Here is a 113,498-nt window from a genome sequence, read left to right as displayed (position 1 = left end):
CGCACAAGTGCTGCCCGCCGATCCGCGAGGAATCGAACCGGGAGGCGCTGTGGCAGGGCCTCATCGACGGCACGATCGACTGCATCGTCTCCGACCATTCGCCCTCGACGGCCGAGCTCAAGCTGCTCGACACGGGCGACTTCGGTGCGGCGTGGGGTGGGATCTCGTCGCTGCAGCTGGGACTCTCGCTCGTGTGGACCGAAGCAGCGAAGCGCGGAATCGAGCTCGCCGAGGTGGTCCGCTGGATGTCCGCGGCACCGGCGGCCGTGGCTCGGGTCGAAGGCAAGGGTTCGATCGCCGAAGGCAATGACGCGGACTTCGCCGTCTTCGCCCCCGACGACGAGTGGACCGTGCGGGCGACGGAGCTCTGGCATCGCAACCAGATCAGCGCGTACGACACCCGCACCGTCCGCGGTCGGGTCACGCAGACGGTGCTGCGCGGGGCCCCGGTCGACTTCGAGACCCCGGGAGGCCGCCTCCTCAAAGCCCGCTGATTTACTACCTGACGGCGGCCGTGCCACCTCGCGCGAGGTGGCACGGCCGCCGTCAGGTAGTTGTGGGGAGAAGTTATCCACAGATTGCTCTCGGTTATTGTCTTTTGAAGGTCAAGAGTGCAGTTTGGTGTCATGTACTTAAGTATGACGACGCAGAAGCTCTATCGGCTCGGGTTCACCAAAGACGAGATTCGGCGCGGGGAGAAGTGCTGCCTCGAACGCGTAGCGCGAGGACGGTATGTGGCCACCGGCTCCTGCACGGACGCGCGACATGAGCCGATCTGGTCGGCACTGAGTGAAGAGGACTTCGAGGAGTTCGGCCACCACGGCGACATGCGTGATGAGATCGAGCGTCTTCGCGTACTCATCCGGACTCGTGCTGAGAAGATCCACACCGCTTCTGGACGGTGGCGAGTGTCGAAGGGGCGTGAGGTCTTCTCGCATCTGTCGGCGGCGCTCATCCACGGCCTCCCGATCGCCTATCCGGCCGAGTCCAGGGTGGAGGTGCTGCGTCCCAACATCAGCCGCAAGTACAAGCACCTCTATGTCCGGGACAGAGAGGTTCCGTCACCACATCGCCAGATGGTCGGCATCTATGCGGTGACGACGATGGAACGGACGCTCATCGACGTCGCCCGCGACTACGGACCCGATATGTCGGTGCCGATGCTTGACGAGGTGATCCGCCGACGCCGCACCGCGCGATTCCGCATCGAGGCTGTGCTGGCCGAATGCCCCGAACTACGCGGGGACGCGGCGGTGCTGCGCGCCCTCGACCTCACTGATGGCAGGCGCGAAGCCCCGTCGGAGTCGATCGCAGCAGTGCGCTTCTTCGAACACGGAATCATCGGCTTCGAACCGCAAGTCGAATTCTTCGACCACTCCGGAGGCGTTGTCGCCCGAGTCGACTTCTGCAATCACGATGCCCGTCTGATCATCGAGATCGACGGCGTGGAGAAGTACACGATGAATGGACGTTCGCCGGAAGAGAGCATCGCCGCGGAGAAGGCGCGTCAGGCCGCACTCGAAGCCAGGGGGTACACGATCATCCGGCTCACATACGGCGATCTCTTCCGCGCGGCTCCGTTCGAGCGGATCCTCGGAGAGCTCGCCACCCGTCTGCGCACGAACTGAGTGCCCGGAAACGCTCCCAGACGCAGGTGGCGGCGGCGGTGCCACCTCGCGCGAGGTGGCACCGCCGCCGCCAGGTAGCAATTAGGGGAGGAGCTGGGTGCGGAGGCGGGCCACGTGGCCGCGGGCGTCGACGTTGTACTCGGCGTGGGTGAGCGTGCCGTCGGCGCCGATGACGAAGGTCGAGCGCTGGGTGCCCTGGAACGTGTGCTCGCCGACCGTCTTCTGTCCATAGCTGCCGTAGGCCTTCGCCACTGCAGCGCCAGGGTCGGAGAGCAGCGAGAAGGTCAGCCCCTCCTCGGCGGCGAACTCCTTGAGCGATTCGGTGTCATCGGGGGAGACCCCGAGGACCTCGAAGCCGGCGGCCGCCAGCGCCGAGAGGTTGTCCCGGAAGTCGCAGGCCTCCGTTGTGCACCCCGGCGATGCGGCCTTCGGGTAGAAGTAGAGGATGACGCTGCGTCCGGCATAGTCGGCCTTCGACACCGTCCGCCCCTCGGCGTCGGTGAGCGTGAAGTCGGGAGCGATGTCTCCGACGGTGAGCTGAGTCTGAGTGGTCGTGGTCATGGTGCGTCCTTTCGTCGTTGAAATGGTGCGTCCAGCGGCGCGCTGAGTGCGCACGCCTGCGCGGCCGTGTCCTCGATGAGCGCTTCGGCGCGCTCGGACAGGGTGGTGAGGTCCGCCGGTCCCGGTGCGATCGACAGCGCCGCCGTGATCCCGGCTTCCCGGCATTCCGCGGCGGTCAGGCCGACCCGACCGGCGATGACGATCACCCTCGCCGAGGCGGGGGCATGGTCCCGCACGGCCGCGACGACTTTCCCGCCCAAGGATTGGGAATCGAAGGACCCCTCTCCGGTGAGCACGAAATCAGCGCCGGCCAGGGCCTCGGACAGGCCCACGGCCTCGGCGACCATCGTCGATCCGGGAACCACCTCGGCGCCGAGCAGCGTCGTCAGCGCCAGCGGAATCCCGCCGGCAGCCCCGAATCCCGGAGTCGCCGCCAGGTCTTTCGCCTCGGCAGAGGTGCCGGTGAGCACCTCGGCCAAGTGGGCGAGTCCGGAATCGAGCACGGCCACCGAGTCCGCGTCCGCCCCTTTCTGCGGACCGAAGACCGCAGCGGCCCCGCGGGGCCCGGTGAGGGGATTGTCGACGTCGACGGCGATGCGCCACCGCACGGCCGTCGCCCGCCGGTCCAGCCCCGAGGTGTCGACCGCAGCGATCGCGGCCAGGCCGCCTCCGCCCGGCGCGACCGGCTGACCTGCGGCATCGGTGAAACGGGCGCCGAGGGCGGCCAGTATTCCGGTCCCGCCGTCCGTGCTCGCCGAGCCGCCGATGCACAGCAGGATCTCCTCGACGCCGAGGTCGAGCGCCGCGGTCGCGATGAGCCCGACACCATAGGTGTCGGCGCGTTCGGGCCGCAGCTCCACGTCCGAGACCTGCGGCAGGCCATTGGCTTGGGCCGCCTCGATGACCGCGGTCTTTCCGTCGGGGGAGAGGCCGAAGTCCGCCGAGGCGGTCCTGCCCAAGGCATCGACCGTGTCGACGGTGCGCGGCCGGGTTCCCCAGACGGCGAGCAGGGCGTCGAGCGTGCCCTCCCCGCCGTCGGCGAAGGGCAGTTCGGTGACTCGTGCGCTGGGGAAGACTGCTCGAGCTCCGCGGGCCATGGCGGCTGCGGCGGCCGGAGCGGAGGCCGAACCCTTGAATGAGTCAGGGGCGCAGACGATTGACGGGGTCTGATCTGTCGTTGTCAGGCTCATGCACTCATTCAACCTCATCGTCGATGGCCGGGTGTGCGGCGGCTGCCACACGAACAGTATCCACTATACGGAAGAAAGTTTCCACAAAAATGTGTGAGCAATTTGACATTGCCGATGACGCCCAGCAGACTCGGAGCAGTTGTTCGGAAATGGTATTCCGAACGGTGAAAGTCATTCAGCGCCTGCCAAGGAGGTCACCGTGGACCTGGCCGAGTTCAACCGACTCCCAGCCGATGATGCCCGCGGAATTCTGCGTCCCTGCCTCGACGTCGACCGGTGGATCGACGCGATCGTCGACGCCCGCCCCCTGGCCGACCTCGACTCCGCCGAGGCGGCGTCCCGCGCCGCCGCACCGCTGACCACCGCCGAGATCGACGCGGCGATGTCCCATCATCCGCGCATCGGTGAGAAGGCGAAGGGTGACAGCGCCGAGGCGGCCCATTCGAGCCGTGAACAGGCCGGACTCGGCACCTTGGAAGCAGACGTGCAGTCCCAGCTGGCCGCGGGCAACGCCGCCTACGAAGACCGCTTCGACCGCGTCTTCCTCATCCGCGCCGCCGGTCGCACCCCTGAGGAGATCCTCTCCGAACTGCAGCGCCGCATGGACAACACCGACGAGGATGAGACCGCCGAGGTCGGGCAGCAGCTCATCCAGATCGCCGAACTGAGACTCGAAGGGATCCTCTCATGAGCTTCATCACCGCCCACGCGCTCGACTCCATGGTCGGCACCCCCGCCGCCGACCTCGAGGTCACTCTCTACTCCGGTGCCGAAGTCATCGTCTCGGCCCGCACCGACGACAACGGGCGAGTCTCCGACTTCGGCCCCGACCACCTCGAGCCGGGGGACTACCGGATCGTCTTCGGCACCGGCGACTACTTCGCGGCCAGGGAGATCGATCACTTCCACCCCGTGGTCACCATCGACTTCACCGTCCAGGCCGGGCAGGAGCACTATCACATTCCCCTGCTGCTCAGCCCCTTCGCCTACAGCACCTACCGCGGCAGCTGAGCCGCGCCCGCAATCGCTCACAGGGGAAGCAGGCCCCCTGCAGGATCGCCATCCTCAACAAACCGCCGAAGCCGACCGGGAACTGCCGGCAGGCCTCGCCAATCGAATGGTCACGGCGTGTGCAGGTGCGCACGCCGACGAACTGGAGGAAGAAAATGAGCAAGGTCCGACTGACATCGAACCAGTACGGCAAGGCGGAGAACCGACTCATGCGGGTCTACCGCGACACCGACCGCCACGAGATCCGCGATCTCAATGTCACCTCACAGCTGTGGGGCGACTTCGAGACCGCTCACACCGAAGGCAACAACGAGCACGTCGTCGCCACCGACACCCAGAAGAACACGGTCTTCGCGAAGGCCAAGGAGCTGGGCGTGAGCTCGCCCGAACAGTTCCTCATGGGCCTGGCCGACCATTTCACCTCAAGCTTCGACTGGGTCACCGGCGGACGCTGGGAAGCCGAAGAATACGGCTGGGACCGGATCAACGACCACAAGCACTCGTTCTACAAGTCCGCTCCCGAGGTCCGCACCGTCGTCTTCACCCGTGACGGCGACAAGGACACGCTGATCTCCGGCTTCAACGGACTCACCGTGCTTAAGACCACGGAGTCGGGCTTCGTCGGCTACCCGAAGGACAAGTACACGACCCTGCCGGAGACCCAGGACCGGATCCTCGCGACCGATATCGCCACCCGGTGGATCTACAACACCACCGACCTCGACTTCGAAGCCGTGTACACCAAGGTCAAGGAGATCATCCTCGACTCCTTCACCGATCACTTCTCCCACGCCCTGCAGCACACGCTGTACCAGATGGGCGAGAAGGTCATCGAGGCCGTGCCGGAGATCGACGAGATCCGCTTCTCCTGCCCGAACAAGCACCACTTCCTCTATGACATCGAACGTTTCGGGCTCGAGAACCCGAACGAGGTCTTCATCGTCGCCGACCGCCCCTACGGCCTCATCGAAGCCACCTTCACCCGTGAAGGTGTCGACGAGAACAAGGACGCATGGGCACAGGTCGCCGGCTTCTGCTGAGATCTGAACATCACCTGCTGAGACAGGACTTTCCATCTCCGGGCTCCCGGGGTACTGTTCCGGGAGCCCGGACCCCGTGAGAAGGAAACCCCGATATGACACAGGACACAACCTCGGCGAGTCCGAGGGGAAGCGTCGACGAAGAGGCCGATGAATGGATCGAGTCCTGGGAAGGGCTCGTCGGCGCGCGCGGAACCCAGCGCGCGGGCGAGATCATGGAGGCGCTGCGTGCACGCGCGGCCACGAACTCCGTTGCCCAGCCCAAGGTCACCACCACTGACTACGTCAACACCATCCCCGTTGACCAGGAGCCGTTCTATCCCGGCGAGGAGAGGGTCGAGCGCCGCTTCCGCAGATGGCTGCGGTGGAACGCCGCCATGCTCGTCCATCGCGCGCAGCGGCCCGAGATCTCCGTGGGCGGGCACATCTCCACCTACGCCGGCGCCGCCACGCTCTACGAAATCGGATTCAACAACTTCTTCCGCGGTCAGGACCACCCCGGCGGCGGCGATCAGGTCTTCTTCCAGGGCCATGCCTCACCGGGAATGTACGCCAGGGCGTTCCTCGAGGGCCGCCTGACCGAGGCCGACCTCGACGGGTTCCGGCAGGAGGTCTCGCGTGCCCCGCACGGACTGAGCTCGTATCCGCACCCACGGCTGATGCCGGAGTTCTGGCAGTTCCCGACCGTGTCGATGGGTCTGGGTCCGATCAACGCGATCTACCAGGCGCAGATGAACCGCTACCTCCACAACCGCGGCATCTCCGACACCTCGGATCAGCGGGTGTGGGCGTTCCTCGGCGACGGCGAGATGGACGAACCCGAATCGCGCGGCGCCCTGCAGCTGGCCGCGAACGAAGGGCTGGACAACCTCACCTTCGTCATCAACTGCAACCTCCAGCGCCTCGACGGACCCGTGCGCGGAAACGGCAAGATCGTCCAGGAGCTCGAGGCGACCTTCACCGGCGCCGGCTGGGACGTCATCAAGGTGCTGTGGGGCCGTGAATGGGACGACCTGCTGGCCAAGGACCGCACCGGCGACCTCGTGAAGATCATGAACGAGACCCTCGACGGTGACTACCAGACCTTCAAGGCCGAATCCGGCGGATTCATCCGCGACAACTTCTTCGGCCGGACACCTGCGACGAAGGGGCTCGTCGACCACCTGTCCGACGACGACATCTGGAACCTCAAACGCGGCGGCCACGACTATCACAAGGTCTTCGCCGCCTACCAGAAGGCCGTGAACACCAAGGGCAAGCCGACCGTCATCCTCGTGCAGACCGTCAAGGGCTACGGCTTGGGCACGACGTTCGAGTCCCGCAATGCCACGCACCAGATGAAGAAGTTCACCGCCGACGACGTCAAGGCCTTCCGCGATCGGATGGACATCCCGATCAGCGACAAGGTCATCGACGAGGACCCGTACGCGGTGCCCTACTACCACCCGGGCAAGGATTCCGAAGAGATCCAGTACATGCTCGACCGTCGGCGTCAGCTCGGCGGATTCCTGCCGGCACGCAAACCCGAGCACAACAAGATCACCCTGCCCGCGCCCAGCGACAAGGCATTCGCACAGACGAAGAAGGGCTCGGGGCAGCAGATGGCCGCCTCGACTATGGCCTTCGTCCGGCTGCTCAAGGACCTCATGCGAGAGAAGGGGCTGGGCGAGCGGATCGTGCCCATCATCCCCGATGAGGCCCGCACCTTCGGCATCGACGCGTTCTTCCCGACCGCGAAGATCTACAACCCGAACGGGCAGAACTACCTCGCCGTCGACCGCGAGATGTTCCTCTCGTACAAGGAGGCCACGAGCGGCCAGCTCCTCCACGTGGGCATCAACGAGGCCGGTGCCGCGGCCGGATTCACCGCCGCGGGAACCGCGTACTCCACCCACGGCGAACCGATGATCCCGATCTACGTGTTCTACTCGATGTTCGGGTTCCAGCGCACCGGTGACGCCTTCTGGGCTGCCGGCGACCAGATGACCCGCGGGTTCATCATCGGCGCCACCGCCGGACGGACGACCCTGACCGGTGAGGGCCTGCAGCACGCCGACGGACATTCCCCGGTGCTCGCGGCCACGAACCCGGCCGTGCGCGTCTTTGATCCGGCCTTCGGCTACGAGATCGGGCACATCGTCCGCGACGGTCTGCATCGCATGTACGGAGAGCACGACCTCGGCGAGGACGAGCGCAACGTCATGTACTACCTCACCGTGTACAACGAGCCGATGCTCCAGCCGGCCGAACCGGAGGACGTCGACGTCGAGGGCATCCTCAAGGGCATCCACCGCGTCGCCGAGGCGGCCCCCGGCGACCGTCCGCAAGCGCAGCTGCTCGCCTCCGGTGTGGCCGTGCCCTGGGCTCTCGAGGCCCGGGACCTGCTCGCCGCCGACTGGGGCGTCGATGCCGCCGTGTGGTCAGTGACCTCATGGGCGCAGCTGCGCCGCGACGGCCTCGAATGCGAAGCCGCGGAGCTCAGCGCCGCCGACGGCACCGAGTCGGCCGACCGCGTGCCGTACGTGCGTCAGAAGCTGGAGGGTCAGCCTGGCCCGATCGTGGCCACGAGCGACTTCGACTCCACCCAGCCGGATCTCATTCGGCCGTACCTGGACCACGATTTCGCGACGCTCGGCGCCGACGGGTTCGGCTTCTCCGACACCCGCGCCGCCGCGCGCAGGCACTTCAAGATCGACGCGCACTCGATGGTCGTGCGCACCCTGCAGCTGCTTGCCAAGCGCGGTGAGATCGACGGATCCATTCCCGCCGAGGCGGCTCGACGTTATCGTCTGAACGACGTCAACGCCGGCACCTCGGGAACGGCCGGCGGAGACTCCTGACCCGGTCCGGGAGCTGAAGCCAGAGTCAGCGGCCGCTCTGCATCTCTGCGGAGATGCGGGCGGCCGCGTCTTTGAGCAGGGGCACGGCGCGATCGGCGAACGACTGGTCGACGCGGCTGATCGGACCCGATACGGAGATCGCCAAAGGAGCGGGGGAGTCCGGGATAGCCATGGCGAAGCAGCGCACGCCGAGCTCCTGCTCCTGCTCGTCGATGGCATAGCCGCGCTCGCGGATGCGGCCCAGCTCGGCCTCGAGGTCTTCGATCGTCCCGATGCTGTATTCCGTGGGGGTGGGCATGCCGGCGGTGGCGGCGATATGCCGGACCTGCTCGGACTCGAGCCCCGCGAGAATGGCCTTGCCGACCCCGGTGGCATGCATATGGGCACGGCGTCCCACCTCGGTGAACATCCTCATCTGGCGTTCGGAGGCGACCTGATCGACGTAGACCACCATGTCTCCGTCCATCGTCGCCACATTCGCCGACTCCCCGAGCTCGGCGACGAGCTCGCGCAGATAAGGGCGGGCGACGGCACCGAGCTGGGAGCCGGCGATATCGCCGAGTCGCACCAGCCCGGGCCCGAGCGCATAGCCGCGGTCGGGCAGCTGACGGACCACACCGAGGTTGACCAGGGTGTTGAGCAGACGATGGATCGTCGGCAGGGGCAGATTGACGTCCGCGGCGATATGGCTCAGCGTCGCCGATCCTGCGGAGTTAGCGATGCACTCAAGCAGTCCGAACGCGCGTTCGACGGACTGCACGCCGCCCTTGGACTGGCGGATCGCCGGGGTGTCCTTGCTGCTCATCGATGTTCCTTAATCTGTGGTGAGTCTCGGCAGTGAAACTCCGTTCAGTCTAGTCCCGAAATGGAAGAAACTTTCCGAATCCACTGACACCGTCTAGTATTTCCACTAGGCAAAAGTTATTATCCATAATACGGAAACTCGATATCAAGGAGGATATTGCCCATGGTCGCCACCAGCCCCGGATACTCCATCACTCTGCGCGTCGGCACCCAGGTCGGTCAGGCCTCGACCTCCGACCTCGTCGCCGCGGCCGCCGCCGCCGGCGCGTCAGTCACCGCCCTCGACGTCGTCGAGTCCACTCCGCGCTCGGTCATCATCGACGTCAGCGCCGATACCCGCGACGTCGCCCATGCCGACGAAGTCTCCGATGCGCTGGGTGCCCTGCCCGGAGTCGACGTCCACAAGGTGTCGGACCGGACCTTCCTGCTCCACCTCGGCGGCAAGCTCGAATCCACCCCGAAGGTGCCCCTGCGCAACCGCGACGACCTCTCCCGCGCCTACACCCCGGGTGTGGCCCGTGTGTGCAAGGCGATCGCTGAGAACAAAGAGGATGCACGTCGGCTGACGATCAAACGCAACACCGTCGCCGTGGTCACCGACGGGACCGCGGTGCTCGGCCTCGGCGATATCGGCCCCGAAGCGGCCATGCCGGTGATGGAGGGCAAGGCCGTGCTGTTCAAGCAGTTCGCCGATGTCGACGCCTGGCCGGTGGCCCTCGACACGAAGGACACCGAGGAGATCATCTCCATCTGCAAGGCCATCGCACCGGCCTACGGCGGAATCAACCTCGAAGACATCGCTGCCCCGCGCTGCTTCGAGATCGAGGCCCGGCTGCGCGAGGAACTCGACATCCCCGTCTTCCACGATGACCAGCACGGCACCGGCGTCGTCACCCTCGCCGCGCTGAAGAACGCGCTCAAGGTCGTCGACAAGAAGATCGAGGACCTGCGCATCGTCGTCTCCGGAGTCGGCGCGGCCGGCAACGCCATCATCCGCCTCCTCCAGGTCGCCGGTGCCGCGAACATCATCGCCTGCGGCCGCGACGGGGCGATCGGCCCGGACTCGACGGTCGACACCGACCACAAGAAGTGGCTGCAGGCGAATACGAACCCCGAGGGCTTCTCCGGCACCCTCAAGGAAGCCGTCGTCGGCGCCGACGCGTTCATCGGCGTCTCCGCCCCGAATGTGCTCGACGGTGACGATATCGCGGCGATGAACAAGGACGCGCTGGTCTTCGCCATGGCCAATCCCGACCCCGAGGTGGACCCCGCCGAGGCGGCGAAACACGCAGCCGTCGTGGCCACCGGCCGCAGCGATTTCCCGAACCAGATCAACAATGTGCTCGCGTTCCCGGGAATCTTCCGCGGACTCCTCGACGCCGAAGCCCGCGACGTGGATGAGAACATCATGGTCGCCGCCGCCGATGCCATCGCCTCGTGCATCCCCGAGGACGAACTCCACCCCGGCTACGTCATCCCCTCCGTGTTCGATCCCGAAGTCGCGAAGAAGGTCGCCGAGGCGGTCGCCCGGGTCTCGTCCTGAAACCCCAGAGAGCCTTGCGTGCCTGGGGACGGAGAATGAGAGACAATGAGGCCAGGTCAGGCATCGCCGCCTCGCCGTCGAACCCCGTGCAGAGAAAGAGAATGTGAAAGTGGAACGATCAACACTCGCCGATATCGACTCACTGCTGGGAGACACGGACGAGCTACTGGCGACCGCGTACCCCGGTGATCGCGACGTCCGCCAGCCAGTGCACACCGTGTACGTGCCCGGACACCGCACGAGTGCCGACCTGCCGTACCAGTGGGGGCAGCAGGCGCTCGAATGCGTCGAGGCCCACGGCGGAATGCTGCAGCTGGCCGAACGCGTCATCACCGCCGCCCGGAAGGAATCCGGTCCCGCGATCCCCGGTCAGGTGCCCAGCATCCACCAGGTGGCCCGGGAGGCCGAACTCCTCGCCGAGGCGGTCACCGCGAAACTCGAACGTGAGCCGATCGAGGACCTGCGTCTGGACTTCGAAGACGGGTTCGGCGACCAGGGGGATGAGACCGAGGATCGGTGGGTCATCCAGGCCGCCCGCGATGCGGTGGCCGGCCGCGCGGAGAAGGCAGCCCCCGGCTTCGTCGGCATCCGGTTCAAATGCATGGAGTCAGCGACCCGGGAACGCGGTCTGCGCACTCTCGACCTGTTCCTCTCCGAACTCATCAAGGCAGGCGGCAGCCTGCCGGAGAATCTCGTGCTCACCCTCCCGAAGGTCAGCACCGTCGATCAGGTCCGGGCGATGGTGCTCGCCGCGCGAGCGCTGGAAGCCGAGCACAGCCTCGGTGAAGGGACTATCACCTTCGAGATCCAAGTCGAGACCCCGCAGCTCGTCCTCGCCGCCGATGGCACCGTGCCGCTGGCGACGGCGCTGCAGGCCGGGGCCGGGCGCGTGACTTCGCTGCACTACGGAACCTATGACTATTCGGCGTCGATGGGAGTGGCTGCGGCCTACCAGGCGATGGACCATCCGGTCGCGGATTTCGCGAAGAACCAGATGATGCTCGCCGTCGCCGGCACCGGAGTCCACCTCTCCGACGGGTCGACGAACATCCTCCCGCTCGGCGAACCCGCAGAGGTCCACCACGCGTGGGCGCTGCACGCCGGCCTCGTCCGCCGCCACCTCAAACGAGGGATCTACCAGGGCTGGGATCTGCACCCGCACCAGCTGCCGACCAGGTTCCTGGCGACCTTCGCCTTCTACCGCGAAGGCGGGCCACGGGCGGCGCAGCGCCTGCACGACTACGTGTTCAAGGCGGATTCGACGGTCCTCGACGAACCCGCGACCGCGAAGGCGCTCGCCCGCTACCTCGACCGAGGGCTCGTCTGCGGAGCCCACACCGAGGAGTTCGTGACCTCGCGGACGAACCTCAGCCTCACCCAGCTCGGGCAGCTCGCCCGCACCGGCTCGCTCGACTGAGCCCACCGACCACCGACCACCGACCGAAGGAGACCCCGCCCATGACGACGACCGACCCGTACACCTACTGGGCCCCGACCGGCGGCCACCCGCCGCAGTCCGATCTGCTCACCGACCGTGCCCTCGTCACCGAGGCCTATACGGTCATCCCGCGCGGAGTGATGCGCGATATCGTCACTTCGAATCTGCCCGAGTGGACCGGGACCCGGTCGTGGGTGCTGAGCAAGCCCGTGGCCGGGGGAGCGGTGACGTTCTCGCAGACGATCCTCGAAGTCGCACCCGGCGGCGGCTCGCAGGCGCCGGAACCGCAGCCCGAGGTCGAAGGGTTCCTCTTCGTCATGGCCGGAACGCTCGAGGTCACCCATGAGGGCACCGCGCACACGCTGACTCCGGGTGGGTTCGCGTTCCTGCCCGCCGGATCGACGTGGTCGGCGACGTCCACCGGCACCGAGGCGGCCCGCTTCCACTGGGTGCGCAAACGCTACCAGCCCGTGGCGGGGCTGACCCCTGAGGCGAAGTTCGGCAACGAGGCCGATGTCGAACCGTCGCCGATGCCCGGAACCGACGGACGCTGGCGCACGACCCGTCCGCTCGACCCGGACGACCTCGCCTACGACATGCACGTCAACATCGTCACCTTCGAGGCCGGAGCGGTCATCCCGTTCGCGGAGACGCATGAGATGGAGCACGGCCTCTACGTGCTCGAGGGCAAGGCCGTCTACCGTCTCAACGGCGACTGGGTCGAGGTGCAGGAGGGCGACTTCATCTCCATGCGCGCCTTCTGCCCGCAGGCCTGCTATGCCGGAGGGCCCGGACGCTTCCGCTACCTGCTGTACAAGGACGTCAACCGCCAGGTCGAGCTCTGAGGTTCTCGACGCTCCGAACTCCTGAGGGAACGTAAGAAGCGGCTGGCCGGAAAGGATTCCGGCCAGCCGCTTCTCCTGTATGTCAGTCGGCTGAGGGCGTCAGTCCACTCAGATGAGCTGCAGGGTCCGCGAGGTGTACTCGGAGACCTCCTTGAGCAGCGTCTCGTCATCGACGAGGTCGCGGCCGAGCGAGGGGATCATGTCCTTGAAGCTCTTCTCCCAGCCCGCGAACTCGCGCGGGAAGCAGGTCTTGAGCAGTTCGATCATGATCGGCACCGCGGTCGAGGCACCCGGTGAAGCACCGAGCAGGGTCGCCAGCGAACCGTCGGCGGACGAGATGAGCTCGGTGCCGAACTGGAGGACGCCGCCCTTCTTCGGATCCTTCTTCATCACCTGCACGCGCTGACCGGCCTGGATGAGTTCCCAGTCGGCGGGGTCGACGGAGGGGATGAAGGTCTGCAGGGCCTCGAAGCGGGCTTTCTTCGTTGCGGCGAGCTCACCGAGGAGGTACGTGACAAGATCCGTGTTGTCCTTGGCGACATTGAGCATCGTGCCGATGTTGTTTCCGCGCACGGACAGCGGCAGATCGGTGAAGCGGCCCTTCTTGAGGAACTTCGGCGAGAAGCCGGCGTAGGGGCCGAACATCAGGTAGTCCTGGCCGTCGACGACACGGGTGTCGAGGTGCGGCACCGACATCGGGGGAGCATCCTGAGCGGCCTGGCCGTACACCTTCGCCTGGTGGCGGGCGACGAGATCCTGGTTCGCGGTGCGCAGGAAGTAGCCGGAGACCGGGAAGCCGCCGTAGCCGCGTCCCTCCGGGATGCCGGACTTCTGCAGCAGCGGCAGTGCACCGCCGCCGGCGCCGACGAAGACGAACTTCGCGCCCACCTGGTGGGTCTCGTGCGAGAGCAGATCCTTCACGGTGAGAGTCCAGCCGTCGGAGGAACGGTCGAGGTCGGTGACCTGGTGGCTGGTGCGCACGGTCGCGCCCTTGGCGGCGACGTAGCTGAGCAGCTGAGACGACAGAGAGCCGAAGTCGACGTCGGTGCCCTGCTTGATGCGCGAGATGCCGTTGACCTGACCGGGACCACGGCCGGAGAACATCAGCGGCAGCCATTCGGCCTGAGTGTCCGCGTCCTCGGTGTATTCCATGTCCGCGAACAGCGGATTGCGCACCATCGTCTCGTAGCGGTTCTTGATGTAGTCACGTCCCTTGTCGCCGCGTCCGTAGCTGACGTGGGCGATGGGATTGATGAAGGTCGTCGGATCGGTGATGACACCGGTGTCGACGAGGTGCGACCAGTACTGGCGCGAGTGGTGGAACTGCTGGTTGATGTTCGAGGCCTTCTCCAGGTCGATCTGACCGTTGGAGTCCTCGGGGGTGTAGTTGAGTTCGCAGAGTGCGGCGTGGCCGGTGCCGGCGTTGTTCCAGGGGTCGGAGCTCTCCGTTGCCACATAGTCGAGCTTCTCGTAGACACGGATGTCCCAATCGGGCTGAAGTTCGGTCAGCATGGCGCCCAGAGTGGCGCTCATGATGCCGCCGCCGATCAAGACGACGTCGACTTTTTCCTGCGGTGAGGGCATTTGGACTCTCATTCCTCGTCTCTGACTACATGTATTCGTCTCTCAGGGTACTCTCCGGCATCGGCCCACCTGTAACCCGGGAGGAGGGAACGAAGCGTCGCGAGAGCATTCTCACAGCGGATGGACGTCCGCCCTGCTCGCCTTTATCCGACCATTCGGACGCTTTGGCAAGACAGTCTGTGTTGCCCGCCACAAGATATGCAACTATGGGCACATGTCCAAACGTTTCCAGCTCCGTGACGCGCTCGCCGAATTCCCTCCCTACGTTCCCGGCAAGCCTCCCGTCGCATCCCCCGGCCTGACCCCGTACAAACTGTCGTCGAACGAGAACCACCTGCCGCCGCTGCCGGGTGTCGTCGAATCGGCGGCATCCGCCTCGGCGATTCCGGGGAACTACCCCGATCCCACCGCAGCCGCGCTCGTGGCCGATATCGCCTCCCACCTCGATGTCGAACCCGCCGAGGTGGTCCCCGGCGCCGGGGCCTCCGAGGTCCTCACGGCGCTGACGAACATCACCCTCGAAGCGGGCACGTCCGTGGTCTATCCGTGGCCGTCGTTCGAGATGTACCCGATCCTCGCCTCGGCGCGGGGCGCGGAGAAGCGCCCCGTCGACCTCCTGGAAGACGGTCGACACGACTTCGCCGGGCTGGCCGCGGCGATCGATGACACGACCCGCCTCGTGCTGCTGTGCTCGCCGAACAATCCGACCGGTCCGACGATCACCGATGCCGAACTCGAGGGATTCCTCGCCGAGGTGCCCGAGTCCGTCATCGTCGTCCTCGACGAGGCGTACCTCGAATTCGCCACCGAGGCGGCCGACTCCCTCGCCGCTCGCGCCAAGCACCCGAATCTCGTGCTCGCCCGCACCTTCTCGAAGGCGCACGGCCTGGCAGGTCTGCGCGTGGGCTACGGCATCGCCGACGCCGAGATCGCCTCGGCGATGCGCCAGGTCATCGCCCCGTTCTCCGTCACCGCCGGTGCCCAGGCCGCCGCCCGGGAATCCCTGGCTCGCGTCGACGAGGTGGCCGTGCGCGCCAAGGAAGTCGCCGCGGTGCGCGACCGGTTCGCTCACGATCTGCGGGAGCTGGGTCTGTCCGTGCCCGATGCTCAGGGCAACTATGTGTGGATCGCGCTCGACCCCGAGGCGGCCGTCGCCTTCGAAGGTGAGTGCGCGAAGCAGGCCGTGGCCGTGCGTCGTCTGCAGGGCGGTGTGCGTGTGAGCATCGGACCCGATGAGGCTCTCGAGCGCGTGCTCAAGGTCGCCGCGTCGCTGTGACGATGAGTGCGGAGACGACGGTGGGCACGGACCTGGACGGACTTGCGGCCGAGCTGAGCGCGGGCGCCCTGGTCACCGATCGGGATGTCATCGAGTCCTATTCGTCGGATAAGGCCCTGTTCTGTCCGGTGGGGACCGCCTCGGCGCTCGTGCGAGCTGCCGACGTCGATGATGTGGTCGCGGTGATGCGCTTCGCCACCGCGCATCGGATCCCGGTGGTCACTCAGGGTGCCAGGACGGGTTTGTCGGGGGCGGCGAACGCCACCGACGGGGCGCTCCTGCTCAACGTCGCGAAGCTGAACGCGATCGTCGACATCGACGAGGTGAACCAGACCTGCCGTGTCCAGCCCGGTGTCATCAACCAAGACCTCAAATCGGCTCTGGCCGAGCACGGTCTGTCGTATCCGCCGGATCCGGGGTCGGTGGCGATCTCCACGATCGGCGGGAACGTCGCGACGAACGCCGGCGGCATGTGCTGTGTGAAATACGGGGTGACGCGAGACTACGTGCGCGGTCTGACCGTGGTCCTCGCCGATGGGACAGTGACCCGGTTGGGTCGGCAGACGGCGAAGGGTGTGGCCGGTCTCGATCTGGCGGGTCTGTTCGTCGGGTCCGAGGGGACTCTGGGAGTCATCGTCGAGATCACCCTCGGGCTCAGACCTCTGTTGACTCCGCCGGTGACCGGTGTCGGGATCTTCCCGGACTTGGAATCGGCCGGGCATACGGTCTCTGAGTTCATGGCCTCCGGGGCGGCCCCGTCGATGCTCGAGCTCATGGACGGAGGCACCGTGGGCATGATCAATGCCTATGGTGATTTCGGGCTGCCCGACGGGGCCGGTGCGCTGTTGTTGGTGCAGTCGGATGCTCCGGGGCAGGCCGGTGTGACCGAGCTGCAATCGTTCGAGGCGATCGCCAGAGCGCAGGGTGCCGATGAGGTGTTCTTCTCCGATGATCCGGCGGATTCGGAGATGCTGGTCGCGGCTCGTCGGGCTGTGTCTCCGGCGATGGAGAAGTACGTGTCGGGGCTCGGTGGGGGAGAGCTCATCGATGATGTGTGCGTTCCTCGGTCCCGCCTCGGCGAGTTCTTCGCCAGGTTGGACGAGATCGCGGCCCGGCATTCGGTGGAGGTGTCCACGGCCGGGCATGCCGGGGATGGGAATATGCATCCGAGTGTGCTCTTCGATGCCCAGGATGAGGCGAGTGTGGCCGAGGCGAAGGAGACGTTCGCTGAGATCATGCAGCTGGGTCTCGATCTGGGTGGGACGATCACGGGTGAGCATGGGGTCGGGTATCTGAAGAAGGGCTGGCTGGTGCGCGAACTCGATGCGGGTGCGCGGGCGCTGCAGACCTCGATCAAGGCGGCGGTGGATCCGTTGGGGATCCTCAACCCGGGCAAGATGCTCGGCTGATTCTCCTCTTCATGTCTCGGAATGTGACGGTTCGCGACCGACTGTGACCGGTCGCGGCCGGCCCCGTCAGGGCGCGGCCTAAGGTGCTGGGAAAAGAGAGGAATCCCCATGACGCTCACCCAGCTGCCCGTTCTCGACCTCAGCCTCGCCGATGACCCCGCGACCGCCGAACAGTTCCGCGAGGACCTGCGTCGCGTCACTCACGAGATCGGCTTCTTCTACCTCACCGGCCACGGCATCCCCGACGCCGAATTCAGCCGCATCATCGATGTCGCCCAGAACTTCTTCGCACTGCCCGAGGACGAGAAGCTCGCGATCGAGAACACGAACTCCCCGCACTTCCGCGGCTACACCCGCACCGGCGGCGAACGCACCCAGGGCCGCGTGGATTGGCGCGAGCAGATCGACATCGGCCCCGAACGCACACCCGTGGCCGAACCGGTCAACGACTTCGACCATCTCACTGGCCCCAACCAGTACCCGGAATCGCTGCCCGAGCTGCGGGAGGCCACGGACTCCTGGCATGCGCAGCTGAGCGAGGTCGGCGCACGCCTTCTCGAACAGTGGGCGCTCAGCCTCGGCCAGCCCGGCGATCATTTCGCCGACGCGTTCGCCGAGGATGCCGAATCCTTCATCAAGATCGTTCGCTATCCCGAAGCCGAGTCCGAATCCGTGACCCAGGGGGTGGGCGAGCACCGCGACGGCGGCACCCTGACCCTGCTCTACCCGCAGCCGGGCACCACCGGTCTGCAGGTGCTCACTGACGACGGTTGGATCGATGCGGATCCGATCGAGAACACCTTCGTCGTCAACATCGGCAAACTCCTCGAAGTCGCCACGAACGGCTACCTCAAGGCCACCGTCCACCGGGTCCTGCCGACCGGTCCCGGCCAGGACCGCATCTCCATCCCGTTCTTCTATAACCCGGCGCTCAGCGCCCGCCTGCCCGAGGTCGCACTGCCCGACGAACTCGCCGCCGAGGCCCGCGGGGTCACCGACGACGAACGCGATGCCCTCTACGCCGTCTATGGGGAGAACGCGTTCGCCTCCCGGCTGCGCTCCCACCCGAACGTCGCCGAGAAGTACTATCCGGAGCTCGTGGGGGCCCAGGGCTGAGGAATCGCGTCAGCGGCGAATCTGTTCTGCGAGCACCGCGATGTCGTCGGGACGGACCCGGCAGCAGCCGCCGATGATCCGTGCGCCGAGGTGGGTCCACTCCTCCACCGGCCACGACCCGACGCCGGGTTCCGCGCCGTCGTGCCACGTCAGAGTGTCCGCGTCGTAGGTTTCGCCCGAGTTCGGGTAGGCGATGAGCGGCAGGTCTGTGTGCTTGGACAGTTCGCTCAGCGCCGGGGTCACGAGGGACGGGCGAACGCAGTTGACCCCGATCGCATACACGCTCGCCGAGGCGGCCACCACCTCGGCGAGGTCCGCCAGGGTGCTGCCGTCGGGCATGGTCGGCGCGGTCGTGTCCGTGGTGCCCTGTAGAGTCACGGTCACCCAAGCCGGAAGGCCGATGTCCTCGGTCAGAGCGATGAGGGCGCGGATCTCATCGAGGCGCGGTTGGGTTTCGATGGCGAGCAGGTCCGCACCCGCCTCGGCGAGGGCTTCGATGCGCGGACGATGGAAGGCGGTGTAATCCTCAGGACTCCGGTGATAGCTTCCCGTGTACTCGGCGCCGTCGCCGAGCGCCGCACCATACGGGCCGACAGACCCGGCGACGAGGATACTTGTGCCTGGTGCGGCACTGCGATCTGCCGCAGTGCGCGCGATGCGCACGCTGTCGCCGATGATCCGGCTGCCCTCCTCGGCGCTGATTCCCGCCGCGGCGAACCCGAGCGGCGTCGCCTGGTAGCTCGCGGTCGTGAGTATCCGGGCTCCGGCGTTCGCGAAGGCGGTGTGCACGGCGCGCGGGGTGTCGGGGTCACGGCGGATGAGCTCGGCCGACCACAGTGCGTGGTCGAGGTCGATGCCGCGATCCTCGGCGGCACTGCCCAGCCCGCCGTCGATGACGATGGGGGCGGCCGCCTCGGCGAGAGTGAGCATCTGGGTGAACGTCATGGACTTAGTTAAGCTTGTCTGGTGACTACAGACGAAACTCCGGCAGCATCCGAGACCGCCCCCATCAACGACCGATCGCAGTTCGGCTTCGAGGTGGGCACCCGCATGGACACGGGCGGACGCACCGGAGTCATCCGCACCCCGCACGGCGACATCCAGACCCCCGCATTCATTCCCGTCGGCACGAAGGCCACGGTCAAGGCCGTGCGCCCCGACGAGGTCGCGGAACTCGGCGGTCAGGCGGTGCTCTCGAACGCCTACCACCTCTATCTGCAGCCGGGATCGGACCTCATCGACGAGGCCGGCGGGCTGGGGAAGTTCATGAACTGGCCCGGACCCACCTTCACCGACTCCGGCGGATTCCAGGTGATGAGTCTCGGCTCGGGGTTCAAGAAGGTCATCTCGATGGAGTCGACGGGGGAGCAGAACGACGAGCTCGTCGCCATCGGCAAGGAACGGCTGTCGAACGTCGACGATGACGGGGTCACGTTCAAGTCCCACCTCGACGGATCGATGCACCGGTTCACGCCGGAGATCTCGATGCGGGTGCAGCACGAACTCGGCGCCGACATCATGTTCGCCTTCGATGAGCTGACCACGCTGGTGAACACCCGCGGCTACCAGGAGGAATCGCTCGAGCGGACCCGGCTGTGGGCGATCCGCTGCATCGAAGAGCACTTCCGCCTCACCGAGGAGCGGTCGCACCGGCCCTACCAGGCACTGTTCGGGGTGCTGCAGGGCGCGCAGTACGAAGACCTGCGGCGTAAGGCCGCCCGCGACCTGGGCGCGATGGACTTCGACGGCTTCGGCATCGGCGGGGCACTGGAGAAGGAGAACCTCGGCATCATCATCCGCTGGGTGTGCGAGGAGCTGCCGGAGAACAAGCCGCGGCACCTGCTCGGCATCTCCGAACCCGACGACCTGTTCGAAGCGATCAAGACCGGCGCGGACACCTTCGACTGCGTCTCGCCCTCCCGCGTGGCCCGCAACGCCGCGATCTACACCCGCGACGGCCGGTACAACCTCACCGGCGCGAAGTACCGCCGCGATTTCGGCCCGCTCGATCCCGACTGCACGTGCTACACGTGCCAGAACTACTCACGGGCGTACCTGCGGCACCTGTACAAGGCGAAGGAGATGCTCTTCTCCACCCTGTGCACCATCCACAACGAGCACTTCGTCGTCTCGCTCGTCGCCGAGATCCGCCAGGCGATGATCGACGGCCGCTTCGACGAGCTCGAAACCGAGGTCCTCGGCCGCTACTACGCAAAGAGGTAGCCGCGCTTCCGGCGGTCGCTGCGGTTGCCCGCCGGCTCGTACCGGTCAGTCATCGACTTCTGATCAGCACATCGAGTTCTATCTCGATGACCTGATCAGAAGTCGATGTCGGCCGGGGACAAAACTCGATCACACTCGCCGACAACCGCTTTCCGTTCGGGCTGACCACTGGGCGTCCGGTGCATCAGTTCGCGAACGCGCGCCGGTCGGCTAAGGCGTCATTGAAATCTACGCTTCAGCCGCGTCGAGTTCGTAGCTGGGTTCGTGGCGTTTGACGAGCTTGATGACCCGGTAGGTCACGGGCAGGAAGATGATCTCGACGGCGACCTTGTAAACGAAGCCGACGATGATGTAGTTGAGGAAGTCGAGCCCCGGGATGACACCGGCGAAGGCGATGATGCAGAACAGCAGCGTGTCGACGAACTCGCCGACACCGGTCGACGTGAGCAGCCGCACCCACAGCTTCGACTCGCCCATGCGCTTCTTCACCGCCACGAGCACCCACGAGTTGAGCAGCTGGCCGACGAAGTAGCCGACGAGGGAAGCCGCGACGATGCGCGGGTAGAAGCCGAGCACGGCGGCGAACGCGTCCTGGTTCTCGTACCCGGGCCCCGGAGGCGAGATGAGCACGAGCCAGAAGACGAAGGTGGCCAGGATCTGCAGGGCGAATCCGGTAATCACGGCTTTGCGAGCGGCTTTGAAGCCGTACACCTCGCTGATCACATCACCGAGGATGTAGGCGATGGGGAAGAGGAACGCGCCGCCGTCGGTGACGATCGGACCGAAGCCGATGACCTTCGTGGCCGAGATGTTCGAGATGATGAGCACCGCGCAGAACACGGCGAGGAAGACCGCATAGTAGCGGCCCCGGGAGGAAGCGAAAGCTGCGAATCGTGCAGCCGAGGTGGTGGAGTGCGCCGGATCGGTGTTGCGATCCGGCTGCCCAGACTCGGACTCGGAACGCCCAGACTCAGGACTCTTCTGCGACAACGGTGATTTCCTTTCCTCCGGTGACCGTGAGCAGCTGCTCGTACGTCAGAGGCACCATCGAATTCGGTGTCCCCGCGCCGGCCCAGAGAACAGGATAGTCCTTCAGCGACACATCGACATAGGTCGGAATCGGCCCCGGATGACCGCAGGGAGCGACCCCGCCGATGACCTGCCCCGTGGCCTCGCGGACGAGTTCCTTCGACGCCCGGTCGAGGGAGTCGACGCCGATGAGTTCGGCGACATGTGCGGTGTCGACCCGGTGGGCGCCCGAGGCCATGATGAGCACGGGTTCGCCGTCGGAGGAGAAGATGAGGCTGTTCGCGATCGCTCCGACCTCGATGCCCAGCGCTTCGGCCGCTGCGGCCGCCGTCGGCGTCGAGCCGTCGAAGATCTCGATGCGCGGATCGATGCCCGCAGCCGCGAGATCGGCGGCGACCGCCTCGTGGTTGGGGTGATCCCACATCGCCGAGGCGGCTCCGGACTCGGTCTCGGTCGTTTCCTCCCCGTCGACCTCGGTCACGGGTTCCGCGAGGCCGCGACGGCGCAGCAGCGGGGCGACATCCGGGCGGGTGCCGAAGAAGCGTTCGATCGCCGCCATCGGGTCGACCGAATAGCCGGGGGCGAGGATCGCCTCGCGGAAGGCATCTCCGGCTTCTCGGTTGAGTCCGCCCTGGGACTCGAACCATTCGCTCACCCAGGCGGCGATGACCTCGGAGTAGAGGTAGGAGTAGTAGCCGGCAGCATAGCCGGAGGCGAATATGTGCCCGAAGTACGTCGACCGGTAACGCGGCGGAACGAGCGGCGAGAAGCCGGCCGCGGCGAGGACCTCCGATTCGAAGGACAGGACTTCGGTGATGTGCTCACCGGCCTCGAGCGAATGCCAGGACAGGTCGAGCATGGCAGCGGCGAGGTATTCGATCGTGTCGAAGCCCTGCCCGAACTTCTCTGAGGCGATGAGCGCGTCGACGAGTTCGGCCGGCATCGGCTCGCCCGTGTCGACGTGCTTGGCGAAGTGGGGGAGGACCTGCGGGTGGAAGCGCCACATCTCATTGAGCTGGGACGGGAATTCGACGTAGTCGCGGGGGACGGCGGTACCGGCCGTCGATGGGTAGGTGGAGTTCGCGAAGAGCCCGTGGAGGACGTGGCCGAATTCGTGGAAGAACGTCGTCAGCTCGGTCGGATTGAGCAGCGTGGGCCGGCCCGGACCGGGCTTGGCGAGGTTGAGCGAGAGGGTGACGACCGGCAGCAGCCCGGTCAGCCGGGAGGCCGGAACCAGCTGGTCCATCCAGGCCCCGCCGCGCTTCGTATCCCTCGAGTACGGGTCGATGAGGACGAGCCCCAGGTGACGTTCGTTGACGTCGGTGACCTCATAGACGCGGACGTCCTCATGCCAGGCGGTGACACCCTCGTACGGGGCGAACGTGATTCCGTACAGTCCGGTGGCGGCCCGGAAGACGCCTTCGGTGAGGACTGTGTCGAATTCGAAGTACTTGGCCACCTCGTCAGGGTCGATGCCGAATTCGTCGGCGCGGAATTTCGCAAGGTAGTACTTGACGTCTTCGGACGCGACCGTCTCGAGGCCGTAGCGCTCCTTGACCTGCGCAAGTTCCTCATCGAGTTGGGCATTCGCGGGATTGATGAGGGAGGAGACGATATCGGCGGCGGCATCGGGGTTGCCGGCTGTCTGATTGTCGATGGCGAAGGACGAATAGGAGGGGTATCCGAGCAGATGCGCCTTCAGCGCACGCAGCGCCGTGGTGTCGGCGACCTGGGTGCGGGTGTCGCCGTCGCCTCCGCGAGATCCGCGCGCCATCGAATTGTTCAGCACGTGCCGGCGCGTCTGTGCTGTGCTCAGGGATTCGAGCACACCCTGCTGGGTGAAGTTGTTCAGCGGCAGCAGGTAGCCGTCGACGCCGCGCTCGGCGGCACGATTCGCCGCTGCCGCAATCTGATCGTCGTTCATCCCGACCAGGGAATCGGCCTCACTGAGGTGGACGGCCAACTCGCGCGTATCGAGCTGCAGCGCGCGGGAGAAGGAGTTCTCCAAAGTGGTCAGTTCGGCCGCGATCGTGGCCATCTGCTCGCGTTCGTCCTCGCCGAGGCGGGCGCCCGCACGCACGAACTGATCGATAGTCAGTTCCTGCTGACGCTTGTCCTCGGGGTTGAGGTCGGAGACCGAAACCTGCTCGATGCGGTGGAAGAGGTCGACGTTCAGCAGGATCTCGGTCTCGGTGGCCGACAGGAGTTCCCAGGTCTCGGAGATGGCGTCGGTGAGTTCGGGACGCAGATGATTCGACTCGATGGCTGCCGCCACGGAGGCGATGCGGGTCATCGGCACGGACGCGGATTCGAATCTCACGGTGGTGGAGAAGAACGTGGACTCGGCGTCGTCGGCGATGATGGCGGCCACCTCGGCGCGGGCGAAATCGGTCGCCGTGTGAACCGCGGTCAGCAGCGTCTCCGGGGTGACTGCGGCGAAGTCGGGCAGCGAATAGTCGGTCTGCGGGTCGAGGAACGCTTCCCAGACATCGATGCTGTTCGGATCTGCGCTCATTTTCTCGACGATTCACTTTCTGAAGCGGGTGGGGGTTCGCTCCGATCCTAACGTGAGTCGACCGGCCAGTGCATGATCGCTGGTTACACTGGGTTCCATGGGCACTGGGCAGGGCAAGTCCCTCACACTCAACAGCGCGTTCCGGCTCGGTTTCACCGGCGCCCTGGGCGTCGGGCTGGCGATCGTGGTGATGACGGCGCTGCAGTCCTTGGCGACCGTGATCATCTATATCGGTCTGGCACTGTTCCTCGCTCTCGGGCTCGAGCCGGTCGTGCAGTGGCTCGTCGACCGCAAGGTTCCGCGGTCGCTGTCGGTGCTCATCGTCGTCGTGGCATTCATCCTCATCGTCGTAGGCGTCGCACTGCTCATCGCGCCGGCCGTGATCAGTCAGATCCAGACGTTCGTCGCGGATCTGCCCGGGATCGTGGCGAACCTTGCCACGACCGGGTGGGTGACGGAGCTCGAAGAGCAATTCACCGGCGCGATCGACATCGATGCGGTGTTCGCCAACATCTCGGAGTGGGCCTCGGATCCGAAGAATGTGCTCTCCCTCGGCGGCGGCGTCGTGTCGATCGGGGCGGGAATCCTCAGCTTCCTCACCGGGGTGATCATCGTCGTCATCCTCACCATCTACTTCGCCGTGTCCATGCCGACGATCAAATCCGCGATGTTCTCCCTGGTCGCGGCCTCATCGCGGCCGACGGTCGAGTCCGTCACCGAGGAGGTCACCCGATCCATCGGACGTTACGTACTCGGTCAGGTGTCGCTGGGTGTCATCAACGGCGTATGCTCGGCGATCTTCCTCACCATCATCGGCGCCCCGCTGCCGGCGCTGTTGGCGTTCGTGGCGTTCCTCGCCTCGCTCATTCCCCTGGTCGGTCCGATCACCGGCGCGATCATCATCACCGCGTCCTGCCTGATGGTCTCGCCCGGGCTGGGCATTACCGCTGGCATCTACTACCTCGTGTACATGCAGGTCGAGGCGTATCTGCTCAGCCCGCGGATCATGAATAAGGCCGTCGACGTGCCCGGCGCACTCGTCATCATCGCCGCGATCGCCGGCGGAACCCTCGGCGGGGTGCTCGGTGCAGTGGTCGCGGTGCCAGTGGCCGCCTCGGCGCTCATCATCATCCGCAAGGTCGTCGTCCCGGCGCAGGCGAAGAAGTAGGAACGGCGAGTCGACTGTCAGTCGTGGTCGTCGTGGTGGTCGGAACCGATCCGGGTGACGAGGGCGTGGATGATGAGCTTGACGATGAAATATGTGCCGAAATAGCCGACTGCTGCGACGACGAGCGTGACGAGCAGGTTGGACTCCCCGGTGCCGACCACCGACAGCGTGGCGAACACCGTGACGGTGATCGCCGCGAGATACGGGATCAGTCGGAGGACGGGGGACTCGGGCTCGCTCATGGGGCTGAGTCTAGCAACGGGGTACCGGAGCATCGATGCGGAGTCTAGGGTGGAGCCCATGACTGAAGCCGACTGGAGAGCTCAGCGCGACGATGCCGTGCCTAAGGATGTGCGGGCCCGAGGGGCGCGGCTACTCGAAGTGAAGTCCCTCGGTCCGTCGAAGGACGATCCGAACTATGCGCGGACCCGTCACTTCTGCGAGAAGATGGGCTTCCTGCCTCTCGAGGAGACCGCCCTGTGGGGATCGGACACGCCCTGCCTGATCATGGTGAAGCCGGTGGGGTGAGACTGCGGACGACTGTCCGCGCTCGCTGGAATTCCTGCACCATCGTCTGCTGATGAACTCGGCCGCCCTGCCAGCGGATGCCCGGAACCGGCGGGGTCGGTCCATGCACGCGGAAGCCCGAGCGTTCGAAGAAGCGCACCGCACCATGGTTCTCGACGATGGTCTGGAGGTGACAGCCGGGAACACCATGCTCCCGTAGCCGATCGATCCACGCCGCCATCAGCGCTGCCCCGGCACCCGTACCGCGTGCCTCTGTCGCGACGTTGATGTGCAGATGCGCCGGCCACCGAGGATCGAGGAGCTCGCCGGACGCGGGCCGTTTGCGCAGACGGTCGCGGATCGCGTCCGCCGCGCTGCGGGCGAAGAAAGCAACTGAGGATGGCCGACGCATGATCAATCGAGCCGAGATGGCGTCGCTGAAGAGCTTGTCCTCGCGGGGAAACTCTGCGGTGTCGAGACATCCGGCCAGATATCCGACCGGTCCCGACTGCGTCCATGCGAGCAGAACCAACTGAGGATCGTGGCGGAGATAAGGAGTCAGGTAGATCAAGGCTTCGGACTCCGGATCTCCCCACAGCGTGCCCGTGGGCGAGCCCTCTCCTGCGCGTGCGAAGAGCGCCTCGAGTGCGTCGCGATCTTCCGGAGCGCAGGGCCTGATGTCCACGCCGACAGTCTCTCAGATTCCGGGCGAATGTCACCTGCGAACTCCCTCAACGGCTATTGTCCGCGCCTGGGTTCCGACCTAAGGTGAGAGGACACGGACACATCCGCTCCGCGCCTCCGACCGCCATCGGACGAGGCACGTGTCGCGGGGTGGATGGACTCACACGAAGGAGTGTCATGGCAGTCTACTCAGCACCCGGTACCGACGGCGCGCTCGTCACGTTCAAGCCCCGTTATGAGAACTACATCGGAGGAGAGTGGGTGCCGCCGAAGGACGGCAACTACTTCGAGAACATCACCCCCGTCACCGGGCAGGCCTTCACCGAGATCCCCAGCTCCACCGCAGATGATGTCGAGACCGCACTCGATGCAGCATGGGCAGCGGCCCCGGGCTGGGGCAAGACCTCGGTCGCCGAACGGTCGAACATTCTGCTCAAGATCGCCGATCGCATCGAATCCAACCTCGAGATGCTCGCCGTCGCCGAAACCTGGGACAACGGAAAGGGAATTCGCGAACCCCTGGCAGCAGACCTCCCGCTGGCCGTCGACCACTTCCGCTACTTCGCCTCAGCCATCCGGGCGCAGGAAGGCGGCATCTCACAGATCGACGACGACACCGTCGCCTACCACTTCCACGAGCCCCTCGGTGTGGTCGGACAGATCATTCCCTGGAACTTCCCCCTGCTCATGGCCACATGGAAGCTCGCACCGGCGCTCGCCGCCGGCAACTGCGTCGTCCTCAAACCTGCCGAGCAGACTCCGGCATCGATCCTCGTCCTCGCCGAACTCATCGGCGACCTGCTGCCTCCCGGCGTCCTCAACATCATCAACGGATTCGGCGTCGAAGCCGGCAAACCGCTGGCGTCGAACAAACGCATCCGCAAGATCGCCTTCACCGGAGAGACGACGACCGGTCGCCTGATCATGCAGTACGCCTCGCAGAACATCATCCCGGTCACCCTCGAGCTCGGCGGCAAGTCACCGAACATCTTCTTCGACGACGTCATGGCCGCCGACGACAGCTTCAGAGACAAGGCGCTCGAAGGCTTCGCGATGTTCGCTCTCAACCAGGGCGAGGTCTGCACCTGCCCGTCGCGTGCACTCGTCCAGGACTCGATCTTCGACGACTTCGTCGCCGCTGGCGTCGAACGCGTCCGCTCCATCAAGCAGGGCAACCCGCTCGACACCGACACCCAGGTCGGCGCACAGGCCTCGAACGACCAGTTCGAGAAGATCATGTCCTATCTGAAGATCGGCAAGGATGAAGGCGCCGAGGTGCTCATCGGCGGCGACAAAGCCGAACTCGACGGTGACCTCGCCGGCGGCTTCTACATCCAGCCGACGATCTTCAAGGGCACGAACAAGATGCGCATCTTCCAGGAGGAGATCTTCGGACCCGTCGTGGCCCTGACCTCGTTCTCCGACTACGCCGACGCGATCGCCTCAGCCAATGACACGCTCTACGGCCTCGGCGCCGGAGTCTGGGCCCGCACCGGCAACACCGCCTACCGAGCCGGACGCGACATCCAGGCCGGGCGCGTCTGGGTGAACAACTACCACGCCTACCCGGCCCACGCCGCGTTCGGCGGATACAAGTCCTCGGGCATCGGACGAGAGAACCACAAGATGATGCTCGACCACTACCAGCAGACGAAGAACCTGCTGGTCAGCTACTCCGAAAATGCACAAGGATTCTTCTGATGAGTGAAACAGCCGAAACAGCCGCTCTCGAATCGACACCGACGATCGAGGGCGAAGAGAAATCGCGAGTGGCGATGACTCAGGCCGCCATCGACCTGCTCGCCGACCTCGTCGACAAACACGGACAGCTCATGTTCCACCAGTCCGGTGGCTGCTGTGACGGCTCGTCGCCCATGTGCTTCCCCGAAGGCGACTTCCTCACCTCGGAAGCCGATGTGCTGCTCGGCCACTTCGACCTGCCCATCGACGATGCCGAGAAGGCCGGACTGGACTTCTGGATGTCGACGGAGCAGTTCGAGTACTGGAAGCACACGCATCTGACGATCGATGTGGTGCCGGGACGGGGGAGCGGCTTCAGCGTCGAATCACCGACGGGAAACCGCTTCATCATCCGCTCGACGCTCATGGTCGTCGGCTGAGACGAGTCGCGGCCGAGTAGCTGGCGCAGCTGATTCTCGATTGTGTGGTCGATCCACGGCGTTCCCGCGAGGAAATCGACGCGGATCGACCACACAATCGACGCCGTAGGACGCATGCAGCCACCGCGCCTGCGAGAAGAGGTCACTTCCCGGCGTTCAGCACCTCGGGTTCGCCGAGGGAGAGCATCAGTCGGTTCGCCCAGTTGAAGAAGGCGGCACAGCTGAGGGCATCGATGATGTCGCCGTTATCCAGACCCGCCGCACGCAGCTGCTCGACGTGTGCGACGCCGAAGGACTGCGGGGTCAGGGTCAGCGCCACCGAGGCATCGACGACGGCATCCCACACCCGATCACCGAGGTGGCTCTTCAGGCCGATTCCCTCGTCGAGGAGGCGCTGGACGACGTCACGACGCCCGGATTCCTCGGTGGCCCGATCGGCGTGGACCGACGCACAGAACAGGCACCCGTTGAGCCGCGAGGCCGCTGTCGCGGCGAGTTCGCGTTCGGCCCGGCCGAGCCCGTCGGTGGTGTTGAAGAAGATGTCGAAGTCGGTCAGGGTCCGTGCCTTGAGTGCGGCAGGATCCCTCGCCAGCAGCCGGAAGTACGGGTTCTTCGCCCGTCCGGCCTCGATGAGGGCATCCCGTTGGTCATCGCTGAGGTCCGCCTCGGCGACGGGAGCGATCCACGGCACCCACCCGAGCCCACCTTGCTGGAACAGCTTCGGGCGGTGGAGATTCGGATACGTCTTCACCCTGTCGCCGACGGCCTGCAGAGCTTCGTCCACTCTCGCCGAGGCGGGGCCGTCGTCGGCATCGTCCGTCTCGTTCGCGGATTCGCCTTCCGACCGGTCCACCTGGTGCGGTTGAGGATCCGCGGTCGCTGAGGCCGCATCGGTGAGCGCGGCGAGTCCGGTGCTGATGCGGATCTGGAAGTTGAGGAACGACACGAGCTGAGCGAGAGTGACGATGCCGTCCTCGTCCCATCCCGCCTCGAGCAGAAGCGCGAGGTGGCCCGGGCGGCTGTCGCGCGGATGGAGGACGAGAAGATGAGCGAATTCGAGTCCTGCCGTCAGCTTCTCACCGAGTCTCTCCGCCGTCGCCTCGGCGGCAGTCAGCCACGGCCCGGGAACGTTCTCTTCGGCCAACGCCGCGGATTCGAAGATTCCGTAGGGACCAGCTGTGCCGGCAGGCGAGGTCGCCTCGTCGAGGAGTTCGGCGACCGCCCAGGACACGGACTCGTCTTCGTCACGCAGGAGATCACGGTAGAACTCCTCGGCCCGAGTCGAACCGAGCAGACCCGCGGTGAACGCGGCGACCGCATAACGGTCGCGGAAGCTCACGCTCTTCGGATCAGCGGGTTCGAGCAGAGCCTCGAAACTCAGCTGCGCGTTCTCCTTCGCCTGCGCCCGGTGGCCGCGCAGCTCATCGAGAGGATCGTTCGCCGCGATTCCGGCGAGGAGGTTGATGATATCTGCCATCTCAGTGCACCTTCTCCTTGGTCACGGAGAACCCGAGGGCGGGTGCCACCTCGGTGGCCAGCAGTTCGATGGACCGCAGAGCGGTCTCGTTCGTCGCCGGAACCGAGTGCACCTGGAAGCTGACGTCGGTGGCACGATCGAGGACGCGGTCATGCTGCAGACGTTCGCTCACCTGCTCGGGCGTGCCGAGGTAGGTGTCGGTGGCGACGAGGAGCTCATCGAGGCTCAGTCCGGAGGTGTCATAGCCGACGAGGCGGTCGGCCTCGGCCCGCAGCGCCGGTTCGGTGATCTCGCGCAGCCGGGGCAGATCCTCGGCGTCGGCGACCACGGCGGTACGAGAGGCGAGGATACGCGGTTCGGCCCCCTCGGGCAGCTGGGAGAGATAGGTATCGATGACCGGCAGCTGCACCTCGTCGAGGCGTGCTGCCGGATTGTCCTTGGGACGCGGCTGAGTCCGCGAGAGCATGAGACCGTCACCGGCAGCGCCTGCCGCACCGGCTCCGCCGGCGGAGAACGTCGCCTGCCACAGTCGTCGCTCGAGGCTCGGACGCTGCCCATCGGGAGCGGGGTAGAGACCATGGTCGGTGGGCAGCCGGTCGCCTGAGAACAGTGTGCGCAGGGTCGCGAGATTGTCGGCGAAGACCTCACGACGCTCATCGAAGCTCGTGCCGAAGGCGGGGAACGACTTCGGGTTCCCGCCCGAGCCCAGACCGATCTTGAGGCGACCGCCGGAGAGCTCGTCGAGGACGGCGGCGTCTTCGGCCACGCGCACGGCATTCTCCATCGGCAGGGTGATGATCGCGGTGCCCAGAGAGATTCGGGTGCTACGGGCGGCGGCGTGGGAGAGGAAGACGAGCGGGGACGGCAGCCCGCCCTCGGCCGCGGAGAAGTGATGCTGGGCGACCCAGGCCGAATGGAAGCCGAAGTCCTCGGCCGCCTCGATCTGTTCGAGGGCGAAGCGATAGCGGTCTGCGGCGGGGGCGTCTTCGAGCAGGCGGGTGAAGAATCCGAGCTTCGGTCCGCCTACCTGAGTGTCGGTCGCCTGAGTGTCGGTGGGTTGCGGGGTCATGGTTCTCAGCTTTCTGCTGCTGCAGTGAGCAGGGTCGGGGTCGCCGGTCGATTGTTCGCAGGCGCTGCAACGGCCGACAGCGTCGCGGGACGGGGGATCGCCTCGAGCAGAGTGCGGGTATAGGCGGAGCGCGGGCGAGTGAAGATCTCTTCGGTCGCGCCGTCGTCGACGATGTGTCCGTGCGACATCACGGACACCGTATCAGCGATCTGGCGGACGACAGCGAGATCATGGGTGATGAAGACGTAGGTCAGACCGAGCTCCCTCTGCAGCTCGTCGAGCAGGGTGAGGATCTGCGCCTGCACGGTCACGTCGAGAGCCGAGACAGCCTCGTCGAAGACGACGAGTTCGGGTTCGACGATGAGGGCGCGGGCGATCGCCACTCGCTGCAGCTGTCCGCCGGAGAGTTCGGCGGGACGCCGATCGAGGAAGTCGGCAGGCAGCGCCACCCGGTCCATCGCTTCGGTCACGAGCCGCGGTCGGGAGGCGCGATCGCCGAGGCGGAAGTTGCGCAGCGGCTCCGTCAGCGTCGACCGGATCGAATGCTTGGGATCGAGAGCGGAGAACGGGTTCTGATGGACGAGCTGCACGGTGCGCCGGAACTCCCGCAGCCGCTGCCGTGAGGGACGACCACGTCCGAGCTCCGCAGCATCGAAGTCACCGATGCGCACATGCCCGGACTGCGGGGTGAGGAACCCGGTCAGCGCTTTGCCCGTGGTGGTCTTGCCCGAGCCGGACTCGCCGACGAGACCGTGCGTGGTCCCGCGCGCCACGGTGAAGTCCACACCCTCGATGCCGGTGATCCGATCATCCGTACGGTCGAAGACATGGGTGAGCGATTCGACGGAGACGAACGGGTCTGTGGACTCCCTGGTCGCCTCGGCGCGGGCAGTTCGTGCCTTTGTCTGCAGTGCGGGAGCATCGGCGATGAGACGGGTGGTGTAATCGGTGGCCGGGTCGGAGAAGACCCGTCCGGCCGGCCCCGATTCGACGATGCGTCCGCCCTGCATGACCACGACCTCGTCGGCGCGTTCGCCGGCGACGGCGAGATCGTGGGTGATGAAGAGGATGCCCATCGCGGTCTCGGCGCGCAGTTCATCGAGAAGGTCGAGGACCTGCTTCTGGACGGTGACGTCGAGGGCGGAGGTGGGTTCGTCGGCGATGAGCAGGCGCGGGCGCAGCGCGATGGCAGCGGCGATGAGCACACGCTGCCGCATCCCACCGGAGAGCTCATGCGGGAACTGGTCGGCCCGCTTCTCCGGCTGGTCGATGCCGACCCGGTCCAGGAGCTCGACGACCTGGGCACGAGCCTCGGCGCGGCCCGCGCGACGGTGGATGCGCAGCGCCTCGGCGACGGAATTGCCGACCGTCTGCAGCGGATTGAGCGAGGACCCCGGATCCTGTGGGACGTAGCCGATCTGAGATCCGCGCACACCGCGCCAACCGGAGTTGCCCAGGCTGAGCAGATCAACCTCGCCGAGGCGGATCCGCCCGGCCGCGACCCTGGCCGAGGAGGGAAGGAGACCGATGACGGCGTTCGCCGTCGTCGACTTCCCCGAACCCGATTCCCCGACCACGGCGGTCATCGAACCGGGACGGACCGCGAGATCGAGCTCGCTCACGGCCGGTGCCGCGGAGCCGCCTCGGTGGGAGTATTCGACGGACAGGCCGTCGATGCGCAGCAGTGAGGAGTCGGTCATGATGTCACCTTTCGCAGGGTGTTGCCGATCTGGTGGGTGGCGAGCACGATGGCCATGACCACGAGGCCGGGCAGCACTGTCAGCCACCAGGCGGTGGCGACGAAATTGCGGCCTTCAGCGATGATGAGTCCCCATTCCGGGGTGGGCGGCGGGGTGCCGTAGCCGAGGAACCCGAGCGTGGAGATCTGGAGGATCGCCGACCCGACCTGGAGGACCGCCAGCGAGAGCACGGGAGAGATCGAATTCGGGAGGATATGGCGAGTGAGGACGGAGAAGAAGGTGCCGCCGGAACCGTAGGCCGCGGCCACGAAGTCGCTCGTATTGATCTGCACCGCCTGTGACCTGGCGAGACGCGCGAACTGCGCGATGGCGGTGACGCCGACGGCGATGGCCGCGTTGATCGTGCCGAAGCCGAGGACCACGACGATCGAAAGGCTGAGCAGGATCGCGGGGATGGACAGCAGCACATCGATCAGGCGCATGAGCACATCGTCGATGAGTCCGCGCCGGGTGCCGGCGATGAGCCCGATCGTGGTGCCGACGATCAGCCCGACGCCGACGGCCACGAGCGCGGCCAACAGGGACTGGGAGGCGCCGTAGACGACTCGGGTGAAGGCATCCCTGCCGGTCTGGTCGGTGCCGAACCAATGCTCGAGACTCGGTGCCAGCAGGGCAGGGGTGTCTCCGCCGTCGTTGGGGTCGAAGTGGGTGAAGAGCCCGGGAGCCAGCGCCCAGGCGACGGCGATGAGCAGAACCAGAGCGGAGACGATGGTCGCCGGGGAGAGCGCGGCGCGTGCCCGGCCGCCGCGTGCGCGCCGGGTCTCGGTGCCCTGGCCGCGGGTGAAGACGATGCTCACGAGTTCTTCTCCTTCGTCTCGTCATCCCATTCGAGGTCGACGCCGACGCTGGCAGCGGATGCCGTGAGAGCGCGACGTGTCGGTTCGTCGTGGCTGCGCAGGGCCCCGCCCGCCGAGGCGGAGCTGCGTTTCGTGCGCAGCCGGACGTCGATGACGGGGTAGAGGAGGTCGACTGCGAGGTTGATGATGACGTAGCCGAAGGTGGCGATGACCACGACGGCCAGGAGGATCGGATTGTCTCGGTGAGTGACCGCTTGGGCGGTGATGAGTCCGATGCCGTTGCGGCCGAACACGGTCTCGGTGACCACGGCGCCGGCGACGAGTTCGCCGAAGACGAGGCCGATGATCGTCAGCCCCGGCAGCACCGCATTGCGGGCGACGGTGTGGACGAGGATCCACAGTTCGGAGGCGCCCTTCGCGGTGGTGACCTTGACGAAGCCGGAGGCCTGCGCCTCGGTGATGGAGCGGATGAGCACCTGGGCGATCGGGGCCGAGAGCGGAACCGCCACGGTCAGGGTCGGCAGTGCGAGCGCCTCGGCGGGGCCGGGATCGACGACTGAGACGACGCCGAGTTGGAAGGAGAAGACCTGGATGAGCAGGATTCCGAGCCAGAACACCGGGATCGAGATGAAGAGGCTGGGCACCGAGTCGAGGACCCGGCGCACCCGAGCCGTCGGCCCGGTGGACGGTCCGAAGGTGGCGAAGACGGCGATGATCACGGCGAGGACGAGGGCGGTGACGAACCCGGAGGCCGCGAGGACTGCGGTCGACGGCAGAGCCGCAGCGATGATCGTCGACACGGCCGCACCGGTCTGGACCGAATAGCCGAAGTCGCCGGTGAGGAACCCGGTGAGGCTGAGGACGTAACGCGACCACCAGGAGTCGTCGGCACCGGTGGCCTCACGGATCTCAGCGATCTGGTCATTGGACAGACCCAGCGCCGGATCGGCGAAGCGGGCAGTGACGCCGTCGCCGGGGATGAGGCTGAGCAGGATGAACGCCGCTGTGAACGCGAGCAGCAGCACGAGGATCGCTTGGCCCAGGCGCAGGAAGAGGTAACGGGTGTCGAGGATCATTTCTCTCCTGCCAGCCAGGTGCTGTAGAAGTCGGGCCGTCCCACGGGTTCGGTGGCGAAGCCGTGGACGCGGCGGCGGAAGGCGAAGACCTGCGGCTCTTCGAAGAACGGCAGCACATAGGCCTGGTCGACGAGGTAGTTCTGGACCGCCTCGGCGGCCTGCTGGCGCTTCTCCTGGTTCGGTTCGGACGCCAGCGTTTCGAGGAGTTCGTCGACCTTCGCATCGAGCGAATCGTCGTCGGCGTCGGGGCGGTCGGCTCCGTTGAGGAAGACATCGCGGTTGACAGACGAGTAGTTCGAGCGCAGGTTGTCGAAGTCGGCGCGGGCGACCATGGAATGGTAGATCTGCACGGTGTCGAGTTCGAGGGCGTCGAGGGTCTGCTTCGATTGGTCCCCGGGATTGATCGACAGGCGTACGCCCACGCGGCGCAGCTGCTGTTGGATGAGGGTCTGGACCTCGTTCGACCGCGGCTGCGGCAGAGCGATATTCACCGTCAGCGCCAACGGCTGCCCATCTTTGACCCGGTAGCCCTGCTCGTTGCGCTCACTCCACCCGGCCTCATCGAGGAGGCGATTCGCCTTGTCCGGGTCGAAGTCCCACGACCCCGACTGGTCGACATACCCCATGGCGCCCTTGGCCAGCAGACCGGTGGCCAGCGGGTAGTTCGGGGTGAAGAGCTTGTCGACGATCTCCTGGCGATCGATGGCGGCGATGAGCGCTCGCCGGACGTCGATATCGGCAAGCAGGTCGTGGCGGAACCGGAAGTTGATGCTGTTGTTGATTCCGTTCGTCGCCTTCGCATAGAGGCGCAGCCCCTGCTCGGTCACACGGGACTCGTCCGGAGCCTGGACGTCGCGGACGCCGTCTGCCTGTCCGGAGAGCACAGCTCCGATGCGCACGGAGTATTCGTTGTTGGTCAGATAGTCGATGCCGTCGAGGTGAGCTCGGCCCTGGTGCTTCAGATGCGGGGGAGCCCAGTCGTAGTCTTCGCGGGCACGGACGGAGAGCTTCGTGCCGATGGTCTCGGCCGTGATGTGGAAGGGCCCGCAGGTGTGGATCTGCGTGGCTCCGCCCGGGCCGAAGCCTTCGGCGTCGAGGTCGAGAGTGGAATCGGCGAGCAGTCCTGCGTTCATCGTCGACGTCGCCTGCGCGAAACCGGGGGAGGGGGCGGAGAAGTGGAACCGAACCCGATGCTCGTCGAGGACTTCGCTGCGCTCGTAGTTCGAGATCTGCTCGGACACAGGCAGCGTGCGTGCTTCGTCGCCGAGACCGAACAGGTCGAAGTTCTTCGCCACATTCTCAGGAGTCAGCGGTGAACCGTCCGAATAGGTCACGCCTTCACGGATGGTGAATGTGTAAGTCGTGGCATCGGCGTTCGTCTCCGGCAGTTCGGTCGCCAACCACGGATAGAGCTCGAGTGTCTTCGGATCCTGCCACAGCAGGCGTGCGGAGATGTTGTTCATGATCCCGCCGTTGGGGTAGAAGCCGACCGACGGCGGGTAGAGCAGAGTCCAGGTCTGGGGTTCGAAGTAGGTGAGCACTCCACCGCGGACGGGTTCGCCCTCGGCCAGCGAACCGGAGTCGTGAGGTGTGCAGGCGCTGAGGGTGAGCAGAGTGCCGAAACCGAGACCGAGGCTGAGGACCGAGCGGCGGTCGAGGCGGCGCTGAGTCAGACTCGCGGAGGCGGAGAGACGGTCCGGCATGGAAGAGGTCCTTCGGGCAAGTGGGATGGTACAGAGGGAGCTGAGAGTGATAGTTCAACAATATGCGGACAGCGCACGTGCCGTTGACGGCAGACTGGGGCGGTGTCCGGCATGGAGCCCGAAGTGGATGCGCATGCCATGAGTAAAGCGCATCCGTGCAATCGCCGTCAATCCGGGGCTTAATATAGAGACATGTTGAACAGTGCGGAATTCGATCATCTCGTCATTGCCGTCCCGGATCTGCAGAAATATGTTGAGCAATGTGAGGGCCGTCTGGGGGTGAGTGCGGTCGACTGCGGTGCGCATCCGGGCTTGGGCACGGCCAACGCGCTGCTCGGACTCGAGCTCAGCGATGAACTCTCCGATTCGCTGGGACTCACACGTCAGAGCGGTCCGAAACCGCTGACGTACCTCGAGATCCTCGGTCCCGACCCCGAGCAGGACCCGGCGCTGGCGGCCACGCGGTTGGCCGGGGTCACCGCGCCGACCGTGCAGAGGTGGGCGATCCGTCCGGACGATTTCGACGGCTTCGTCACGGCCGCTGCGCGGTCACGGGAACCGCGCGTCCGCCTCGGCGAGGTCCATGACATGACCCGCCGCAGACCGGACGGAGCCGTTCTCGACTGGCGCCTGACCAGGCACACCCCGCTGCCGTGGTCGGGGATCCAGCCGTTCCTCATCGACTGGAAGGACTCCGAGCATCCCGCGATGCAGGAGATGCCGTCGGTCCGACTCGAGCGCCTGTGGGCCACGAGCGACGACCCGGATGCGGTAGGTTCGATCCTTGACTTCTTCGGCATCGGACTCGACATCATTGCCCTCGATGTCGAAGAAGGGGAGACTGAGGGCCTACACGCTCATCTGAAAGGTCCGGGTGGATCATGGACTCTCTGAACACTATTCCTGCGCAGCTCGACCACCTCATCATCACGGTGCCCGACCTCGACGCCGGGGTCGCCGCCGTGGAAGAGGCCACCGGGCTGCGCGCGGTTCCCGGCGGTTCGCACCCGGGGCGAGGGACCGCGAACTATCTGCTCGGACTCACCCCGAATGGTTGGCCGGAGGGAGCCCACACCTACCTCGAGATCCTCGGCCCCGACCCGCAGCAGGAGCCGCCCGCCGACGGCACCCTGCCGCTCGACGCTCATCTGGCCGCCGAGCCGACCTTGCAGACCTGGGCCATCCATCCGCCGGCGTTCCTCGCGAAGATCGCGGCCGCGAACACCGCGGGCATCGACTTCGGCGAGGTCCAGGACATGGCTCGGGACACCGCCGAGGGCGACCGCCTCGAATGGCGACTGACCACCCGATCTCCATTGCCGCATGATGGTGCGCAGCCGTTCCTCATCGACTGGGGCGAATCCGTCCATCCCGCCGAGGCGGCCCTGCCCGCCCTCGAACTGCTCGATTTCCGTGTGGAATCGCCGGAGCCCGAGGCGGCGCGACAGGTGCTCGAGGTACTCGGGGCCGGTGACACCGCGGTGGTCGAGGGACCGGACTGTCGTCTGCGTGCCAGGTTGCGCGGGCCCGGCGGCATCCTCGAGTTCTGATCACTCGCCGAGAAACGGGCTGAGTGTCGAGACACGGGTGTGTGCGCACGTTTCTCGACAAGCAGCCCGTTTCTCGATGAATCGGCAGGAGATAGACTCACAGGCGTGCTCAGTCGAACCCGTCTTGTCTCCCGTCCACGCCTCCGCACCCTGACCTCGCTTGCCGCTGTCTCGCTGATCGTCGGGCTGAGCGCCTGCGCGCCCGCCGCCGACGAAGAGACCCGGCCGACTCCGAAGGCAGTCGAAACGCAGGCCGCCTCGCCGGGCCCGAGCGGCTCAGCCACCGAAACCAGCGAGCCCACCGAGACCTCGAGCATCGACGACGCGGGAGCCGCCGGGGTGAGCGAAGGCGATATCGACGATCATGGCAGCGGAAAATGGGACCGGCCGAAAGAGGAGACCGGACCCAACCGCGACGAGGGCAAGACGTTCAAGGTCGCCCTGCGCGTCGAAGACAACCTGCCCATCGACGTCGATGAGGCCGGCGACTTCATCATCAAGACCCTCCAGGACGAGCGCGGCTGGCAGGACATGGACGACGTCTCCATCGAGCTCGTCGATGAAGGCCAGGACACGATGATCTCCATCGCCAGCCCCGATACCGTCGACGAGATGTGCCTGCCGTTGCGGACCCTGGGCAAGCTCTCATGCCGCAATGGACCCAACGTCATCCTCAACGCCAAGCGCTGGGTCTCCGCCACGGAGGAGTTCGACGATATCGTCCAGTACCGGCAGTACCTCATCAACCACGAGGTCGGTCACGCTCTCGGCCACGGCCACGAATCCTGCCCCGGACCGGGCAAGACCGCACCGCTCATGCAGCAGCAGACGAAGGGCCTGCAGGGGTGTGAGCCGAACGGATGGCCTTCGAAAGGCTAGTTCCGCGGCAGTCGCGGACAGACTCCGGCCGCGATACAGCGCAGGCCCCGCAATTGCGGGGCCTGCGCTGTCATTGTGTAGACGTGCGTATCAGTGCTTGGGCGAGCGGGGCCGCAGAGAGTAGTCTTCGGCACCTCGCGTTGCCGTCTCGTACTCGATCTCATCGCTGACGGAGCTCGTGCCCGAGGGGGCCAGCGAACCAGGCTGTTCGACGACAGCGATGCTGTCGGTCGCGACGACCTCACGCTGATGGTCCGTCGGGGCGCCCGCATCGATCTTCGTGGCCAGAGCCTTCTCACGAACGAACATGAGGATGACTGCCGCGATGATTCCCAGCGGGCAGACCCACAGGAAGATCGGCACCAGCGCATCGCTGTACGCATTGACGATGATCGAGTGGATCGGATCGGGCAGCGACTTGACCACTTCGGGGGTCAGTGAGTTCGACCCCGTGCCCTTCATCGCCTGGGCGCCCTGGGGTCCCAGGGACTTGATGCCGTCCTCGAGGTTGGATGCCAGCCGCGAGGTGAAGAGCGAACCGATCAGCGACATGCCCAGCGTGCCGCCGATCTGCCGGAAGAAGTTGTTCGACGCCGTGGCCGTGCCGACCATCGCCACCGGGAACGAGTTCTGGACGATGAGCACGAGCATCTGCATCGACAGTCCCAGGCCGAGGCCCAGCACACACAGGCAGCCGATGACGACGAGAACGTTCTGATCGGCCGTGACGAAGGTCCCCATGAGGAAGAGGGCGACGCCGACGATCGCGCTGCCGAGCACCGGGTACCACTTGTACCGTCCCGTCTTCGAGACGACGAAGCCGATGATGACCGAGCTCGGCAGCATCACGGCCATCATGGGCACCATGAGGAGCCCGGCCTTGGTCGCTTCGATCCCGTGGGCCATCTGCAGGAACGTGGGCATGTACGAAAGTACGCCGAACATGCCGATGGCGATGCACATGCCGGCGATCGTGCAGAGGACGAAGTTCGTGTCCTTGAACACGAACATCGGGATGACGGGTTCGGGCACAGCCTGTTCGACGAAGACGAAGACGACGGCGCTGATGACGGCGATGGCGATGAGTCCGATGATGATCGGATCGTCCCAGTCGTACTGATGCCCGCCCCACGAAGTCGTGAGGATGAGTGCCGAGGTGAATTCGGCGATGAGGATCATGCCCGCGACATCGACATGGCGTTTGACCGACCGATCCGACTTGGGGACCTTGAGGAAGAGGATGGCGGCGATGAGCGCGAGCACGCCGAACGGAAGATTGAGAGCGAATGTCCAGCGCCAGCCCGGACCCTCGGTGATCCAGCCTCCGATCAGCGGTCCCGCCACCGAGGTGACCGCGAAGTTCGCCCCCATGATGCCCATATACGGGCCGCGTTTGCGCGCCGGCACAACCGCGGCGATGAGAGCCTGCGAGAGGATGATGAGACCGCCGCCGCCGAGGCCCTGAATGACGCGTGCGGTGATGAGGACGGCCATGTTGTGGGCCAGGAAGCCGACGATCGAACCGAGGATGAACATGCAGATGGCGAAGATGAAGATCTTCTTCCGGTTGAACGAATCGCCCAACTTGCCGTAGATCGGCATCATGATCGTCGACGCCAACATGAACGCCGTCGAGACCCACAGCATCTGGTCGACGCCGTTGAGGTCACCGACGATGGTCGGCAGGGCCGTGGCCAGCATGGTCTGGTTGAGCGAGAACATGAACATTGCCAGCATCAGGCCGGTGAATAGCAGGATGACCGACGAGGTCTCGATCTCCGGCTCCTCCTCGGCGCCGTGCTGCTTCTCGGCAGCGGGCTCGGTGGCGGTAGTGGTCATTTCAGCCTTTCTAAGAGGGTCAGGAACAGTTCGATCGAGGAGGTGAACGCCTGGTCCACCCGTTCGTCGTCCAATTCGTGTTCGGTGTCGAATCGCGCGGAGGCGAAAGCGTGCTCGAGCGGGATGCTGCACAGCTGCGCGAGCATCCGCGTGGCCCGTGCGGCGGTGTCGTCATCGGCAAAGGTGATTCCGCGACGTTCGATCCGCCGGCGGATGCCGGTGATGATCTGCTCGGAGTAGTGCCGTTTCGTCTCCATGCTGAGCATGCCGAGGTGCGGATGCCGAGCCTGGATCGCGCGCAGCTTCTGCTTGTTCGCCGACCGCGGCAGCAGGAATTCGAACGCGGCGCGGATGGTGAAGGAGAGATCCTCCACCAGACGCTCGCGCCGGGGCTCGAAGTCCTCGATGAATCGCTGCAGAGCGGCGGCGATATCGTCAGAGGTCGTCAGTCCGACGATCGCCATCTCCTTGGTAGGGAAATAGTTGAAGAACGTGCGCGTCGAGACCACTGCAGCTTCCGCGATCCGAGCCGCAGTCACCTCGTCGAGTCCATGATCGAAGACGAGATCGACGGCCGCGGCGTGGATGGACGCACGGCGCTCACGGGTCTGGCGCTCGCGCAGGGATTCGGTCGGTTCGGAACTCACCAGAAAATTATGCACCTCTTGCAAATTTGCACCAAATGCAGAAATGCATTCAATGCATTTCTCGACGGTGATGTTGTTCACACTCCGTCGTCGGGCGGTCGACAGGTGGGAATATATGCCTGCATGCACCTGTTGATTGAGTCGTATACGCTCAACTTTGAAAGAGGAGGTCAGCTTTGGCCACATTCTTCGGACCCGCAGGCTCGGGCGGAGACTCGTTCGACGAGTTCCTCGCTCGTTTCCTCCAGGGGCAGACCGGAGCCCGCCGAGGCCGTTCCGTCGACATCAACCGACTGCTGAGCAAGCGCAGCCACGAGGTCATCGAAGCGGCCGCGGAGTTCGCAGGACGACACGGTCAGTCCGAGGTCGACGCGCTCCACATCCTGCGCACCATGGTCGATTCCGAACCCGGAATCTCCGCCGTGCGCCAGGCCGGCGCCGATCCCGAGGCCATCGCCCATGCGATCGAAGAGCGCCTTCCGGCCAGCACCGACACCGAGGCGGATTCCACGCCCACGCTGACCGGTTCGGCCCAGCGCGCCCTGCTCGACGCCTACCAGGTGGCGCGAGCCTTCGGGTCGACCTACATCGATCCCGAACACATGTTCTTCGCCTTCGTGCTCAACCAGGAGATGCCCGCCGGTCGGATCCTCGCCCAGGCAGGCGTCACCCAGGCTGCACTGCAGGCCGGTGCCGAGGCGGCCGAAGCCGCAGGCATGCACCCCGGCCAGGAGGCCGAAGGTGAGGACGGTCAGGAATCCGTGCTGGAGAAGTTCGGCACGGACCTCACCGAGCTCGCAGCCGAAGGCAAACTCGATCCCGTCATCGGCCGCTCGGAGGAGATCGAACAGACGATCGAGATCCTCGCCCGCCGGACGAAGAACAACCCGGTTCTCCTCGGCGAGGCCGGTGTCGGCAAGACCGCGGTCGCCGAAGGCCTCGCTCAGGCCATCCACTCGGGCGAAGTTCCCAAGCAGCTGCAGGGCAAGCGCATCATCGCGCTCGATATGCCCGGAATGCTCGCCGGCACGCGCTACCGCGGTGACTTCGAAGAGCGCCTGACCGGAGCGCTCAACGAGATCGCCGACGACGGGGACATGATCGTCTTCGTCGATGAACTCCACACCCTCGTCGGCGCCGGCGGCAACGGCGAGGCGAACTCGATGGACGCCGGCAACATCCTCAAACCGCGACTGGCCCGCGGCGATCTGCACATGATCGGCGCGACCACGCTCAAGGAGTACCGCACCATCGAGAAGGATTCGGCTCTCGAACGTCGCTTCCAGCCGGTGACCGTGGGCGAGCCGAGCGTCGAGGACGCGGTGACGATCATCGACGGGCTGAAGGATCGGTACGCGGAGTTCCACGAGGTCACCTACACCGCAGAGGCGGTCCGCGCGGCCGTGGAGCTGTCGAACCGCTACATCACCGACCGGTTCCTGCCGGACAAGGCCATCGACCTCATCGACCAGGCGGGCGCCCGGATGTCGCTCAGGCGCGGACCCGCGGTCGATATCGACGCGCTCAAGCTCAATCTCTCCGAACTCGAAGCGGAGAAGAAGTCCGCTATCGAGGTCGAGGACTACGAGCGTGCCGGCCGTGTCCGCGATGAGATCAACGAGGTGACCGCTCGGATCGAATCCGCCGAGAACCCGGACGCGGAGGCCGTGAAGACCGCTGCCGCCGAGGCGATCATCGGTGAGCAGGAGATCGCGCATGTGGTCTCCCGGGCCACCGGAATCCCGGCAGCGCGGATGACGCAGAGCCAGAAGGCACGACTGGCGAACATGGAAGAGGTCCTCCACGACCGCGTGGTCGGACAGGACGAAGCCGTGACCGCCGTGTCGCGCGCCATCCGCCGCAGCCAGACCGGTATGGCCGATCCCAACCGTCCCATCGGCAGCTTCCTCTTCCTCGGCCCCACCGGTGTCGGCAAGACTGAGCTGGCGAAGGCTCTGGCGCAGACCCTGTTCGACGACGAGTCGGCCATGATCCGTTTCGATATGAGCGAGTTCGGCGAACGCCACACGGTGTCCCGCCTCGTCGGTGCTCCTCCCGGCTACGTCGGCTACGACGAGGCAGGGCAGCTGACGGAGAAGGTCCGCCGTCGCCCGTATTCGGTCATCCTCCTCGACGAGGTCGAGAAGGCCCACCCGGATGCGTTCAACCTGCTGCTGCAGGTCCTCGACGACGGACGACTCACCGACGGTCAGGGCCGCACGGTCGACTTCCGCAACACCGTGGTCATCATGACCTCGAACCTCGGTTCCGAGTTCATGTCCGGCACTCCGCTGGGCTTCGCTTCCGGGGCTGCGGGAGACGCGGAGAAGGATCTCAAGGCCAAGGTCATGGGTCGCCTCAAGGAGTTCATGCGGCCGGAGTTCATCAACCGCATCGATGACACCGTGATGTTCTCGCGGCTCGATCGCGAGCAGCTGCGGTCCATCGTCGATCACCAGCTGGCCGCGTCGAAGCAGCGCCTCGAGGCTCAGGGCATCGCCCTCGACGTCTCGGCAGAGGCTCTCGACTGGCTGGCCGATGAAGGCTACGAACCCGAGTTCGGTGCCCGTCCGCTGCGTCGCACGATCCAGCGCGAGCTCGACGACCGCATCGCCGATCTCCTCGTCACCGAGGCGGTCGATGAGGGCGGCACCGTGCGTGCCACGGTCGTTGACGGCGCACTCAAGGTCGTGGCCGGTACCCGCCCGGAGCCGATCATCGCCTGATCACCGAGGCGGCCCTGTACCGGCCGTCGCCCCTGAGTGACGCGTTCGAACCGGAATGAGCCCGGGACGAAAGATTCCGTTCTTTCGTCCCGGGCTCTGTCGTTGCTGCGGGCAGCGTCGCGTCCCGGGTCAGCCGCGGGTGGCAGAGGACTGCTCGGGCTGGGGATCGTTCGCGCCGAGAAGGCGGTTGAGGACGAGCCGTTCGCCGAGCGTCCACGTGGTCGTCGTCGCCAGGTAGAGAGCGGCGGCCAAGGGGACGAAGAGCGCGAAGATCGCGGTGAGGAAGGGCATGAAGCTCAGGGTCTTCATCACTCCTGACAGATCCGGCATCGCCGGAGCATCTGCCCCGGTCTTCGTCGGGGGAGCGGTCGGGGTCTCGGGTGTGGCCGGGGTGAGCAGGTGTCGGGAGAACCCGGCGACGACGGCGATGAGGACGACGAGGATGAGGTAGACCGTGATCGCGGTGCCGGTCAGATCGCCGGCGCCGAGCAGTCTGACGAAGCTCGTGTTGAGAGGCAGGCCGAAGAGCGTATGCCCGAGCAGCTCATTGGCGTGCCCGCCGATCGTCGCATTGATGAAGAGGCCATAGACGGCCATGAGCACTGGGGTCTGTGCCAGCACCGGCAGGCATCCGGCGAAGGGGGAGGCATTCTCCTCTTTGTACAGCTCCATGAGCTTCTGCTGCATGAGTTCGGGCTGCTTCTTGTACTTCGTCTGCAGCTCTTTGATCTTCGGGGCCAGTCGTTTCCGAGTGATGCCTGCCCTGACCTGGGACACCCCGACGGGGATGAGCACGGCGCGGACCAGGACGGTGAGCACGATGACGGCCAGGGCGGCACTGAAGCCGCCGGCGAGCGGTTCGAGAATGTCGCTGATCCCCGTGACCACCGTGTAGGCGGCCTCGACGAGCAGGCGGATGGGCAGGAATTCGTAGATGTTCACGGGTGAGTGTCCTTCGGACAGGGCGCACTGAGGCGCGGTTGATTGGGCCGTTGCAGGCCATCACCGTGACAATTGCCCGCGCCGAGGCGGGGGAGGCGTTCCGGACGGAACAGGTCGTTCAGGCGATGGCGTGAACGACGGAAGAGGGGGCTCTGGGCAGGGCCGTACCTGGAGTTCCGGGCTCTTCCGGCATGCGGAATTCGCGGATGCTTCGGCGCGTGCTCGGCAGAGCCGGCGGACGCGACGACAGCGAGAGCACACGCAGCAGAGCCATGCTCGCCCATGCGGCGATCGGCGTCAGCAGGGCCGCACCGAGGAGAGCCAGGACGATGAGATGAGTGGGGGACTGGGGCACGACCGAGTCGAGGTCGGAAGAGAGCACGACGACGAGCAGCTGCAGAGTCAGCCACATATTCGCCATCATCTCGCCCCCTAACCAGTGCGTCGATGCTAACACGCGGGCCTGTGCGGAGGTCTCAGTCCTCTGCGTCGGCGGCGAGGTCCGGATCTCGGGCGAGACGCACGAGCGCGGCCGCGAGGCCGGCGAGGTCGTCGTCACCGACCAATGCGGTCAGCTTCTCGTCCTGCTCCGGCAGCCCGGCCGTCTTTGCGCCCCTGCGGACGAGCGGGTCGAAGGCGGGTCTCACCGAGGGCCAAACCTGCTGGACCTCTCGGAGGAAGATCGACGCTCCGGTCGGACCGATGCCGGTGAATTCCTGCAGCAGCCTCGCAATCCGACCAGGCTGCCCCTCGGCCTCATCGCGCAGCTTCCGCAGGTCCCCGTCCCAGCGGTCGATGAGCAGATCGGCGGCCTCGGCCAGACGGGTGGCAGTGCTCTCGTCGTAGCGCCGATATCCGCCTCGACCGAGCGCATCGACCCGTTGCTGCCACGTGCTCGCGCGCAGACGCTGCGGCGTCCTCCACTTCGCCGAGAACAGCTCGCGCGCGCTCGCGAGGGCGATGTCGGAGCTGATGCGCGTGGACAGGAGCAGGCTGAGGACGAGCAGCTGCCACAGCGGGGCCGGCTTGTCCCGGAGAGTGATCGCAGCCTCCGCGGCGAAGGTGCGGCCGTGCGCATCGATGAGTCGAGCGGCGTGCTCTCGCTGTGTGCTCATGCGGCCGATCCTATGTCCGGGCCCGGTCGAAGAGTCAAGGGCCACCGGAGCCTCAGCCGCCGGTGCCGTCCGCTCACAGCGGCACGGTCCCGCTTCCAGCGGATCCGCGCCCGGTTCGCTGCCGCCGGGTCGCACAGTTGAGACATGCATACACGCCCCGCAACCACACCGTCCATGTTCTCCGACTCCGACGAGGCCGACGCGGCCACCGCGATCCCCGAATCCCAGCGAATGCTCTACGCCTACCGGTCCGTCGTCTTCAACGGCGAACTGCGCGACGAGAACGGAATGGAGATCATCTCCCGACTCGTCCTCCTCTCCGCCGAGGACCCGCGCTCCGATATCCACCTGTGGATCAACTCTCCCGGAGGCTCCGTGCCGATGATGCACGCGATCGCCGACACCATCGCCGCTCTGCCCAACGACGTGGTCACGATCGCCTTCGGGTGGGCCGCCTCGGCGGGACAATTCGTTCTCAGCATGGGAACGCCCGGACGACGCCTCGCCCTGCCCCACGCTCGCATCCTCCTCCACCAAGGATCGAGCGGAATCGGCGGAGCCGCCGCCGACATCGAACTCCAGGGCGATGACCTCCGATCGGTCAGAGACACCGTCCTGCACCGGATCGCCGAGGCGACCGGAAAGACCTACGACCGCATCTTCGAAGACTCCCTGCGCGACCGGTGGTTCACCGCAGAGGAGGCGATCGAGTACGGACTCATCGATCGCGTCATCGACTCCCTGTCCGACCTGCGAGCTCAGATCGGAGGAAGCCGATGAGCCAGTACACGATCCCCAATGTCGTCGACCGAACCGGTGGCAGCGAGAAGATCGTCGACGTCTACTCGCATCTGCTCGGCAATCGCATCGTCTACCTCGGCGTGCCCATCGACGACGGGGTGGCGAACACGATCATCGCGCAGCTGCTCCACCTCGATTCGAGCAGCCGGGACCTGCCGATCAGCATGTACATCAATTCCCCGGGCGGCTCCCTGACCGCGATGACGGCGATCTTCGACGCAATGCACCACATCGGCGCGCCCGTGGCCACCACCTGCGTCGGGCAGGCCGTCGCCGATGCGGCCGTGCTCCTGGCCGCCGGAGAACCCGGCCAGCGGGCCATGCTCGCCCACGCCCGCGCCGTGCTGCGACAGCCGCATGCCGAAGGAGCGCGCGGCACGATCCCCGACCTCATCGTCGCCGCAGACGAGATCGTCCGGCAACGGCGGGACGTCGAAGAGATGCTCGCCGACAGCACCGGTCGGACCCCGGAGCAGATCCACCGTGACTTCGATCGCGACCTCGTCCTCGACGCGAAGGCGGCGCGGGACTTCGGACTCGTCGACGTCATCCTCTGACCGCGTACTCTCACCGAGGTGGGCGGAGATACTCCCCGAGGATGACTACGGCGTCCGGTCCGGGTCGCTACGATCGGAGAATGAGACCGGACCGTCCAGACCGCCGCGCACGCCGACGAGTCGTCCTGCTCACCGTCGCCGCAGCGGTGCTGCAGCTGCCGTTCTCCATCGTCCTCGCCGCGGCGACCGAGACGTCTGCGGCCGCGATGATCATCCGCATCGGCACCGCGGTCCTCTCACCGGCGATCTTCTTCGTCTCAGCACGGTGGCCCGGACCGCGCGTGGCCGTACTGGCAGGGCTCGTCCTCCTCGACGTCCTGGTGTGGGCGGCGGCGACTCCTGATCCGGGCCCCGGCAGTTTCGGCATGGGACCGGGTGCGTGGAGCGACCGCGGTCCCTGGACGCCCGCGGAGGCCGGGCCCGGGACGACGCCGTTCTACGCCGCCTTCCTCTTCGCCGTCGTCGCCGCGATCGTCCGCGGAAGTGCAGTCTGGGCGATCGCCTCGGCGGCGGGAGTCTGGGCGGGCTGCCTGCTGCTGGGTCCCCTGCTGGGGATCGACTGGTCGGTAGGACGGGTGGTCTCGGCGACGATGGGGCTCGCCATCGCCGTGGGCATCGGCGCATTCGTCCGCCGCCGCAGCGAGCTCCGTCGGCAGGAGGCAGCCCAGCAGAGCGCACGCCACGCCGAGGTCGTTCAGGCCGAGCGACTGCGCATCGCCCGGGATCTCCACGACGTCCTCGGCCATGCTCTGTCCCAGATCAACGTCCAAGCCGGAGTCGGCGAACACCTCATCGACCGCGATCCGGAACAGGCACGGTCCGCACTCGCGGCCATCAGAGAACTCAGCCGCACCGGGCTCAACGAAGTGCGCACCGTGCTGCATACGATGCGCTCCGACACGGGTGCTGCGGAAGCCTCAGAACCGGCGCCCTTGGCTCCGGTCCTCGGACTCGACGCCGTTCCGGCGCTGGTCTCCCGCCTCGTCGGCTCCACTGACATCAGGGTGGACGATCGGCGGGATACGGACGCCGAGGGAGTGAGAGAGACACCCGGCCAGTCAACGGACGCAGCCGCCTATCGGATCATCCAGGAAGCACTGACGAACGTGCTCAGACATGCCGGCGCCGGCAGCGCACGAGTCGTCATCGCACGGAACTTGGATCGGCTGCAGGTGAGCATCAGCGATGACGGGACAGGACTCCCAGAAGGAGTCGAAGGGACGGGAATCATGGGCATGCGCGAGCGGGCGAAGCTGCTGAAAGGGTCACTCACCCTGACCTCGAAGGGTCGGCAGGGCACCGTCGTCGACGTCGACCTCCCCTGGAACGCCGACCATGCAGAGCTGCCAGACGAGGAGCCGCATCGATGACACCGATCCGAGTCGCCATCGCCGATGACCATCAGCTCGTGCGCGCCGGCTTCGCCTCACTGCTCGATTCCGAAGACGATATCGAGGTCACGATCCAAGCCTCCGGCGGGAACGCCCTGCTCGAAGCACTGCGCACAGCACCCGCCGACGTCGTCCTCATGGACATCCGCATGCCCGACGGAGACGGACTGTGGGCGACGGAGGAGATCGCCGCCGATCCGCGGTTCGATGCCGTCCGCGTGGTGCTCGTGACGACCTTCGGACTCGACGAATACATCGTCCGCGCCGTGCGCGCCGGGGCCAGCGGCTTTCTGCTGAAGGACACCGACCCGACCGACCTCATCCGCGCCGTGCGCGTCGTGGCCGCCGGTGAGGCCCTGCTCTCGCCCGAAGTCACGAAATACCTGCTCTCCCGCATGTCCTTGGGGCTGAAGGCAGAACCCGACTCCGGGCTCGACGTTCTCACCGACCGCGAACGCGAAGTTCTCGCGCTCGTCGGCCGCGGTCAGTCGAACGACGAGATCGCCGAATCGCTCGTGCTCTCCCCGCTGACCGCGAAGACCCATGTCTCGCGCATCATGACGAAGGTCGGGGCCAGAGACCGCGTCCACCTCGTCGTCCTCGCCTACGAATCGGGGCTGGTGTCGCCCGGTTGGCTGAACGAGCACTGAGTTCTGCTCCGTGCGGAGCAGCGCAGGTGACTCCCTTCGGCGGATTCGCAGCGACCGGCTTGCGGTGTGTCATTGATGTCAGGTCCACGAACGGCGTGGACACCCGCCAAGGAGGCATCATGCACATGGAACACGGACCGCTGGCCTGGCCGTTCTTCTTCCTCATTCCGATCTTCTGGGTCCTCGTCATTGGACTCATCGTCACCCTCATCGTGACCCTCAACCGTCGCCGGTGGCGGCAGGCCGGGGGACCGCCGTGGGCGGCTGCGGCACGAGAGGGAACAAGGAGCGCCGAGGCGACTCTGGCCCAGCGCTTCGCCCAGGGGGATATCGAGGAGGCCGAATATCGTGCCCGACTCGAGGTGCTGCGGGCGAACCGGCTCGAGGCCGGGAACGGCTGAGCCGTTCAGGCTGCGAGGGCGAGCCGTACCTGACCCGCTGCCGGCGGAGCAGGTGCGGCTCGCGTCATATCGGTCGCCGACAGCAGCGCGGTCGCAGGGACCCCGGAAGTCAGGCCGAAGGCCGCGAGCACGAGGACCTGCGGCAGCTGGAGCTCGAGCACCTCGGCCACTGCCTCGATGACCTCCGACGACGGGTCCTTGAGCCCGCGTTCGATCTCGGAGAGGAACTGGGTCGAGACCCCGGACCGGTGGGAGACCTGAGCCAGGGTGAGACCCATATCGGTGCGGCGCAGTCGGAGAGCGCGGCCGAGCGCCTCACGCCACAGCGGCGGCGGGGTCGGGCTGTGCGGGAGCATGTCGGTCATGGGGTGAGCCTACGGTCGGTAGGGCCGCCTCGGCGAGGGTTTCTGCTGTCAGCAGATGAGGATGACTGACGTGAAGTGGCTCACAGGTGTTGCGGCAACGGCAGTAGGTTAAGTTAGGCTGGCCTACGTTAATGTCGAGGGGTCCTATCAGGCTCCGACCACTGTCGAAAGGACAGGAATGTCAGTTCCTCACAGCCGCCGGGCCGTCATCGCCGGAGCGCTCGTCGCGCTCTCGCTCACCGCCACCGCCTGCGGGCAGGGATCGCAGGCCGCGGAGGAATCCGGGTCCGCGAATTTCGAGACCGCGACGATCAAGCACGCACTCGGTGAAGCGGTCATCGAATCCGAGCCCGAACGCGTCGTCACCCTCGGCCAGGGATCGACGGAAACTGCGATCGCTTTGGGCAAGACGCCGGTCGGCATGGAGGAATATGCCTGGGGATCCGATGACACCGGCTACATGCCGTGGATCTACGAGGCCGTGAAGGACAAGGGTGAGAAGCTGCCCGAACAGTTCCAGGGGGATACGGAACTCGACGTCGAAGCCATCGCCGAACTCGAACCGGATGTCATCCTCGCCCCCTGGTCGGGAATCACGGCCGAGCAGTACAAACAGCTCGATGCCATCGCCCCGACCGTGGCGTACCCGAAGCAGCCGTGGACGATCAAGTGGGATGAGCAGATCACCACGATCGGCAAGGCGCTCGGTCAGGAAGAGGAATCAGAAGGCCTCGTCGACGACATCAAGACGCAGCTGAAAGAGGCGAAGCGAGAGGAATACAAGGACCTCACATTCTCCTTCATCTACAACTCGGGCCCCGGCACCCTCGGCGTCTTCTACCCCAACGAGCAGCGGGTGGCGATGGTCTCGGCGCTCGGGCTGACCCCGGATCCGATCATCGACGAGCTGAAGAAAGACTACGACGAGCCCGGAACGGATTCAGCGCTCATCGGTCTGGAGAATGCGGACAAGCTCAACGATTCGGACCTCATCTTCACCTTCTACTCCGATGAGAAGAACAGGAAAGAGATCGAATCGCAGGGACTGTATGCGAATATTCCGGCGATCAAGGCCGGGGCTGTCGTGGCTCCGGATGATCAGCCCTTCGTCACCGGATCCTCGATCATCAACCCGCTCACCGTCCCCTGGACGCTCGAGCGCTATGTGCCGATGATCGACAAAGCGGTGAAGAAGCTCGACAAGTAAGTCGTCGGCGAGGAGCCTGCCGCATCAGTCAGGCAAGCAAGCTGGGCGCTCTCAATCGAGGGCGCTCAGCTTCTTCCATTCATCCCAGGAGTACACCCAGTCCGAGATGTCGCTGTCATTGGTCGACAGGCTCACTTGGGAACCGGTGACCTCGACGGGATCACCGAAGATCGCGGAGTCGTAGTACTCCTTGGCCCGTTCGGTGGTGAGATTGATGCAGCCGTGGGAGACGTTCTGCGAGCCTTGGACGCCTGCCGACCACGGGGCGGCGTGGATGAATTCTCCGTTGTTGTGGATGCGCACAGCCCACTGCACATCTGTCTCGTAGTCCCATTGTTCGGAGGTCATCGTATAGTCGGCGGCCTTCGACATGACCACATGCGTGCCGTTGTAGGACGGGGACTTCGGTGCGCCGAGCGAGGCAGGGAAGTCCATGACGGTCTTGCCGTCACGAGTGACGGTCATACGATGGGACTTCGCATCGGCCTTGACGACCTGTTTGCGTCCGATCTCGAAATCGAGGGTGAGGTCGTTCTGACCCACGCTGTTCTCGCCCGTCGGCACATCCTTGAGCGGGACGTCGACGGAGACCTTCGAATGAGCGGGCCAGAATTCCTTCGGGCGGAAATGCAGTCGGGACTGCGGATCGTCGTAGAGCCAACCCCAGGAGCCCTCGACCTCCCGCTCCTTGCCGTCTTCATCGGTGACCTTGACCGAGAGGCGGCGTTCGACATCGTCGCGGAAGTCCTTGGATACGGTGGAACCGAAGTTGAGCATGATGGGGGCGGCGACGCCGACCGTCTGATCGTCGGCGAGCGTTGTGCGCACCGACATCGGGGCGCCGTCGCTGTCACCGACGGTGATCGTTGCGTCGAGGTCGACTTCGTCTCCGTTGGCAGTGGTGGCGGTGACTTTCACGGTGTATTCGCTGTCGGCGACGAGGCCGTAGGTCGAGATCCAGGCGGCGGATTCGTCCGGGGCGGCGACCGCCTCGGCGGTGTCCTTGGTGTCTGTTTCGGCGTCCTTCGAACCATCGTCGGCGGTCCCGGACTCGGTGGAGCTCGGCGTCGACGAACCGGCCTGGGCGTCGTCATCTGCCTCGAGCGCGGTGCCCGAAGCGTCGAAGAACGTGCCGGGATCGTGCGCGATCCGGGGGTGGGCCTCCTCGGTGACGGAGATGTCACTGAGGTCTGCGTTCTCGACTGAGATGCCGATCCGCTGGCCGGCCTCGAGGTCGATGTCGTCACCGGATTCGGTCACCTCGCCGAAGTCCCCGGCGCCGGGCATCGCGGTCGCCGCATCGACGGACTCACTCGGCTCAGCTGAGGAGGTCGCATCGCTGGGCTGCGAAGACGGCGTCGATTCGGACGCGGATTCTGCTGCCTCGGAGGTGATGGCTCCGACGCGGAACACGGGATCCGCGGCCGCCTCGGCGGTCTTGTTCGCGCCATTGCGGGTCGCGTCGGGATCGTCGCTCGACGGTGTGCACGCCGTGAGCAGGGCCAGTGCCGAAAGGGCGGCAACGGCCCCTTGGATCTTCGTGGACAACAGGGAAACCTCGTTTGAACACAGGGATGAGAACTGAGAATAATGGTAATGAAGCAAAATCACGAAAGTATTAACGCTTTCGCTTCTTCGCCCCGATTCCGGCGCTCGGAGGGCCGTGTAGGCAGAGCTGACCTGGGCAGATGGGGGAGAGGGGGAGTTGTGGAATTGTGATGTTGGGGAATAGAGGACTCCCCGTGCACCCGACAGAGCTCGCTTACCCTTGCTGCCTTCCGGCCCTGGGGGAGTTCACAAGATGACGCCGCACGGGGAGCCGTGAATCAGTCTAGTCGAGAGCGGCCTCGGTGGACAAAACGAGTGGGCGGGGCCACAGGATTACGACAAGGACACTGTTATCCACTCGTGACAAAAACATCATCTGACCGGGACTTTCACTGGATAGTGTGGACGCATCCTCGTTTCCCATCCCTAAGGAATCATGCACATTTTCCGCAGAGCGGTTCTGCCGCTGGCCTTCCTCCTCGTCCTCATCCTCATCGCTGTATTCCTCGGCTGGATCGCCTTCAAACCGGCTGCCGACGACGAATTCGACGATGTCGGTGCCAGTGGGGAGCCGGCGGAATCCACCATCACCGCCGAACGCGGCGACATCTCCAACACAATCGAGGTCAAGGGACGCATCAACGTCGACTCCCCGACTGCGGTCAAAGCCGACCACGACGGCGTGGTCAACCATCTCTTCGTCAAGCCCGGTGATGAGGTATTCAAAGGCGCGGAGCTGTTCCAGGTCAGAAGCGAGGGTGAGCAGGAGGCGCCCGAAGAGCCGGACGGCGGCAGCGACGGTGCCGAGACAGCAGACTCGGATGGCGGGGATGAGGCATCGGGAGGTGACCCGTCGACCCCGGCCAAGCCGAAGTATCATTCGGTGATCGCTGCGGAAGACGGCACGGTGGGTGATTTCTCCGTCGAGCAGGGTGACACAGTCTCTGCCGACACCCAGGTGACCGAGCTGCTGAAGAAGACCTTCACCGCCAAGGCACCGATCAAGGCGACCGATCTCTACCGGGTGCAGGAGCTTCCGGACACCGCGAACATCGCGATCGACGAGGGCCCGAAGCCCTTCGACTGCACGGGTCTCAGACTCGACCAGGGGCCGGGTACAGCCTCGGCATCGTCGTCGACGAGCGAGGAGGAGTCCGAGGACCCAGGGGCTGAAAGCGCAGGTGACGACGGTTCTGCCGCCGAAGGCTCGGAAGGAGGTTCCGGAGACGGTCCGCAGCTGATCTGTGCCATCCCCGACGATGTCACCGTCTACAACAGCCTCGATCTCACTATGACCATCGATGCGGGAGAGGCGAAGGACGTCATCGTCGTTCCGGTGACCGCGGTGCGCGGACTCACCGAGAAGGGATCAGTCTGGGTGACCGGAGACGACGGCAAGTCCGAGGAGCGCGAGGTCGAGATCGGCCTCAACGACGGGTCCATGGTCGAAGTGAAGTCGGGCCTGGAAGAAGGTGAGGAGATCGATGAATTCGTTCCCGGCACCGAACCTGAAGATGAGAGTTCCGAGGGCGGCATGGATGGCGAGTTCGGCGAGGGAGAGGACTGGTGAGCCGCCCGGAGCCGACGGCGGCAGAGACTCTGCTCTCGCTGCGGCATGTGTCGCGTTCGGTGCCGATCGCTGACGATCAGCTGCTCACGATCCTTGCCGATATCGACCTCGAGGTGGGGGTGGGGGAGCACATCGGCATCGTCGGTCGCTCCGGCACCGGCAAATCGACGCTGCTCAACATCCTCGGACTCCTCGACGCGCCGACGACCGGGGATATGGAGTTCGCCGGTGAACCCGTGCAGAAGATCTCCCGGAACAGGGCCGCAGCGATCAGAGGACGTGACATCGGATTCGTCTTCCAGCAGTTCAACCTCCTGCCCGGACGCACTGCGGTGGAAAACGTCGAAGCCCCGCTGATGTACGCCACCGGACGGGAGTTCCGCAATCGGCGGAGATCGGCCGAAGCCATGCTCGAGCGTCTCGGCCTCGGCGACCGGATCGAGGCGAAGCCGAACCGTCTCTCCGGAGGTGAGCAGCAGAGAGTCGCGATCGCACGCGCGCTGGTGCGTGAGCCGAAGCTCGTGCTCGCCGACGAGCCGACGGGCGCCCTGGACGTTGAGACGGGGCGTCAGGTCATGGAGATCCTCGACGGCATCACCAAGGACTCGGGGGCTGCGCTCATCACGATCACCCATGATCTCGGGGTGGCGAACATGGCCACTCGACAGTTCTCGCTCAGTCAGGGGTGTCTCCATCCGGTCCTCGACGGGGCCACCGCCGAGGCGCTGGCGGGTGAGAGCCGATGATCACAGGATTCGCCGCATCGCTCGTCGAAGCCTGGCAGGAACTGAGGGTGCACAAGGTGCGCGTGCTGATGTCCCTGATCGGCGTCGGCGTGGCAGTGTGTGCACTGACGCTCGTCGTCGGGTTCGGGAACATGATGCAGAAGGGCCTCGCCGACTCCTACGAGCAGCAGGGTGGTCGCGCCGCGACCTACACCCTGAGCCTCAATCCGACCGAGTCCGAGATGGGCGAATCCGAGGTCGAGAAGGTCCGGTCAGCACTCGACGAGACCGCCGACCGTTTCGGAATCAGCCACATCTCCGCCTACGGTCAGGCCGAAACCACGGTGCCGGGACCGGCTGGCACCATCAGCGCCTCGATGTACATCGTCGACCCGGATTTCGACGTCATGCGCCGACTCTCCGTCGATCACGGCAGGTGGTTCACCGCCGGTGACGCCGCGAACCTGTCGCCGGCCGTCGTCGCCGATGAGACTTTCCTCAGCGAATACGGCATCGACCCGACTTCCCTGCCGGCCACGATCGAGCTGTCCGGTTCCCCGAAGAAGACGGCCACGGTCATCGGTTCGGTGCCCTCCTCCGAATTCCAGGAGTACGGGGAGATCTACGTCCTCAACGGGCAGGAGAAGCAGTTCGCCGCAGACGCCTACGCCGTCACCGAATTCGAGATGTGGGTGCCGCCCGAGGTCGGTGAGGAGCTGAGCAAACAGGTGACGAGTGATCTCAGACGGCAGCTGCCCGGCTTCGACGTCAGTGCGGACAGAACCGATTTCGCCTCGGACATCGATGAAACACTGGGTCCGGTGAAGAACGTGCTGTTGGTCATCAGCATCCTCATTCTCTTCATGGGTATGCTCGGCCTGCTCAACATCTCTCTTGTGACGATCCAACAGCGGATCAGGGAGATCGGCATCCGCAGATCCTTCGGGGCGACGAGTCGGCGCATCTTCTTCTCCGTGATGATGGAGAGCGTCGTCGCGACGACCATCGCAGGCGCTGTCGGCGTTCTCATCGCCGTGCTCGTGCTCAAGGCGCCGCTCGTCGCTGAGTTCATGTTCGACGGTGCGAGTACTCCGCAGGTCCCGATCTCTGCCGCGATTGTGGGCATGCTCGTCTCGGTCGGAGCCGGAGCGCTGGCAGGATCGGTGCCTGCTGTCGTCGCCACTCGGGTGCGGATCATCGACGCGATCCGAGCCTGAGGAGTGCCAGAGCGCCCGTTCCGAAGGCCAGGCACAGCCCGACCTGAACGAGGCATGCCACGGCGAAGGCATTGTCATAGCCGAGGCTGAGCGTGAAGACATGGAAGAGCGCTCCGAGCAGCGCCACGCCCACGGCGATGCCTGCCTGCTGCATCGTTGCGATGAGACCGCCGCTCAGCCCGGCCACTCGGTCGGGGACTGCTCCGACCACGGTGCCGACAAGAGGACCGAACTGGAGAGCCTGAGCTGCGCCGAGGACGACTCCCGGAAGCTGGAACCACAGATTCCATTCTGTGGCTGGGGCCGTCGCCGACGCCCAAGCCACCCCGAGAAGGCTGATCGCCTGCAGGGTCGTGCCGAGGACCATCGTGCCGGGCCCGCCGAGTCGACCGACGGCCCGGGGGACGAGGAGAGAGGTGATGAGGAAAGCTGCGGCGAAGAGGCCGAGCGTGAGTCCGGAGACGGCGGCGGGGTCACCATGGCCGGTCTGCGATGTGAGCGCGAAGTTGTAGAGGAACGTGCCGAAGCCGGCGAAGAACACGAAGGCCATGAGCATCCCGATCCACGCGGCAGGGATGCGAACCACCTGTGGCGGAATGAGTGGGTCACGTCCGGCCGCCTCGGCGCGGTTCTGCCAGAGTGCGAACGCGGTGAGAGCTGCAGCGCAGGCTGCCAAGAGGGTTGCGGGCAGCGGAAGCCAGCCGGTGACCGGTCCCAGCGCCAGTCCGGTGACGAGGCTCATCATGCCCACGCCGAGGAGGATTGCGCCGGGGGCGTCGAGGGGTGCCGGGTCGATGCTGCGTGATTCGGTCAGGCGCAGGGAACCGAGATAGGCGGCTGCGGCGGCGATCGCGCAGCTGAGGAACGCCGCCCGCCACCCCCAGGTCTGGCCGAAGAGGGAGATGAGTCCGCCGCCGAGGACCTGACCACCGACGGTGCCGACTCCGGAGAATGCGCCGAAGAGGCTGATCGCCTTCAACCGTGCGGCCCCGGACAGCGAATGCTGGAAGCTCGCGAGGATCTGCGGCATCATCACCGCCGCTGCCGAACCCTGGGTTGCGCGAGCCACGAGCAGGAAGAGCGGATCGGGTGCCAGTCCGACGGCGATTGAGGTGATGACGAGCGCGCCCGTGCCGATCATGAACAGGCGGCGACGCCCGAAGCGGTCCCCGATGCGACCGCAGAGGATGAGGCCGGAGGCGAAGGCGGCGGAGAACAGACCGACGATGAGCGCCGAGGTCGAATCACTCGCACCGATGTCGGCCTGCACCGCGGGGATCGCGACGTTTGAGACGGAGAACATGAACGTCGCGAGGAACGCACCGAGGTGGAGCGGCCAGAGGACGGGGGCAGGATGGCCTGCGGTGGGGGCGGGTTCGACGTCGGGTGCGTGACCGGGAGCAGCCTCGGCGAGGGCCGAGGTCGGAACCGCCTCGGCGGAGGTCGATGATGTCTGCGTGTGGGAATCTCTCATGGATCCAGTCTGCGATGGGCCGCGGGGGAGTGGGAGGGCGTGCTGATGGTGTTGGTCGCACCACCAGGCTGAGAGCGGTGACAGGGTGGAACGGGGTGAGCGTCGGACGGACAATGGAGGCATGGCACAAGTGAGAACCGAGGAGCTAGGACGATTCCTGCGTTCGCGACGCAACCGAGTGCGGCCCTGCGAGGTCGGTCTTGCGGCCGGCACCCGGCGGAGGGTGCCGGGACTGCGGCGCGAAGAGGTCGCTGTGCTCGCGAACATCGGCACCAGTTGGTACACCTGGCTTGAGCAGGGGCGCGAGGTCCACCCCTCGGAGTCGGTGCTCGAATCCATCGCCGAGGCGCTCCTGCTCGACCGTGAGGAGCGTGCCCATCTCTTCCTGCTGGGCGGATATCCGGATCGAGTCGCGAACCCGGGTGACTCGGCGGTGGGAGAGCAGATGCGCACCTTGCTCGACGAACTGCTGCCGCTGCCGGCGATGGTCACTGATCCGCGGTATACGATCCTCGCCTTCAACTCCGTCGAACGGTATCTCGCCTCCGACCTCGAAGCACTCGCTCCGGCCGACCGCAACTGCGCGATCCAGTCCTTCGAGAGCCCGGAATGGGCGCGGACCTTCCACTCCGACGACGGCCATCGGGCGCAGGTCGTGGCGAAGCTGCGTGCCTCGTACGCGGAGTCGATCGACGATCCCGAGTGGTCGCCGCTGCTGTCGCGGCTGCGCAGGAATCCGGAATTCTGCCGCCTGTGGGATTCGGGAACGGTCGGTCGATCTGTCGGGCGGGTCAAGACCATTGAGAACCCGTATGTGGGCACGCTCAAGCTGACGATGACGACGCTCATCGCGCAGGAGAACCAGAGGCTGACGCTCTCGGTCTATCAGCCGGTGGACACGGTGACGCGGTCCCGATTGGAGACGCTGCACGGCTGGATCAATGACGGCAGCATCGAACGCAGACGGGAGGACGGGGCGCAGCCGTCGGCAGAACGGCATCTCCGCGCCGTCGCGGACTGAACCGTGTGCCGTCGGGTGACGAGGTCGCGTGTTCACCTGCGGGAAGTGGGATGCTTCACACTCGGCCACCGCGATTTCGCATTGTCGTCATGACTCGGATAAGCTGATTCGCGGAGGATTCGCCTAGTGGCCTATGGCGCTCGCCTGGAACGCGGGTTGGGTTAACGCCCTCAGGGGTTCGAATCCCCTATCCTCCGCCACGGAAGTCCCGGTCTCGCAGTTGCTGCGGGCCGGGACTTCGTCGATTCACCGGCGGCGGACCTCCATGCCGGTCGCGGGAGGCTCGTATTCGGACATCCCACACCGATTGTGACAGTTCGCACCATTCGTGCCACCTGCTACCGGTGCTTTCGCATCCCTCGTCGGTCCTGGTCCAACGCACCGGTGCAACGAGGTGGTGTGCCGCCAAGGGTGAGGGGTGCGGAGCTGGGTGCAGCGGAGCGCAGCTGCCGGAAGGCAAATCGCATGACGGTTCGTGGCGGAATGCGTCATTGTGACGGCATGCGTCGGCCTGCGAAGTCTGCCCGCCGAGTGTGGTCTGCGTCTCAGTAGTCTGGCACGGCACACCCGCACACACGATATTGCACACCTGCACACATCACGAGCGACTGAAGGGAACTGGCCCGATGACGTCGCAGCAACCGGTCCGGCGCGGAAGATCGCGCAGCGCACGCCCCGCGGACACGGTGCTCATGCCAGTTTCGATGGGAAGGGACACACAATGACGAATCTCCACGCCAACCCGATCTATACCGGTGAACCCGAAGACCTGAAGTTCGCCTACTGGGTGCCCAACGTCTCCGGCGGCCTGGTCGTGTCGAACATCGAACAGCGCACCGACTGGGGCTACGACTACAACGTCAAGCTCGCACAGACCGCCGAGGCAGTCGGCTACGAATACGCACTCAGCCAGGTCCGCTACCTCTCCAGCTACGGCGCGGCCCAGCAGCACGAATCGACCTCCACGTCACTCGCGCTCGCCCTTGCCACTGAGAAGCTCAAGGTCATCGCCGCCATTCATCCGGGCATCTGGGAACCGGCCGTGCTCGCGAAGTTCATCCTCACCGCCGACCAGTTCACGAAGGGCCGGGCCGCCATCAACGTCGTCTCCGGCTGGTTCAAGGACGAATACACCCGCCTCGGCCTGCCGTGGCTCGAACACGGCGAACGGTACCGCCGGTCCGCCGAGTTCATGGATGTCGTCCGCAAGCTCTTCACCGAGGAGAACGTCGAGTACCGCGGCAATTTCTACACCGTCGACGACTTCACCCTCCGCCCCGGCCCCTACCCAGTCGAGGGCCGCCCCCACCCGGAGATCTTCCAAGGCGGAAACTCCTCGGCCGCTCGCATCAACGGCGGCAAGCACGCCGACTGGTACTTCTCCAACGGCAAGGACTTCGACGGCTTCCGCGAACAGTACGACGACGTCACCGAGGTGGCCCGAGCGCACAATCGGAAGGTCCGTTTCGGGCTCAACGGGTTCGCCATCGTCCGCGACACCGAGGCCGAAGCCCGCGAACAGCTGCGTGAGATCATCGCCAAAGCCGATGAAAGCGCGGTCGAAGGATTCCGCAAGTCCGTCCAGCAGGCCGGAGCCTCGACTCACGATAAGAAGGGCATGTGGGCGGATTCGAGCTTCGAAGACCTCGTCCAGTACAACGACGGCTTCCGCACCCAACTCATCGGCACTCCCGAACAGGTCGCCGACCGCATCATCGAGTACAAGAAGTTCGGCGTCGACCTCATCCTCACCGGCTTCCTGCACTTCCAGGAGGAACTCGAAGCGTTCGGCAAGACCGTCATCCCGATCGTGCGCGAGAAGGAAGCCGAACTCGTCAACAGGGGATTGCTCACCCCTGCCGGAGTCTGACCCTGGAGGCGGGTTTGCCTCAGGCCACGCTGAATGACGCGGACTTGAGCTTCAGCTTCGTTCGCAGCTGATCGCCGGTTAGGCTCGCGGTCTTCCCCTTCACCGAGGTGGCTTTCACCGTCTTCACCAGACCTGAGCCGGTCTTCGCCACCGTCACAGACCGGACGTCTGCCAGCCCGAACGCCCGTGCCATGTCGGCCTGCTTGGCCGTCACCGACCACGAGGCGTTCGGGTTCTGCGCAGAGGCATACTTCGACGGAGAGTCATCGACCGAGACCAGGTACGGCACAGCCGACCCCCACACCTCGGCAGCCGAATGCGTCTTCGAGCCTGCCGACGACGAGTAGACAGCATCGATGAGCCCGCCCTTGTAGGTGATGAGGCGCGCCGACTTCACCGTCGACCCGCTCGTGCTCTGTGTCGCGGCCACGGCCTTGCGCCATGGACCGGAATCGCCTGCATTCTCATGAGTCCACCCGAGGAAACGCTGCGAGGCCACCTCGTCATAGACGTTGCACCCGCAGGCAGGCTTCACCGCACCGAGATTGCGGTAGGCATAGGTGCGCGAAGCGATGGCCTGAGAGCGCAGGGCTTCGGACTGCCACGATGCCGGCATCTCGGCGATGCCCGGCAGATATTCCTTGTTGAGACCCACCACGTTGATTACGTTGAGCGAGCTCTTCAGCTGACCGATCTCGAGCCGTCCGTGCCGGTAGGTGCCGGTCGCCCCGTTCTGGGCACCGCTGACCGACACCGTCGTCGCCGACGAACTCTTCCAATATCGGGTGCCCTGCCATTCGAGGGTGAGCTTCGATCCCGAATAGCTCTTCGACCCGATGATCGCCTTGACCGAACCGGACGAGGTCCGTTCGATCGTGACCTTCGAGGCCGATTCGATGGTCTTCGACCCGACCTTGACCCGCAGACGGCCGGACCGCGGAGAGACCGTCACGGACTTCTTCCCGGTCAGCAGCTGCACCCTGAGACTGGCGTCGGCGTCCTTCGACATCGTCGTGACCTTGGCCCCGGTGTAGTAGTGCTGCAAGATCTGCGTCGATGACTTTCCGGCTGCCGCCATTCCGCGCGCTCCGTACTGGCTCATCCCGACTCCATGGCCGAACCCCGACCCCTTGATCGTGAACGACGACGGCGCCTTCGTCAGCGTCACTTTCGCCCCGGACTTCGCCGTCCACACGATCATGCCTTTCTGGAACTTCTGCCGGGTCTCGGACCCGGACCGGTACTCGTTGCTCGTCGGATAGCCGAGCGGACCGCGTTCCCACCCGGACTTCTTCCACGCCGTGCGGATCGCACCCAGAGTCGCATGGGCACCGGTGGCCTTCGTCCAATGGATGCTGCCGTGCTTGAACGACTGATAGCAGCCCTTCTGGATCAGCGTGCACCGCTGCGGGCCGACCGCTGGGCCGAGCTTGCCGGAATTCCCGCCGAGCGATCTGTGCATCGTCCCGATCGCGCCCGAGGTCGAATAGGCGGCATGTGCCGGAGGCGGTGTGGAGCAGAGAAGGAGAAGGAACCCGATGAGCAGTGACGCGAGGGCAGGAGTCGTCGCCTTGACGAACGGGGAAGCTGGCATGAGTAGATCATAAGCGCGGCTGTCAAGACCCCGGGTGACGAACAGACGAACTCCCCGAAACGATCGTTACGGGGAGTTCGTCGCCGAGGCGTTCGACCTCGGCGAAAGAGGCATCGTTCCTGCTCAGCTCAGCTTGTCAGCGATCGCCTGGTTGAATGCGTCGAGGTCGCCGGGGTTGCGGGAGGTGATGAGGTTGCCGTCGACGACCACCTCGGTGTCGGTCCAGTCGGCGCCGGCGTTGATGAGGTCGGTCTTCGTCGAGATGAAGGACGTCAGCTTCCGTCCCTTGGCCACTCCCGCCTCGGCGAGGATCCACGGGGCATGGCAGATGGCCGCGACAGGTTTGTCGGCAGCGAAGAACGCCTTGACGAGGTTGACGGCGTCCTCGTCCAGACGCAGAGCGTCGGCGTTGAGGGTGCCGCCGGGCAGGACGAGGGCGTCGAAGTCATCGACCGAGGCTTCGGCGACGGGAACGTCGACGTCGAAGGTCTCGGCGTGCTCCCAATCGCCTTCCATCGCCTGCAGTGTTCCCTCGGACGGGGAGACGATGACGGTCGTCGCCCCGGCCTCGTCGAGTGCCGCGCGGGGACTGGTGAGTTCGATCTGCTCGACGCCGCGGGTGAGGAGGAATGCGACCTTCTTTTCGGTGATGGCCATGATGGTGCTCCTTTTCTCTGTGTTCCGGAAATGCTGTCTGTCGTGAAATCTGTCTGTCGTGGGAATTGAGCCGCCGCGGAACTTGGGCCGGCGCCTCAGGTCAGATGGGCTCGCTGCTGGTCGGTCAGCGGCTTCGCGGGGAAGCGCAGCAGCACCTTGCCTGCCGGGTGGGCGGTGAGCAGATGCCGGTAGGCGTCGTGGACCTCTTCGGCGTCGAAGACCCGGGCGATCGGGACGTGGACATGGCCGTAGGCGATGGCCTGGCCCAGCCAGACCATGTCATCACGGCGGGCCCTGGCTTCGCCGTCGATGCTCACCCCGTACTTCTCCGCGACCGTGGGGCCCGCACCGATCGAGACGATGCGGTCGGCTGGGATGCCGAGGTCGATCATGCCGGTGATCTCGTCCTCACCCTGCGTCGAGTACGCGGCCTGGATCCCGTCGGTGGCGAGTTCACTGACTCGGTCCCACAGGCCCTCACCATAGGTGACGGGTTCGATCCCGAGGCTTTCCAAGAGAGCATGATTGCCCTGGCTGGCGCTGCCGATGACCCTCGCCCCGAGGTTGCGGGCGAGCTGGGCGACGATGATGCCGACGCCGCCGGAGGCCCCGGAGACGAAGAGAGTGTCGCCTTCGCTGAGGCGCAGGGCGCGGATTCCGGCGACGGCGGTGCGCCCTGCGACGTAGAGACCTCCGGCGGTGTCGACGCCGAGTCCGCGCGGGATCCTGTCGAGCCTGTCGGCAGGATCGGTGATGAGAAGCTGTTCGGTCTGCGCCTGCTTCGGCAGCCCGCCGTAGACGAGGTCTCCGGGCGTGAAGTCCGTAACGCCTTCGCCGACCGAGGCGACGACGCCGGAGAAGTCCACGCCGTTGCCGGAGGCAGTTTCGACGGAACCGAAGCGACCGCCCTGGAGCATCTTCCAATCCAGGGGATTGAGCCCGGCATAGAGGACGGTGACGAGGACCTGGCCCTCGCCGACCTCGGGGAAGGCCACCTCGGCGAGGTGAAGCTGATCGATGTCTCCGTTGGAGGTGTACTGGACGCGTCTGGTCATGCTCTGCTCCTCATCGGTGGGCGAATCAGTCCGACTGACGAATCGGTTGGGGGCCCGACCTGTTCCGTGGCCCACATCAGCGACAACACCACAGGAAGCCGACTTGTTCCACGACACGAATGACCGCACTCCCCGGGCCGCAGCGGGCCAGGGGAGTGCAGTTGGGGATGCGCGGAATTCGTCAGGCGAATCGCGGCTGCTCGAGGGGAGCGGATCAGGGTGGCCGCGTCGATGAGGCGACCGGGCATTGTCGGCTCAGATGTTCGGGAACTCGAGGCTGTAGCCGATGCCGGACTGCGACGCCGAGGTGATCTTCACAGTGCCGTAGTGATTCTTGCCGGCAGCGGTGACGGTGCAGTTCTGTGAGCCGCTGTGGGAGAAGATCCGCAGGTCGGAGTAGCAGTCGACGTTGTCGACCGTGGTGCCCTGCTTGGCGTAGGCGTTCTTGATGTCCGCCTCGAGAACGTCGGCGGGGATCTTGCCGTTGCCGTCGGCGTCGAGTTCGACTCCGTCTTCGCCGATCCGCGGACCCTGGTAGCCGTTGTCGGTCGTGCCGCTCGACGACGATGATCCGCTCGAGGTGGAGTCGCTCGAGGACGACGATCCGGTGGACGACGAGCCGTTCGAGGTGGAGGAGCCACTCGCCGAGGAGGCGCTGGACGAATCCGTGGATCCGCCGCTGCCGGTGGTGCCGTTGTCCGTCGTGCCGTTATCGGTCGTTCCGGTCGAACCCGAACCGGTGGAGTCCGAGGCGGAGCCTGAATCCGATGCCGGTTCTTCGGCGGTCGTCTCGGTGCTCTCGGTCTGCTGGTCCTGCTGACCGTCCTGCTCCTGGCCCTGTTCCTGGCCCTGGCTTTCTGGGCCGAAGGTGATGTTCATATCGCAGGCCGAGAGTGTCAGGGTCGCGGCGAGAGCTCCGGCAACGGTGATGGTCTTGAGAAGTGTCTGTGCCTTCATGGTCTGCTCCTGGTCTCGTGTGCAAAAAGCTGTCGGTGTTTCGTACAAGACAAGCCTCTCAGCGCGGAGCCGTGACCTGGGCCGATTCGTGTTCGGATCCGGTGACGCATGTTCCAGGACGGACACATCGGCCTATTCTGGGACTGTGTTCGATGATCGGAGCCGAAGAGATTCGAGAAAACTTCGCCGGCGATGTCGAGAACACTCGTCCGGCTGCGTCCCAGACATGTCAGCGAGCACAACCCGTGCGAGCGACACGAGACAAGGAGACCATCATGGCCAAGTACCTCATGCTCAAGCACTATCGGATGTCGGAGCAGTATATGGATTACACCCCGATGGACCAGTGGCGTTCCGACGAAGTCGACGCGCATGTGGCGTACATGAACGCCTTCGCCGACAGACTCAAGGACTCCGGTGAATTCGTCGACTCCCAGGCACTCTCGCCCGAGGGCACCTTCGTCCGATCCGGCGGACCGGGCAAGCCTCCGGTCACCGACGGTCCCTTCCCCGAGACGAAGGACCTCATCGCCGGGTGGATGGTCATCGACGTCGAGAACTACGACCGAGCTCTCGAACTCGCCGGTGAGTTGTCCGCCGCACCGGGCAAGGGCGGAGAGCCGATCAACGAATGGCTCGAACTGCGTCCCTTCCTCGACCACGCACCCAGCGTGGACGAATGATCAGGGACGCGAACGGAGTCCGCGATGATCGATCCGGATCCCCTCGCCGAGGCGGAGTTGCGTGAGCTCGTCCCCGCCGTGATCGGCATCCTCGTCAGTCGTGGAGCAGACTTCGCGACCGCCGAGGATGCCGTTCAGGACGCGCTCATCGAAGCCCTGCGATCGTGGCCGGCCGACCTGCCCCGTGACCGGCGGGGCTGGCTCGTGACGGTGGCGTGGCGGAAGTTCCTCGACATCGTGCGATCTGAAGGATCGCGGATGAAACGCGAGGAACGGGTCATGGCCGCCACGCTCGCCGAGCCCGGAACCTCGGCCGAACCCGGAACCGACGGCGTCCCGAACGCCGATGACACCCTCGACCTCTACATCCTCTGCGCCCATCCCGACCTCAGCCCCGCCTCGGCGGTGGCACTGACCCTGCGGGCGGTGGGCGGACTGACGACGAAGCAGATCGCCGAGGCCTATATGGTGCCCGAGTCGACGATGGCCCAGCGCATCAGCCGCGCCAAATCGACGATCGCAGGCTCCCGACTCAACCGACCCGGCGATCTGTCCGCAGTGCTCACCACCCTCTACCTCGTGTTCAACGAAGGGCACTCGGGCGAGGTCGACCTCGTCGCCGAGGCGATCCGACTGACCCGCGGCCTGCGGGCGATGATCGACTCCGCCGAGGTGGACGGACTGCTCGCCCTGATGCTCCTCCACCACGCCCGCCGCGAGGCCCGTTTCGGTCCAGACGGACGACTCATCGCCCTGGCCGATCAGGACCGCACCCTGTGGGATCGACGGCTCATCATTGAGGGCATCGAGATCCTGCAGGCAGCCCTTGGTCGGGATGAACTCGGCCAATATCAGGCACAGGCTGCCATCGCGGCACTCCACGCCGATGCGCAGACGGTCGAGGACACCGACTGGGTGCAGATCGTTCAGTGGTACGACGAGCTGCTGGCCCTGCGAGATACCCCGATCGTGCGACTCAACCGTGCCGTGGCCGTCGGGGAAGCCGACGGCCCAGGGGCGGGCCTGACCGAACTGCGGGGACTGGACGAGAGCCTGCCGCGCTACTTCGCCGTCGAAGCGCACCTGCGCGAACGCGCAGGGGAGTCACAGCGGGCCGCCGAGCTCTACGCGCGGGCCGCCGAACGGGCCGGCAACCTCGCCGAACGCGACCATCTCAACCGGCAGGCGGCACGCGCACGGTCGGGGCAGGGCCACCGACCGTGACCGAGGTGACCGTGACGGCGGTGATTACGGTCTCGCTCGGCCGCCTCGGCGAGCGAGGTTGATCACTCCTGTCGGCAGAAGACATTCGTCAGCACCGATGGCGGACTACGATCGAAGGGAGCACTCAGCTCACCAACCCATGTCAGCGATCCCGTCACCGGGGTCCGTTCCCGATGTCGAAAGAGGCCGAACCCGTTTGAGCCACCTGCAGGAGTTCTTCCGCATCCCACCGGGCGAACGCGACCATATTCCCGCGTTCCGCATCGCCCTGGGAGTCGCCATCCCGCTTCTCGTGCTGCTCGGAATCGACCGCCTCGACCTCGCCGTCTATGCCGCCTTCGGCGCCTTCACCGGCATCTACGCGCGCTTCGAGTCCCCACGATCGCGGACCAGACGCCAGTCGATCGCTGCCGCCGTCCTCGTCGTCTGCGTGGGCATCGGCGCCCTGCTCAGCAGCCTCGGAGCTTCGGTCTGGGTGCTCGTCGTCATCACCTCACTCGTGTCCGGTGCGGGTGCGGCCATCGCCCTGCGCTTCCGGCTCAAGCCCGGCGGGTCGATCTTCTTCATCTTCGCCACGGGAGCCGTCGGATCCATTCCGGGCGGCGCATCGGTGCCGGTGGCAATGGGTGTGGCGGCTGCCTCGGCGCTGGTGTGCATCGGTCTCGGAGCGCTCGCCCATTATGCCGGCGAACGCATGCCTCCGGAGAAGGAGACTTATGTGCGGGTCGGGCTGTCGCCGGTGGGCAAGGCTGATCTGGCAGCCCACGCCGCCCGATTCACGATCGCCCCGTTCATCGCCGGAGTTCTCGGCACCCTGCTCATCGATGTGCTCCCGCTTCTGTCACACAGCTATTGGGCGATGGTCGCAGCGGTCGCACCGATCACTCCGCCCGGTCGTTCGGCCCGTCTCAAGCGCGGCGTCCACCGGGTGGTCGGAACCCTGCTGGGCGTGATCGTCACAGCGTTCCTGCTGTCGTTCCCCACCGAGGCGTGGCAGCTGGTGGTGTGGGTGATCCTGCTGCAGTTCCTCGCCGAGATCTTCGTGCTGCGCAACTACTCGGTGGCTCTGCTCTTCATCACCCCGTTGGCACTGCTCATGACCCAGATCGGCAGCCCGCACCCGGTTCCGGAGCTGCTGGCCTCCCGCGCCATCGAAACCGTCATCGGCGCCGTCGTCGGCATGCTCGTCGTCATCGTCGGGTTCAGCAGTGTGAAGAGGACGCGCGCTGAAATCGATGCCTCACCGCACGCCGATGACGACGACTGACCTCGGCTGCCAGAACTTCTGCCACGCCGCCTGTGCGTCGGATATCATCGGCTCACCTCAACTCATCCGCACTGCCCTAACGCTGAACCGAACCGGGAGCACATGATGACCACCAGCACCGAGGTGCTCGCCACCCTGGCCTCGCTCGAGGACGGGAAGATCCGCGCCGTCAACGCCCGCCACGGCGACGACCACGCGGTCAACCTGACGAAGCTGCGCGCCGTGGCGAAGGACCTGAAGAAGAACGATGAACTCGCCGCCGAACTGTGGGACTCCGGTGACACTGCGGCCCGCCTCGTCGCGACCCTAATCATGCGTCCGAAGGCCTGGAGCGAAGCACAGCTCGATGAGATGCTGCGTGACTCCCGTGTCCCGAAGGTCCACGGTTGGCTGGTCAGCTATATCGTCAAGAAATCACCCAACGCCGAGGCGCTGCGCCGGTCGTGGATGGACGATCCGGATCCCGTGGTCGCCTCCGCCGGGTGGGCGCTGACGAGCGAACGGGTGAACCGGAAACCCGAAGGCCTCGACTTGACCGGTCTGCTGGACGTGATCGAGGCCGAGATGGCCGATGCCCCCGAGCGCCTGCAGTGGGCGATGAACGAGACGTTGTCCTATATCGGCATCGAGAACCCGGGCCTGCGGAAACGTGCCATCGACATCGGTGAGCGCCTCGGCGTTCTCCGCGACTACCCGACCTCGCCCGGCTGCACCTCGCCCTTCGCCCCGACCTGGATCACGGAGATGGTGGCTCGGAAGTCAGCGGACTGAGCCGTCGGCGAGTCAGCCCAGCGTGCGGTGACGCCCGATCGGGAGCATGAGCGGCTGACCGGACACGGGGTCCTCGATGATCCGGTTCTCCAGTCCGAAGACATGATGGACGTTGTCCTCGGTGAGAACCTCGGCAGGCGTGCCCTGGGCATGGATGGTGCCGCCCGAGAGCATGACGAGCCGATCGCAGTAGCGGGCGGCGAGGTTGAGGTCGTGGAGGACCATGACGATCGTCACTCCGGAGCGCTGATTGAGCTCGGTGAGCAGATCGAGGACTTCGACCTGATGGTTGACGTCGAGGAAAGTCGTCGGTTCGTCGAGGAGCAGGATGTCGGTCTGCTGGGCAAGGGCCATCGCGATCCACACACGCTGTCGCTGACCTCCGGAGAGCTCGTCCACGGGCCGGTCGGCGAGCTCCGCGGTGCCGGTGGTGTCCAGGGCCTCGGCGACAGCGAGGTCGTCGGCGGCACTCCAGCGGGAGAAAGCTCCCTGATGCGGATGGCGACCTCGTCCGACGAGGTCGGCAACCGTGATGCCCTCCGGAGCGATCGGAGTCTGAGGGAGCAGGCCGAGGATGCGGGCGAGCTGCTTCGCCGGCATCGCATGCACCTGCCGACCGTCGAGGACAACCTGCCCCGCACGCGGGGTCAGCAGCCGAGACATCGATTTCAGCAGCGTGGACTTGCCGCAGGCATTGGCCCCGACGATGCCCGTGATGTCCCCGGACGGCAGGGCGAGGCTGAGGCCGGAGATGATATCGGCGTCCCCGTAGGACAGATGCAGACCCTCGGCCGCAAGCGAATGGTCCGTGGTCACAGGGAACCTCCCGAACGATTGATTCTGATGATGAGGTAGATGAGGTACGGGGCGCCGAGAACACCGGTGATGACACCGACCGGGTACCGAGTGCCGAGGGCGAACTGACCGATGAGATCGGCGACGAGAACGAGGAGTGCCCCGACGAGTCCCGCCGGTATGAGGAGTGAGGAACCCGGCCCGATGAGTCGGGCGGCGATCGGTCCGGAGAGGAAGGCGACGAAGGCCACCGGGCCGGCCGCAGCGGTGGCGAAGGCGATGAGTCCGACGGCGGTGACGATGACGAGGAGACGGGTGCGGGACACACGCACGCCGAGAGCCTCGGCGGTGTCGTCGCCGAGCTGCGTGATCGAGAGGTTCTTCGACTGGCCGAGGAGCAGCGGGGCCAGGATGACGAGCGCGATGAGCACCGGAATCACGGACTCCCAGTTCGCACCGTTGAGGCTGCCGGCCAACCAGCGCAGCGCCTCTTGGAGGTCCCATTGGGACGCCCGCGTCAGCTCCCAATTGATCAGGGCCGTCAGCATCGAGGAGATGCCGATGCCGACGAGTATGAGGCGGATTCCCGCGGCCCCGTTCTTATATGCGAGCAGATAGATGAGCAGCGCCACCGCGAGGCCGGCGACGATGGCGAAGATCGAGACGCCGGTGGTGCCGAGGCCGAGGGTGATGATTGCGAACACCGCGGCCGCCGATGCTCCCGAGCTGATGCCGATGATGTCGGGACTGGCCAGGGGATTGCGCAGCATCGTCTGGAACGTGACCCCGCCGAGTCCGAAGCTCAGCCCCACGGCCAGCGCCATCACGGCACGGGGCAGACGGAGACGGCCGACGGTGAAAGACGCCCCGGGGACCTGTTCGCCGGCGATGACACGGACGACCGTGTCGAAGGAATAGAAAGTCTGCCCGACCATGAGGCTGGCCAGGAAGGTCGCGACGATGAGCACGGAAAGGATCACGACGATGCTCGTCCAGTGCCTCGACCGCGCCCTGCGCAGGCTGACGACCGCCTCGGCAGTGGGGGTCAGTGGTGTGATACTCACAGGGATCGGACCTTCTGCCGGCGGACGATGGCGATGAAGAACGGAGCGCCGATGAGCGCGGTGAGGATGCCGACGTCAAGTTCGGCCGGTCGGGCGACGATGCGTCCGAGGATGTCGGAGGCAGTCAGCAGCCCGGCGCCGGTGACTGCCGAGAACGGGAGCAGCCACCGGTGGTCGAGGCCGATGAGCAGTCGGCAGGCATGGGGGATGACGAGTCCGAGGAAGCCGATGGGTCCGGCCACGGCGGTGGCGGCTCCGCAGAGGACGACGGCCCCGGCCGCGGACAGGGCTCGGGTGAGTCCCACATGCTGACCGAGACCCGCCGCGAGCTCGTCGCCGAGGGCGAGAGCGTTGAGCCCCGGACCACACCAGACGCTGACGAAGAAGCCGCCGATGAGGAAGGGCACGATGAGCAGGACGGAATCCATGGTGACTCCGCCGACCCCACCGATCTGCCAATCCCGTGCGAGATCGGAGATGTCACCGCGAGGGAGGACTACTGCGGAGATGAAAGAGGACAGGGCCGCTGCGGTGGCGGCTCCGGCCAGAGCGAGCTTGAGCGGTGTCGCCCCCTGCCGACCGAGGGACCCGATGGCGTAGACGAACACAGCGGTGACCGCCGCACCGGCGATGGCGAACCAGATATAGCCCTCAGCACTGGATAGGCCGAAGAAGGCGATGCCGATGACCACGGCCAAGGACGCCCCGGTATTGACGCCGAGGATGCCAGGGTCGGCCAGAGGATTGCGTGTCACACCCTGCATGACGGCTCCGGAGACGCCGAGAGCCGCGCCGACGCAGACGGCGAGCAGGGTGCGAGGTATGCGCTTGGCCACCGCAGCCTGGTCGAAGCCGGTCGCCGATCCGCCGTAGGCGGCCCACACGTCTTCGAGGCCGACATTGCGGGAGCCGATCATCGTCGAGGCGATCATGAGGACGACGACGAGTGCGAGCGCGGTGAGCATCCACAGGAAGCGGACGCGAGTCGACCGCCGCAGCCTGGCGGCGGTCGACACTGCAGTCGACGTGGCTGTCATCGAGATGGCGGCCTATTTCTGATTCGAGGCGGCCTCGTCGAGCTCGTCGAGGTAGTCGTCGAGGATGTACGAGATCGACAGCGGAGTCGGGTTGGCGGCGGTGCCCAAGGGCTGGTCGCCGGGCAGGTTGACGATCGCATCGTTCTTCACCGCAGGCATCTGGGACAGAAGCTCATCATCTTCCAAGGTCTTGACGAGCTTGTCGTCGCCGTAGGTGACGATGATGTCGACGTCATCGAAGACATCGGCTTGTTCGGCGCTGACCTGCGAGGAGAACTGGTCGGTCTCCTCCGAGGCCTTCGCGATGCTGGCGGGAGCCTTCATGCCTAGATCCTCGAAGAACATCGCACGGGTGTCGTGCGTGGTGTAGAAGTTGACCTCTGACAGATCGGATGGATCGACGTGAGTGAGGAACATCGTCGATTTGTCCTTGATCGCCGGATGCTCGGAGACTGCTGAGTCGATCTCCGACTCGAGGTCGGCGATGAGTTCCTCACCCTCGTTCTTCATACCGATCGCTTCACTGTTGATCTCGATCATCTCTCGCCATGGTGTGCCCCATGCGGTCTCCGGGTAGGCGACGACCGGTGCGATCTCTGACAACGTGTCGTAGTCTTCCTGGCTCAGACCGGAATATCCGGCGAGGATGACGTCGGGCTGGGTGTCCGCGACGGCTTCGAAGTCGATGCCGTCGGTCTCGTCGAACAGGGTCGGCGTCTCCGCGTCGAGCTCGTCGAGCTTGTCTTCGACCCAGGGGAGAACGCCGTTGCCGTCATCATCACCGAAGTCGGCGCTGGCCATACCGACAGGCACGACGCCGAGTGCCAGGGGCACTTCATGGTTGGCCCAGTTGACGGTGGCGACCCGTTCGGGCTTCGACTCGATCTTCGTCGTGCCGAGGGCGTGTTCGATGGTCACAGGCGCCCAGTCACCGTCACCGGCTTCGGCATCAGCGGAGGTCCCGGAGGATGAACAGGCGGAGAGCACGAGTGCTGCCGAAATGGCCACAGGCAGAGCGAAGGCACGGGATGGGCGGTTCATTTCTTCCTTTCGAAAGGTGTGTGGGGCACACCCGGAAAGGCCGGGAAGTAGGTTTGCCTAATCAATACATAGGTGTGCCTAATCAAAGTATCCGAGGAGGCGGTTCGGCGCAATCGAGCAATTGTGACACTCGGTTGCGTCAAACGGACAAATGTGACGATGAAGTCTCTGCTCGGAGATTCGCCGGTGTCGTCCCTGTGATCCGTCGGCACGCTGTGGTGAATGCGCTCGCCGAGGCATAACCCACGTCGGCAGCGGCATCAGGGATCTCGCAGCCGAGTCCGATCAGGGTGATCGCGCAGTGGATGCGGGCCGTCGTCACCCATCGGTTGAAACCCAAGCCGGTCTCCGCGGTGAAGGCGCGGGTGATGGTGCGCGGACTGGCTCCCAGGCGCGTCGCCCATTCCTGAAGAGTCGTCGGATCGCTGGGGTCATTGAACACGGTCTCGACGATCGGGGTCAGCAGCTCGGCGGTCGGTCGGTGGACGAGGACCTCGTGCTCTGCGGGGGACAGGACATCGAGGATCATCGCCTCGGTCAGCGCATAGGAATCGGTTCGGGGTTCGAGGGTCTGCAGCCGTGAGAGCAGAAGGCGCAGCAGCGGGTGGATGCTCACGGTGGTCGGCGCATTGCCCAGCGGTGGCTCGTCGACATCGAATTGTGCTGCTTTGACGACCACTCCGGCGGGAGTCCACCCGGAGTGCGGAATCCCGGCAGGGATCCACATCCCCAGAGGCGGCGTGATCGTCCAGGTTCGGGTGCCGATCGTCACCGTCCCCACGCCATCGTCTCGCCACAGGAGCTCATGTGTGGGGTGGGAGTGTTCGGACCAGTAGGTTTCGTGCTCCATGGTCTCCGCGGAACCGAGGATCTGCATCGGCAGACACACCTGTCCCGCTGAATAGCTGGGCAGGTGGCGTTCGGCCACGCGGCCCGAGGCCGTGGTTCGGGAGTCAAACTGTTTGATCGTGGAGGTCACTGATTCAGGATACGCGGACTCCTCATCCGGTGATCTCCGGGTGGCGGGTGTGGAAGTCCGTGACCTGCTGGAAGGCGTGACCGGCGGCGAGAACCAGGGGTTCGGTGAAGTCACCGCCGACGAACTGGGCTGCCAGGGGAGTGCCCCGTTCGGTGAACCCTGCGGGCAGAGTGATCGAGGGCATTCCGCAGTTGTCGATCGGTGCCGTCGGTATGGTCACCGCAGCGAACAGCTTCTGGTCGGAACCCAGGTTCGCCATCTGCGCGATCGTCGGTGAGCCGACGCCGATTCCCGGCAGCAGGAGCAGATCGATATCGGCCATGAGAGTGCGCATACGGCCGGTGAAGTCTCTCCGCGATTCGAGCAGCCGGTGATAGTCGATGGCGGAGAGTCCGCGCCCGATCTCGATGAGGCCGGACAGGTCGGGGCCGTATTCGTCCGCCCGGGCCGGATACGTCGCCGCGTGGACACCGGCGGTCTCGATCCCGCACAGAGCCGTCCATTCCTTGGCCGCGGCCTCAAAACCGGGAGTTTCGACCTCGAGCACCCGCCAGCCCAGGCCGGTCACCGTTTCGATGGTGTCTTCGAGCATCGCATTCGTCGCGGCGTCGAAGTGCTCTTCGGCCAGCTTGCGGTCGAAACCGACGACCGGGGCTTCGTCGACGCGCAGCGTATTGGGGTAGTCCGGTACCGATTCGAGCGACGAGGTGGGATCGGCCGGATCGTGGCCGGCGATGGCCCGCAGCACGATCGCGGTATCACGGGAGCTGCGGGTCATCGGCCCGATGTGGTCGAGGCTGGGAGCGAGTGCGAAGATGCCGTGGCGGGAGACTCGGCCCCAGGTCGGTTTGAGTCCCGTGACGCCATTGGCCGAGGACGGAAGGCGGATCGATCCGCCGGTGTCCGAGCCGAGCGAGGCGAAGCAGAGTCCGGCCGCAGTGGCCACACCTGACCCTGAGGAGGAGACTCCCGACCAGGTGTCGGCATCCCACGGGTTGACCGGGGTCGGCAGGTCGGGATGGTGACCGGTGAACGCTCCCTCGGTCAGCCGCAGTTTGCCGAGGACGACGGCTCCGGCGGTTCGCAGTCGAGCGACGACGGTGGCATCGAAATCTGGGCGGAAGTCCGCATGGATCGTGGTGCCCGCACCGGTCGGTGCATCGTGAGTGTTCGCAAGATCCTTCGCCGCCACGGGGACACCGTGCAGATCGCCGAGCCAGTTGCCGCGGGACAGGAGGGAATCGGCGCGGTCGGCCTCGGCGAGGGCCGATTCGGCCATGACCGTGGCGAAGGCCTGCAGTCGGGGCTCGAGGCTATCGATGCGTTCGAGCATCGCTTCGGTGACCTCACGCGAGGACAGCTGCCTGGTTCGGATGAGTGTCGAGACTTCGTGGAGCTCGAGGAACGGGATCTCGGTGCTCGTCGGTGTGGTCATCATGCCTCCCTGCATCGGTTTCCATCACCTTAGCCGATCTTCTCACCAGGGTGAACAGTCATCTACGGGGCTATTCTCCGGCCAGTTCCCGCAGTGCTTGGATGTGTGCCTCGAGACGTCTGCTCCCGTCTTTGCTGATCGAGACCCAGGTGCGCGGGCGTTTGCCCACGTACCCCTTCTTCACCTCGATCATTCCGGCCTTCTCGAGTGCGGTGATGTGCCGGGAGAGCACGGAATCGGAGACGCCGAGACTGTCGCGCAGCAGTTTGAACTCGGCCCTGTCCCGGCTCGTCAGGCTCGACACGATGCCGAGTCTCGTGGGGTTGTTGAGCTCCGGTTCGAGCCGGGACAGAGAGTCGCCGAGGTGGGGGATCGTCTCGTCTTCGGTGCGCGCGTCCTCTGGTTCGGTCGCGGAGTTATGTTTCGCAGTCATCGTCGGTCCCTCCTCAGCGGCGCAGGGCCAACAGGGAGAAGGCCGGGGCGGCGATCCACAGCAGTCCTGCGGCGATGAACGGGATCGGACCGCCGGCTGCGAACGAATCGGCCATAACGCCGGCGACGAAGGCGACGATGATGACGCCCAGCCATATCAGCAGCAGGGCGGTGGAGCGGCGGCTCCAGGACAGGGCCTTGACGAGATAGACGACCAGGGCGGGAATGATCCAGCTCAGTCCGGCTCCGGCGACGATGAGCTGAGTCGTGTTGTCGTCGATGATGCCGATGGTCATGAGGCCGACGGAGAGTCCGGCGGAGAGAACGAAGAGCAGTGTGACCAGCGGCCACGCATCGCCGCTGCGCGCCCGGGACTGGTTCGCTTCGACCTGGCTGAGAAGATCTGCAGCCTGCTGCGGGGTGGGGTTCGCGTTCATGTCGATTCCTCTGATTGGGGTTGCTCTTTGGAAGTGATTCCACAGTACCAACTATTTTCCATGTTGGAAAGTACTTTCACCAAAAACTCCCCATTACTACCTGACGGCGGCTCAGCAACCTCGCGCGAGGTTGCTGAGCCGCCGTCAGGTAGTAATTAGGGGGTGGAGACTGCGACTGTGGCGGCCAGCTCCGTGGCCTTCTCCAAATGCTCCTCGGTGACTTCGCCGGTGAAGATGAGGGGGTCGAAGGCGAGCTTCCAGCCCAGGCCGGTCGTGATCTGCTTCATCGCGGTTTCGGCACCGGTCGTGTCGTAGCCGCCGTGGATCCAGTAGGAGAACGGTCTGCCGGCGGTCGGTTCGCGCACCGCGTCATAGGTGGTGTCGAAGAAGTGCTTGAGGGCGCCGGAGATATAGCCGAAGTTCGCGGTCGTGCCGAGCACATAGGCATCCGCGGCGAGCACATCAGCAACACTTGCCTCCAGCGCCGGGCGGATGGTGACGTCGATGTCGCCGAGCTCGGGCATACGCAGCCCGGACTCGGCCGCCTCGGCGATCCGTACCGTCGCAGCGGACGGGGAATGATGAACGAGCAGAACGTTGACCATGGCCCCACCCTAGCCCCGGCCGGTGCCCTCCGTCAGCTGCCATGTCTACAGTGGAGCCATGGCAGTCATCTTCGACCCCCTGCGCGGACGTGTGCGTCCGGAAGCCAGCCACCCCGATGCCGAGATCATCGACATGCTCACGAAGACCTATTCCGATGCGGAATGGGCGGTGCTCACCGGGGCGGGAATGAGCACGGACTCCGGCGTGCCCGACTACCGTGGACCGGATTCCCCGCCGCGGAAACCGATGACGATCCAGACCTTTCTCTCCCACCCCGATCAGCGAGCCAGGTACTGGGCGCGGTCATGGATGGGCTGGCCGCGGATGCGCGGCACTCGCCCGAACCAAGCTCACCTCGCCCTGGCCGAGCTGTCCGTGGCCGGGATCATCACCCAGAACGTCGATGGACTCCATCAGGCCGCCGCCGAGGCGGTCGCCGCCGACCGCGGGAACGACGCCGGAGCCCCGGCGCCGAGTCCCGTCATCGACCTCCACGGCAGCCTCGACCGAGTGATCTGCCTGAGCAACGGACACCTGTTCGACCGCGACTGGGTACAGCGGAGACTGAGCGAACTCAACCCGGACTTCGCCGAGGAGGTCGGCATCGACCCCATCGACGTCGAAACCGCACCCGACGGCGACGTCGAACTCGAGGATACTGCCGGATTCGCAGTCCTCGACTGCCCCGAATGCGGTGGACTGCTCAAGCCCGATGTCGTCTATTTCGGCGATTCCGTCCCGGCCGCCAGGGTCCAGGCAGCCAATCGGATCGCCGACGAGGCTGCCGGACTCGTGGTGCTCGGGTCCTCGCTGGCAGTGCTGTCGGGACTGCGGTTCGTCAGGACGGCTGCGAAGGAAAGCAAACCCGTCGTCATCGTCACCGACGGGCCGACCCGCGGAGACGAATTCGCCGACTTCCGGTCGATCTCCCGCGTCGCCGACTTCGTCACCGCGTGGGCAAGCCGGTGAGGAGATCAGGCGGCGATTCGGCCAGGCATCCAGGGGAGTCCAAGCCGGGAATGGAAGACTGAGAGTCATGAGAGACAATCTGGCTCGCGCCGAACGACTGCGCCTTGTCGACACAGCCCGCCGTGCCGGGGACGACGCACCCACCCTGTGTGAAGGGTGGACGGTCAGGGACCTTGCCACCCACCTCGTCATCCGCGAACGTCATCCCCGCGCTGCCGCGGGCATCTTCATGCCGAAGTTCTCCGACCGCCTGCAGGCGAAGGAAGACGAGTACGCCGAGATGCCGTTCAGCCGGCTGCTCGGACTCGTCGCCGCACCGCCGAAGTGGACCCCGGGCGCCCTGCCGGGAGTGGAGACGGTGATGAACACGACCGAGTTCCTCGTCCACCACGAAGACATCCGCCGCGCCGCGATCGAATGGATTCCGCGTCGGCTGTCGAAGGCGGAGACCGCGACTGTGTGGGCACAGACGAAGGTGGCCCTCCTGCCCTACGCGGCGAAGGCGAAGGGGCCCGTGACGATCGAAGCCCCGGGCTTCGGTACCCGCACAGCAGGGAAGAAGGGCAGCGGTGAGGCCACGACGATCACCGGGGCACCTCTCGAGCTGCTTCTCTATCTCATGGGACGGGTTGAACACGCACTCGTTGACGTGCGCTGAACTTCGGGAAAACCCTATCCAGGTCGGGGGATTGGTCCCTGTCGGCGTCCGGTGACGTCTTCCTAGGCTGGTATCAACAGCCGATACCAAGGAGACCAGCACCATGAACGCAGCACCCACCCCGACTCCCGATCAGTTCGACCAGACCTCCGCGGGACAGTACCCACGCCCGTCCGCCGGGCAGTACGAAGCACCGCAGAGCTACCCGACGCAGTACCGCAATGGCCAGCGTGCCGAGGAGGATCCGGGCAAGGTGCTCGGCATCGTCTCGCTCGTGGCGACCCTGTCGACCTTCCTCGGATTCAACTTCATCGGACCCGTCGTCGGCATCATCACCGGTCACATGGCGCGCAAGCGCTCACAGGAAGCAGGTTTCGGAGACAACGAGATGGGCAAATGGGGCTTCATCTTGGGCCTCGTCTTCCTCGGTCTCCTTGTCCTCGGATGGGCACTCGGAATCTCCTTCGGCATCGTCGGCGGCCTGGCCAGCCTCATGGCCGGCTGACCGCGACAAGAAGGCAACACCGACAGAGAAACCGCAGAGGGCCGACCCATGTGGGTCGGCCCTCTGCCGATTTGAGAAGCTCGTGTCAGACGAATTCAGTATCCGACCCAGGCTCCGCGTTCCTGGTCGAGGACACGCGGGTGCAGCAGCGTCGAGGCTTCGACCTTGCCCACAGCCGCGCGATCACGGTCCGGTGGGAACGTCGTCGAGGCGGCGAGCACCTCGGCGGTGGCGAATTTCAATCCGTCCGGAGCATCATCGGCCACGGTCACCTCGGGGCCCTCCCCGTCGAGATCGGCGAGGAAATATCCCCAATCACCGAAGCTGGGGACATCGACGTGATACGGAGTCGTCGACAGTCCCGCCTCGGCGACGGCCTCACCGATGCCCCAATAGGCTTCAGGGGCGAAATAGGGGGAGCCGGCCTGGACGACGAGGCGCGCCTCCGGGGACATCACCTGGCGGATGAGCCCGTAGAACTCGATGCTGTAGAGCTTCGACGTCGCCACATCATCGGGGTCGGGAAGATCGGCGATGACCGCGTCATAGGCCGAATGCTTCGCCTCCCGCAGCCACGTGAAGGCATCGGCGGCGATCGTTGTCACCCGCGGATCGTCGAGGGAGTCGTCGTTGAACGCGGTGAAGTGCTCCGAGGTCTTCGCCAGTTCGAGGACCGCGGGGTCGAGGTCGACGAGCGTGACTGACTCGACGTCGGGATACTTGAGGATCTCGCGCACGGCCAATCCATCGCCGCCGCCGAGGACGAGGACGTTGCGCCGCGGACCGTTCAGCAGCGGATGGACGAGGCTTTCGTGATAGCGGTACTCATCGGCCGAGGCGAACTGCAGATCCCCGTTGAGGAACAGCCGCGTATCACCGGTCCTCGTCGCCTCGGTGAGCACGATCTCCTGGTAGTCCGACCGCTGCGAATACACGATCGGATCCCGGTAGAGACGCTGCCGGGTGGTGACTTCGATGTCGTCGGTATACACCCACACAACGGTGAGCCCGCCGAGGATGAGCACAAGCAGCGCTGCCAACATGAGTTGGGCGGCGCGGCTGAGTTCGGAGCGGAAGAGCCAGAGGACGATGAGGATGCCCACCAGTGCGTTCGTCATCCCCACGGCCAGCGCACCGCGCGGCAGACCGAGCAGCGGCAGCAGGAGGAACGGGAAGGCGAGCCCGCCGATGAGTCCGCCCACATAGTCGGCGGCGAAGAGGTCGGCCACTGCGCTCGAGGCCTTCTGCGCGCGGATGCGTTGGACGAGCTCCATGAGCAGCGGGATCTCCGCGCCGATGAGCGCGCCGATGACGAACGCGAGGGCCACCATGGCCACCGTGTAGACGTCGGCGAAAGCGAAGGCGAGATAGAGCAGGATGACGGAGAGCCCGCCGATGATGCCCAGGGCCGCCTCGATGAGGGCGAAGGAGACCGCGGCGAACCCGGTCAGCCGCTTGGTCGCCAGCGAGCCCACACCCATGGCGAAGACCATGACGGCCAGGACGATGGAGGCCTGGACGATGGTGTCGCCGAGCAGATAGGACCCCAAGGCCACGAGCGCGAGCTCGTAGACCATTCCGCAGCTCGCGCAGATGAACACGGCGAGCAGGACGAAGAATCGGGCCGGCCCCGGACGCATCGGGAGGGTGATCGGTCGGGCCGCCTCGGTGGTGGTGCCGGAGCCGTCGTCAGCGGTATTCAAAGGAGGGCTGCGGCCATGATGCCCGCGATGCCCAGGTGGGCGGTGGCGTTGACCCAGACCTCGGGGTGCATCTGTGGGGAGTTGATGATGTCGCCGGTCTTGCCCGGGGTGAGCAGGCCGATGAGCACGAAGCTCACTCCCATGAGGATGATGCCGAGGATGCCGAAGACGAGGGTGGACAGGATGCCCGCGGCCAGGTCATCGGAGCTGGCGCGGATGGCTGCGATGACGATGATCGCGACTCCGGCCAGGTCGGAGGCGACGAGGACCGCGGCATTGCGCGACTTCTGCTCCCACAGGATGACGTGGAGCTTGCCCGGGGTGAGCAGGTCGACGACGAAGTAGCCGATGACCATGAGGAGGAGTCCGCAGCCCGCATAGGAGAGGACGACTCCGGTCTCGTAGATGAGGTAATTCAGGAGCATGTCTGCCTTTCGCTGTGCCTGATCGTGCCTATTTTCCGGTGCCCGGTCCGCCGCCGCGGAAGCCGGAGCCGTCGCCGTAGTTCGATCCGCCGCCGGTGAAGAACGGGAGGAAGAAGAAGCCGCCGCCTCCGGAGCGGGATGTATCGCAGCCGACGTAGTCATAGCTGCTGCCGTTCTTGACGTAGTCGCCCTCGCCGGGGTTCGAGACGTATTGGCCGTTGCTGAGGTCGTAGTCGCCGCAGTTCGCCGACGACCCGGACGAACCGCAGCCTCGGAACATATTGCCGATGACGATGAGGATGACGACGAAGAAGATGATCGTTCCGCAGCCGATGCGGCGCGGCTTCCGCCCCGATCCGCCGCCGGGCCGCTGCGGTCCGCTGGGACGCTGGGGGCCGGATGGACCGGAGTTTTCGCGGTCGAAATCGAAAGAGCCGCCGCCCATCGAGACGTTCGGTCCCTGGCTCATGTCGGCCTCCTCAATTCGGAGCTGCTGTGCACGATCTCTCCATGCTGCGGGTAGCAGTGCCACGACTGCCAGGCGATCCGTTCGGGTTCTGCGCAGGTCAGCGACAGTGCCGTCAGTGCGCCGGGCTGTCCGGGGAACGCGACCGAGAGGTGGTCGTCTGCGGTGAGGGCACGGTCGGCACCGGCGGCGAGCACCTCGGCGGCGGCCGTCGGGAAGTCCCCGGACACGTGGGTGCGGGTCGCGGTGAATCGGTGTTCGGTGAAACCGGCCCACCGACCGTGGCGGATGTGTTCGCGGTCCCACCGCGGTCGTGTCTGCGACGAATCGTCCCCATCCTCGCCGAGGCAGGCGAAGGTCTCGATGAACGCATCGGTGGGCCCGGCGCTCAGGATCGCCTGGTGGGAGGAGCCGATGACGGTCAGTGTCAGGGTGAGGTGCGGTGCCTCCTCGGCGGGGGTGGACTCTGTGTCAGTGGGTGCGGCTGCTGTGGGCACATCGATGCGGTGGGCAGCCAACGGGGCGATCCGGTCGTGGTCGAGGCTCAGCCGCAGCGCCTCGGCACTGGTGTCGGTGAAGGGGACGTCGAGCGGGCGGGGGAGGGTGAGCATCAGCTGCCGGAGTAGATGGTGAAGGAGCCGGTCGGGATGGTCTCTCCCGTGCTCACTTCCCAGCGTCCGTGGTCGAAGCGTTCGAAGGCGAGCAGGCGGCCGTCGCCGGATTCGTAGTCGACATAGTCGACCCCGCCCTTCTCATTCAGTCCCGTGGTGCCTTCGGACCGGTAGGATGCGGTGCCGTGCTCGACGAGGTCGTAGTCGGTGCCGTCGATGGTGATGGTCCGGGCCTTCGGTTCGATGTCGAGGTCGGGGCGGTCGCGCCAGCGGGCGATCTGCACGTCGGGGTCGCGTTCGACGCTCAGCCACATGCGGGTCGCCGAGGCGTCGGCCTGGAAGAAGTGCTCGGCCCAGTCGTAGCCGCCTTCGGAGATGCGCAGAGTGCCGCGGACGAAGAACTTCTCGTTGCCGAATTCGAGGAGATCGCCGGCCTTGATGGTCTCGGGATCACCGCCGGTGTTCTGGTCGGCGGCGAAGGGATCGCGCGGGGCGGTCGGCTGCTGCGTCTGCTCCTGCTTGCGGGCCTTGTTGGCGCGAGAGCGGATGACGAGCACGGTCACGAGGACGACGATGATGAAGACGAGGACGGCGATGAGGAGTTCTGTGGGCACGGCGGTCTGCTTCGATTCGATGGCCGGACGGGTCACCGCCCACTCTAGTCGACCGGAATCTCACGCGCGGCTGTGATCGGACTTCTTCTCCAGAGCGGTCATCGTATCGGCGATGAAGAACCCGAGGTCGCGGTTGAGTGCGAGCATCGGTTCGTTGTCCGTCGCCGTGTACGTCTGCACCCATTTCGCCGAGACGGTCGCCGCGACCGCGGGCAGCTGACGCAGGTTCGCGACCTTGAGTGCCCGCCCGATCCCGCGGCCTCGATAGGCACGGTCGACGAGCGTGTCCTCCTGGATGACGATCTGCGGATCGTGGGACGAGACCATGATCTCCGTATAGCCGACGGCGAGTTCGCCCACGTGCGCCATCGAGCTGACCAAGGTCCAGCCCTGCTCTTCCATCCGCTCCTCATGGCAGCGGATCGCCGCAGTGCTGGCATGGGTGGCGGAGCGGGTGAGCTTGCCGACGGGCACGTCCTCATCCATCTGCACACGCAGCTGGGTCCAGGACTCCAACACCTCCTCGGGGCAGGCTCCGATCCATGAGGTGACCGAGAAGTCCGGGTCCTCCCTGATCACCGGCACAACCGTCGACGCCCCCGAATCCTTGTACCGATTCGCATCGGCGTCCAGGTAGGCGGGCAGGTCGAGCAGCAGCCGGTGCTCTTCGTTGCCGATGCTCATCCCGTGCGCCTGCGCGAAGGCGACCCCGGCCGGGCAGTAGGTTTCGGTCTGCACGATCTCCGAGGAATCGTCACCATCATCGAGGAACTGTGCGGCCGCCTCGGCGAGGGCAGTGCCGAAACCCTGCCGACGGTGAGCCGAGAGGACACCGAGTTCGATATCGGTCGGAGTTTCGGGGGAGAGACTGATCTCGACGCCGCCGATGATCTCCTCGCCGAGCCGGCCCACCAGGGCGATGTCCTGTCCTCCCGGGCGCGGGTGGGCGAATTGGGTCAGCGTCGTCTCGGCGCTGCGCCACCAGGCGGCGGTGCGGCCCTCGGTGTAAGCGGTGCGCATGACGTCGTTCCACGTCAGCAGCGCAGATTCATCGTCGGCGGCGATGCGCGTGATCTGAATCTCAGACATAGTGAAAGTCGATCACGGTAGGTGCCGGTTTTCAAGGACGCCGCGGTTCGGGGTCCTCGGGACGGTCAGGGTCGTCGGTGCTGTTCGTTCCCTCGGGGTCGGACGGGTCCGCAGCGGAAGCGCGGTCGGACGTGTCGGTTGGGGCCGCCTCGGCGTGGGGATCGTGTTTGGGCAGGCGGGAGCCGATATGAGAACCGGGAGTGTTCATCACCCGGTACACGAGGAAGGCACCGACGCAGAAGACGACGATGATGCACAGGGTGAGGAAGATGACCGCGCCGAGCCCGGGCTGCATCATTTCGCCATTCGCCGACGGTCGAAGTAGTTCGCGAAGCGGGCCTTGAACGAGCCCATGCCGATCGATCCGCCCACGCGCACGAGAGGCCGGCGGCCGGTCGGAACGGCGTCGACCACGGATTTCACGCTTCCCCAGGACTTTGAGAGCTGGTCGACGTTGACCGCCCAGTCGTCGGGGATGACGACGGTGACCGAGCCCATACCGGCGACGATCTCGATCTCGATGACCTCGAGATCGGTCTCGACCTCGAGGAAGTTCAGCTCGATGTTCGACATCGACGGTTCGCAGCGGATATACGGCGGGACCGCCCACCTGGCGCGGCGGACCGCGGACTCCCAGCCGGCCTTGATGACGAGCGGATCGAAGCGGTCATGCCCCGTGATCGCCATCGCGCGGCCAGGGGCAGGGGCGATCGCCGAGGCGGGGCGGAAGCGATCGGAGGGCAGCTCGGTTGTGAGGTCGGCGAGCACCGCGTCGAGGTCGATGGGGAACTTCGCGGACTGGACCTTCTCCATCCGTTCGTCGAGCTCGTCGACCGTGATCCGACCGTCACCGGCGGCTTCGCGCAGAAGCTCGATCGCTTCATCGCGCTCTTTGTGGCCGATGCGGAAGGTCTTTGCGGGGTCGTTCTCGTCGGGGGAGGGGGTGGCTGAGCTCATGATCTCTATCGTGCCTGATCGGGAAGTCGGCGACAACGGCGGGGAGTCCGGGGCCGTGTCTCGTGTCAGCCGTTGGCATTAGGCTAGGGGACGTGTCCACCGCACTGTACAGAAGATACCGCCCAGAGACCTTCGACGAGGTCATCGGTCAAGAGCATGTGACCGATCCGCTGAAGGCCGCCATCGAACGTGGCCGCATCAACCATGCCTACCTGTTCTCCGGCCCGCGCGGGTGCGGTAAGACCACCTCGGCGCGGATCCTGGCCCGGTGCCTCAACTGCGAGCAGGGACCTACCCCGGTGCCGTGTGGGGAATGCCCGAGCTGTCGGGATCTGGCCAACGGCGGACCCGGCTCGCTCGATGTCGTCGAGATCGACGCGGCCAGCCACAACGGCGTCGATGATGCCCGTGACCTGCGTGAACGTGCCGTCTATGCGCCCGCGCGCGATCGGTACAAAGTGTTCATCCTCGATGAGGCGCACATGGTCACCTCGCAGGGCTTCAACGCTCTGCTCAAGATCGTCGAAGAGCCGCCGCCGCATATCAAGTTCATCTTCGCCACGACCGAACCCGAGAAGGTCATCGGCACGATCCGGTCGCGGACCCACCACTATCCGTTCCGACTGGTGCCGCCGGAGGCCCTGGGCAACTACCTCGAGGAGCTGTGCGCTCGTGAGGGTGTGCAGGTGGCCAAGGGCGTGCTGCCGCTGGTCGTGCGGGCCGGAGGGGGATCGGTGCGTGACACGCTGTCGGTCCTCGACCAGCTCATCGCCGGGGCTGGGCCCGATGGAGTCGACTACGGTCGAGCCGTCGCGCTGCTCGGATACACTCCGGATTCGCTGCTGTCCGACATCGTCGATGCGTTCTCCGCCGGCGACGGTGCCGGGGTGTACCGTGCGGTGGAGCGGGTCATCGAATCCGGTCAGGATCCGAGGCGCTTCGTCGAAGATCTGCTCGAGCGCATCCGGGATCTCATCGTCATCAACGCCGCCCCCGAGGCGGCCCATGCCTTCCTGCCCGAAGTGCCGCCGGACCGCCTGGAGAGGCTGACCCTGCAGGCCAATGGTTTCGGACAAGGCGAACTCTCCCGCGCCGCAGACCTGCTCAACGTGGGACTGACGGAGATGTCGGGTGCCACCTCGCCGAGGCTGCAGCTCGAACTCATCTGTGCCCGCATTCTGCTGCCCGGTTCCGGCCGCAGCCGGGATGCTGTGCTCAGTCGTATGGAGCGGATGGAACGTCGCATCGGCATGTCGGCCACCGGTGTGGCAGCGAACGTGCCGCCGCCGCAGGCAGTCCCGGATCAGGGCGCGGCGCAAGCCCCTGTGCAGGGGCAGGCACCTGCTGTCGATCAGGGACAGTCGGGCGGTCGACCGCCGGCAGGTGATGCGTCGCCTGGTGCGCCGGGCCGCGGGGCCGGAGCACCGGATGCGGATGCGACCGCCGGTCAGCCCCAGAGCGCAGCTCACGACGACTTCGACGACATCGCGGCCATGGCCGCGGCCGCCGAGTCGATGCTCAACGAACCGGTGGCGCAGCCAGGGCAGCAGCCTGAGCAAGGGCAGCAGCGTCAATCTGATCGGCAGGGGGCGCAAGGGCAGGCCGAGCAACAAGAACAGTCGGATCAGCAGGCTCAGTCGTCTCAGCACGATGGCCAGACCGAGCCGGAGCAGGCATCGCCGTCCGGGCCTCAATCTCAGACCGCGCACGCGGGTCCGCAGCAGCAGTCTGCTGAGGATCCCCGGAGCGCAGCTGACGGCCAGCCGGCGCAGGAACAGCAGCCATCTCCCGATTCGCCGCCCGAGCCTGCGGCCGAAGCGTCGGGCGCGCCGCAGAATGAGTCGCAATCTGTCCAGGACAACCAGCAGAGACAGGGCTCTGCCGGTGCCTCCGCACACAGCTCTGCACCGGACTCCGCGCCGGCGAACCAGCCTCAGCGCCAGTCGGCTCCCGCGTCTGCGTCACCAGCCGGACCTGGCGATGGCTCACAACAGTCCGAGCAGGCAGCGGCGCCGGAAGCGACCTCGGTGGCGGGATCCGGTGACATCGGCGGTGAGATCGAAGCGATCCGCCGAGCATGGCCGAGCATCCTCGCCTCGGTGGAGAAGCGCAGCCGACTGACACGAGCGATCATCGCGGCCAATGCGATCCCGCAGTCGTTCTCCGACGGGGTCGTCTACCTCGGCTTCAACAACGCCGGATCCGTGCAGGGATTCCAGCAGCGTGACCATGCGGCCAAACTCGCGGCGGCGATCAACGACGTTCTCGGTATCCAGGCTCGTATCGACGTCGGTGATGTCGGTCGGATCGGCGGAGGAACTGCCGGCGGTGGCAGCCAGGGCAAAGGATCCTCGGCTCCGCCCATGAATGACTCCGGCGGCAATCACGGACCGGCGCCTAGCCAGCGACGCCCGAGTCCGCAGGAGGTCGCCGCAGTCGTCGGTACTCGTGAAGTCGACAAACCACAGGTTGACCACGAGAAGTTCTGGGAACCCAGCGGCCCGACGCAGGGGCCCTGGTCCTCCGACGACGAGGAGGGGGAACAGCCGGGCCCTCCGACTGAACCCACACCTCAGGACAACCCCGGTGAACCGGCCGAAACCACCGAAGAGGGATCGGCCGAGTCTGAGCCGGAATCCTCGGTCGCTCAGGTTCCCGCTGCGGACTCGGCCGACTCTGAAGGATCAGACTGGACTGCTCCTGAGCCGAGAGATCCTGACCACGATTCTTCCGAACCAGCGGTCCCGGACGTCGTTGTGCCCGACCTGTCCGACGACGACTTCTTCGGTGCGCCGACAGACACCGGAACCGAGTCGACCGACTCCGGTAACGCACCGACCGACGACTTCGGACGGTCTGACCACTCGCGCGAGCAGGAACCAGCTCCAGCAAGGTCGTCCGGCTTCGCCGACGATTCGCCGATGGAATATGTCGAACCGCGGTGGGACGAACCGAATTGGAACGACGGTCCCTCCCCGATCGACTCCTCACCGGTCGATGCGGCATCGACAGGCACAGCCTCGACCGACGTCGACGAGACGAGCGCCGGCAGCGGAGCTGTCGACGTCGGCGCCGTCGTCGTTCCGCCGCCCGACGACGATCTCGACTATCCCGATCTCGGCGACACCACGAGCGACTTCGGAGGAAGTGCCTTCGACCAGTCGGCACCTGCCGTGCAGTCGCCGCCACCGACCCATGGGGGAGAGGCGAAACCGTTCAAATCGCGCTTCGCCGCACTTGCCGAAAAGCACGGTGCCACCACCACTCCGCCTGCCGGACCCGGCTACGGATCTGCTCCGCAGGCCAACCCGGCAGACGGGACAGCACCGGGGGCTGCCTCGGCGCCGGGATCGAACCCCTACCCGCAAGGGTCGGGATCGGACGAGGACGAGTATGATCCGGAAACGGACCTCGACGTCTCCGAAGCGCCGCAGATGGGCGTCGATGTGATCGCACGGGTCCTCGGCGGCGAAATCATTGACGAAAGAGAAGTATGAGCGCTGTATACGAAGGTGCCCTTCAGGACTTGGTCGAAGAGTTCGGCAAGCTTCCGGGCATCGGGCCGAAATCGGCCCAGCGTCTGGCGTTCCACATCCTGCAGACGGACTCGCAGGACGTCAATGCGCTGGCCCAGGCGCTCACCGACGTGAAGAAGCGAGTGCGGTTCTGCGAGATCTGCGGAAACGTCTCCGAGGAGGCCGAATGCACGGTCTGCCAGGACCCGCGCCGCGATCGGTCGATGATCTGCGTGGTCGAAGAGCCCAAGGACGTCGTCGCAATCGAACGGACCCGAGAATACCGGGGCCTCTACCACGTCCTCGGCGGAGCGATCGACCCGATGGCCGGAGTCGGGCCCGACAACCTGCGGATCAAAGAGCTCATGACGCGTCTGCAGGACGGTGAGGTCAAGGAGACCGTCATCGCCACCGACCCGAACCTCGAAGGCGAAGCCACCGCCACCTACCTCGTCCGCCTGCTCGGATCACTCGGCGTGACCGTCACCCGCCTGGCCTCGGGGCTGCCCGTCGGCGGCGACCTCGAATACGCCGACGAAGTCACCCTCGGTCGGGCATTCTCCGGTCGTCGCGAAATCGACTGACCGCCTCGGTTTCGCCCTCTTGACACCATATCGATAATCGTGAAACATATTGTTTATCGATATATCGACAAACGATAAATCATCGGATGCGGCGAAGGTCGGCGGAAAGCTCGTCTGCTGCTCGCCGGGACGGGAAGGCGTTGTCATGTCACCGACAGAGGAACAGAGGCCGGACGGCGAACCTCAGAAGCGCAAGGCGTTCGGAACAGGTTACGAACTATGGATCGGTTTGGCGGTCGGCTTCTACGTCATCTATGCCGTCACTGATCTCGTCACGCGAATGATCCGCTCCGAAGTGGCGGTGACGGTGGACTTCTCCGACGGCTCCGCCTCCTCGCTCGATGCCGGGAACGGAGCGGTATCGCTGTCCGAACTCACCGAGATCGTCGTTCCGACGGCCGACGTCTCGGCCGGGGCGGTCGTGCTGGTGACCATTGCCGAAGTCACTCTTATCCTCACCGTGTTGGCGGCCGCGATCTCCCTGGTGCCTGTCATCCGTGACATCGCGGCGGGAACACCCTTCACGCCCCGGGCATCCCGCGCCTTTGCGGCGTTCGAGTGGATCGTGGCGATCGGGTGGATTCTCCACTTCATCACCAAGGTTCCCGGCGGCAACTGGATCTCCGCCGATATCGGCATCGCTGATGAAGTGGAGCCGGGAATCACCGTCGTCCACGCATTCTTCGTTCTCGGGGTCGTCGGCGGCGCCGAACTGCTGCGGCGGTGCTTCAGATCAGGACGCGAAGCTCAAGAAGAGCTCGAAGGGCTCGTGTGATGGTCGAGGAATTCGACTCCTCCCGGGTCATCTGCCACCTCGACAGTCTGCTGACCCGGCGAGACATGAGCCTGACCGAATTGTCCAAACGCGTCGGGGTCTCGCTCGCGAACCTCTCCGTGCTCAAGAACAACAGAGCGAAGGCCGTGCGCTACTCCACTCTCATCGCTCTGTGCGAGGTCCTCGACTGTCAGCCTGGTGACCTCTTCACCGTGGAGCGACGATCGGACTGACCGTCAAGAGCAGCGCCCGTCGGCACGAAGCCGGCGGGCCGCCTCGGCGAGTGAATCCGGCGTTCCGCGATGCCTCGTTTATAACGATTTCTGAGCAGGGGCTGAACGCCCGGTGACCAACCGCCGCCTCGCCTATGTGCACAGTCAACGCTCGGGTCCGCAGGGGCGGACATTCGGCCCGGTCAGGCGGTGTCTGAATGACGGGCGAAGGTGAAGCGGAATGACGCACCTCATACAATGGTTCAGGTGCCGGGAGCCCGACACGGCTGAAATCCTGATCGATGCAGCACGAGACCTCCATGCTTGGAACCATGGAATCGATCGCCTGGCACGGAACTTATCAGCGATAAGGAAGATACTGCAGTGAGCATAGTCGTCCAGAAGTTCGGTGGGTCCTCGGTAGCCGATGCGGAATCGGTCAAGCGGGTGGCCAAACGAATTGTCGAGTACCGTCAAGCCGGTCACGAAGTAGTTGTCGTGGTGTCGGCCATGGGTGACAGTACCGATGATCTCATCGACTTGGCCCAACAGGTTTCCCCCATGCCCCCCGCCCGCGAACTCGATATGCTGCTGACCGCGGGTGAGCGCATCTCGATGGCGGTGCTGGCCATGGCGATCGCCAACCTCGGCTTCGAAGCCCAGTCCTTCACCGGCTCCCAGGCCGGAGTCATCACCGATGAGCAGTTCGGCAAGGCCCGAATCATCGACGTCACTCCCGGCCGCATCCGGTCCTCCCTCGACGAGGGATACGTCGCCATCGTCGCAGGATTCCAGGGCGTCAGCCAGACTGCGAAGAACATCACCACACTCGGCCGTGGCGGCTCCGACACCACCGCTGTGGCACTGGCCGCGTCGCTCGACGCCGATGTGTGCGAGATCTACACCGACGTCGACGGCGTCTTCACCGCGGATCCGCGGATCGTGCCCACGGCGCGCAAGATCGATGAGATCGGCTACGAAGAGATGATGGAGATGGCCGCCTCGGGCGCCAAGGTCCTCATGCTCCGCTGCGTCGAATACGCCCGCCGTTACAACGTGCCGGTGCACGTGCGGTCCTCATTCTCTCGCAACCAAGGAACCTGGGTGACCGATTCACCCATCCCCGAAGCCTTCCGCCAGGGCCGGGGATCATCGACCCCGGCAGCGGAACCAGAAACGGAGTCCACCATGGAACAGGCAATCATCTCCGGCGTCGCCCACGACCGCTCGGAAGCCAAGGTCACGATCGTCGGTGTTCCCGATGTCCCCGGCAAGGCCGCTGAGATCTTCAAGACTCTGGCCAAGCAGGAAGCCAACATCGACATGATCGTCCAGAACATCTCCACCCGCGAGCCGGGGAAGACGGACATCTCATTCACCCTGCCCATGGACGACGGAGCCAAGGCGCTCGAGGCCCTCGACGGTGTGAAGGCAGAGATCGGCTTCGACCAGGTCCGCTACGACGACCAGATCGGCAAGCTCTCCGTCGTCGGCGCCGGAATGCGCTCCCACCCGGGCGTGACCGCGACCCTGTTCGAAGCGCTCAGCGAAGCCCAGGTCAATATCGACATGATCTCCACGTCGGAGATCCGCATCAGCGTCGTCACCCGAGCAGACCTGCTCGACGACGCGGTCCGTGCCGCTCATGCCGCCTACGGACTCGACAGTGAAGACAACGAAGCAGTGGTGTACGGAGGTACCGGACGATGAGCGTCAATATCGGAGTAGTCGGTGCGACCGGCCAGGTCGGCGGAGTCATGCTCGACCTGCTGGCCGACGATCCCGGGTTCGAGATCGGGGCCCTGAGGCTCTTCGCCTCGGCCCGTTCGGCCGGGAAGACGATCGACTTCAAGGGTCAGCCGATCACCGTCGAAGATGCCACCGAGGCGGATCCGAGCGGACTCGATATCGCCCTGTTCTCCGCTGGTGGGGCGACGTCGAAGGCACAGGCCGAGCGTTTCGCCGCGGCTGGTGCCATCGTCGTCGACAACTCCTCGGCGTGGCGTTCGGACCCGGAGGTTCCGCTTGTCGTCAGTGAGGTCAACCCGGATGCCCTTGATGAGCCGCCCAAGGGCATCATCGCGAACCCGAACTGCACGACCATGGCCGCCATGCCCGTGCTCAAGGCTCTCCATGACAAGGCCGGACTGAGCCGTCTCATCGTGGCCACCTACCAGGCAGTGTCCGGTTCGGGTCTGTCCGGGGTCGAGGAGCTCGCCGGTCAGCTCGAAGCCGGTCTGCCCGATGCGCGCAAGCTCACCACCGACGGAAACGCGGTGAGCCTGCCGGAGCCTGACAACTACGTCGAACCGATTGCGTTCAACGTCCTGCCGATGGCCGGATCGGTCGTCGACGACGGGCAGAACGAAACCGATGAAGAGAAGAAGCTGCGCAACGAGAGCCGGAAGATCCTCGGCCTGCCCGACCTGCTGGTCGCCGGCACCTGCGTGCGCGTGCCAGTCTTCACCGGACACAGCTTGAGCATCCACGCCGAATTCGACTCCGACATCAGCCCCGAGCAGGCCACCGAAATCCTGTCGCAGGCACCCGGAGTCTCCCTCGACGAGGTCCCGACCCCGCTCAAGGCTGCAGGTCGGAACGACAGCTACGTCGGCCGCATCCGCGCCGACCAGTCGGCACCAGCAGGCAAGGGACTCGTCCTCTTCGTCTCCAACGACAACCTGCGCAAGGGCGCGGCACTGAACACTGTCCAGATCGCCGCCCTGCTGGCCAAGAAGCTCGAGGCGAAGGCCGCCTGAGCCGGCAAGGCAACGACAGTCAGGTGATGAACCGCCCGGAAGCACACGCTTTCGGGCGGTTCGTTGTTTCCCACAGTCGCACTCGACTGCCCGTCAGCGGCAGTCTCGTTCAAGGCCACGCTCGTTTATCCAGAGTTCCCGCACGCCGGTCGAACTTGTTCAAGCGCAACCGCAGATTGCACGCGGTACACGGAACGAAAAGCGCGCTCCGCCTTGAACGAGCGGACCTCGGGTGACGGTATGGGTGCCAAGTGTCGAAAGCGGCCAGAACATATAAAAGCGTTGCTATATATAAATATTTATATTAGTGGCGGGCCTCTGATCTGAGTATCGTCGACGATGTTGCTTCATCCTCGATGCCTTAGAAAGGCTCCTCATGACCTCCTCGCGCATTCTTCTCACTTCCGCTGCCATCGCCTCCTCGGCGACGCTGGTCCTCAGCGGCTGCGGGGGACAGGCCTCCGAAGCCGACGCCGGGGCACTGCGCGTGGTGACCTCGACCAACGTCTACGCCGACATCGTCTCCCAAGTCGCCGGCGATTTCGCCGAGGTGAGCCCGATCATCGATGATCCGAACCAGGATCCTCACTCCTACGAGGCGACCACGCAGGATCGACTCAAACTGTCGAAGGCCGACCTCGTGGTACAGAACGGCGGCGGCTACGACGCATTCATGACCGGAATGCTCAATGCCTCCGGTACTGACGTCGACATCATCGATACCGTTTCGATCTCGGGCCTGCCCGGCTCGGAAGGTCTCGGCAACGAGCCCCACGACCATGAACACGGTGAGGGCCATGACGACGAGGAAGCCCACGGCGGCGGGCACGCTCACGAGGGTGAGGAGGCACATGACCATGAACATGCCGAAGAGGGCCACGATGATGCGGGCCACGAAGGCCACGATCACGGACTATTCAACGAACACCTGTGGTACTCGGTCCCGACGATGACGAAGCTCGTCGACGAGGCGGCGACCCACCTCGGCGAGGCCCTGCCGGAACATCAGGGCGAGTTCGAGGAGAACGCGAAAGAGTACAAGGCGCAGCTGTCCGCCCTGCAGGATGATATCGATGCGGTGAAGAAGGAGCACGGCGGCGAGAAGGTCGCTGCGACCGAACCGATTCCGCTGTGGCTGTTCGACGATATGGGGCTCGAGAACGTCACCTCGATGGAGTTCCTCGCCGCCGTCGAAGAGGGCAATGATGTGCCGCCGCTGGTGCTCAAGGCCGCGGAGAAGCAGATCTCCGATGGAGATGCCGTGCTGCTTGGATACAATACTCAAGCGGCAGGTCCGCAGGCAGAGGCCTTGAAGTCCACCGCTGAGGACTCCGACGTCCCGGTCGTCGACCTCGCCGAGACCATGCCTTCGGGAACGCACTACGCCGACTGGATGGGTGGCTACATCACCGAAATCTCAACCGCACTCGAAGGGCACAAGCACTGAACATGGCCAAGGAATCCGACGCTTCCGCACCGGCAACGCGACGGGAGCCGGTGATTCGACTGCGCGATGCCGAACTGCGGTTCGGCCCGCGTCTGCTCTGGCACGATCTCGACCTCGACGTCGCGCCCGGGGAGTTCCTCGCCGTGCTCGGCCCTAACGGCACCGGCAAGACCTCCCTGCTCAAGGTGCTGCTGGGACAGAATGCGCTGTCGGCCGGCACCGCTGAGGTCGGCGGTCGAGAAGTGCACAAGGGCAATCCCGCCATCGGCTACATTCCGCAGCAGCGCGGAATCGATCCGCACACTCCGATGCGCGGCCGCGATCTGGTGCGCATGGGCATCGACGGTCACCGGTGGGGGATGAGCCTGCTGTCCCGGGGACGAAAGAAGAAGGTCGAAGACCTCTTGGCCTCCGTCGGCGCCACCGACTATGCCGATGCCCCCGCCGGCACGGTCTCCGGCGGTGAGCTGCAGCGACTGCGCGTGGCACAGTCCCTGGCCAACGATCCCACGGTGCTGCTCTGCGACGAACCGCTGCTGTCCCTCGACCTGCACCACCAGCAGGTGGTGGCCGCGCTGCTGCACGAACAGCGGGTCGAACGCGATGCCGCCGTCGTCTTCGTCACCCACGAGATCAACCCGATCCTGCCGTATGTCGACCGGGTCCTCTACATCGTCGGCGGTCATTTCCTCATCGGCACCCCCGCCGAGGTGATGACCACTGAATCGCTGTCCCGCCTCTACGGGGCCCCGGTCGAAGTGGTCCGCGTCGGCGGCCGCCTCGTCGTCGTCGGCGGTGAAGAGGAATGCGTCGACCACCACAACCTGCCCGATGACTCCTTCGACCTCGACGGGACGGTGGTGAACCGATGAGCATTCCTGAGATCTTTGCCAACCTCTTCACCTTCGAGGATTACGGCGAGCTCGTGGCGCTGCTGGCCAATTCTCTCATCGCCGCGGCGCTGCTCGGCGTTGTCGGAGGCCTCATCAGCGTCTTCGTCATGGCTCGGGACATCCCCTTCGCAGTCCACGGGGTCTCCGAGCTCTCCTTCGCCGGTGCTGCCTTCGCCCTGCTCGTCGGCTTCGACGTCGTGACCGGGTCGATCGTCGGGTCCGTCGTCGCCGCTCTCATCATCGGCATCGGCGGGGCCAAGGATTCGGAGAAGAACGCGATCATCGGCGTCCTCATGCCCTTCGGTCTGGGGCTGGCGATCCTCTTCCTCGCCCTCTACGACGGGCGAGCGGCGAGCAAGTTCGGGCTGCTCACCGGCCAGATCGTCGCGATCACACCCGGCCAGATCCTCACCCTCATCATCTGTGCGCTGGCCGTACTCGTGGTGTTGGCGATCGTCTGGCGTCCGCTGATGTTCTCCAGCCTCGACCCCGAGGTGGCACGGGCCAAAGGTGTGCCGGTCAGTGTGCTCACCATCGTCTTCATGCTCACCCTCGGACTCGCGGTGGCGCTGAGCGTGCAGGTCGTCGGTGTCCTCCTCGTCCTCGCTCTCCTCATCACCCCGGCCGCCGCAGCAACCCAGCTCTCGGCCTCGCCGGTGTGGGTTCCGGTGCTCAGCGTGATCTTCGCCGTGACCGCCTCGGTCGGTGGAATCCTCATTGCGCTCGGTTCACCGGTGGTCCCGATCAGCCCGTTCGTCACGACGATCTCGTTCCTCATCTACGTCGTCTGCCGTCTCGTCGGCGGTCGCCGGATGGAATCCCTGCACCGCCGCCGCGCCCACCGCGCCGCAAGAGAACACAACACCCCCATTCCCACTCCCTAGTTGCTACCTGACGGCGGCCCAGCAACCTCGCGCGAGGTTGCTGGGCCGCCGTCAGGTAGTTCTGGGAGCGGATAGAGTTGGGGGAATGAAGAAGCGCGCTCTCCTCGCCGGTGCTCTTGCCGCCCCCACGGCCGCCGGAATCTGGGGTGCGGTCATCGAACCGCACCTCTTCGCCATCCGCCGCCACACCCTGCCGATCCTGCCCGCCGGAGCCGAATCCATCCGGATCCTCCACGTCGCCGACCTGCACCTGGCGCCCTGGCAGAAGCACCGTGCCTCTTGGGTCAAAGCGCTCACCCGGCTCGAACCGGACGTCGTCGTCAACACCGGTGACAACCTCTCGGCCGATATCGTGCCCGACGTCCTCGACGTCTTCTCCGGTCTGCTCGACACACCCGGTGTCTTCGTCCTGGGGTCGAACGACTTCTTCTCGCCGCAGGCGAAGAATCCCGCGAAGTATCTGCGCTCGCCGTCCCAGGTCAAACACCGAGTGAACCCCGATCTCGACGTAGGGGCCCTCGTCCGCGGATTCGAAGAACCGACATCCCCGTCGGACTCGACGGCCGGCGGTCAGGGATGGCATTTCCTCGACAACACCGAGGCGACCCTGACGATCAAGGGCACCCGGATCCACTTCACCGGGCTCGGCGACGCCCATATCGACCGCGACCGGATCCGTTGGAGTGGAGGAGCACCCGGCAAGGGCGTGCTTGAGCATCCGCGGTTCGATTCCGAGGCCGGTCTCAAGGTCGGCGTGACCCATGCCCCGTATTCGCGGACCTTGGAGGCGTTCGCCTCGGCGGGGGCGGACCTCATCATGGCCGGACACACTCACGGGGGACAGATCCGCGTGCCCTTCTGGGGTGCGCCGGTGACGAACTGCGACCTCGATCGGACACGCGCACGCGGAGTCTTTCCGTACCGGAAGAGCCTCGTCGCCATGTCCGCCGGTCTCGGATTCTCACCGTACTCACCAGTGCGTTTCGCCTGCCGACCTGAAGTCAGCGTCTTGGAACTCGTCGCAATGGCCTAACCCGTTCAGCGGTTTCTGAAGATTTGCACAAGGCAAATTCGTTAAACTGGCTACCATGGTGTCTCCTGAGTCAAACGCCCCACCCACAAAAATGGGCGCGTTCATGCAGTTCGTGGCCGTCAGCGCAGTGGCGGGAATCGTCGCTGCCGGTCTGGCCATTCCCGGAGTCGGTGTCGCAACAGCCAGTGCGAACAGCGCTGTCGAGATCTTCGATTCACTCCCCGCGACCTTGGAGATCAAGGACCTCGGTGAGAAGTCGACGATGCTTGCCTCCGATGGGTCCGAGCTTGCGGAGTTCTACTGGCAGAACCGCCAGGAGGTCCCGCTGGATAAGATCTCGAAGGATATGCAGAATGCGACGATCGCCGTCGAGGACTACCGGTACTTCGAACACGGCGGTGTCGACATCGAGGGCATTGCTCGTGCAGCGGTGCACAATATGGTGTCCTCGACGACTCAGGGCGGATCGACGCTGACCCAGCAGTACGTGAAGAACGTGCTGGCAGAGAACGCGCATGCCGAGGAGGACTCCGAAGGTGTGGCTGCGGCGAAGGAGTCCGAAGGCACCGCCGGCTATGCGCGTAAGCTGCGCGAAGCCAAACTCGCTGTCGCGGTTGAGAAGAAGTACGACAAGAAGGAAATCCTCAACCGCTACATGAACATCAACAACTATTCGGGTTCCCCGAACGTCTACGGTGTCGAAGCCGCCGCCTACCGGTACTGGGGCATCCACGCGAAGGATCTCAACATCCAGCAGTCGGCGATGCTCGCCGGAATCGTGCAGAACCCCTCGGCGTTCAACCCGCAGCGGTTCCCCGACCAGGTGCTCAAGCGTCGCAACACCGTGCTCGGGCAGATGCTCAAGTACGACCACATCACGCAGAAGGAATACGACAAGGCGGTCAAGACCGACCTCGACCTCGACCTGCATGAGACACCGAACGGCTGTTCGGCAGCCAAGAGCAAGGCAGAATTCTTCTGCAACTATGTTCAGAACGTCATTATGAATGATGACACCTTCGGCGACACGGCTGACGAACGCCTGGCCTTCCTCCAACGTGGCGGTCTGAAGATCAAGACGAGCCTCAATCCCGATATCCAGAAGATCGCGGACAAGGAGATCAAGAAGCGCGTCCCCGTCGGCGACCCCTCCGGCGCCGGTCACGCCCTGGTGACGATCGAACCTGGAACCGGTGAAGTCATCGCCATGGCCGAGAACCGCGAATACACCGCGGGAGAGGTCAAGAAGAAGGACAAGAACAAGAAGACCTCGATCAACTACACCGTCGACAAGAAGCACAACGGCGGCGGTGGCTTCCAGGTCGGTTCGACGTGGAAGCCTTTCGTCCTGACGGCATGGCTGAAGGAAGGCAAGAGCCTCAACACCACCGTCAATGCGACGAAGCGCAACTTCCCGGCCGGCTCCTGGAAGTACGAGGGCTGTCCGAATATGGGCGGAGACTGGGACCCGAACAACGCCGGCGACGGTGAAGGCAAGGGTTCGATGACCGCGCTGGAGGCGACGAAGAAGTCCGTCAACACGGGCTATGCGGCGATGGGCAACCAGCTGAACATGTGTGATGTCATGGACACCGCTATGGACCTCGGCATCCGCTATGGCAGCGGAGAGGCGCTCGACTTCAAGGACAAGTCCGGCTTCATCCAAGCCCTGTCACCGTCGTCGATTCTCGGTACGACGGAGACCACGCCGATCGCCATGGCCGCGGCGTTTGCCACCTTCGCGAACGAAGGCGAATTCTGCGGACCGAAGCCGATCATTGAGATCAAGGACCGCAAGGGCGAGAAGCTCGACCTGCCTGGCGAAGGCTGCAAGCGAGTGCTCGACAAGGAAGTGGCCAAGGGCGTCGCCTACGCGCTGACTCAGACGTTCAACGGCGGTACGACGAGCTCGCTGAAGATCGGAGTTCCGGCAGGTGCCAAGACCGGTACGACGAACTTCGAGGTCGGTCACACCTGGCTGCTCGGGTTCACCAAGACGCTGTCGACTGCGGTCTGGACCGGTGATCCGGGGGGCACTCGGGACTGGCGCACCGCCGGCGCCGGCGCCGTCAGAGGCCACATCTACGGTGCGACCATCTCCGGTAAGACCTGGCAGGCATACATGAGCCAGGCGGTGAAGGAGACCAAGGGCAATACCGGGTTCCCGAAGCCCAGCAGCAAGTACTTCTCCGGCGGCGGCTCCGGCGGTGGTGGCGGTTCGTCCAGCGGCGGCCGCGGTGGAGGTGGCGGCGGCACCGGCACTGGCGGCGGTGGCGGAAGCCACGGCAACGGCGGTGGCGGCACCGGTGGCGGCGGCAACGGCGGCGGTGGAGGCGGCAACTCCGGAAACAACGGAGGCGGCGGCGGAAACGGCGGCGGCAACAACGGCGGCGGCAACAACGGCGGCAGTGACGGCGGTGACGGCGGCGGCGAGGCTCCTGGCCTCGGCGGCAACTGAGCCGATGAGATGCCGGTCGTGACCGGCCGATAGCACCTAGCGGAGACCGTTCCAGCGAGGGCGGGGAGGACCAGATCCTCCCCGCCTTCGCTGTCTGACTTTCACGGGTGTCGCCGCAGCGAAACAGCTGTGACCGCCGCCCACGGAACACGGGTGCCCAGCGTGCCCAGTCTGGGCTAGTGTGGGGAACGGACCTGCGTCGTCGACCGCACCAGGAAAGCCTGGTCATACCGGATCACTCGGACCGCCTCGGCGCCGCACCAACAACTGAGGAGAACCATGACCAAGTGGGAATACGTCACCGTGCCGCTCATCGTCCACGCGACCAAGCAGATCCTCGACCAATGGGGCGAGGACGGATACGAACTCGTGCAGGTCGTCCCGGGTCCCGACAACAACGGACTCGTGGCTTACCTCAAACGCCCCAAAGAATGAGCTGAACCGGCCGGACCGTTGACACCCCACCCTCACCGAAAGAAGAACAATGTCGAAGACCCTTGAGCGCATGAACGAACTCGGCCTCGAACTACCCGAGATCGCCACACCAGCCGGCGCCTACGTCCCCGCCCTGCGCACCGGGAACTACGTCTATACCTCGGGCCAGCTGCCCGTCGTCGACGGCAAACTGCCTGCGACCGGTCACCTCGGCACGGACGTCGACCTCGACACCGGCTACCAACTTGCACGCACCGCCGGGCTCAACGCTCTGGCCGCCATCGCCGGAGTCATCGGCGATCTCGACAAGATCGTGCGCGTCGTCAAGGTCACCGGCTTCGTCAACTCCGCCGACGACTTCACCCAGCAGCCAGCCGTCATCAACGGCGTGTCCGAGCTCTATGGCGAGATCTTCGGAGACCGTGGGCAGCACGCCCGCAGCGCGGTCGGCGTGAACACTCTGCCTCTGGGCACCCCCGTCGAGGTCGAAGTCATCGTCGAGGTCTCAGGCGATGCCGCTTAGCGGACGCACTCTTCCCGTCTCGTCGGAGCTGCGGTGGCTGCTTGACCACTGGCAGTCCGACGGACGGTGGCCCGTCCCGGAGGCCCCGCGCCCCACCTCGGCGATCGTGCTGATCCGGGATTCCGCGGACGGGCTGGAACTCTTCATCACCCGGCAACTCGACGCCCGCGGCGTCGAAGACCGCAACCGGTGGGCATTTCCCACCAGCAGCCTGCGCCCGGGTGATGTGCGGAAGCTGCCTCTGGCCGGATGGAATTCGGCCCGGTGCGCCCGTGCGCTGAGCATCGAAAACAAATCCCGCGCCCTCCACCACTTCTCCGCGGCCGCCCGCATCACCTTCGCTGCCACCGGAATCCTGCTCGCCGAGGATGTCGACCGGGAGATCGTGGCCACACCGCAGACGGACTGGAACACCACCCGATCGAGGCTGTTCTCGAACGAAGTGTCCTGGTCACAGGTCTTACGCGACCGAGACCTGCGGTTGCGTCCCGATCTGTGCAAACCGTGGCTACGTTGGATCAACACCCCCACCCAGCTGCACCGGTTCGACACCACCTACTTCATCGCCACCGTGCCCTTCGGCCAGGACGTCGACTTCCTGTCACCGAACGAGACCTCTGCCGGATGGAAACGCCCCGACCAGATCATCGCCGAGGTGGGAGGAGACCCCGACCGCATCGGCGCGGCCGCCCGCATCATCGTCGAAAGCCTCGCCGAGGTCCCGACCGTGGGCGCGGCCATGGCGCAGATCCGCAACCTCCACCCGCTGCGTCCGGAGATCGTCGATGACGACGGCGACTGGAAGGTCGTCATCCACACGGGCAAGGACCCCCACAGCAAGGGAAGCCTGCGCGACCGGGCCGTGGCCGTCGGCGAGACCGACACCGACCAGAACCCCGGCTTCCTGACATTCAGCGGTGACGATGACGAAACGACAGACGAGGAGAACGACGACTCATGAGAATCCGTGCGAACAACCCCGGCCCGATGACCCTGACCGGTACGAACACCTACGTGCTCACCAGCCAGGATGACACCTCCGCAGTCGTCATCGATCCTGGACCGGAGATGGCCGATCATCGTGAAGCCTTCCTCGCTGAGGTGGCCGACCGTGACCTGGCGGCGGTCGTTCTCACCCACCAGCACGCCGACCACTCCGAGATGCTCGGAAGCATCGAGCAATGGGCCCCCGCCGTGCCCGTCTATGCCGTGCTCGAGCGTTTCGCCCGGCACACGGACCCGGTCAGCGACGGCGACGAGATCGCCTTCGGTGACACTCCGGCCGACGTGCTGCGCGTCGTCGCCACCCCCGGACACACGAGCGACAGCATCAGCCTCATCCACTCCGGAGCCCTCTACAGCGGCGATACGATCCTGGGGGAGGGGACGACGATCGTCACCCATCCGGAAGGCTCCCTGGGCGACTATCTCAACTCCCTCGACCGATTGAAGGAGCTGCTCGACGCAGGGGAGTTCGCCATCATCGAACCGGCCCACGGTGAGCGCATCGACGCCCCCGCCGAGGTGATCGACTACTACCGCTCCCACCGACTCGAACGCATCGGGCAGGTCAAAGCGGCATTGGAGCAGGGCGCGAAGACCGCCTCGGAGGTCTGCGACATCGTCTACCACGACGTCGACTCCAGCGTGCGGCCGGCGGCCGAGCAGATCGTCAAGGCTCAGCTGGCCTACCTCGACGCCCTGCCCGCCGCCGACGACGCCTGAGTCCCGCTGCTGACGCCGGAGCCGCCGACGCCTGAGTCCTCCCGCGGCGCATGGTGCGCAACATCTTCGGTCCAGCTGGATGACACACCACTCACGACTCGGGTTCTGATCCAGTCATCGAGTTTGAACTCGATGACTGGATCAGAACGCGATCACGAAACTTCCCACACCTCACGCGACAGCCCCTGAGACGGCGAGCGCCGGCCACGACGCACACCTGTCCCGACCAGAACGAACGCCCCAGCCGAATCGGCTGGGGCGTCCATTTGTCGCGGCGTCCACGCGGCCACAGCGGCCGGAGGTCGCTGGGAGGATCAGCGGGCGCGGTTGCGCATGCGGTCCATGTCGAGGATGACGACGGAGCGGGCCTCGAGACGGATGAAGCCGCGGGCGGCGAAGTCGGCCAGTGCCTTGTTCACGGTCTCACGCGAGGCACCGACGAGCTGAGCCAGCTCTTCCTGAGTGAGGTCGTGAGCGACGAGCACACCGTCGGGAGCCGGCTTCGAGAAGCGAGCGGCGAGGTCGAGCAGAGCCTTGGCGACACGGCCGGGCACATCGGAGAAGACAAGGTCGCCGACGGTCTCATTGGTGCGACGCAGACGCTGGGCGAGGGCCTTGAGCAGGTTCATCGCGGCCTGCGGACGCTCGTTGAGCCAAGTGGTGAGGTCTTCGTGCTTGAGGCTGAGCAGCTCCGACTGGGAGACGGCAGTGACAGAGGTCGAACGCGGGCCCGGATCGAAGAGGCTGAGCTCACCGATGATCTCGCCGGGGCCGACCACGGACAGCAGGTTCTCACGGCCGTCGGAGGACTCACGGCCGATCTTGAGCTTGCCCGAGGAGACGATGTAGAGCTCGTCACCGGCATCGCCCTCATGGAAGAGCACGGTTCCCCGACGGAGACTCCGCGGGTTCATGAACTTCATCAATGCACTGGTGGCTTCATCGTCCAGACCTGCGAAGAGCGTCGCGCCCCGCACCACTTCAATATCCACTGGTTCCTCCTTGTCGTGATAATCACACACAAATCTACCTGGTCATCTGCATCGATACCAGCAAAGACGCGGGAGTGTGGCCCATCAGTATGAAAACCTCTCCCGCACCGCCCAACACGACTCTCGTCCACACCATTCCCGCAGCCGGCCAGAACAAGGTGCGCAGATCCGGGCGCGAACATGATTCACGGGTGTGACCGGCATGACTGCGGAATGACAGGGCACGGATTAGGATGGTGAGTCGTGTTGACTGTGGCAGAGAAGAGCGCGCGGAAGTTCGCGAAGGAGACCCCGCTGGGACGAACCCGCCGGGCGCGGAAGATCCATCGCATCCTCGCCGAGGTGTATCCGAACGCGAAGTGCGAGCTCGACTTCGAGACTCCGTTCCAGCTGCTCATCGCCACCGTCCTCTCCGCCCAGACCACCGATATCCGCGTCAACTCGGTCACCCCGAGCCTCTTCGCCGCCTTCCCCGACGCCCACGCCCTGGCCGTGGCCAATCTCATCGAGGTCGAGGAGCACATCCGCTCCACAGGGTTCTACCGGGCCAAGGCCCGCAACATCGTCAAGCTCGCGAACGAACTCGTCGATGAATACGACGGCGTGGTGCCGAACAAGCTGGACAAGCTCGTCAAGCTCGCCGGAGTCGGACGAAAGACCGCGAACGTCGTCCTCGGAAACGCTTTCGACACCCCTGGGCTGACCGTCGATACACATATGGGCCGGCTGGCCCGCCGCTTCGGTTGGACCGAGGAAACCGATCCGGTCAAGGCCGAGCACGAGATCGCGGTCCTGTTCCCGAAGAAGGACCTCACCATGCTTTCGCATCGGGTGATCTTCCACGGCCGCCGCATCTGCCATTCCCGCAAGCCCGCCTGTGGAGCCTGCCCCCTGACGGCGCTGTGCCCATCGTTCGGGATCGGGGAACTCGATCCGGACAAGGCACGTGCCATGCTTCGGTTCGAAATGGCGCCTTTGGCCACTCCCGCCGAGGAGGCTGTCCCCGAGGAGGGACGATGAGCGCCCGAATCCCCGACCTTCCACCCGAATCGGCGACGATCGCCGATGGGGCCTTGCGCGGGCAGCTCGAAGATCTCGCCGCCTCGCACGGGTCCCCGCTGTGGCTGCGCCGACAGAAGGACGCCGCCGAGCAGTCCGCCCGTGACGCCGCCGTTCTCATGCTCTTCGGGCGCGGGGGAGAGCCTCGTACCGAGGCGGGAGGCGCAGAAGCATCGCGCCTGGCCGAACTCGGCGTCGCCGATGTCGACATCGTTCTTCTCCAGCGTGCCGCGACCCTGCGCCATCATCCCGGGCAGGTCGCCTTCCCCGGAGGCGGTCGTGACCCCGAAGACGATTCCATGGCGGCCGCCGCGCTGCGTGAAGCGGAGGAAGAAGCCGGAATCTCCCCGGACACCGTCGAAGTTCTCGGAGAGATGGACCCGCTCTATATCCCCGTCTCGAAGTTCGAGGTCACTCCGGTTATCGGCTATTGGCGTCAGCCGGGCCAAGTCCAGGTGATGGATCAGCGGGAGTCCTACTCCGTCTACCGGGTGGCCATCGCCGACCTCGTCGCCCCCGCCAACCGCGGAACCTTCGCCCGTCCCGATCTGAAGATCTCGACCCCGGCCTTCGACGTCGGAGTCCTCAAGGTATGGGGCTTCACTGCCGGCATCCTCGACTTCGCCCTCGACCATCTCGGCTGGGCCGGTGATTGGGACAAGAAGGCTCCCATCGCCATCGACTTCTGAATTCGGCCACTGCGAATTCCGGCGACGGTCAGCGCTGCCCGGCCTTCGCTCTGAACAGCACCGCGGCCCACACCGCCGCCACAGCGAGGATGAGCAGACACCAGCCGACAGCGAGATAGCCGGAAGTGCCCATCTCGGTGCCGATGAGCAGTGCGCGCAGAGCGTCGATGATCGGGGTGATCGGCTGATTGTCGGCGAACACCTCCAACCACTTCGGCATGGTCTCGACCGGCACGAATGCGCTGGAGACGTACGGGAGGAAGAGCAGGATGAAGCCGTACCCGTTGGCGGATTCGGGAGACTTCGCGGCGAGGCCGATAGCGGCGAAGAGATACGTGATCGCCAGAATGTAGAGGGCGACGAGTCCGACGGTCGCCAGCCATTCGCCCACTCCGGCGGAGGGACGGAATCCGATGGCGACGGCGACGAGGAGGACGATGGAAGTGGCGAACAGATTCCTTGCGAGGCTCGCCGCCACGTGCCCGGTGATGACGGCAGACGCTCGCACCGGCATCGTCCGCAGTCGGTCGACGAACCCGGAGGTCATGTCCGAAGCCACCGACAGCGAGGTCGAGGCGGCACCGAATCCGGCGCAGGTGAGGATGATTCCGGGGACGACGTAGTCGACGTAGCCGCCGTCGGGATCGAGAGCGCCGCCGAAGACGAAGGTGAACATGAGCATGAGCATCACCGGCAGAGCGACGGCCATGAGCAGCGATTCGACGTCGCGAACAGCGTGACGCAGGCTCCTGCCGATGAAGGCGGCCTCGGTGGAGAACCCGCGAGGGCGTGTACGGGAGACCCCTCGGGGGAGGGGAGAGGCGGTGGTCGCTGCTGTCGTCGGGGTATCGGTGATCGGGTGACTGTGTGACATTGGTCTGTCCTCTCTGGACGGTGTGGAGATCGGAGACGTGGGATCGGATATCGAGCGCTCAGTGAGGTGAGCCGGCCGAGGTGAAAGCGAGGAAGACGTCGTCGAGGCTGGGACTGTGCAGGGAAACCGAGGCCCGAGGCGATCGGGAAGTCCACGGCTCGAGAGCCGCGGCGAGGCCGGTGACAGTGCCGTCGGTCGCGATCTCATCCAGTTGAGTTCCGTCTGTTCCGCGGATCGACACGGTGTCCTCGCCGATGCGTGCCTTGAGTTCTGCCGGTGTGCCCAGACCCGCCATTCGGCCGCTGTCGAGCAGGCCGATCCGGTCGGCCAGTGCATCGGCCTCGTCGAGGTACTGGGTGGTGAGGAACACCGTCGCGCCGCCTCGGGAGAGCTCGCTGACTTCAGTCCACAGCTCCTGCCGGGAGCGGGTGTCCAGCCCGGTGGTGGGTTCGTCGAGAATGAGCACCTCGACGGGGACGACGAGGCTGAGAGCCAGGTCGAGGCGGCGACGCATACCGCCGGAGAGTGCGGCGACCCGGGTGGACATGAAGGCTGTGAGGCTGAGCTTCTCGGCAAGGTCGCGGCTTCGCGCTTTCGCGGCACTCCGACTCAGCCCGGAGAGCCGACCGAGGAGGACGAGGTTCTCTTCGGTCGAGAGATGGGCATCGACGGCAGCTGACTGGCCGGTGACGGCGAATCGCCGCTTCGCCTCGGCGGGTGACTCGCGCACATCGACGTCCATGACTCGAACTGATCCGGCATCAGGGCGGACGAGCGTGGTGAGGATATTGATGCATGTGGTCTTCCCTGCGCCGTTGGAGCCGAGAAGTGCGAAGACCTCGCCTCTGTGCACGTGGAAGTCGAGTCCGTCGAGGACGGTCTTCGTTCCGAAGCGCTTGCCCACCTGTGTGAAGGAGATAGCGGGAGAACGGAGGTCACCCGTGTCGATGTGCCCTGTCGGTTTCGGTGACGGTGCCGTTGAGTCCTGTGCGGTGCTGGTTGAACTTTCCGTGGTCATGATGGGAGTCCTCTCACGAGTCGTGGTTCCCGGAGTAAGTGTCTGTATATGACAGAAACTGTATATGACACTAACACGCAATATATGCCATACACAATATAGACTGACGGCATGAGCACGGATGATCTGATCGAGCAGCTTCCCAGTGGAATCGCACTGGCCTGGGGTGTCGCGGCGACTCCCCAGCGGGGGCCGAAGAGGGAGATGAGCGTCGAGAAGATCGTCGACGCTGCGATTGAGATCGCCGACAGCGACGGCATCCAGGCGGTGTCGATGGCGGCGGTCGCGAAACGACTCGGGTACACGCCGATGTCGCTCTACCGCTATGTCAGCTCGAAGGACGATCTGTTGCTGCTCATGCAGGAGGAGGCGACCGGCCTGCCGCCGGAGCCAGGCGAGGAGGATCTCGGCTGGCGGGCACGACTCGTTGAACTCTATGAGGCGCAGTCACAGATCTATTCGCGTCAGTCCTGGCTGCTGTCGATGCCGATCACCGGCAGCCCGATCACACCGAACAGTTCGGCCTGGCTGGAAGCCGATCTCGAGGCGCTCCGCGATACCGGTCTGACCGAAGAGGAGGGGATCGCTGTCTCACTTCTCGTCACCGGTGCGGCTCGTTGGAAAGGGCTGATTGCGGCAGGCTACGAGGAGCAGAGCAGAGCGACCGGGTTGGACGCCGCCGAGGTGGCGGCGCGGGAGCAGCGTCTCTTCGACGCCGTCATCACCGAGGATGGATATCCCTTCCTCAGGAAGGCGATCGATGCGGGGGTCTTCGCCTCGGAATTCGATCCCTTCGACTTCGGGCTCGAACGAGGGTTGGACGGGGTGGAGGCCTTCATCGAGGCGATCGTGAACGCGCGGGCAGGTGCCGCGTCCGACGTGGCGAACGACGGCTCGAGCGCAGCGACCTCAGTCGCCGCGCCCGATGATGCGACGGAGGCAGCGGCTGCAGGGCATGCCGCGATCGCCGATGATGACCCTGCGGTAGCGGCCGATAAGAAGCTGCGAGAGGCGCAGAAAGCGGTCCGGCAGGCGCAGAAGGTGCTGGCCGAGGCACGGAAACGGGAACGTCAGGTTCTGCGGGAAGCCAAGGAGCGAGTCGCGAAGCGACGCTGAGCGTGAATGCGAGAAGCGGCGCCGGACATTTCGTCCGGCGCCGCTTCTCGCATCTGCCGCGGTTCTCAGATTGGGAGAGGTGTCAGTACCTGGGTCCCGAGGGATTCTTCACTGCGCGCTTGACAGAGGCCACCAGCGACTTGGCCGAACCGATCGCGGTGCCCGGAACCGGGTTGCCCTTCTTGAACAGCGGGAGGGCCACAAGGACGAGGATGATCGCAATGACGGCGAGGATGCCGAAGACGATGAGGAAGCTGCCCCACCATGGCCAGCCCAGACCCTCATGGAATGCTGCCGCACCGGCGAAGATCACCATGAACGAGGACAGGAAGAGCAGGAAGAGAGCGACGATGGCCAGTCCGGCCCCGATGCCCAGGTTCTTCGCACCGGCAGTGGCCTCGGCCTTGGCGAGGGCAATCTCTTCTTCGGCGATCGCTTTGGAATCGTCGCTGATGCCTTTGATCAGTTCGCTGATGGACCGTTCGGCCATGAGAGCTCCTAAATCGAGAACGAGGACAATCTAACTTAAGAGTAGTCTGAACGGGCTCTGCGGCCAAAGGCGAATCGGCGGGGAATCGGGAAAACCCGTCGGATCCGGACGACCGCCGTTATGCGGCAGGGTCGTCTGTCACCGACGGGTCATCCGATTTCGGCCTCAGAGCGAGGGGATCAGGCTCCTGTGACGGACTTTTCGATCTGATCCATCACCGAGGCATCGGCGAGGGTCGACGTGTTGCCGACCTCGCGGTTCTCGGCAACGTCCTTGAGCAGGCGACGCATGATCTTGCCCGAGCGGGTCTTGGGCAGGTCCGTGACGATGTGCACCTTCTTCGGCTTCGCGATGGGGCCGATGTCCTTGCCCACATGCTGACGCAGCTCCTCAGAGGTCTCGGGGGAGTCCTCGACGCCGTTGGAGACGATGACGAACGCGACGACTGCCTGACCGGACGTGTCGTCGGCGGCGCCGACCACAGCCGCCTCGGCGACCTTGGGATGCGCGACGAGCGAGGACTCGATCTCGGCGGTGGACAGGCGGTGACCGGACACATTCATCACGTCGTCGACACGCCCGAGGAACCAGATGTCCCCGTCCTCATCACGGCGGGCGCCGTCGCCGGCGAAGTACGTGTCTTCGAACCGCGACCAGTAGGTCTCCTTGAAGCGCTCCGGGTCTTTCCAGATTCCGCGCAGCATCGACGGCCATGGGCGGCGGATGACGAGCAGTCCGCCTTCGGGGCCGGCCGGGTTCTCACCCGAATCATCGACGACATCGACGGAGATGCCGGGAATCGGACGCTGTGAGGAGCCGGGCTTGGTTGAGAGCACGCCGGGCAGAGGCGCGATCATGTGGGCCCCGGTCTCGGTCTGCCACCATGTGTCCACGATCGGGCAGCGCTCACTGCCGATGACGCGGTGGTACCAGCGCCAGGCCTCGGGGTTGATCGGTTCGCCGACGCTGCCGAGCAGGCGCAGACTGGACAGATCGTACTTCGCGGGGATCTCCTCGCCCCACTTCATGCAGGTGCGGATCGCCGTCGGTGCGGCGTAGAGGATCGTGGCTCTGTACTTCTCGATGATCTCCCACCAACGACCCTGATGCGGGGTGTCCGGAGTGCCTTCGTAGATGATTTGAGTGGTGCCGGCGGCCAGTGGGCCGTAGGTGACATAGGAGTGACCGGTGATCCAGCCGACGTCGGCGGTGCACCAGAAGACATCGGATTCGGGCTTGATGTCGAAGACGGCCTTCATCGAGTAGAGCACCTGAGTGAGGTAGCCGCCGGTGGTGTGGAGGATGCCCTTGGGCTTTCCTGTCGTACCGGAGGTGTAGAGGATGAACAGCGGGTGCTCCGAGTCGAAGAATTCGCACTCGTGTGTGTCGCCGGCCTGGCCGACGGAGTCCTCCCACCACTGGTCACGGCCTTCGACCCAGTCGACGTCCTGACCGGTGCGCTTGACGACGAGGACGTGCTCGACGGGAGTGTCGCCCTGGGCGATCGCTTCGTCGACGGCCGGCTTGAGACTCGTGGGTTTGGTGCGCCGGTAGCTGCCGTCGGCGGTGATGACGACGCGGGCCTCGGCGTCGATGATGCGCGAGTGAAGAGCATCGGCGGAGAATCCGCCGAAGACGACGGAATGCGCCGCACCGAGGCGGGCACAGGCGAGCATCGAGATCACCGCTTCGGGGATCATCGGCAGATAGATGGCCACCCGGTCGCCGGTCTTCACGCCGAGGTCGATCAGCGTGTTCGCCGCCTTCGACACCTCGGCGAGGAGTTCGGCATAGGTGAAGGTGCGGGAGTCGCCCGGTTCGCCTTCGAAGTTGATGGCCACTCGGTCGCCGTTGCCGGCGAGGACGTGACGGTCGAGGCAGTTATAAGCGACGTTGAGCTTTCCGCCGACGAACCACTTCGCGAACGGCGGGTTCGTCCAGTCGAGGATCTCGTCGAAGTCTTCGTGCCAGTCGACGAGCTCACGGGACTGTTCGGCCCAGAAACCCAGGTAGTCCGCCTCGGCGCGTTCGTATTCATCGGCCTTGACGTTGGCGGCGGCCGCGAACTGCTCAGGTGGGGCAAATGTCTCGGTCTGCTCGGCAGCGGTTTCGGTCATGCTTTCCCTCCGACTTCCTTGGTGGATCGAAAATTCTAGTTGCACTGTATACCTGCGGTCGGGGGCTGGGGAGAGCAGTTTCACTCGATGAACGGGGAAATCGGGGGTAGCCACCGCGCATTTGTCGTGGTATGGCTCACATGATTTCGATGGTTGCGCGGCGACGGAAGGGCCGCCTCGGCGGGGGACTGAGGAGTCTTCGACGTGCCTGAGAATGCGCATATGAGTGCACAGGAGGCCTGTGTTCTGCAAGGATGGGGTCAGAGTCTGTCGGGATCCGTCCCGCGCGGACACGGAAACACTGTTAGCTTTTCCCCGAGGTCGACTGGAGTCAGCGATGAGTTCGCCGCAGCATCCAACCGGGTCCGGGCCACAGCCGTGGCAGGATCAGCCCCCGCAGTACCCGGGCCAGAACGCGCAGCAGCCCGGTGGTCAGCCGCCGGCCTACGGTTCGGGACCAGGGCAGTTCGGTTCGGCTCCCGGGCCGGGCTATGGTTCCGCACCGGGACCCTATGGTTCCGCACCGGGACAGCCCGCCGCACAAGGGCCCTACGGTTCGTCCCCGGCCCAGTACGGTTCGGGACCTGGCCCGTACGGTTCTGCTCCCGGTGAGTACGGATCGGCGCCGGGACCCTATGGTTCGGCTCCGGGGCAGGGCCAGTTCGGTCAGGCGCCTGCGCCGAAGCAGAAGACCGGCCCGGGGATCCTCGGCCCGCTGACTCTGCGCGATCTCTTCCTCCTGTTCGCCGGACTGCTCGCCTTCATCGCATTGTTCGTGCCTTACCGGGGTTACGACTACGGCCTCGGCAGTGAGACGACCACTCTGTGGCACTGGAATGTCGCCGATATGGGCGCGCTCGTGTTCGGAGTGCTCACAATTCTGCTCATCGTGGCGGCCGTGCTCGTCAACAAGCTCGGCAACAGCCGACTGCGAGTCGGATCGCTCAGCCTCGACCAGTTCATCTCCGTGCTCTCGGCGATCGCCTTCACCTATGTGTTCGTCGATCTGCTCACTTCGGCGGTCTACTGGCATGTGGGTTCGTACCTGACGTTCTTCGCCGGCCTCATCGCGTTCTTCGCCGGAGTATTCACGATGCTGCCGTTCTTCGCCAAGGAATTCGCCGGCCGCGAGGACATCGAAACCCATCCGAAGGCTCGCCCTGTCACCAAGCACACCCAGCATCCGGCACCAGTGGCCAATGTGCCCGGTGCTGCCGGCCCGGGCACCGGTGCACCCGGATTCGCGCCTTACGGAGCGGCTCCGGCCGGTGCGGGACAGGCGGGACCCGGTCAGCCGGATCAGTTCGGCCAGCCGGGCGGTCCGGGACAGTCCGGTCAGCCGACTCAGTTCGGTGCACCCGGACAGCAGGACCAGTTCGGCGGCCCGGGACAGTCGGGTCAGCCTGCACAGCAGGGTCAGCAGGACCAGTTCGGTCAGTCGGGTCAGTTCGGCGGTCCGGAACAGCAGAACCAGTTCGTCGCTCCCGGCCAGCAGGCAAGGCCCTCCGACCAGCAGGCCCAGCCCAGCCCCTACGCTCCGCCGCAGGAGCAGGACTCCGAGCGTTCGGCTAGCTCCTTCGCCGCACCCGCCGCTTCCGGCACCTCGGGCGCGGGCGCTGCGCCCGAATCCGCGGACGTGGCATCCGACCAGGCCTCGGACGACGGACCGGTGCACAGCACCGGTGACGGACAGACCTACCTGGGTCGTCACGATTCGGACGCCCCACAGCATTCGCAGAGCGAACCGACTCAGGCATTCGGTGTCGGAGCGGGACAGCCGCAGACCGATGCGACCGGAGAGCAGACCGCCGCTGCGGGAAGCCGGGCCGCTGAGTCGGGCAGCCAGCCTGCAGCGTCTGACGCCCAGTCCAGGCAGTCCGATGACATGTCACACTCGGGCGCCGCGGCCGCTGCCGCAGGCGCCGGAGTGATCGGTGCCGGTGCTGCCGGCGTCGCTGCTGCGCATTCGGATTCCGAACGTCGCCGTGGCCGCCACGCCGCTCCCGAAACGGAGTCCGACGCGGAATCGACGCCTGGTGCGGAATCGACCCTCGGTGCGGAATCGACCGACACCGGGTCGGCTGCTCGGAAGGATGAAGCGAACGACGACACGTCCGCGGACCGGTCCACGGCAGCCTCGTCGAAGTCAGACGAGACCCCCACGGTGGTGTCACCGTCCGAGAGCAGCGACCTGGTCTCCAAGGTCAACGCCAAATCGTCCGACACGAACGCCGCCGAAGGTGCGAACGTCGCCGGCGCGAATTCGGCTGCGCAGTCCTCGACCGATGCCGGTCAGGCCTCGACAGGAAATGCATCGGAAGATGCGGCCTCGGCAGATGCGGCGTCGAACGATTCGCCATCGGATTCCCCGGCATCGACCGACGGGACCACGGCGCAGGACCCGGACGACGACGCCAACATCCGCTCCACCGATGCCACCGTCGTCAGCACCCCGGCCGACGACAAGGTCGCGTCAGATGATGAACCCACCTCAGTTGGCAAGACGGGCGCGGACGACGACGAACAGGCGACCGCTGTGATGGAGCCGGCAGTCAACTCGGAGCGGACCACCGCTCCCGAAAGCGAAGAGCCGACTCAGTACGTTCCCGTGGCCGACTACGCCAACCGGCCGGAGACCGACGGGGGCGCGGAGAGGTCGAATGACGAGACCATGGCACAGACGGCCGTCGACAACCAGCCGGTGCCCGCCGATGTGGGGCAGAACCGGTCCGGTGATGCGCCGAACGACGGACGGAACGCCGATCAGGACAATGGTCAGGCCGAGAACCAGGACGGTGGACGCCCCATCATCCAGGCCTTCTGGTTCGCCGTTCCCGAACCGCGCGAAGCCGTGGACGAGACCACCGGAATGCCGGTGTTCACGATCTATCCCGGCGACTGGTACCTCAGCCTCGAAGACAACGGATCCTGGTTCAAGGTCCGCGACTCCGACGGCAGCAC

General features: G+C 65.5%; 107 protein-coding genes, 1 tRNA gene, 1 other RNA gene and 1 riboswitch (2 of these 110 running past the window's edge). Of the genes, 59 read left to right on the top strand and 50 right to left on the bottom strand.

What is annotated here, in order from left to right; translation table 11 throughout:
• Together allB and HK108_RS07160 are read left to right on the top strand one after the other, a co-directional pair.
• Positions 1 to 494, top strand: the 3' portion of a protein-coding gene (gene allB / locus HK108_RS07165; protein ID WP_181270992.1) for an allantoinase AllB. The gene continues 862 nt to the left of window position 1, outside the view; only the last 494 of its 1,356 coding nucleotides appear in the window; its start codon lies off the left edge, out of view; its stop codon occupies positions 492 to 494.
• A 144-nt stretch (positions 495 to 638) separates the two neighbouring features.
• Entirely contained in the window at positions 639 to 1,628 is a 990-nt protein-coding gene (locus HK108_RS07160) for a DUF559 domain-containing protein (protein WP_181270991.1), read from the top strand.
• An 81-nt stretch (positions 1,629 to 1,709) separates the two neighbouring features.
• Here the strand turns inward: HK108_RS07160 and bcp are convergent, their stop codons facing one another.
• Together bcp and HK108_RS07150 are read right to left on the bottom strand one after the other, a co-directional pair.
• Positions 1,710 to 2,189 carry a thioredoxin-dependent thiol peroxidase gene (gene bcp, locus HK108_RS07155; protein ID WP_139469307.1) on the bottom strand — a complete coding sequence of 160 codons (480 nt, stop codon included), beginning with the start codon at positions 2,187 to 2,189 and terminating at the stop codon, positions 1,710 to 1,712.
• On the bottom strand, positions 2,186 to 3,379 hold the full coding sequence (locus HK108_RS07150) for a glycerate kinase (protein ID WP_139469309.1): 1,194 nt from the start codon (positions 3,377 to 3,379) through the stop codon (positions 2,186 to 2,188). Before HK108_RS07150 ends, bcp begins: the two co-directional genes overlap by 4 nt.
• A gap of 199 nt (positions 3,380 to 3,578) precedes the next feature.
• Between HK108_RS07150 and uraD the strand changes: the two genes are divergently transcribed.
• The 4 genes from uraD (at position 3,579) to aceE (ending at position 8,270) form a co-directional block, all read left to right on the top strand.
• Entirely contained in the window at positions 3,579 to 4,070 is a 492-nt protein-coding gene (uraD, locus tag HK108_RS07145; protein WP_139469311.1) for a 2-oxo-4-hydroxy-4-carboxy-5-ureidoimidazoline decarboxylase, read from the top strand.
• Positions 4,067 to 4,390, top strand: coding sequence for a hydroxyisourate hydrolase (uraH, locus tag HK108_RS07140; protein WP_181270990.1), 324 nt, complete (start codon positions 4,067 to 4,069; stop codon positions 4,388 to 4,390). The genes uraD and uraH overlap by 4 nt, the downstream gene beginning before the upstream one ends.
• A gap of 155 nt (positions 4,391 to 4,545) precedes the next feature.
• The gene (gene pucL, locus HK108_RS07135) at positions 4,546 to 5,430 is read left to right on the top strand and encodes a factor-independent urate hydroxylase (RefSeq protein ID WP_139907127.1); all 885 of its coding nucleotides are present in this window, start codon (positions 4,546 to 4,548) and stop codon (positions 5,428 to 5,430) included.
• Between the two features lie 95 nt (positions 5,431 to 5,525).
• Positions 5,526 to 8,270, top strand: a complete 2,745-nt coding sequence (aceE, locus tag HK108_RS07130) for a pyruvate dehydrogenase (acetyl-transferring), homodimeric type (RefSeq protein ID WP_181270989.1) — start codon at positions 5,526 to 5,528, stop codon at positions 8,268 to 8,270.
• 25 nt (positions 8,271 to 8,295) lie between these two features.
• Here aceE and HK108_RS07125 read toward each other — a convergent pair whose 3' ends face one another.
• Positions 8,296 to 9,075, bottom strand: a complete 780-nt coding sequence (locus HK108_RS07125; RefSeq protein WP_139907129.1) for an IclR family transcriptional regulator — start codon at positions 9,073 to 9,075, stop codon at positions 8,296 to 8,298.
• Positions 9,076 to 9,237: 162 nt separating this feature from the next.
• Between HK108_RS07125 and HK108_RS07120 the strand changes: the two genes are divergently transcribed.
• From HK108_RS07120 to HK108_RS07110, 3 genes are all read left to right on the top strand, one after another.
• Positions 9,238 to 10,617: an NAD-dependent malic enzyme gene (locus HK108_RS07120; RefSeq protein WP_139469319.1), complete on the top strand. Its 1,380-nt coding sequence runs from the start codon at positions 9,238 to 9,240 to the stop codon at positions 10,615 to 10,617.
• 109 nt (positions 10,618 to 10,726) lie between these two features.
• On the top strand, positions 10,727 to 12,034 hold the full coding sequence (locus tag HK108_RS07115) for a DUF6986 family protein (RefSeq protein ID WP_139469321.1): 1,308 nt from the start codon (positions 10,727 to 10,729) through the stop codon (positions 12,032 to 12,034).
• A 41-nt stretch (positions 12,035 to 12,075) separates the two neighbouring features.
• Positions 12,076 to 12,900 (top strand): bifunctional allantoicase/(S)-ureidoglycine aminohydrolase, encoded by an 825-nt coding sequence (locus tag HK108_RS07110; protein WP_139469323.1) that lies wholly within the window; start codon positions 12,076 to 12,078, stop codon positions 12,898 to 12,900.
• A 108-nt stretch (positions 12,901 to 13,008) separates the two neighbouring features.
• Here HK108_RS07110 and HK108_RS07105 read toward each other — a convergent pair whose 3' ends face one another.
• On the bottom strand, positions 13,009 to 14,484 hold the full coding sequence (locus HK108_RS07105; RefSeq protein ID WP_139469324.1) for a malate:quinone oxidoreductase: 1,476 nt from the start codon (positions 14,482 to 14,484) through the stop codon (positions 13,009 to 13,011).
• Between the two features lie 214 nt (positions 14,485 to 14,698).
• On the opposite strand from HK108_RS07105, the gene HK108_RS07100 reads away from it, so the two are divergent.
• The 3 genes from HK108_RS07100 (at position 14,699) to HK108_RS07090 (ending at position 18,285) form a co-directional block, all read left to right on the top strand.
• Entirely contained in the window at positions 14,699 to 15,760 is a 1,062-nt protein-coding gene (locus tag HK108_RS07100) for a pyridoxal phosphate-dependent aminotransferase (RefSeq protein WP_139469326.1), read from the top strand.
• 2 nt (positions 15,761 to 15,762) lie between these two features.
• Positions 15,763 to 17,169 (top strand): FAD-binding oxidoreductase, encoded by a 1,407-nt coding sequence (locus HK108_RS07095; RefSeq protein WP_181271047.1) that lies wholly within the window; start codon positions 15,763 to 15,765, stop codon positions 17,167 to 17,169.
• Positions 17,170 to 17,277: 108 nt separating this feature from the next.
• Positions 17,278 to 18,285 (top strand): isopenicillin N synthase family dioxygenase, encoded by a 1,008-nt coding sequence (locus HK108_RS07090; RefSeq protein ID WP_139469327.1) that lies wholly within the window; start codon positions 17,278 to 17,280, stop codon positions 18,283 to 18,285.
• Between the two features lie 9 nt (positions 18,286 to 18,294).
• On the opposite strand, the gene mmuM is transcribed toward HK108_RS07090, so the two are convergent.
• Positions 18,295 to 19,230: a homocysteine S-methyltransferase gene (mmuM, locus tag HK108_RS07085; protein ID WP_181270988.1), complete on the bottom strand. Its 936-nt coding sequence runs from the start codon at positions 19,228 to 19,230 to the stop codon at positions 18,295 to 18,297.
• A 21-nt stretch (positions 19,231 to 19,251) separates the two neighbouring features.
• On the opposite strand from mmuM, the gene tgt reads away from it, so the two are divergent.
• Complete coding sequence (gene tgt / locus HK108_RS07080; protein ID WP_181270987.1) at positions 19,252 to 20,508, top strand: tRNA guanosine(34) transglycosylase Tgt; 1,257 nt, start codon at positions 19,252 to 19,254, stop codon at positions 20,506 to 20,508.
• A 228-nt stretch (positions 20,509 to 20,736) separates the two neighbouring features.
• Here tgt and HK108_RS07075 read toward each other — a convergent pair whose 3' ends face one another.
• On the bottom strand, positions 20,737 to 21,498 hold the full coding sequence (locus HK108_RS07075) for a queuosine precursor transporter (protein WP_229664012.1): 762 nt from the start codon (positions 21,496 to 21,498) through the stop codon (positions 20,737 to 20,739).
• A complete protein-coding gene (locus HK108_RS07070) occupies positions 21,479 to 24,052 on the bottom strand; it encodes a M3 family metallopeptidase (protein WP_181270986.1) in 2,574 nt (857 codons plus the stop codon). The genes HK108_RS07075 and HK108_RS07070 overlap by 20 nt, the downstream gene beginning before the upstream one ends.
• Before the next feature lie 97 nt (positions 24,053 to 24,149).
• On the opposite strand from HK108_RS07070, the gene HK108_RS07065 reads away from it, so the two are divergent.
• On the top strand, positions 24,150 to 25,220 hold the full coding sequence (locus HK108_RS07065) for an AI-2E family transporter (protein ID WP_181270985.1): 1,071 nt from the start codon (positions 24,150 to 24,152) through the stop codon (positions 25,218 to 25,220).
• Between the two features lie 17 nt (positions 25,221 to 25,237).
• On the opposite strand, the gene HK108_RS07060 is transcribed toward HK108_RS07065, so the two are convergent.
• The gene (locus HK108_RS07060) at positions 25,238 to 25,462 is read right to left on the bottom strand and encodes a hypothetical protein (RefSeq protein WP_139469332.1); all 225 of its coding nucleotides are present in this window, start codon (positions 25,460 to 25,462) and stop codon (positions 25,238 to 25,240) included.
• 58 nt (positions 25,463 to 25,520) lie between these two features.
• On the opposite strand from HK108_RS07060, the gene HK108_RS07055 reads away from it, so the two are divergent.
• Complete coding sequence (locus HK108_RS07055) at positions 25,521 to 25,748, top strand: hypothetical protein (protein ID WP_181270984.1); 228 nt, start codon at positions 25,521 to 25,523, stop codon at positions 25,746 to 25,748.
• On the opposite strand, the gene HK108_RS07050 is transcribed toward HK108_RS07055, so the two are convergent.
• Positions 25,726 to 26,412: a GNAT family N-acetyltransferase gene (locus HK108_RS07050; protein WP_181270983.1), complete on the bottom strand. Its 687-nt coding sequence runs from the start codon at positions 26,410 to 26,412 to the stop codon at positions 25,726 to 25,728. The two genes, HK108_RS07055 and HK108_RS07050, sit on opposite strands and share 23 nt — an antisense overlap.
• Positions 26,413 to 26,588: 176 nt before the next feature.
• On the opposite strand from HK108_RS07050, the gene adh reads away from it, so the two are divergent.
• Both adh and HK108_RS07040 read left to right on the top strand, forming a co-directional pair.
• Complete coding sequence (adh, locus tag HK108_RS07045; RefSeq protein WP_181270982.1) at positions 26,589 to 28,112, top strand: aldehyde dehydrogenase; 1,524 nt, start codon at positions 26,589 to 26,591, stop codon at positions 28,110 to 28,112.
• Positions 28,112 to 28,531, top strand: coding sequence for a DUF779 domain-containing protein (locus tag HK108_RS07040; protein WP_181270981.1), 420 nt, complete (start codon positions 28,112 to 28,114; stop codon positions 28,529 to 28,531). The genes adh and HK108_RS07040 overlap by 1 nt, the downstream gene beginning before the upstream one ends.
• Before the next feature lie 142 nt (positions 28,532 to 28,673).
• On the opposite strand, the gene HK108_RS07035 is transcribed toward HK108_RS07040, so the two are convergent.
• From HK108_RS07035 to HK108_RS07010, 6 genes are read right to left on the bottom strand one after another with little or no spacing between them, the layout of a single operon-like run.
• Positions 28,674 to 30,008 (bottom strand): alkylhydroperoxidase domain protein, encoded by a 1,335-nt coding sequence (locus tag HK108_RS07035; RefSeq protein ID WP_181270980.1) that lies wholly within the window; start codon positions 30,006 to 30,008, stop codon positions 28,674 to 28,676.
• Between the two features lies 1 nt (position 30,009).
• Positions 30,010 to 31,077: a putative FMN-dependent luciferase-like monooxygenase gene (locus HK108_RS07030; protein WP_181270979.1), complete on the bottom strand. Its 1,068-nt coding sequence runs from the start codon at positions 31,075 to 31,077 to the stop codon at positions 30,010 to 30,012.
• 5 nt (positions 31,078 to 31,082) lie between these two features.
• The gene (locus tag HK108_RS07025; RefSeq protein ID WP_181270978.1) at positions 31,083 to 32,777 is read right to left on the bottom strand and encodes a dipeptide ABC transporter ATP-binding protein; all 1,695 of its coding nucleotides are present in this window, start codon (positions 32,775 to 32,777) and stop codon (positions 31,083 to 31,085) included.
• Complete coding sequence (locus tag HK108_RS07020) at positions 32,774 to 33,634, bottom strand: ABC transporter permease (protein WP_373284079.1); 861 nt, start codon at positions 33,632 to 33,634, stop codon at positions 32,774 to 32,776. The genes HK108_RS07025 and HK108_RS07020 overlap by 4 nt, the downstream gene beginning before the upstream one ends.
• Positions 33,631 to 34,710, bottom strand: a complete 1,080-nt coding sequence (locus HK108_RS07015) for an ABC transporter permease (RefSeq protein ID WP_181270977.1) — start codon at positions 34,708 to 34,710, stop codon at positions 33,631 to 33,633. The genes HK108_RS07020 and HK108_RS07015 overlap by 4 nt, the downstream gene beginning before the upstream one ends.
• Positions 34,707 to 36,413, bottom strand: coding sequence for a TIGR04028 family ABC transporter substrate-binding protein (locus HK108_RS07010; RefSeq protein ID WP_181270976.1), 1,707 nt, complete (start codon positions 36,411 to 36,413; stop codon positions 34,707 to 34,709). Before HK108_RS07010 ends, HK108_RS07015 begins: the two co-directional genes overlap by 4 nt.
• 192 nt (positions 36,414 to 36,605) lie before the next feature.
• On the opposite strand from HK108_RS07010, the gene HK108_RS07005 reads away from it, so the two are divergent.
• The 3 genes from HK108_RS07005 (at position 36,606) to HK108_RS06995 (ending at position 38,842) form a co-directional block, all read left to right on the top strand.
• A complete protein-coding gene (locus HK108_RS07005; protein ID WP_181270975.1) occupies positions 36,606 to 37,307 on the top strand; it encodes a VOC family protein in 702 nt (233 codons plus the stop codon).
• The gene (locus tag HK108_RS07000; protein ID WP_181270974.1) at positions 37,295 to 37,963 is read left to right on the top strand and encodes a VOC family protein; all 669 of its coding nucleotides are present in this window, start codon (positions 37,295 to 37,297) and stop codon (positions 37,961 to 37,963) included. Before HK108_RS07005 ends, HK108_RS07000 begins: the two co-directional genes overlap by 13 nt.
• 105 nt (positions 37,964 to 38,068) lie before the next feature.
• The gene (locus HK108_RS06995; RefSeq protein WP_180345645.1) at positions 38,069 to 38,842 is read left to right on the top strand and encodes a DUF3152 domain-containing protein; all 774 of its coding nucleotides are present in this window, start codon (positions 38,069 to 38,071) and stop codon (positions 38,840 to 38,842) included.
• A 90-nt stretch (positions 38,843 to 38,932) separates the two neighbouring features.
• Here the strand turns inward: HK108_RS06995 and HK108_RS06990 are convergent, their stop codons facing one another.
• Positions 38,933 to 40,681: a DHA2 family efflux MFS transporter permease subunit gene (locus tag HK108_RS06990; RefSeq protein ID WP_139469346.1), complete on the bottom strand. Its 1,749-nt coding sequence runs from the start codon at positions 40,679 to 40,681 to the stop codon at positions 38,933 to 38,935.
• On the bottom strand, positions 40,678 to 41,328 hold the full coding sequence (locus tag HK108_RS06985; protein ID WP_219922245.1) for a TetR/AcrR family transcriptional regulator: 651 nt from the start codon (positions 41,326 to 41,328) through the stop codon (positions 40,678 to 40,680). The genes HK108_RS06990 and HK108_RS06985 overlap by 4 nt, the downstream gene beginning before the upstream one ends.
• A 176-nt stretch (positions 41,329 to 41,504) precedes the next feature.
• Here HK108_RS06985 and HK108_RS06980 point away from each other — a divergent pair, with 176 nt between their 5' ends.
• Positions 41,505 to 44,054, top strand: a complete 2,550-nt coding sequence (locus HK108_RS06980; protein WP_139469348.1) for an ATP-dependent Clp protease ATP-binding subunit — start codon at positions 41,505 to 41,507, stop codon at positions 44,052 to 44,054.
• 129 nt (positions 44,055 to 44,183) lie between these two features.
• On the opposite strand, the gene HK108_RS06975 is transcribed toward HK108_RS06980, so the two are convergent.
• From HK108_RS06975 to HK108_RS06965, 3 genes are all read right to left on the bottom strand, one after another.
• Positions 44,184 to 44,996: a YidC/Oxa1 family membrane protein insertase gene (locus HK108_RS06975; protein ID WP_181270972.1), complete on the bottom strand. Its 813-nt coding sequence runs from the start codon at positions 44,994 to 44,996 to the stop codon at positions 44,184 to 44,186.
• 118 nt (positions 44,997 to 45,114) lie between these two features.
• On the bottom strand, positions 45,115 to 45,420 hold the full coding sequence (locus HK108_RS06970) for a hypothetical protein (RefSeq protein WP_181270971.1): 306 nt from the start codon (positions 45,418 to 45,420) through the stop codon (positions 45,115 to 45,117).
• A gap of 52 nt (positions 45,421 to 45,472) precedes the next feature.
• Positions 45,473 to 46,111, bottom strand: a complete 639-nt coding sequence (locus HK108_RS06965) for an endonuclease (RefSeq protein ID WP_181270970.1) — start codon at positions 46,109 to 46,111, stop codon at positions 45,473 to 45,475.
• Positions 46,112 to 46,285: 174 nt separating this feature from the next.
• On the opposite strand from HK108_RS06965, the gene HK108_RS06960 reads away from it, so the two are divergent.
• From HK108_RS06960 to HK108_RS06940, 5 genes are all read left to right on the top strand, one after another.
• A complete protein-coding gene (locus HK108_RS06960; RefSeq protein ID WP_219922253.1) occupies positions 46,286 to 46,891 on the top strand; it encodes a ClpP family protease in 606 nt (201 codons plus the stop codon).
• Positions 46,888 to 47,469, top strand: coding sequence for a ClpP family protease (locus tag HK108_RS06955; RefSeq protein WP_139469351.1), 582 nt, complete (start codon positions 46,888 to 46,890; stop codon positions 47,467 to 47,469). The genes HK108_RS06960 and HK108_RS06955 overlap by 4 nt, the downstream gene beginning before the upstream one ends.
• 80 nt (positions 47,470 to 47,549) lie before the next feature.
• A complete protein-coding gene (locus tag HK108_RS06950) occupies positions 47,550 to 48,839 on the top strand; it encodes a sensor histidine kinase (RefSeq protein ID WP_181270968.1) in 1,290 nt (429 codons plus the stop codon).
• Entirely contained in the window at positions 48,836 to 49,510 is a 675-nt protein-coding gene (locus HK108_RS06945; protein ID WP_139469353.1) for a response regulator transcription factor, read from the top strand. The genes HK108_RS06950 and HK108_RS06945 overlap by 4 nt, the downstream gene beginning before the upstream one ends.
• A 119-nt stretch (positions 49,511 to 49,629) precedes the next feature.
• Positions 49,630 to 49,911 carry an SHOCT domain-containing protein gene (locus HK108_RS06940; protein WP_139469354.1) on the top strand — a complete coding sequence of 94 codons (282 nt, stop codon included), beginning with the start codon at positions 49,630 to 49,632 and terminating at the stop codon, positions 49,909 to 49,911.
• A 5-nt stretch (positions 49,912 to 49,916) separates the two neighbouring features.
• Here the strand turns inward: HK108_RS06940 and HK108_RS06935 are convergent, their stop codons facing one another.
• Positions 49,917 to 50,276: a helix-turn-helix domain-containing protein gene (locus tag HK108_RS06935; RefSeq protein WP_172174064.1), complete on the bottom strand. Its 360-nt coding sequence runs from the start codon at positions 50,274 to 50,276 to the stop codon at positions 49,917 to 49,919.
• Between the two features lie 178 nt (positions 50,277 to 50,454).
• Here HK108_RS06935 and HK108_RS06930 point away from each other — a divergent pair, with 178 nt between their 5' ends.
• Positions 50,455 to 51,483 carry an iron-siderophore ABC transporter substrate-binding protein gene (locus HK108_RS06930; protein ID WP_181270967.1) on the top strand — a complete coding sequence of 343 codons (1,029 nt, stop codon included), beginning with the start codon at positions 50,455 to 50,457 and terminating at the stop codon, positions 51,481 to 51,483.
• A gap of 51 nt (positions 51,484 to 51,534) precedes the next feature.
• Here the strand turns inward: HK108_RS06930 and HK108_RS06925 are convergent, their stop codons facing one another.
• Together HK108_RS06925 and ffs are read right to left on the bottom strand one after the other, a co-directional pair.
• Complete coding sequence (locus HK108_RS06925; protein ID WP_229664010.1) at positions 51,535 to 53,031, bottom strand: L,D-transpeptidase; 1,497 nt, start codon at positions 53,029 to 53,031, stop codon at positions 51,535 to 51,537.
• 180 nt (positions 53,032 to 53,211) lie between these two features.
• Positions 53,212 to 53,307, bottom strand: an RNA gene (ffs, locus tag HK108_RS06920) — signal recognition particle sRNA small type.
• 160 nt (positions 53,308 to 53,467) lie between these two features.
• On the opposite strand from ffs, the gene HK108_RS06915 reads away from it, so the two are divergent.
• From HK108_RS06915 to HK108_RS06905, 3 genes are read left to right on the top strand one after another with little or no spacing between them, the layout of a single operon-like run.
• Complete coding sequence (locus HK108_RS06915) at positions 53,468 to 54,601, top strand: efflux RND transporter periplasmic adaptor subunit (protein WP_181270966.1); 1,134 nt, start codon at positions 53,468 to 53,470, stop codon at positions 54,599 to 54,601.
• Positions 54,598 to 55,347, top strand: a complete 750-nt coding sequence (locus HK108_RS06910; RefSeq protein WP_229664009.1) for an ABC transporter ATP-binding protein — start codon at positions 54,598 to 54,600, stop codon at positions 55,345 to 55,347. Before HK108_RS06915 ends, HK108_RS06910 begins: the two co-directional genes overlap by 4 nt.
• Positions 55,344 to 56,543 (top strand): ABC transporter permease, encoded by a 1,200-nt coding sequence (locus HK108_RS06905; protein WP_181270965.1) that lies wholly within the window; start codon positions 55,344 to 55,346, stop codon positions 56,541 to 56,543. Before HK108_RS06910 ends, HK108_RS06905 begins: the two co-directional genes overlap by 4 nt.
• Here HK108_RS06905 and HK108_RS06900 read toward each other — a convergent pair.
• Entirely contained in the window at positions 56,521 to 58,017 is a 1,497-nt protein-coding gene (locus HK108_RS06900; protein ID WP_181270964.1) for an MFS transporter, read from the bottom strand. The two genes, HK108_RS06905 and HK108_RS06900, sit on opposite strands and share 23 nt — an antisense overlap.
• 121 nt (positions 58,018 to 58,138) lie before the next feature.
• Between HK108_RS06900 and HK108_RS06895 the strand changes: the two genes are divergently transcribed.
• The 3 genes from HK108_RS06895 (at position 58,139) to sfnG (ending at position 60,908) form a co-directional block, all read left to right on the top strand.
• The gene (locus tag HK108_RS06895) at positions 58,139 to 59,038 is read left to right on the top strand and encodes a helix-turn-helix transcriptional regulator (RefSeq protein ID WP_139469360.1); all 900 of its coding nucleotides are present in this window, start codon (positions 58,139 to 58,141) and stop codon (positions 59,036 to 59,038) included.
• Between the two features lie 112 nt (positions 59,039 to 59,150).
• A tRNA-Ser gene (locus tag HK108_RS06890) sits at positions 59,151 to 59,238 on the top strand.
• A gap of 392 nt (positions 59,239 to 59,630) precedes the next feature.
• A riboswitch (SAM riboswitch) is annotated at positions 59,631 to 59,749 on the top strand.
• 10 nt (positions 59,750 to 59,759) lie between these two features.
• Positions 59,760 to 60,908 carry a dimethylsulfone monooxygenase SfnG gene (gene sfnG, locus HK108_RS06885; protein WP_181270963.1) on the top strand — a complete coding sequence of 383 codons (1,149 nt, stop codon included), beginning with the start codon at positions 59,760 to 59,762 and terminating at the stop codon, positions 60,906 to 60,908.
• A gap of 19 nt (positions 60,909 to 60,927) precedes the next feature.
• Here sfnG and HK108_RS06880 read toward each other — a convergent pair whose 3' ends face one another.
• From HK108_RS06880 to HK108_RS06865, 4 genes are all read right to left on the bottom strand, one after another.
• Positions 60,928 to 62,502 (bottom strand): SpoIID/LytB domain-containing protein, encoded by a 1,575-nt coding sequence (locus tag HK108_RS06880; RefSeq protein WP_181270962.1) that lies wholly within the window; start codon positions 62,500 to 62,502, stop codon positions 60,928 to 60,930.
• A 123-nt stretch (positions 62,503 to 62,625) separates the two neighbouring features.
• Positions 62,626 to 63,159, bottom strand: a complete 534-nt coding sequence (locus HK108_RS06875; RefSeq protein WP_181270961.1) for a type 1 glutamine amidotransferase domain-containing protein — start codon at positions 63,157 to 63,159, stop codon at positions 62,626 to 62,628.
• Between the two features lie 95 nt (positions 63,160 to 63,254).
• Positions 63,255 to 64,214 (bottom strand): NADP-dependent oxidoreductase, encoded by a 960-nt coding sequence (locus tag HK108_RS06870; RefSeq protein WP_181270960.1) that lies wholly within the window; start codon positions 64,212 to 64,214, stop codon positions 63,255 to 63,257.
• A 255-nt stretch (positions 64,215 to 64,469) separates the two neighbouring features.
• Complete coding sequence (locus tag HK108_RS06865) at positions 64,470 to 65,171, bottom strand: hypothetical protein (RefSeq protein ID WP_181270959.1); 702 nt, start codon at positions 65,169 to 65,171, stop codon at positions 64,470 to 64,472.
• Positions 65,172 to 65,446: 275 nt separating this feature from the next.
• Here HK108_RS06865 and HK108_RS06860 point away from each other — a divergent pair, with 275 nt between their 5' ends.
• The 4 genes from HK108_RS06860 (at position 65,447) to HK108_RS06845 (ending at position 69,116) form a co-directional block, all read left to right on the top strand.
• Complete coding sequence (locus tag HK108_RS06860; RefSeq protein WP_181270958.1) at positions 65,447 to 65,854, top strand: YciI family protein; 408 nt, start codon at positions 65,447 to 65,449, stop codon at positions 65,852 to 65,854.
• 24 nt (positions 65,855 to 65,878) lie between these two features.
• Entirely contained in the window at positions 65,879 to 67,078 is a 1,200-nt protein-coding gene (locus HK108_RS06855) for an RNA polymerase sigma factor (RefSeq protein WP_181270957.1), read from the top strand.
• Between the two features lie 196 nt (positions 67,079 to 67,274).
• A complete protein-coding gene (locus tag HK108_RS06850; RefSeq protein WP_172174040.1) occupies positions 67,275 to 68,345 on the top strand; it encodes an FUSC family protein in 1,071 nt (356 codons plus the stop codon).
• Between the two features lie 105 nt (positions 68,346 to 68,450).
• Complete coding sequence (locus HK108_RS06845) at positions 68,451 to 69,116, top strand: DNA alkylation repair protein (protein ID WP_373284078.1); 666 nt, start codon at positions 68,451 to 68,453, stop codon at positions 69,114 to 69,116.
• Positions 69,117 to 69,128: 12 nt separating this feature from the next.
• On the opposite strand, the gene HK108_RS06840 is transcribed toward HK108_RS06845, so the two are convergent.
• From HK108_RS06840 to HK108_RS06800, 9 genes are all read right to left on the bottom strand, one after another.
• Positions 69,129 to 69,932 carry an ABC transporter ATP-binding protein gene (locus HK108_RS06840; RefSeq protein ID WP_181270955.1) on the bottom strand — a complete coding sequence of 268 codons (804 nt, stop codon included), beginning with the start codon at positions 69,930 to 69,932 and terminating at the stop codon, positions 69,129 to 69,131.
• Positions 69,929 to 70,975, bottom strand: a complete 1,047-nt coding sequence (locus tag HK108_RS06835; RefSeq protein ID WP_229664008.1) for a FecCD family ABC transporter permease — start codon at positions 70,973 to 70,975, stop codon at positions 69,929 to 69,931. The genes HK108_RS06840 and HK108_RS06835 overlap by 4 nt, the downstream gene beginning before the upstream one ends.
• Complete coding sequence (locus HK108_RS06830) at positions 70,972 to 72,012, bottom strand: FecCD family ABC transporter permease (protein ID WP_181270954.1); 1,041 nt, start codon at positions 72,010 to 72,012, stop codon at positions 70,972 to 70,974. The genes HK108_RS06835 and HK108_RS06830 overlap by 4 nt, the downstream gene beginning before the upstream one ends.
• A 12-nt stretch (positions 72,013 to 72,024) precedes the next feature.
• Positions 72,025 to 73,053 carry an iron-siderophore ABC transporter substrate-binding protein gene (locus HK108_RS06825; RefSeq protein WP_181270953.1) on the bottom strand — a complete coding sequence of 343 codons (1,029 nt, stop codon included), beginning with the start codon at positions 73,051 to 73,053 and terminating at the stop codon, positions 72,025 to 72,027.
• Between the two features lie 139 nt (positions 73,054 to 73,192).
• Positions 73,193 to 74,032 carry a helix-turn-helix domain-containing protein gene (locus tag HK108_RS06820; RefSeq protein WP_229664007.1) on the bottom strand — a complete coding sequence of 280 codons (840 nt, stop codon included), beginning with the start codon at positions 74,030 to 74,032 and terminating at the stop codon, positions 73,193 to 73,195.
• A 22-nt stretch (positions 74,033 to 74,054) separates the two neighbouring features.
• A complete protein-coding gene (locus tag HK108_RS06815) occupies positions 74,055 to 75,467 on the bottom strand; it encodes an amidase (protein WP_229664006.1) in 1,413 nt (470 codons plus the stop codon).
• Between the two features lie 70 nt (positions 75,468 to 75,537).
• Positions 75,538 to 75,900: a winged helix-turn-helix domain-containing protein gene (locus HK108_RS06810; protein ID WP_181270951.1), complete on the bottom strand. Its 363-nt coding sequence runs from the start codon at positions 75,898 to 75,900 to the stop codon at positions 75,538 to 75,540.
• A 13-nt stretch (positions 75,901 to 75,913) separates the two neighbouring features.
• The gene (locus tag HK108_RS06805) at positions 75,914 to 76,336 is read right to left on the bottom strand and encodes a hypothetical protein (protein WP_181270950.1); all 423 of its coding nucleotides are present in this window, start codon (positions 76,334 to 76,336) and stop codon (positions 75,914 to 75,916) included.
• Positions 76,337 to 76,491: 155 nt separating this feature from the next.
• Complete coding sequence (locus HK108_RS06800) at positions 76,492 to 76,941, bottom strand: flavodoxin family protein (RefSeq protein WP_181270949.1); 450 nt, start codon at positions 76,939 to 76,941, stop codon at positions 76,492 to 76,494.
• 58 nt (positions 76,942 to 76,999) lie between these two features.
• Here HK108_RS06800 and HK108_RS06795 point away from each other — a divergent pair, with 58 nt between their 5' ends.
• The 3 genes from HK108_RS06795 to HK108_RS06785 all read left to right on the top strand — a co-directional run bounded on the left by HK108_RS06795 (position 77,000) and on the right by HK108_RS06785 (position 79,074).
• Complete coding sequence (locus HK108_RS06795) at positions 77,000 to 77,911, top strand: Sir2 family NAD-dependent protein deacetylase (RefSeq protein ID WP_181270948.1); 912 nt, start codon at positions 77,000 to 77,002, stop codon at positions 77,909 to 77,911.
• Between the two features lie 67 nt (positions 77,912 to 77,978).
• Positions 77,979 to 78,569, top strand: coding sequence for a TIGR03085 family metal-binding protein (locus HK108_RS06790; protein WP_181270947.1), 591 nt, complete (start codon positions 77,979 to 77,981; stop codon positions 78,567 to 78,569).
• Between the two features lie 103 nt (positions 78,570 to 78,672).
• Positions 78,673 to 79,074: a DUF4190 domain-containing protein gene (locus tag HK108_RS06785; RefSeq protein WP_181270946.1), complete on the top strand. Its 402-nt coding sequence runs from the start codon at positions 78,673 to 78,675 to the stop codon at positions 79,072 to 79,074.
• 95 nt (positions 79,075 to 79,169) lie between these two features.
• Here the strand turns inward: HK108_RS06785 and HK108_RS06780 are convergent, their stop codons facing one another.
• The 8 genes from HK108_RS06780 to HK108_RS06745 are packed head-to-tail and all read right to left on the bottom strand — an operon-like array spanning position 79,170 to position 84,939.
• A complete protein-coding gene (locus tag HK108_RS06780; RefSeq protein ID WP_229664005.1) occupies positions 79,170 to 80,777 on the bottom strand; it encodes a polyamine aminopropyltransferase in 1,608 nt (535 codons plus the stop codon).
• Entirely contained in the window at positions 80,774 to 81,202 is a 429-nt protein-coding gene (locus HK108_RS06775; RefSeq protein WP_052240077.1) for a DUF350 domain-containing protein, read from the bottom strand. The genes HK108_RS06780 and HK108_RS06775 overlap by 4 nt, the downstream gene beginning before the upstream one ends.
• Before the next feature lie 28 nt (positions 81,203 to 81,230).
• A complete protein-coding gene (locus tag HK108_RS06770; protein WP_218973644.1) occupies positions 81,231 to 81,671 on the bottom strand; it encodes a hypothetical protein in 441 nt (146 codons plus the stop codon).
• Positions 81,668 to 82,279, bottom strand: coding sequence for a DUF2617 family protein (locus HK108_RS06765; RefSeq protein ID WP_181270945.1), 612 nt, complete (start codon positions 82,277 to 82,279; stop codon positions 81,668 to 81,670). Before HK108_RS06765 ends, HK108_RS06770 begins: the two co-directional genes overlap by 4 nt.
• Positions 82,279 to 82,929, bottom strand: a complete 651-nt coding sequence (locus HK108_RS06760) for a DUF4178 domain-containing protein (protein ID WP_309136068.1) — start codon at positions 82,927 to 82,929, stop codon at positions 82,279 to 82,281. The genes HK108_RS06765 and HK108_RS06760 overlap by 1 nt, the downstream gene beginning before the upstream one ends.
• 24 nt (positions 82,930 to 82,953) lie before the next feature.
• Positions 82,954 to 83,982: a GNAT family N-acetyltransferase gene (locus HK108_RS06755; RefSeq protein WP_181270944.1), complete on the bottom strand. Its 1,029-nt coding sequence runs from the start codon at positions 83,980 to 83,982 to the stop codon at positions 82,954 to 82,956.
• 31 nt (positions 83,983 to 84,013) lie between these two features.
• Positions 84,014 to 84,280: a hypothetical protein gene (locus tag HK108_RS06750; RefSeq protein WP_139907172.1), complete on the bottom strand. Its 267-nt coding sequence runs from the start codon at positions 84,278 to 84,280 to the stop codon at positions 84,014 to 84,016.
• Positions 84,277 to 84,939, bottom strand: a complete 663-nt coding sequence (locus HK108_RS06745) for a DUF1707 SHOCT-like domain-containing protein (protein WP_181270943.1) — start codon at positions 84,937 to 84,939, stop codon at positions 84,277 to 84,279. The genes HK108_RS06750 and HK108_RS06745 overlap by 4 nt, the downstream gene beginning before the upstream one ends.
• A 92-nt stretch (positions 84,940 to 85,031) precedes the next feature.
• On the opposite strand from HK108_RS06745, the gene HK108_RS06740 reads away from it, so the two are divergent.
• The 15 genes from HK108_RS06740 to HK108_RS06670 all read left to right on the top strand — a co-directional run bounded on the left by HK108_RS06740 (position 85,032) and on the right by HK108_RS06670 (position 102,182).
• Complete coding sequence (locus HK108_RS06740; RefSeq protein WP_181270942.1) at positions 85,032 to 88,436, top strand: DNA polymerase III subunit gamma and tau; 3,405 nt, start codon at positions 85,032 to 85,034, stop codon at positions 88,434 to 88,436.
• Positions 88,433 to 89,038, top strand: coding sequence for a recombination mediator RecR (recR, locus tag HK108_RS06735; RefSeq protein ID WP_025780860.1), 606 nt, complete (start codon positions 88,433 to 88,435; stop codon positions 89,036 to 89,038). Before HK108_RS06740 ends, recR begins: the two co-directional genes overlap by 4 nt.
• Positions 89,039 to 89,183: 145 nt before the next feature.
• Positions 89,184 to 89,813, top strand: a complete 630-nt coding sequence (locus tag HK108_RS06730; RefSeq protein ID WP_181270941.1) for a DUF2975 domain-containing protein — start codon at positions 89,184 to 89,186, stop codon at positions 89,811 to 89,813.
• Positions 89,813 to 90,046, top strand: a complete 234-nt coding sequence (locus tag HK108_RS06725) for a helix-turn-helix domain-containing protein (protein WP_139907175.1) — start codon at positions 89,813 to 89,815, stop codon at positions 90,044 to 90,046. The genes HK108_RS06730 and HK108_RS06725 overlap by 1 nt, the downstream gene beginning before the upstream one ends.
• A gap of 363 nt (positions 90,047 to 90,409) precedes the next feature.
• A complete protein-coding gene (locus tag HK108_RS06720; RefSeq protein ID WP_139468722.1) occupies positions 90,410 to 91,735 on the top strand; it encodes an aspartate kinase in 1,326 nt (441 codons plus the stop codon).
• A complete protein-coding gene (locus HK108_RS06715) occupies positions 91,732 to 92,784 on the top strand; it encodes an aspartate-semialdehyde dehydrogenase (protein WP_181270940.1) in 1,053 nt (350 codons plus the stop codon). The genes HK108_RS06720 and HK108_RS06715 overlap by 4 nt, the downstream gene beginning before the upstream one ends.
• Before the next feature lie 376 nt (positions 92,785 to 93,160).
• A complete protein-coding gene (locus tag HK108_RS06710) occupies positions 93,161 to 94,231 on the top strand; it encodes a metal ABC transporter solute-binding protein, Zn/Mn family (protein WP_181270939.1) in 1,071 nt (356 codons plus the stop codon).
• Between the two features lie 2 nt (positions 94,232 to 94,233).
• A complete protein-coding gene (locus HK108_RS06705) occupies positions 94,234 to 95,103 on the top strand; it encodes a metal ABC transporter ATP-binding protein (protein WP_181270938.1) in 870 nt (289 codons plus the stop codon).
• A complete protein-coding gene (locus tag HK108_RS06700) occupies positions 95,100 to 96,008 on the top strand; it encodes a metal ABC transporter permease (protein WP_139468718.1) in 909 nt (302 codons plus the stop codon). Before HK108_RS06705 ends, HK108_RS06700 begins: the two co-directional genes overlap by 4 nt.
• 85 nt (positions 96,009 to 96,093) lie before the next feature.
• Positions 96,094 to 97,041 carry a metallophosphoesterase gene (locus tag HK108_RS06695; protein ID WP_181270937.1) on the top strand — a complete coding sequence of 316 codons (948 nt, stop codon included), beginning with the start codon at positions 96,094 to 96,096 and terminating at the stop codon, positions 97,039 to 97,041.
• A 55-nt stretch (positions 97,042 to 97,096) separates the two neighbouring features.
• On the top strand, positions 97,097 to 99,499 hold the full coding sequence (locus HK108_RS06690) for a transglycosylase domain-containing protein (RefSeq protein WP_181270936.1): 2,403 nt from the start codon (positions 97,097 to 97,099) through the stop codon (positions 99,497 to 99,499).
• 279 nt (positions 99,500 to 99,778) lie between these two features.
• Positions 99,779 to 99,934, top strand: coding sequence for a Sp36 family protein (gene sp36, locus HK108_RS06685; protein WP_009883339.1), 156 nt, complete (start codon positions 99,779 to 99,781; stop codon positions 99,932 to 99,934).
• A 49-nt stretch (positions 99,935 to 99,983) separates the two neighbouring features.
• Positions 99,984 to 100,457, top strand: coding sequence for a RidA family protein (locus HK108_RS06680; RefSeq protein WP_139907182.1), 474 nt, complete (start codon positions 99,984 to 99,986; stop codon positions 100,455 to 100,457).
• Positions 100,447 to 101,418 (top strand): NUDIX hydrolase, encoded by a 972-nt coding sequence (locus HK108_RS06675; protein WP_181270935.1) that lies wholly within the window; start codon positions 100,447 to 100,449, stop codon positions 101,416 to 101,418. The genes HK108_RS06680 and HK108_RS06675 overlap by 11 nt, the downstream gene beginning before the upstream one ends.
• Entirely contained in the window at positions 101,415 to 102,182 is a 768-nt protein-coding gene (locus tag HK108_RS06670; RefSeq protein WP_181270934.1) for an MBL fold metallo-hydrolase, read from the top strand. Before HK108_RS06675 ends, HK108_RS06670 begins: the two co-directional genes overlap by 4 nt.
• A 314-nt stretch (positions 102,183 to 102,496) precedes the next feature.
• On the opposite strand, the gene HK108_RS06665 is transcribed toward HK108_RS06670, so the two are convergent.
• Positions 102,497 to 103,174, bottom strand: a complete 678-nt coding sequence (locus HK108_RS06665) for a Crp/Fnr family transcriptional regulator (protein WP_101545702.1) — start codon at positions 103,172 to 103,174, stop codon at positions 102,497 to 102,499.
• Positions 103,175 to 103,417: 243 nt separating this feature from the next.
• Here HK108_RS06665 and nth point away from each other — a divergent pair, with 243 nt between their 5' ends.
• Both nth and HK108_RS06655 read left to right on the top strand, forming a co-directional pair.
• On the top strand, positions 103,418 to 104,194 hold the full coding sequence (gene nth / locus HK108_RS06660; RefSeq protein ID WP_181270933.1) for an endonuclease III: 777 nt from the start codon (positions 103,418 to 103,420) through the stop codon (positions 104,192 to 104,194).
• A complete protein-coding gene (locus tag HK108_RS06655; protein ID WP_181270932.1) occupies positions 104,191 to 104,922 on the top strand; it encodes an NUDIX hydrolase in 732 nt (243 codons plus the stop codon). Before nth ends, HK108_RS06655 begins: the two co-directional genes overlap by 4 nt.
• 28 nt (positions 104,923 to 104,950) lie before the next feature.
• On the opposite strand, the gene HK108_RS06650 is transcribed toward HK108_RS06655, so the two are convergent.
• Positions 104,951 to 105,796, bottom strand: a complete 846-nt coding sequence (locus HK108_RS06650) for an ABC transporter permease (protein WP_181270931.1) — start codon at positions 105,794 to 105,796, stop codon at positions 104,951 to 104,953.
• A gap of 58 nt (positions 105,797 to 105,854) precedes the next feature.
• Positions 105,855 to 106,814, bottom strand: a complete 960-nt coding sequence (locus HK108_RS06645; protein ID WP_181270930.1) for an ABC transporter ATP-binding protein — start codon at positions 106,812 to 106,814, stop codon at positions 105,855 to 105,857.
• A 111-nt stretch (positions 106,815 to 106,925) separates the two neighbouring features.
• Here HK108_RS06645 and HK108_RS06640 point away from each other — a divergent pair, with 111 nt between their 5' ends.
• Complete coding sequence (locus HK108_RS06640) at positions 106,926 to 107,930, top strand: TetR/AcrR family transcriptional regulator (RefSeq protein WP_181270929.1); 1,005 nt, start codon at positions 106,926 to 106,928, stop codon at positions 107,928 to 107,930.
• A gap of 82 nt (positions 107,931 to 108,012) precedes the next feature.
• Here the strand turns inward: HK108_RS06640 and HK108_RS06635 are convergent, their stop codons facing one another.
• Together HK108_RS06635 and acs are read right to left on the bottom strand one after the other, a co-directional pair.
• Positions 108,013 to 108,420, bottom strand: a complete 408-nt coding sequence (locus HK108_RS06635) for a phage holin family protein (RefSeq protein ID WP_039211350.1) — start codon at positions 108,418 to 108,420, stop codon at positions 108,013 to 108,015.
• Between the two features lie 179 nt (positions 108,421 to 108,599).
• Positions 108,600 to 110,537 (bottom strand): acetate--CoA ligase, encoded by a 1,938-nt coding sequence (acs, locus tag HK108_RS06630; RefSeq protein WP_181270928.1) that lies wholly within the window; start codon positions 110,535 to 110,537, stop codon positions 108,600 to 108,602.
• Between the two features lie 337 nt (positions 110,538 to 110,874).
• Between acs and HK108_RS06625 the strand changes: the two genes are divergently transcribed.
• Positions 110,875 to 113,498: the 5' portion of a hypothetical protein gene (locus HK108_RS06625; protein ID WP_181270927.1), read on the top strand. 43 nt of this gene lie beyond the right edge of the window; the window shows 2,624 of its 2,667 coding nt (coding positions 1-2,624); the start codon lies at positions 110,875 to 110,877; its stop codon lies beyond the right edge, outside the window.

The sequence above is a fragment of the Brevibacterium sediminis genome, assembly GCF_013623905.1.
In the GTDB taxonomy this organism is placed as follows: Bacteria; Actinomycetota; Actinomycetes; order Actinomycetales; family Brevibacteriaceae; genus Brevibacterium; species Brevibacterium sediminis.
This window is presented reverse-complemented; position numbering and strand designations above follow the sequence as displayed.

Excerpts from the sequence above, each read along its gene's own strand:
- HK108_RS07160 (WP_181270991.1), top strand. The coding sequence starts at position 639 with ATGACGACGCAGAAGCTCTATCGGCTCGGGTTCACCAAAGACGAGATT.
- bcp (WP_139469307.1), bottom strand. The coding sequence starts at position 2,189 with ATGACCACGACCACTCAGACTCAGCTCACCGTCGGAGACATCGCTCCC.
- HK108_RS07150 (WP_139469309.1), bottom strand. The coding sequence starts at position 3,379 with ATGAGCCTGACAACGACAGATCAGACCCCGTCAATCGTCTGCGCCCCT.
- uraH (WP_181270990.1), top strand. The coding sequence starts at position 4,067 with ATGAGCTTCATCACCGCCCACGCGCTCGACTCCATGGTCGGCACCCCC.
- pucL (WP_139907127.1), top strand. The coding sequence starts at position 4,546 with ATGAGCAAGGTCCGACTGACATCGAACCAGTACGGCAAGGCGGAGAAC.
- aceE (WP_181270989.1), top strand. The coding sequence starts at position 5,526 with ATGACACAGGACACAACCTCGGCGAGTCCGAGGGGAAGCGTCGACGAA.
- HK108_RS07125 (WP_139907129.1), bottom strand. The coding sequence starts at position 9,075 with ATGAGCAGCAAGGACACCCCGGCGATCCGCCAGTCCAAGGGCGGCGTG.
- HK108_RS07120 (WP_139469319.1), top strand. The coding sequence starts at position 9,238 with ATGGTCGCCACCAGCCCCGGATACTCCATCACTCTGCGCGTCGGCACC.
- HK108_RS07110 (WP_139469323.1), top strand. The coding sequence starts at position 12,076 with ATGACGACGACCGACCCGTACACCTACTGGGCCCCGACCGGCGGCCAC.
- HK108_RS07105 (WP_139469324.1), bottom strand. The coding sequence starts at position 14,484 with ATGCCCTCACCGCAGGAAAAAGTCGACGTCGTCTTGATCGGCGGCGGC.
- HK108_RS07100 (WP_139469326.1), top strand. The coding sequence starts at position 14,699 with ATGTCCAAACGTTTCCAGCTCCGTGACGCGCTCGCCGAATTCCCTCCC.
- HK108_RS07095 (WP_181271047.1), top strand. The coding sequence starts at position 15,763 with ATGAGTGCGGAGACGACGGTGGGCACGGACCTGGACGGACTTGCGGCC.
- HK108_RS07090 (WP_139469327.1), top strand. The coding sequence starts at position 17,278 with ATGACGCTCACCCAGCTGCCCGTTCTCGACCTCAGCCTCGCCGATGAC.
- mmuM (WP_181270988.1), bottom strand. The coding sequence starts at position 19,230 with ATGACGTTCACCCAGATGCTCACTCTCGCCGAGGCGGCCGCCCCCATC.
- HK108_RS07070 (WP_181270986.1), bottom strand. The coding sequence starts at position 24,052 with ATGAGCGCAGATCCGAACAGCATCGATGTCTGGGAAGCGTTCCTCGAC.
- HK108_RS07065 (WP_181270985.1), top strand. The coding sequence starts at position 24,150 with ATGGGCACTGGGCAGGGCAAGTCCCTCACACTCAACAGCGCGTTCCGG.
- HK108_RS07060 (WP_139469332.1), bottom strand. The coding sequence starts at position 25,462 with ATGAGCGAGCCCGAGTCCCCCGTCCTCCGACTGATCCCGTATCTCGCG.
- HK108_RS07055 (WP_181270984.1), top strand. The coding sequence starts at position 25,521 with ATGACTGAAGCCGACTGGAGAGCTCAGCGCGACGATGCCGTGCCTAAG.
- adh (WP_181270982.1), top strand. The coding sequence starts at position 26,589 with ATGGCAGTCTACTCAGCACCCGGTACCGACGGCGCGCTCGTCACGTTC.
- HK108_RS07040 (WP_181270981.1), top strand. The coding sequence starts at position 28,112 with ATGAGTGAAACAGCCGAAACAGCCGCTCTCGAATCGACACCGACGATC.
- HK108_RS07035 (WP_181270980.1), bottom strand. The coding sequence starts at position 30,008 with ATGGCAGATATCATCAACCTCCTCGCCGGAATCGCGGCGAACGATCCT.
- HK108_RS07030 (WP_181270979.1), bottom strand. The coding sequence starts at position 31,077 with ATGACCCCGCAACCCACCGACACTCAGGCGACCGACACTCAGGTAGGC.
- HK108_RS07025 (WP_181270978.1), bottom strand. The coding sequence starts at position 32,777 with ATGACCGACTCCTCACTGCTGCGCATCGACGGCCTGTCCGTCGAATAC.
- HK108_RS07015 (WP_181270977.1), bottom strand. The coding sequence starts at position 34,710 with ATGATCCTCGACACCCGTTACCTCTTCCTGCGCCTGGGCCAAGCGATC.
- HK108_RS07010 (WP_181270976.1), bottom strand. The coding sequence starts at position 36,413 with ATGCCGGACCGTCTCTCCGCCTCCGCGAGTCTGACTCAGCGCCGCCTC.
- HK108_RS07005 (WP_181270975.1), top strand. The coding sequence starts at position 36,606 with ATGTTGAACAGTGCGGAATTCGATCATCTCGTCATTGCCGTCCCGGAT.
- HK108_RS07000 (WP_181270974.1), top strand. The coding sequence starts at position 37,295 with ATGGACTCTCTGAACACTATTCCTGCGCAGCTCGACCACCTCATCATC.
- HK108_RS06990 (WP_139469346.1), bottom strand. The coding sequence starts at position 40,681 with ATGACCACTACCGCCACCGAGCCCGCTGCCGAGAAGCAGCACGGCGCC.
- HK108_RS06970 (WP_181270971.1), bottom strand. The coding sequence starts at position 45,420 with ATGATGGCGAATATGTGGCTGACTCTGCAGCTGCTCGTCGTCGTGCTC.
- HK108_RS06965 (WP_181270970.1), bottom strand. The coding sequence starts at position 46,111 with ATGAGCACACAGCGAGAGCACGCCGCTCGACTCATCGATGCGCACGGC.
- HK108_RS06960 (WP_219922253.1), top strand. The coding sequence starts at position 46,286 with ATGTTCTCCGACTCCGACGAGGCCGACGCGGCCACCGCGATCCCCGAA.
- HK108_RS06955 (WP_139469351.1), top strand. The coding sequence starts at position 46,888 with ATGAGCCAGTACACGATCCCCAATGTCGTCGACCGAACCGGTGGCAGC.
- HK108_RS06950 (WP_181270968.1), top strand. The coding sequence starts at position 47,550 with ATGAGACCGGACCGTCCAGACCGCCGCGCACGCCGACGAGTCGTCCTG.
- HK108_RS06945 (WP_139469353.1), top strand. The coding sequence starts at position 48,836 with ATGACACCGATCCGAGTCGCCATCGCCGATGACCATCAGCTCGTGCGC.
- HK108_RS06940 (WP_139469354.1), top strand. The coding sequence starts at position 49,630 with ATGCACATGGAACACGGACCGCTGGCCTGGCCGTTCTTCTTCCTCATT.
- HK108_RS06935 (WP_172174064.1), bottom strand. The coding sequence starts at position 50,276 with ATGACCGACATGCTCCCGCACAGCCCGACCCCGCCGCCGCTGTGGCGT.
- HK108_RS06930 (WP_181270967.1), top strand. The coding sequence starts at position 50,455 with ATGTCAGTTCCTCACAGCCGCCGGGCCGTCATCGCCGGAGCGCTCGTC.
- HK108_RS06915 (WP_181270966.1), top strand. The coding sequence starts at position 53,468 with ATGCACATTTTCCGCAGAGCGGTTCTGCCGCTGGCCTTCCTCCTCGTC.
- HK108_RS06905 (WP_181270965.1), top strand. The coding sequence starts at position 55,344 with ATGATCACAGGATTCGCCGCATCGCTCGTCGAAGCCTGGCAGGAACTG.
- HK108_RS06900 (WP_181270964.1), bottom strand. The coding sequence starts at position 58,017 with ATGAGAGATTCCCACACGCAGACATCATCGACCTCCGCCGAGGCGGTT.
- HK108_RS06895 (WP_139469360.1), top strand. The coding sequence starts at position 58,139 with ATGGCACAAGTGAGAACCGAGGAGCTAGGACGATTCCTGCGTTCGCGA.
- sfnG (WP_181270963.1), top strand. The coding sequence starts at position 59,760 with ATGACGAATCTCCACGCCAACCCGATCTATACCGGTGAACCCGAAGAC.
- HK108_RS06880 (WP_181270962.1), bottom strand. The coding sequence starts at position 62,502 with ATGCCAGCTTCCCCGTTCGTCAAGGCGACGACTCCTGCCCTCGCGTCA.
- HK108_RS06875 (WP_181270961.1), bottom strand. The coding sequence starts at position 63,159 with ATGGCCATCACCGAAAAGAAGGTCGCATTCCTCCTCACCCGCGGCGTC.
- HK108_RS06870 (WP_181270960.1), bottom strand. The coding sequence starts at position 64,214 with ATGACCAGACGCGTCCAGTACACCTCCAACGGAGACATCGATCAGCTT.
- HK108_RS06865 (WP_181270959.1), bottom strand. The coding sequence starts at position 65,171 with ATGAAGGCACAGACACTTCTCAAGACCATCACCGTTGCCGGAGCTCTC.
- HK108_RS06860 (WP_181270958.1), top strand. The coding sequence starts at position 65,447 with ATGGCCAAGTACCTCATGCTCAAGCACTATCGGATGTCGGAGCAGTAT.
- HK108_RS06855 (WP_181270957.1), top strand. The coding sequence starts at position 65,879 with ATGATCGATCCGGATCCCCTCGCCGAGGCGGAGTTGCGTGAGCTCGTC.
- HK108_RS06845 (WP_373284078.1), top strand. The coding sequence starts at position 68,451 with ATGACCACCAGCACCGAGGTGCTCGCCACCCTGGCCTCGCTCGAGGAC.
- HK108_RS06830 (WP_181270954.1), bottom strand. The coding sequence starts at position 72,012 with ATGACAGCCACGTCGACTGCAGTGTCGACCGCCGCCAGGCTGCGGCGG.
- HK108_RS06825 (WP_181270953.1), bottom strand. The coding sequence starts at position 73,053 with ATGAACCGCCCATCCCGTGCCTTCGCTCTGCCTGTGGCCATTTCGGCA.
- HK108_RS06815 (WP_229664006.1), bottom strand. The coding sequence starts at position 75,467 with ATGACCACACCGACGAGCACCGAGATCCCGTTCCTCGAGCTCCACGAA.
- HK108_RS06810 (WP_181270951.1), bottom strand. The coding sequence starts at position 75,900 with ATGACTGCGAAACATAACTCCGCGACCGAACCAGAGGACGCGCGCACC.
- HK108_RS06805 (WP_181270950.1), bottom strand. The coding sequence starts at position 76,336 with ATGAACGCGAACCCCACCCCGCAGCAGGCTGCAGATCTTCTCAGCCAG.
- HK108_RS06800 (WP_181270949.1), bottom strand. The coding sequence starts at position 76,941 with ATGGTCAACGTTCTGCTCGTTCATCATTCCCCGTCCGCTGCGACGGTA.
- HK108_RS06795 (WP_181270948.1), top strand. The coding sequence starts at position 77,000 with ATGGCAGTCATCTTCGACCCCCTGCGCGGACGTGTGCGTCCGGAAGCC.
- HK108_RS06790 (WP_181270947.1), top strand. The coding sequence starts at position 77,979 with ATGAGAGACAATCTGGCTCGCGCCGAACGACTGCGCCTTGTCGACACA.
- HK108_RS06785 (WP_181270946.1), top strand. The coding sequence starts at position 78,673 with ATGAACGCAGCACCCACCCCGACTCCCGATCAGTTCGACCAGACCTCC.
- HK108_RS06775 (WP_052240077.1), bottom strand. The coding sequence starts at position 81,202 with ATGCTCCTGAATTACCTCATCTACGAGACCGGAGTCGTCCTCTCCTAT.
- HK108_RS06770 (WP_218973644.1), bottom strand. The coding sequence starts at position 81,671 with ATGAGCCAGGGACCGAACGTCTCGATGGGCGGCGGCTCTTTCGATTTC.
- HK108_RS06765 (WP_181270945.1), bottom strand. The coding sequence starts at position 82,279 with ATGCTCACCCTCCCCCGCCCGCTCGACGTCCCCTTCACCGACACCAGT.
- HK108_RS06755 (WP_181270944.1), bottom strand. The coding sequence starts at position 83,982 with ATGTCTGAGATTCAGATCACGCGCATCGCCGCCGACGATGAATCTGCG.
- HK108_RS06750 (WP_139907172.1), bottom strand. The coding sequence starts at position 84,280 with ATGATGCAGCCCGGGCTCGGCGCGGTCATCTTCCTCACCCTGTGCATC.
- HK108_RS06745 (WP_181270943.1), bottom strand. The coding sequence starts at position 84,939 with ATGAGCTCAGCCACCCCCTCCCCCGACGAGAACGACCCCGCAAAGACC.
- recR (WP_025780860.1), top strand. The coding sequence starts at position 88,433 with ATGAGCGCTGTATACGAAGGTGCCCTTCAGGACTTGGTCGAAGAGTTC.
- HK108_RS06730 (WP_181270941.1), top strand. The coding sequence starts at position 89,184 with ATGTCACCGACAGAGGAACAGAGGCCGGACGGCGAACCTCAGAAGCGC.
- HK108_RS06725 (WP_139907175.1), top strand. The coding sequence starts at position 89,813 with ATGGTCGAGGAATTCGACTCCTCCCGGGTCATCTGCCACCTCGACAGT.
- HK108_RS06715 (WP_181270940.1), top strand. The coding sequence starts at position 91,732 with ATGAGCGTCAATATCGGAGTAGTCGGTGCGACCGGCCAGGTCGGCGGA.
- HK108_RS06710 (WP_181270939.1), top strand. The coding sequence starts at position 93,161 with ATGACCTCCTCGCGCATTCTTCTCACTTCCGCTGCCATCGCCTCCTCG.
- HK108_RS06705 (WP_181270938.1), top strand. The coding sequence starts at position 94,234 with ATGGCCAAGGAATCCGACGCTTCCGCACCGGCAACGCGACGGGAGCCG.
- HK108_RS06700 (WP_139468718.1), top strand. The coding sequence starts at position 95,100 with ATGAGCATTCCTGAGATCTTTGCCAACCTCTTCACCTTCGAGGATTAC.
- HK108_RS06695 (WP_181270937.1), top strand. The coding sequence starts at position 96,094 with ATGAAGAAGCGCGCTCTCCTCGCCGGTGCTCTTGCCGCCCCCACGGCC.
- HK108_RS06690 (WP_181270936.1), top strand. The coding sequence starts at position 97,097 with ATGGTGTCTCCTGAGTCAAACGCCCCACCCACAAAAATGGGCGCGTTC.
- sp36 (WP_009883339.1), top strand. The coding sequence starts at position 99,779 with ATGACCAAGTGGGAATACGTCACCGTGCCGCTCATCGTCCACGCGACC.
- HK108_RS06680 (WP_139907182.1), top strand. The coding sequence starts at position 99,984 with ATGTCGAAGACCCTTGAGCGCATGAACGAACTCGGCCTCGAACTACCC.
- HK108_RS06675 (WP_181270935.1), top strand. The coding sequence starts at position 100,447 with ATGCCGCTTAGCGGACGCACTCTTCCCGTCTCGTCGGAGCTGCGGTGG.
- HK108_RS06670 (WP_181270934.1), top strand. The coding sequence starts at position 101,415 with ATGAGAATCCGTGCGAACAACCCCGGCCCGATGACCCTGACCGGTACG.
- HK108_RS06655 (WP_181270932.1), top strand. The coding sequence starts at position 104,191 with ATGAGCGCCCGAATCCCCGACCTTCCACCCGAATCGGCGACGATCGCC.
- HK108_RS06650 (WP_181270931.1), bottom strand. The coding sequence starts at position 105,796 with ATGTCACACAGTCACCCGATCACCGATACCCCGACGACAGCAGCGACC.
- HK108_RS06645 (WP_181270930.1), bottom strand. The coding sequence starts at position 106,814 with ATGACCACGGAAAGTTCAACCAGCACCGCACAGGACTCAACGGCACCG.
- HK108_RS06640 (WP_181270929.1), top strand. The coding sequence starts at position 106,926 with ATGAGCACGGATGATCTGATCGAGCAGCTTCCCAGTGGAATCGCACTG.
- HK108_RS06635 (WP_039211350.1), bottom strand. The coding sequence starts at position 108,420 with ATGGCCGAACGGTCCATCAGCGAACTGATCAAAGGCATCAGCGACGAT.
- acs (WP_181270928.1), bottom strand. The coding sequence starts at position 110,537 with ATGACCGAAACCGCTGCCGAGCAGACCGAGACATTTGCCCCACCTGAG.